The organism is Amycolatopsis sp. NPDC058986, assembly GCF_042741125.1.
In the GTDB taxonomy this organism is placed as follows: Bacteria; Actinomycetota; Actinomycetes; order Mycobacteriales; family Pseudonocardiaceae; genus Amycolatopsis.
Map to the genome: position 1 here is coordinate 9,079 of NZ_JBHYJW010000003.1, position 112,193 is coordinate 121,271.

Genomic DNA, 112,193 nt, shown 5'->3' on the forward strand with positions numbered 1-112,193 from the left:
GCGCCGGCCCGGCGGCGGGGTAGCGGCGTTTGCGGGGGGCCCGCTTCCGGGGCCCCCGGGCCCCGCGCCCCCCGATCGGCGGGTGCCGGACGGTCGCTGGGGACCGTCCGCCACTGCTCCGGTCGTGATGTTTTCCCACCGGGCGAGAGGCACTCGGCGGCGATGCTTAGAGTCGAGGGTATGCAGACTTGGTCATCGGTCGACGTGCCCCGCATCCCGGGTACCCCTCGTCCGCTGCGGCTCCACGACACCGCGACCGGGCAGACCCGCCCGACCGCGCCGGGGGAGACCGCTCGGATGTACGTGTGCGGTATCACCCCCTACGACGCGACCCACCTGGGGCACGCCGCGACGTATCTGGCATTCGACCTGGTCAACCGCCTGTGGCGGGACGCGGGGCACGAGGTCCACTACGTGCAGAACGTCACCGACATCGACGAGCCGCTGCTGGAGCGCGCGGAGCGGGACTCCGACGACTGGATCGTGCTCGGCATGCGCGAGACGGCACTGTTCCGGGAGGACATGGAGGCGCTGCGGGTCATCCCGCCGCGCGAGTTCGTCGGCGCGGTCGAGAGCATCCCGGAGATCGTCGAGGTGATCGCGAAGCTGCTCGCCAACGGCAGCGCTTATCGCGCCGACGACCCGGAGTATCCCGACATCTACTTCGACCACACCGCGACCGGGCGTTTCGGCTACGAGTCGAACTACGACGCCGAGACGATGGCGAAGTTCTTCGCCGAGCGCGGTGGCGACCCGGAGCGGCCGGGCAAGCGGCATCCGCTCGACGCGCTGCTGTGGCGCTCCGTGCGGCCCGGTGAACCGTCGTGGGAGTCCGAACTGGGCGAGGGCAGGCCCGGCTGGCACATCGAGTGCAGCGCGATCGCCGTCAACCGGCTGGGGCTCGGCTTCGACGTCCAGGGCGGCGGCTCGGACCTGGTGTTCCCGCACCACGAGTTCAGCGCCGCGCACGCCGAGGCGGTGGCCGGGGACGGGCCGTTCGCACGGCACTACGTGCACGCCGGGATGATCGGCCTCGACGGCGAGAAGATGTCGAAGTCGCGCGGGAACCTGGTCTTCGTCTCGCGGCTGCGCGCCGACGGCGTGGACGCCGGGGCGATCCGGCTCGCGCTGTTCGCGGGGCACTACCGCGCCGACCGGCCGTGGACCGCGGAGCTGCTGACCGAGGCCGAGGCCCGGCTCGCGCGCTGGCGGGAAGCGGTTTCTCTGCCTACAGGCCCGGACGCCGCCGACACCATCGACCGCCTCCGTGACCGCCTCGCCGACGACCTCGACACCCCGAAGGCACTGGCCGCCGTGGATGCCTGGGTGACCGCCGCGTTGCGTCGCGACGGCACCGACCGGGAGGCGCCGGGGCAGCTCAAGGCTGCCGTCGACGCCCTCCTCGGCATCGTGCTCTGACCGCGGACACGCTGTGTTGCCGCATTTCCCGGCAACACAGCGTGTATAACGCCCTATACGGCCCGTCGATCAGCGAAATTTCCTCGCAGAGTACGGAAATCTCGCACGGACAAGAAGCCGCCGAGAGCGCCCTGAAGGCCATACGGGTTGGGGGACATTGTCAGTCGGCCTGGAGGACGAAGAACAGGAAGCCCAGGAAGGCTCCGGAGGGCAGGTGTGCGAGTTCGTCGGGGAAGAGTTCGCGGGCGTCTGGTGCGGGGTGCGGTTCGCTGATGACGGCGATGCGGAAGCCGGCTGCGGTGAAGGCGTCGGTCATCGCGTGCAGTGGCCGGTTCCAGAAGCTCATCCGGGTGGTCCGGCCGCCGATGGTCCAGTCCTCGGTCCAGTTGTAGGTCGCGAAGTAGTCGGGTGTGGCTCCGGCCTGGCGGTGCATGAGGTTGATCGCGAAGGGGTGGTCGACCGAGGCGATGAGCCGGCCGCCGGGTCGCAGCACGCGCCGTAGCTCGGCCAGCGTCGGTCCCCAGTCGCGCAGGTAGTGCAGCACCAGGGACGCCACGACGTCATCGAAGGTTTCGTCGGGAAAGGGCAGCAGGTCGGCAAGGTCGGCCACCCGGAGGTCCGCCTCGGCACCGAGCCGCTGCCGGGCCTGCCGCAGCATCCCGGCGCTCGCGTCGATACCGGTCACGTCAGCGCCGCGGTCGCGTAGCGCGGCGAACAGGGGGCCTGATCCGCAGCCGGCGTCGAGGATCCGCCGGCCGGTCACCTCGCCGGCGAGCTCCAGCATCGCGGGCCGCTCGTAGTAGGCGTTCATCAGGCTGGTCTCGTTCTCGGCCGAGTACCCCTTGGCCAAGCTGTCGTAGTCGTTCACCCGAGACGGCCGGCCGGGCTCCACGTGATTCTCGGACACGGTAGGCATGCAGGCCATGCTGGCTTACCAAGCTCGGGCGTCGCCACCCAGACGAGCCGTCCTGGTGGCTTGGTCGTGCCGTGGGGGTCTCCTTGCGGGCCCAAGGAGACCCCCACGGACTTGGTCTTCGGGGCATCGCCTACGCGACCTTGCCTTCGGCGAGCTCGAGCCGGTCACCGGTCCAGCCCCGGCGCAGCCAGCGGTCGTGCGAGGCGATCACCACCGCGCCCGGCGCCGAGCCCAGCGCGGCGAACAACTCCTCGGCCAGTGCCAGCGAGATGTGGTTCGTCGGCTCGTCGAGCAGGAGCACGTCCGGTGGCTGGGCGAGCAGCACAGCGAGCGCGAGGCGGCGACGCTGACCGACCGAGAGCGCGCCGACCGGCCGCCCGAGATCGCGGGAGGCGAGCAGGCCGAGACGGCTCATCGGCGGAGCCTCCTCGCCCAGCGCCTCCCGGTACACCTGATGCGCGGTCTTGGCCGGATCGTCGAACTCGACGTCCTGATCGAGCATCCCGACCCGCACCCCGTGTCCCAAGTGGACGGTCCCGCTCGCGGGCGCGAGCCGTCCCGCGAGTACGGACAGCAGCGTCGACTTGCCGGCGCCGTTGCCGCCGGTGACGAGCAGCCGGGCCGCCCCGGTGACGTCGAGCCGTGGCACGCTGAGCCGTCCGGGGACCTCCAGTTCCCGGATCGAGATCGCGGGACCGTCCCCGGTGGCCCCGCCGGTCAGCGCGGCGGCGAAGCGCAGGGGAGCGGGCGGTTTGCGGACCTGATCACGTTCCAGCTCCTCGAGTCGTTGCTGGGCGTCGCGCACCCGGCGGGCGATCGTCTTCTGGACGCGCGCGCCCTTGAAGTGGTGGATGAACTTGTCGTTGTCCCTCGGGCCTCGGCCGTACGCGACGTTTCGCGCGGTGACGGCGACAGTCTCGCGAAGCTCTTTGAGCTCCTCCTGTTCCTCGGCGTACCGCTGCTCCCACCGGGCGCGTTCGGCCCGTTTCTGCCGGAGGTAGGCGGAGTACGAGCCGCCGTAGCGCGTCGCGCCGCCCGCCAGGCGATCCGCCGGTGCCGGGTCGAGATCGACGATGTCCGTGCACACCGCGTCGAGGAACACCCGGTCGTGCGAGGACAGCACGACGACGCCGGTGAGTTCGGCGAGATGGCGTTCGAGGAACTCCATCGCGGCGTCGTCGAGGTGGTTCGTCGGTTCGTCCAGCAGCAGTGTCTCCGGACGGCGGACGAGCAGCGCGGCGAGCCCGAGCCGGGAGCGCTGGCCGCCGGACAGCGTGCCGAGTTCCCGCCGCGGGTCGATTCCGCCGAGTCCGAGCCCGTCGCAGACGAGTTCGGCACGCCGGTCGGCGTCCCACAGGTCATGGGCCTGCGCCCAGTCGAGCACCTGGCCGTATTCCTCGAGTACCGCTACGTCGTCGGGCCGCTCCGCCATCGCGGCGGTGAGTTCGTCGAGCCGCACGGTGGCCGCGCGGATCTCGGCGAGCGCGTCGTCGATGACGTCGGAGAACGCCGCTGTGGCGGGGAACGGCAACTCCTGGAGGAGGAAGCCGAGGTCGTCGCCGCGCCGGACGTCGCCGGAGCGTGGTTCTTCGAGCCCGGCGAGCAGCCGCAACAGCGTCGATTTCCCGGCGCCGTTCTCGCCGACGAGGCCCACGCGTTGCCCGGCGGAGGCGATGAGCGAGACGCCGTTGAGCACGACACGCGCGCCGTAGCCGAAGACGAGGTCGTTGGCCTGCAAGGAAAGCGTACGAGACATGGAGCATCACCGAGCCCTGGGTGGAATGCGGGAATCCCCACCGGGCGTCGTGGCGCACGGGAGCGTCGGCTCGACCGGGCGCGGCCTCGGAAGCGGGGAGGGGCGCGGTTCAGTTCCTCATAGTGCGATCAGCTTAACGCAACACTAGTAGAGTTAGTCAACTCGGTATGACGCGGGTCACGTGACCCGGCGACTCGCGCAGGCGCGTCGTCTCGCGTTCGGCGATCGCCCGGCCGTCGGCGAGGAACCCGAGCAGCGCGGTGAGCTGGCGGCGGTCGAAGCCGCCGAGCCGGTCGCCGAAGAACCGGGCCAGCGGGGCGTACAGCTCGGCGAGTTCGGCGAGCCGATCCGGGAGTGGCCGCACGGCGAGCCTGCGCCGGTCCGCCGGATCCGGGACGCGTTCGACGAGCCGGGCGCGCTCCATGCGGTCCAGCATGCGGGTGAAGGCGCCGGTGGTCATGCCGAGCAGGCCCGCGAGTTCGGTCGGGGAGTCCGAAACGCCGCCGCTGACCAGGTGGAGGCAGTGCAGTTCGGTGGCGGTCACCCCGAGGCGCTCGGCGACGGCCGCGTGGAACCGCACGGTGGAGCTGAGGAAGTGGGGGAGCGCCAGCGCGGCGGCTGTGGCGAGTTCTCGCTGGTCGGGCACGGGCGGCGTCCAAAGCAGTAGCGAATGGGAGCAGTCGCTGCCCTGTGCAGTGACTGACAAGTCAAGGGTATCGGAAGCCGTTGACACTCCGCAGATCGGCTGCAATTCTGAAAGAAGACTTTCGAAATAAAGCTTTCACAAGGGGGGATCGATGACTCGGCTGCCACCGCGCAAGCGGATCGAGGACGTGGAGCTGATGCGGGCGCTGGCCCATCCGTTGCGCTCGGCCGTCCTGGATCACCTGATGGCCATGGGCCCGCGCACGGCGAGCGAGTGCGCGACCGCGGTCGGGTCCACGGCGTCGAACTGCAGCTGGCACCTTCGTCGGCTCGCGCAGCACGGCCTGGTGGAACGGGCCGAAGCCGAGGACGGCCGCGAACGTCCGTGGCGGGCCTGCCAGGTCGGCCTCGATCTCGGGGAACCGGCCGATCCGGCGTCGCGGCGGGCCCGGCTCGCCGTCGTCGGCACGGCGCTCGCGCGCGAGCAGGAGCTGACCCGGCGATTCCTGGACACCGTGGACGAACTGGAGCCGGAGTGGCGGGACGCGAGTGGCCTCAGCACCTACGCGCTGCGGGTGACACCGGCGGAGCTGGCCCGGCTGGCGGACGCGATCGACGCACTGGTCCGGCCGTACGTCGGAACGATCAGGACCGATGCGCCGGAGGACGCGCGTCCGGTGCACGTCGGCTTGCGGGCCTTCCCCCGCATCGCGCCCGACGGACGGCCGGGCGCGTGAAGGGGCCGCTGGGGGAGCCGGGTTTCGGAAGGCTGTGGGTGGCGGCGTTCTTCGCCGAGAGCGCCGAGTGGATGCTCCAGGTCGCGCTGCCGGTCCAGCTGTTCCGGACCACCGGTTCGGCGACGTCGACGGCGTTGAGCATCGTGCTCGGCATGCTGCCGATGGTGCTGCTGAGCCCCATCGCGGGGGTGGTCGCGGATCGGTGGGACCGGCGGCTGGTCATGAGCGCGGTCGCGGTGGGCCAGGCGATCGTCGTGCTGCCGCTGCTGGCGTTCTCCGGGGCGCCGGTCGTGTACGTGGTGATGGCGGCGCAAGCGGGGCTGGCCTCGGCGTTCGAACCGGCGCGCAGCGCGCTGGTACCGCAGCTCGTCGGCGTCGCCGACGTCACCGCGGCGAACGGCCTGATGAGTGTCAACGGGAACGTCGCGCGGCTGGCCGGAGGCTGGCTCGGTGGTGCGCTGCTCGGTGCCTCCGGCCTCGGCACGGTGGTGCTCGGCTACGTCGCTGCCCTCGCGGCGGCGGTGCTCTTGCTGCTCAAACCGTTCGGCCGTAAGGAAAACACCCCACACGTCGGTGCTCGCGAGCCGGTGCTCCGAGCCTGGGTGGACGGTCTCCGGGAGCTGGCCCGGCACCGGCGGCTGCGACCGGTCGGCGCGGCTTTGGTGTTCGGATCGGTGGCCCAGGGCATGTTCCTGGTGCTCTTCGTGGTCTATGTGCTCGACACCCTGGGCGGCAGCGAAGCCGACGCCGGTCTGCTGCGCGGCGTCCAGGCGATCGGGGGACTGGTCGCGGGGCTCGCATTGGCGACGATCGCCCGCCGGATCGCGCCCGCCGCGTTGCTGGGCTGGGGCGCGCTGGCGATGGGCGCGCTGTCCGCGGTGATCTGGAATCTCGCCGCGGTGACGACGGTGATCGGGGCGTACGTGGGGCTGTTCATGGCCGTGGGCGCACCGGCGGTCCTGATCGGCGCGGGGCAGCTCGCCGAGGTCCAGAGCGTCGTGCCCCGAGAGCGGGCCGGCCGCGTGCTCAGCACGGTGTTCGCCGTGGTCGCCGCCGGGGCGTCGGTGGGCGCGCTGCTCACGGGCGCGTTGATCCCCGTGCTCGGCTCAGCGGTTTTGCTCGACGCGCAAGCGGGTCTCTACCTCCTGGCGGGCCTGATCGTGCTCGTCGCGCGCCGGAAACCTATCCGGGAGTATCGGTCGGCGCTCCTCGGAGGCGGGCGAAAAGCAGGGCCTGCGGGACGTCCTCGTCCGGGTCGAGCAGCAGCTGGGCTTCGACGGTGAATCCGGCGTCACGCAGCCAGGCCGCCACCTGCCCAGGTTGTCGGCGGTGGACCTGGACCTTCATGGGATGCCCGCCGTAGCCCGTGGTTTTCAGCCGGACCTCGCGACCGACGTGAAAGCCGATGAGCAGCGGCCCGCCGTGGCGCAGCACCCGCCGGAAGTGCCCGAAAACCGAGGGCACCACGCTGTCGGGCAGGTGAATCAGCGACCACCAGGCGAGGAGACCGGCGACCGAACCGTCGGCGAGATCCAGGTCGGTCATCGACCCCACCTCGAACCGGAGGCCGGGATGATCACGCCGCGCCACTTCGATCATCGCGGGCGAGAGGTCGATGCCGAAGGCGTCGATGCCCAGCCCGGCCAGATGGGCGGTGACGTGCCCCGGTCCGCAGCCCATATCCGCCACCGGTCCGTCCCCTGCCGCTCGCACGGCGTCGGCGAACAGGGCCAGCGCCGCCCGCAAATACGGCGCGCTTTCGACAACGCCACGTAGCTGATCGGCGTAACTGACGGCGACCGTGTCGTAGGACGTCCGCGTGTCCGCCAGCCAGCCATCCGCGTCCATGTCCGACACCCTAGGGGCGAGCAGGACCACGTTCGCGGTCTTTCAGGGTGTGCGATTCGTCGTTCACCGTCGCGTCCGGCGCCGGGATGGTTAACGTGGTGGAGTGCCACATCTCTTCGCCACCAGCGACCTCCACGTGACCCATGAGGGCAACGCCCCGATCGTCGACGATGTCGTGCCGGAATCCCCGGACGACTGGCTGCTGGTCGCGGGGGACGTCGCGGAACGGGCCGAGTCGGTCATCGAGACGTTGCGCGTGCTGCGGGAGCGGTTCGCGAAGGTGATCTGGACGCCGGGGAACCACGAGCTGTGGACCACCGGCAAGGACGAATGCCAGCTGCGGGGCCAGGCGCGGTACGAGCACCTGGTCGAGCGCTGCCGCGCGATCGACGTCCTCACCCCGGAGGACGAGTACCCGGTGTGGCGGCACGCGGCACGCCCGCTCACGATCGCTCCGCTGTTCGTGCTCTACGACTACAGCTGGCGCACGCCCGCCGCCGAGGGGAAGTCACTGGAGGTCGCGCTGCAGCAGGCCCGCGACGCCGGGGTGGTCTGCACGGACGAGTACTTCCTTCACCCCGACCCCTACCCGACACGCCAGGCCTGGTGCGCGGACCGGCTCAAGACCAGCGTCGAGCGGCTCGACGCGATCCCGGCCGAGCACGGCACGATCCTCATGTCGCACTGGCCGCTGCACCGGCACCCGACGGCACCGCTCTACTGGCCCGAGTTCGCGCTGTGGTGCGGCACGACGCGGACCGAGGACTGGCATCTGCGCTACCGCGCGGAGGTCGCCGTCTACGGGCACCTGCACATCCCGCGCACGACCGAGGCGGACGGTGTCCGGTTCGAGGAGGTGTCGCTCGGCTACCCGCGGGAATGGCGCAAACGGGCCCGTGGCCCGGTCCCGTTGCGCCGCGTCCTCTGGCCGTCCTGATGCCTGGCGGTACCGCTCAGCGCAGGCCGGGGCCGTCCTGTCCCGGCCTGCGGCGGCGCAGGTAGCGCTCGAACTCGGCGGCGATCTTGTCGCCACTGACGTCTTCCAGCGTGAATTCGCTTTCCGCGTCGCCGCGTTCCTCCAGCCCTCGGACGTACTCGCTGATCTCCTCGTCCTCGTCGGCCATCTCGGTGACCGTGCGCTGCCACTCCTCGGACTGCTCCGGGAGCGCGCCGAGCGGGATCTCGACGTCGAGGACGTCCTCGAGCTTGCGCAGCAGCGCCAGGGTGGCCTTCGGCGACGGCGGGTGCGAGACGTAGTGGGGGACCGCGGCCCAGATGGACACCGCCGGGATGCCCGCCTGGACGCAGTAGTCCTGCAGTACCCCGGTGATGCCGACCGGGCCCTGGTAGTTGTTCAGGTCGAGGTGGAACAGGGACGCGGTCTCCTTGTCGTACGCGGTCCCGGTGACCGGCACGGGCCGGGTGTGCGCGGTGTCGGCGAGCAGCGCGCCGAGCGTGACGACCACGGCGACGTCGAGCTGCTGGATGTGTTCGAGCAGCTCGGCGCAGAACGCCCGCCAGCGCATGTTCGGCTCGGGCCCCTGTACCAGGATGACGTCCCGGTCGAGGCCGTCCGGCCGGCACACCGACAGGCGCGTGGTGGGCCAGTCGATCCGCCGGGTGACGCCGTCCACCATGCGGACGGTGGGCCTGCTGACCTGGTAGTCGTAGTAGTCGTCGGGGCTCAGCTCGGCCAGCGGCGTGGCGTCCCAGTTGAGCTGCAGATGCTCGACCGCCCTGCTGGCCGCGTCGCCCGCGTCGTTCCAGCCTTCGAAGGCGACGACCATCAGGGGGCGGTTCTCTTCGGCGCGATCGGGCTCCGGGGCGCTGCCCGGCTCATCAGGCCGCTGGGTTTCGTCGACGGGCTCACTCACTTGACCAGCCTACGACCCTCCCGCCGTACGCTGTTCAGCATGTCCGATCGCCTCTCCTCGCCGTTGCTCGACGCACTCCGCACCCGGATCCTGGTCGCCGATGGTGCGATGGGGACCGCGCTGCAGGCGCACGACCTCGGCCTGGACGATTTCGCAGGTCTCGAGGGGTGCAACGAGATACTGAATATCACCCGTCCGGATGTAGTCCGCGGTATCCATCGGGGATATTTGACGGCCGGCGCGGACGCTGTCGAGACGAACACGTTCGGTGCCAACTACGCGAACCTGGCCGAATACGACATCCCCGAGCGGATCTTCGAACTCGCCGAGGCAGGGGCCCGGCTCGCCCGCGAGGTGGCCGACGAGTTCTCGACGCCGGAGCGGCCGCGGTTCGTCCTCGGCTCCGTCGGTCCCGGCACCAAGTTGCCGACGCTGGGTCACGCCCCGTTCACCACGCTGCGTGACGCCTACTTCGAGGAGGTTCGCGGGCTGGTCGTGGGCGGCGCCGACGCGGTCATCGTCGAGACCACCCAGGACATCCTCCAGACGAAGGCCTCGATCATCGCCGCGCACCGCGCGATGGCCGCCGAGGGCAGGCGTATCCCGATCATCGCCTCGATCACCGTCGAGACCACCGGGACGATGCTGCTCGGCACCGAGGTCAACGCCGCGCTCGCCGCGCTGGAGCCGATGGGCATCGATCTCATCGGCCTGAACTGCGCCACCGGGCCCGCCGAGATGAGCGAACACCTGCGGCAGCTGTCCAAGCACGCGCGGGTGCCGTTGTCGGTCATGCCGAACGCGGGACTGCCCGAACTGGGGCCGAACGGCGCCGTGTACCCGCTGAGCCCGGAAGGTCTCGCCGAGGCGCTCACCGGGTTCGTCGGCGAGTTCGGCGTCGGGCTGGTCGGCGGCTGCTGCGGGACCACCGACGAGCACATCCGCCAGCTCGCCGAGGCGGTCGCCGAGCTGCGGCCTGCCGAGCGCCGCCCGCGCCCGGAGCCCGGCGTGTCCTCGCTGTACCAGGCCGTGCCGTTCCAGCAGGACGCCAGCGTGTTGATGATCGGCGAGCGGACCAACGCCAACGGCTCCAAGGCGTTCCGCCAGGCGATGCTCGACGGCCGCTTCGAGGACTGCGTCGAGATCGCCCGCGACCAGACGCGCGACGGCGCGCACCTGCTCGACCTGTGTGTCGACTACGTCGGCCGCGATGGCGAGGCCGACATGGCCGAGCTGGCCGGACGGCTCGCGACCGCGTCGACGCTGCCGATCATGCTCGACTCCACCGAGGTCGGCGTGCTGCGCGCGGGCCTGGAGCGTCTCGGTGGCCGGTGCGCGATCAACTCGGTGAACTACGAGGACGGCGACGGGCCGGAGTCGCGTTTCCAAAAGGTCATGGCGATGGCCAGGGAGTTCGGCGCCGCGGTGGTCGCGCTGACGATCGACGAGGAGGGTCAGGCCCGCACCGCGGCGAAGAAGGTCGAGATCGCCGCCCGGCTGATCGAGGACATGACCGGCAACTGGGGCCTGCGGCAGAGCGACATCATCATCGACACCCTGACCTTCACGATCTGCACCGGCCAGGAGGAGTCGCGCAAGGACGCGATCGAGACGATCGAGGCCATCCGCGAACTGAAGCGGCGCTACCCGGACGTGCAGACCACGCTGGGGCTGTCGAACGTCTCGTTCGGGCTCAACCCGGCCGCCCGGCAGGTGCTGAACTCGGTGTTCCTCCACGAATGCGTCCAGGCGGGCCTCGACACCGCGATCGTGCACGCGTCGAAGATCCTGCCGATGGCACGCATCCCGGACGAACAGCGCGCGGTCGCGCTCGACCTGGTCTACGACCGGCGCCGGGAGGGCTACGACCCGCTGCAGGAGCTGATGGCGTTGTTCGAGGGCGTCAGCACGGCGTCGTCGAAGGCCTCCCGCGCGGAGGAGCTGGCCGCGTTGCCGCTGTTCGAGCGGCTGGAACGGCGGATCGTCGACGGGGAGCGCAACGGGCTCGACGCCGACCTCGACGAGGCGCTGACGCAGCGGCCCGCGCTGGAGATCATCAACGACACGCTGCTGGCCGGGATGAAGACCGTCGGCGAGCTGTTCGGCTCCGGCCAGATGCAGCTGCCGTTCGTGCTGCAGTCGGCCGAGGTGATGAAGGCGGCGGTCGCGCACCTCGAACCGCACATGGAGAAGGACGACGACAGCGGCAAGGGCCGGATCGTCCTGGCGACCGTACGCGGGGACGTGCACGACATCGGCAAGAACCTCGTCGACATCATCCTGTCCAACAACGGGTACGAGGTGGTCAACCTCGGGATCAAGCAGCCGATCACCACGATCCTCGACGCGGCGGAGGAGGCCGGCGCCGACGCGATCGGCATGTCCGGGCTGCTGGTGAAGTCGACGGTGATCATGAAGGAGAACCTCGAGGAGATGAACTCCCGTGGCGTCTCCGCGCGCTGGCCCGTGCTGCTCGGCGGTGCCGCGCTCACCCGCTCGTATGTCGAGAACGATCTGACCGAGCTGTACCTCGGCGACGTCCGCTACGCCAGGGACGCCTTCGAAGGGCTGCGGCTGATGGACGCGATCATGGCCGCCAAACGCGGCGAGACACCGATCGTGGACGCGGAGGCGGAGAAGAAGCGTCAGGAGCGCAAGGAACGCCGGGAGCGGTCGCTGCGGATCGCCGAGGCGCGCAAGGCGAAGCAGGCCGAGCAGGAAGCGCTCGAAGAGCCGCCGCCCGCACGCTCCGACGTCGCCACGGACGTTCCGGTGCCGACACCGCCCTTCTGGGGCACCCGCGTGGTCAAGGGTGTCGCGCTGGCCGACTACGCGGCGATGCTCGACGAGCGCGCGACGTTCATGGGGCAGTGGGGGCTCAAGGGCGCCCGCGGCGGTGCCGGGCCGACCTACGAGGAGCTGGTCGAGACCGAGGGCAGGCCGCGACTGCGGTACTGGCTGGACAAGCTGACCGCGGACGGCGTCCTCGCGCACGCCGCGGTCGTCTACGGCTACTTCCCGTGCGTGGCCGACGGCGACGACGTCGTGGTGCTGACCGAGCCCCGGCCGGACGCGCCGGAGCGGACGCGCTTCACCTTCCCGCGTCAGCGCCGCGACCGGCGGCTGTGCCTGGCGGACTTCTACCGGCCGCGGGAACGGGCGCTGGAGGAGGGCGTGGTCGACGTCGTGCCGTTCACGCTGTGCACGATGGGCCAGCCGATCGCCGAGTACGCCAACGAGCTGTTCGGCGGGAACAACTACCGCGACTACCTCGAGGTGCACGGGCTCGGTGTGCAGCTCACCGAGGCGCTGGCGGAGTACTGGCACTGCCGGATCCGGCAGGAGCTGCGGTTCGCGAGCGGTACGGCGGTTGCCGAGGAGGATCCGGACGACGTCGAGGAGTTCTTCAAGCTCGGTTACCGGGGTGCCCGGTTCTCGCTCGGGTACGGGGCGTGCCCGAACCTGGAGGACCGTGCGAAGATCGTGGAGCTGCTGGAGCCGGGACGGATCGGCGTCAAGCTGTCCGAGGAGTTCCAGCTGCACCCGGAGCAGTCGACCGACGCGATCGTCTGCCACCACCCCGAAGCGAAGTATTTCAACACCTGACCCGAGAAGGGGGACCCGTGGCCTCACCGTCCACATCGGACGGACTCGCCGCCGTGTTGTGGGACATGGACGGCACGCTCGTCGATTCGGAAAAACTGTGGGACGTCGCACTCTACGAGGCGGCCGAATGGCTGGGCGGCACGCTCTCGGAAGAGCGGCGGATGACCCTCGTCGGGTCCAATATGGACGCCACCTCGACGTGCCTGCTCGAAGTGACCGGGAACACGGTGACACCGGAGAAGGTCGCGGAGACCAACGAGTGGATCCGCCGCCGCACGTCCGGGCTCTTCGACGACGCGCTGCCGTGGCGGCCGGGAGCGCGGGAAGCACTGGCGGCGCTGCGTTCCGCGGGTGTCCCGATGGCGCTGGTCACCTCGACCGAGCGCGAGCTGACCGACCTGGCGCTGAACACGATCGGACGCGAGTTCTTCGAGGTCACGGTGTGCGGGGACGAGGTGGACGGGCTGAACAAACCGCATCCCCGGCCCTACCTCAAGGCCGCCGGACTGCTCGGGGTGTCCCCGGTGCGGTGCATGGCGGTGGAGGACTCGCCCCCGGGCACGGAGTCGGCCGCCGCGGCGGGCTGCACCGTGCTCGTCGTGCCCAACGACGTCGAGGTCGAGCCGGGGGAGCGGCGGGTGTTCCGCGACTCCCTCGTCGGAGTGGACGCGGCGACGCTCGCCGCCCTGCTGCCCTGAGGCCGTGGCGCTCACGTAGATGTCGCATTTTCGCTAGCCCGCCGGTCGTGGGTCCGCGATGCTGGACGGGTGCATGAGGACTTCGAGCGGTGTGTGCGGGCGGTCCAGGCGAAGGACGCGCGGTTCGACGGATGGTTCTACACCGCCGTCACGACGACCCGGATCTACTGTCGTCCGAGCTGCCCGGTCGTGCCGCCGAAACCGGAGAACATGCGCTTCTACCCGAGCGCGGCGGCGGCGCAGCAGGCCGGATTCCGCGCCTGCAAACGGTGCCGTCCCGACGCCAGCCCCGGCTCTCCACAGTGGAACGAACGCGCCGATCTCGTCGCGCGGGCGATGCGCCTGATCGCGGACGGGATCGTCGACACCGACGGCGTCGGCGGGCTGGCGGCGCGCCTCGGCTACAGCGTCCGGCAGATCGAACGGCAGCTGATGGCCGAACTCGGCGCGGGGCCACTGGCACTGGCCAGGGCGCAGCGCGCGCAGACCGCGCGGATGCTCATCGAGACGACGAAACTGCCGATGGCCGAACTCGCGCTCGCCGCCGGCTTCGGCAGTATCCGGACGTTCAACGACACCGTCCGCGAGGTGTTCGCGTTGTCCCCGACGGAGCTGCGCGGCCGGGCTCGCGGCCGGACGGAACGGTCGGCGGGCACCCTCGCCCTGCGCCTGCCCTACCGCGCCCCGCTGTTCCCGGACAACCTGTTCGGCCACCTGGTCGCGACCGCGGTCCCCGGCGTCGAGGAGTGGCGTGACGGCGCCTATCGGCGCACGCTTCGGCTACCGCACGGGCACGGTGTCGTCGCCCTCCGCCCCGACGACGGCTTCATCGGCTGCCGCCTCACCCTGACCGATCTGCGGGACCTCGCGACCGCGATCAGCCGCTGCCGCCGCCTGCTCGACCTCGACGCGGACCCGATCGCCGTCGACGACCAGCTCGCGAAGGACCCGGTGCTCGCCCCGCTCGTGGCGGCCGCGCCCGGCCGTCGCGTCCCGCGGACCACCGACGGCGACGAGTTCGCCGTCCGGGCCGTACTGGGCCAGCAGGTTTCGACGGCGGCGGCCCGCACGCACGCGGCAAGGCTCGTCGTCGCGCACGGTCTGTCCATTGAGGACTCCGAGGGCGGGCTCACGCACCTGTTCCCAAACGCCGAAGCGTTCGCGGACCTCGACCCGGAGACGCTCGCGATGCCGAAGAGCCGTCGCCGCACCCTGCTCGCACTCATCGACGCACTGGCCTTCGGCGAACTCGACCTCGGTGCCGGAAGCGACTGGGGCAAGGCGAGGGCGGTGCTGTCCGCCCTGCCCGGGTTCGGCCCGTGGACGGTCGAAAGCATCGCGATGCGGTCGCTGGGCGACCCCGACGCCTTCCTCCCGACCGACCTCGGCGTGAAGAACGCGGGCGCCGCGCTCGGGCTCGGCAGCCCGGCGGCGATGACCGCGCACGCCGAATCGTGGCGTCCCTGGCGGGCCTACGCCACCCAGCACCTGTGGGCGACCGGCGATCACCCGATCAACCACCTGCCCGCCGCCTGACTTCGCTTACCCGGCAAGGAGAATCCATGCGTTCCCATACCGTGGTCGACAGTCCCTGCGGCCCGCTGACCCTCGTCGCCGAGGGCGACGCGCTCTGCGGGCTCTACATGGAGCGGCAACGGCATCGCCCCGACGAGACCACCTTCGGCCGGAGCGACCCCGGCGCCGAGATCTTCGCTCGCACCGAGGCCGAGCTGAAGGAGTATTTCGCGGGACAGCGCCACGAATTCACCCTCCCGCTCAGCTTCGGCGGGACCTCGTTCCAGCGGCTGGTCTGGACCGCGCTGTGCGACATCCCGTACGGCGAGACCCGGTCCTACGGCCAGCTCGCCGACCTCCTCGGCAAGCCGTCGGCGTCCCGTGCGGTCGGCCTGGCGAACGGGAAGAACCCGATCGGCATCATCGTGCCGTGCCATCGCGTGGTCGGTGCCAACGGCTCGCTCACCGGGTACGGCGGCGGCCTGGACCGCAAGCGCTACCTGCTCGACTTCGAGCAGGAACACGGCACACTGTTCTGAGCCGGACGGGCTCACGCGGCCCGGACGACGCAGCTGGGGCACGGCCTGCACCCCGTGCGGGTGGTCGGTGAGTTCGGCGTCGTCCGGTTACCGATGAACCCAGCGGTGATAGGCAGCCAGGTCGACGTTGCTGCCGCAGATCACGGTGACGACGTGACGGCCTTCGAAACGGTCGCGGTCTTCCAGGATGGCGGCGACGCCGAGAGCTGCTGAGGGTTCGACGACCAGGCCCGTGTGTTCCAGGAGCAGCCGCATGCCCGTGATGATCGACGACTCGCGGACAAGGACGGCGTCGTCGGCCACCACGAGGAGGTCGTCCAGGACGTCTGGAATGGGGAACCGCCCGGCGACGCCGTCGGCGATGGTGTCGGCCGACTCGGTGGTGACGACGCGGCGCTCGTGCCACGAGCGGGTCAACGCCGGCGCTCCGATGGGCTGCACGCAGATCACCTCGGCTCCCGGTACGAAGGTCTTCAGGACGTAGCCCACGCCGGTGGCCATCGCCCCGCCACCGAGGGCGATCAGAACAGCGTCGAACGTGGATTCCCCGCCCGCCAGCTCGAGGCCGATCGTCGCGGCGCCCTCACATGTCTCGATGTCCAGACTGTCTTCCAGCAACCGGATGCCGCGCTCGTGCGCGATACGCGCAGCTCGCTCGCGGGCCATTTCGAAGTCGCCGTCCACCAGTTCCAGTTCCGCGCCCAGCGCGCGGATCCGATCAAGCTTGGCAACGGGTGCCCGCACGGATGCCACCACCGTCACGTCGAGGCCGCGGCGGCGACCCGACCAGGCAAGCGCCTGGCCGAGATTGCCGGCGCTGGCGCACACCACGGCGGTCCGGCCCTGTTCGGTGAGCAGGCTGGCAACGAGCTCGGTACCCCGGGCCTTGAAGCTGCGCACCGGGTTCGCCGTTTCCAGCTTGATGCTCACAGTGCAGCCGAGGTGGCGTCCCAGCGCATCACACCGGTACATCGGGGTGTTCAGGTACATGGGGTCGATCACGCGGTGGGCCGCATGGATCCGATCGAGATCAAGACGCGTGGTGAGCACGCCGGGATCGTATTCGGCAAACGTGCGGTACGGAGGCGTATCTACATCGGCTGAGCGGGGTGGAGCCGAGTCCCGGTTTTCTGCTCGATGCTCGCCGAGAGGTCGTTCCGTTCTTGCCACGCTTGCACGCGAGCCGGGGGAGGGCGGAGGATCGGTCACCAGGCGGGCGGGCCCTGGTCGATGCGGCGCAGCACGGGCGTGAGGCGGTCGAACTCGTCGCCGGTCTGGAGATGCCGTTCGTCCCACCAGGTGGCACCGGCCTCGGCCAGCGGCGCGATCCGGTCGCGTGCCTCGGCCGGGTCGCCCGGGGTGGCGCCGCCGAGGACGATCTCGAAGGGATCGGCGACTCGGTCCTCGCGATGCTGCCGGACGTAGCCGACCAGATCCTGGACCTGATCGAGTGGTGGGATCACGCCGTGCCCCGCGGCGGTGAACAGGGGAGCCACGCCGTCCCAGCGCGCGGCCCGGCGGAACGGCCTGCGGTTCGGCCAGATCCCGGCGACCCAGACCGGCGGACGAGGGCGCTGCACCGACGCGGGCAGCAGGGTCACGTCCTCGACGGTGTAGTGCCGTCCGCGATGGTTCACCGGCTCACCCGACCAGTAACGGTCCAGCAGCCCCAGGCTCTCGTCGAGACGCTCCGCCAGCAGGACCGGGTCGGTCTCGTCGCCGAAGCTGCCGAACTCGTCCTTGATCGGCCCGCCGAGACCGGCGCCGAACACCACCCGCCCACCACTGAGATGGTCGAGCGTGGCGACCTGCCGGGCGAGCTGCTCCGGGCGCCGCCCGGGGACGGGGGTGACCAGCGTGCCGAGCCGGATACGCGAGGTCGCGAGTGCCGCCGCGGTCAGCAGCATCCACGGCTCCCCGAAGGGCTGCCCTTGACGCTTGTCCTTGTCGTGCACCACGTGATCCCACAGGAACAGCCCGTCCCAGCCCGCTTGCTCGGCGGCCTCGGCCACGGTCACGACGGCCCTCGGATCGGCGAAGTCCCCGAAGTTCGGGATGTTGATCGAGAAGCGCATGTCCGCATGGTCCAGCACCCGGCGGCTCCGGCAAACCGAATTAGCCGCCGCGGGTCCGGCCCCGGCGGTGTGACATCGGCGGCACGCGGACGGCCCGGAGCGGCGGGCCCGGGGCGGGGATGGAAGGATCTGCAGATCGTGAAGACCTTCGATGAGCTGTTCGCCGAGCTTGCCGAGCGCGCGCGTACCCGTCCCGACGGTTCCGGCACCGTCGTCGCACTCGACGCGGGCGTCCACGCGCAGGGCAAGAAGGTTCTCGAGGAGGCGGGCGAGGTGTGGATCGCCGCCGAGCACGAGTCCGACGAGCGCCTCGCCGAGGAGATCTCCCAGCTGCTGTACCGGGTGCAGGTGCTCATGCTCGGCAGGGGCCTCTCGACCGAGGACGTGTACCGCTACCTGTGACGCCTTCGCGCGCCGAATCCGAGGAGAACCGAAATGCTGCGTGTCGCCGTGCCGAACAAGGGAGCCCTCGCCGCCGCCGCGGCCGAGATGCTCAGCGAGGCGGGGTACCGCAAGCGGCATGAGGCGCGTGACCTGACAGTGCTCGACACGGTCAACGACGTCGAGTTCTTCTTCCTGCGCCCCAAGGACATCGCGATCTACGTCGGTTCCGGCGAACTCGACCTCGGCATCACCGGCCGGGACCTCGCCCTGGATTCCGGCGCTCCGGTCGAGGAGATCCTCGGGCTGGGCTTCGGCGGGTCGACCTTCCGCTACGCCGCCCCGGCCGGACGCGACTGGAAACCCGAGGACCTGCAAGGGAAGCGGCTCGCGACGTCGTACCCGCGCCTGGTTCGCGACGATCTCAAGCGCCACGGTGTGGAGGCGGAGGTCATCCGGCTCGACGGCGCGGTCGAGATCTCGATCCAGCTCGGGGTCGCCGACGCGATCGCCGACGTCGTCGAATCGGGACGTTCGCTGCGCCAGCACAACCTCGTCGCGTTCGGCGACCCGATCTGTGTGTCCGAGGCGGTGCTGTTGCAGCGCAGGGGTGCCGCCGGAGCGAAAGCGAAGTCGCAGCTGGCCGCGCGGCTGCAGGGCGTGGTGTTCGCCCAGCACTACATGATGCTGGACTACGACTGCCCGCGGTCGCTGCTGGACCGCGCCATCGCGATCACCCCGGGCCTGGAGTCGCCGACCGTCGCTCCGCTCGCCGACGCGGACTGGGTCGCGGTGCGCGCGATGGTGCCGCGCAAGGAGGTCAACCGGATCATGGACGAGCTGGCCGAGGCCGGCGCGAAGGCAGTGCTGGCCTCGGACATCCGCTCCTGCCGGTTGTGAGCCCGGCGCCTCAGCAGCAGAGCTGGGGCGCTGACTGTCCACTTTGTTCTGTTTGGTGGATTCATGTCGCCAGTGTGCGGCTTCGGTGACAGCTCCGGAACCGCTGGACGGAGCTCCGCGCGTGCCCCTCGGCGGGGCGCCGGAGCTTCGTCCACGTGCTTGACCTCCACCAACCTGGAGCTTCCAGGATGGTGGACATGAAGAACTACACGCGGGAACAGCTGGCCGCGCAGCCGATCGGGTACTGGAGCGGTGCCGCGTACCGGGCCGTGGTCGGCCGGATTCGCGCCGAACTGGCGACAGAGAACCTGACCCAGCCGCACTGGTGGACACTCAACCACGTCGCGGGCGACCCCGGCGGCTGGAACCGGGAGCGGCTGACCGCACGGCTTTCCCCGTTCGACGACCAGGAGACCGACTTCGCGGCGGTGTTCGACAACCTGGCCGGCCGGGGCTGGCTCGCCGAGGAAGCCGGAACACTGACGCTCACCGAGGCGGGGCGTGCCGGGCTCGCACGGGCCCGGGAGCACACCGCCAGGGCCCACGTTCAGACGCATCTCGGCATCACGACCGACGAGTACGTCGCGGCACTGAACGTGCTGCGCCGGATGATCGAGAATCTCGGCGGTGACTCCGACCTGCCTTAGCGGGGGCGCGGGGGCTTCTTCGGCATGAGGTCGTAGAGCTTCTTCCTCGCGCCGTTGTCGTTGTGGTTGCGGGCAACGGCGACCTCGGAGATGAAGTCCTCGAAGACGAACTCCTCCTCCGCGGGCTCGATCGGGCCGGGGTTCTGCGCGAGATAGCCGTCCAGCGTCTCGGCGATTTCCCGGAACGACACCGCCTGCAGGGTTTCCGGCGCGTATGTCGTCACCGGGACGCCGTTCGCGGCGGCCTCGTTCATCACCACGCCGAGCGGGATGTGCGAGAGCATCGGGATGCCGAAGTTGTACATCTCCTGCAGCGCCGCCGCGGCGTAGTGCGAGATCGGCCGCCGGTAGAGCCCGGGAACCAGGCCGTACCAGGCGATCGGCTGCCGCCCGACGGTCTGTTCGACGTAGCGCACCTGGTCACCGAGCAACCGCAGCGCGCGGATACTGGTCTTGTCCGGCTGCACCGGCACCAGGATCCCGTGCGACGCGGCGAGCGCGTTGTTGGTCAGCACGTCGAGCGCGGGCGGGCAGTCGATGATGACGTGGTCGTAGTTCGCGAACTGGATGACCCTGGCCAGCTGCCAGCCGGGCACCCGGAACTGGTCGAGCCGCCGGATCAGGTCGAACATCCCCGGCGACGTCGGGATGACGTCGAACGCGCCGCCGCGGCCGAGGTTGCTGCGCGGGTGCGCGACGACGAGTTCCTCCAGCGGGCCCTTCCACAGCTTGGTGAGCGCCTTGGCCAGGCTCGGCGCGTCCACCGGTACCTCGGACAGGCCGAGCATCTCGGTGGTGGCATGCCCCTGCGGGTCCAGGTCGATGAGCAGCACCCGGCGGCCCCGCTCCGCCAGCGCGGCCGCGGCGCCGACGCTCAGCGAGGTCTTGCCGACCCCGCCCTTCTGGTTGACCACCGAGGTGATCTGCATGCCGGAGCGCTCCCTTGTCCCGTCGTTCCGCGAAGGTTATTGGATCCCGTGCCTTCGCGCCCAGCTATCCGCCTCCGGCCTGTCGCGGCCGGACCAGCAGGGCCTGCGCGCCGGTGGCGACCGGACCGGCGCCGTCGTGCAGCGTACTCGTGGCGGTGCCGACCCCGTGGGGACCGACGACGGTGGCCGCGTCGAGCCCGATCCATTCGCCCGCCGGTGGGCGGCGTACGTGCACCGTGAGTTCGGAGTTGATGAACCACCAGCGGTCCAGCGGCAGGAAGTTCGACACGCCGTTGCCGGAGTCGGCCACGGTGAACAGACGCTGCAGCGCGCTCGGCTCCTCGCCGTCGACGAGCGGGAGCCGTTGCCGCACCCACACCGCGGCGGGGCCGGGCTCGGTCGCCCCGCCCCGGATCGTGCGCCATTCCATCGCCTCGAGATAGCCGCCCTGCCAGCCCGGCGGCCACGGCGCCTCCTCGCAGTCCTCCGGCGGCGGGAGCGGGGCGACGTCGCCGGTGGCGACCGCGGCGGTGTCCGACGTCGCGATCCGCCATGCCGAGGCCCGCGCGATCACCTTGTCCCCGGCGGCGAGTTCCGCGCCCAGCAGTTCGACGGACCGGCCGGGCCGGTCGAGCCACGAGCGCACGGACAGCTCCGCCGCCACCGGCGCCGGGCCGAGGATCTCGACGGTGATCCTGGCGAGCAGCCCGGGATGCGAGCCCGTTTCGGCCGCTTCGAGCGCACGCACGAGCAACGCCGAAGGCGGGCCGAAGTGCTGCGAATCCGGTGACCACGGTCCCGCGGTGTGCGGGGTCGCCTGCAGCCGGCCGTCGGGCAGCGGGAGGTAGAACGCGTCCGCCATCGCTGTCAGTCCGCCCTGTCCAGCGCGGTCTCTTCGCCGGCGTCCGGCTCCGGCCAGCCAGGGTAGGGCGGCGGTGTCCCGCCGTACTCCGGGCAGTGCGCCTGGTGATCGCACCAGCCGCACAGCTTGCTCGGGTTCGGCCGGAAGTCCCCGGTCTTGCCCGCCTTGAGAATGGCCTGCCAGATGGCTTCCAGCGTCCGTTCGAACCGCACCAGCTCGGCCTCGTCCGGCGTGTAGGCCAGCGACTGGCCGTCGGTGAGGTACATCAGCTTGAGCTGGCGGGGCACGACGCCGCGCAGCCGCCACAGCACGACCGCGTAGAACTTCATCTGGAACATGGCTTTGGCTTCGCCGATCTCGCGCGGCGCCGCCCCGGTCTTGTAGTCGACGACCCGGATCTCGCCGGTGGGGGCGACGTCGACCCGGTCGATGTAGCCCCGCAGCAGCACGCCGGAGCCCAGCTCGATCTCGACGTGCAGCTCGCACGCTTCGGGTTCCAGCCGTCGCGGGTCTTCGAGGCCGAAGTAGGCGTCGATGAGCTTCTCGGCCGAGGCGAGCCAGTCCGACGTCTCCTCGGCGTTCTCGCCTTCGAACAGCTCCGTCCACTCCGGACGGTCGGCGGACAGCTCCGTCCACGCCGGTTCGAGCAGTTCCTTCGCACGGGGGGCCACCCGGTCCGCTGCGGGCAACGCGAAGAGCCGCTCCAGCACCGAATGCACGAGCGTGCCCCGCAGCTGGGCCTTGCTGGGCACCTCCGGCAGCCGGTCGACCGCGCGGAACCGGTAGAGCAGCGGGCACTGTTTGAAGTCACTCGCCCGGGACGGGGACAGCGCGGGCCGTCTGCGCGGCGGGGTGCCGGCAGCCGCCCCGGATGCCGCCGCCGCGGTGGGGAGCACGTCAGTTGTGACCGTCTCGGTGTCGGGCATGGGCAGAGCGTAGCGCCGGGCACCGACAGTCCCGGCGTGCGAAACGCGTCGGCGGGGCTCGGGCGCGAATGAGCGACACCACCCGTCCCGGGGGCACCCGGATCACCGCGTCCCCACACCACGGGCCTTACGCTGCGAGGTATGTCGGCGACCAGCCAGCACGGCGCAGGGCCCTCTCGCACCGTCTCGACCCCGGAGGGCGGGTTGCTGCTGTTCCGGGTGGCCGGCGTTCCCGTGCTGCTCGCCCCGTCGTGGTGGATCGGCTCGCTGATCGTGGTCGTGCTGTACGCGCCGCTGGTCGGGCGGCTGCTGCCGGAGGCGTCGACACTGACCTCGTGGCTGCTGGCCGCGGCGTTCGCGGTCCTGCTGGGCCTGTCGGTGCTGGCACACGAACTCGGCCACACCGTCGTCGCCCTCCGCCTGGGGATCCCGGTCCGCCGGGTCCGGTTGTTCCTGCTGGGTGGGCTCGCGGAGGTGGCGCGGACGCCCCGGCGGCCCGGCCAGGAGGGGCTCGTCGCGGCCGCGGGGCCGATCGTGTCCTTGCTGCTCGGCGGGTTCTGCGCGCTGCTGCTGTTCGCGGTCCCGGACGGTCCGGTGTGGCTGCTCGTCGCGGAGTGCTCGGTGGCGAACTTCGCGGTCGGGGTGTTCAACCTCCTGCCGGGCCTGCCGCTCGACGGCGGGCGGCTGGTGCGTGCGGGGGTGTGGGCCGTGACCGGCGCCAGGGCCAAGGGCACCCGCGCCGCCGTCGCCGGTGGAGCCGTGGTGGCCACGGCGTTGCTGGTCTGGGCGATGTGGGGCCTGGCGACCGGCAGCGAGGACCGCTGGCTGCGGCTCGGCGTCTGCGTGATCACCGCGTGGTTCGTGATCCTCGGCGCCCGCGCCGAACTCGCGGCGGAGACCCGGCGCAGCTGGCCGGACGGGCTCGTGCTGAGCGAGCTGGTCCGCCCGGTGCTCCAGCTGCCCGCGGAGAGCCCGGTGTCGGACGCGCTGGCGGCTTCGGCGGGTCGCGGGGTGGTGCTGGTCCGGGCGGACGGCGTCGCGGCCGGACTGCTCGACGAGTCCGCGGCCGAACAGCTCGCGGGGACGTCTCCGCACGCGCCCGCCGAACTCGCCGCCGAGCCGATCCGCGCCGAGACCGTGCTGCTCGCCTCCGAACCGGGGGAGGAGATCGCCGAGCGGGTCAGGGAAACCCCGGCCTGGCAGTTCCTCGTGGTCGACGACGAAGGCCGTCCGGCGGGTGTGCTCCGGCGCGAAGACCTGCGCGCGGCACTGAGCCGTGGCAGGCACCCAGCGTGATGCCCGGCGAGACCACCTGCGAAGATCTCTCCTCGGTAATGCGGTGTGAGCGTGGAGGATCAGTTGTCGGTCAGCGGACCGTTTCGTGCAGGTGACCGGGTTCAGCTGACCGATTCGAAGGGGCGGCACTACACGATCACGCTCGCCGACGGCGGGGAGTACCACACGCACCGGGGCGCGCTGGCGCACGACGAGCTGATCGGCAAGCCCGAGGGTTCGGTCGTGACGTCGACGGGCGGCAGCGGATACCTGGCGCTGCGCCCGCTGCTGCCGGACTACGTGCTGTCGATGCCGCGCGGCGCGCAGGTCATCTACCCGAAGGACGCCGCGCAGATCGTCATGTGGGGCGACATCTTCCCCGGCGCGCGGGTGCTGGAAGCAGGCGCGGGTTCCGGCGCGCTGACCTGCTCGCTGCTGCGCGCGGTCGGCCCCGAAGGCCAGGTGTCGTCCTACGAGATCCGGGACGACCACGCCGAACACGCCGAGCGCAACGTCGTCAAGTTCTTCGGGGAGAAACCGGACAACTGGTCGCTCACGGTTGCCGACCTCGCCACGCACACCGGCGAGGTGGACCGCGTCGTACTGGACATGCTGGCCCCGTGGGAGCAGTTGCCCAACGTCGCCGCGCATCTGGTTCCCGGCGGGGTGCTGACCGTCTACGTCGCCACCGTGACCCAGCTGTCGCGGGTGACGGAAGCCTTGCGGGAACAGCAGTGCTGGACCGAGCCGCAGTCGTGGGAGTCGCTGATCCGGCCGTGGCACGTCGTCGGCCTCGCCGTCCGCCCCGACCACCGGATGGTCGCGCACACCGCGTTCCTGCTCACCGCGCGCAGGCTCGCCGACGGGACGCTGTCGCCGCGCGTCCACCGCAGGCCGAGCAAGGGCTGACCCGGCGGTTCAGCCGGGGACACACCAGCGGCCGTCCAGTTTGTGCAGCGGGAACGGCGTGTCCTTGATCCCGGCCGAGCCCTCGACGTGCACGACGACCGTCGCCGACTCGCCGCGGATGTCCGGTGCCTTCGGCAGTGTCGCGGTGACCTCGCCCGCGGTGTCCCAGGTGCGCTGGAGGTTGGCCAGCGCTTCGGCGGTCTGCGTGCGGCAGGTGAGTTTGCCGTAGGCGGCCGAGTCGTGCCGGGTGATGGCGTCCGCGATGGCCCTGGCCGCGACGTTCACCGCGGCGACGTCCGCCTCGGGCGGAGTGCGGGACGTCGGCGCCGGCGGCGCGGCCGGTGCCGGCGTGGGCGCGGGGTCGGAGCCGGACGGCGCGATGAGCAGCAGCCCGAGCACCGCCCCGGCGACCACCGCGCCGAGCAGCACCGATCCGGCGACCAGCTGGCGTTTCACCGCGGCGGCGGCCTCGTCACTTCTTGTCCGCCTTGACTTCCGACAGGCACCAGACCTCGGACTCCTTGTTCGCGGTGAATGTGCCTTCCGCGGTCTTGCCGTTCGGTGTGGCCCGGTACCGTGCGGTCGCTTTCTGGCCGTCCTGGCTGATGACGGCGGGGGAGGTCAGCTCGACCTGGACCTTGTCGAGGTCGATCGGCTTGCCGTTGGTGTTGGCCCGGCAGACCCGGGTCTCCAGCGACTTCCCGTCGCCGGCGAGGTAGTCGGAAACGACCGCGTCGAACAGCTCCTGCGGGTTGCCCTTGCCGCCGGGAGCGGGGCCGGTGGCGGGCTTCGAGCTGGACGCGCTCGGCGAACTCGACCTGCTCGCGCTGGGGAAAGAGGACTTCGGCGCGGAGGTCTGCGGTGGGGGCGCGGCCTGGCTGCTCGAGGGCGGCGCCGCAGTGGTGTTCTTGTCGTCGCCGCTGTTCAGCGCGAGGACGAGGGCGGTCACCCCACCACCGACGAGGACCACGGCGCCGATCGCGATACCGACGATGAGCCCGGTCTTCTTCTTGGGCGGCGGTGTTTCGCCGTAGCCGCCCTGCGGGTACGCGTCGAATCCACCGTAGGGATCGCCGTGGCCGGGTTGCTGACCGTACGGATCCGGCTGGCCGAACTGCTGCGTCCCACCGGGATAGCCGGGCTGCGGCTGCGGACCGGACTGCGGGTACCCGCCCTGCGGCGGCTGCCCGTAGGGTGCAGGCTGGCCGAACTGCTGTGTCTCACCGGGATACGCGCCGGGTTGCTGGTGCGGACCGGACTGCGGGTACCCGCCGTACTGCTGCTGCCCGTACGGGTCGGGCTGCTGCTGCCCGTAGTGACCGGGCTGCTGGCCGTAGCCGCCGGGCTGCTGCGGCGGGTAGGTCATGACTCGTCCCCCTAGTGCTGTCGCGAAAGGCCAGGCCACCGGTCCGGTGTGCGTCCGCCCGATGCTAGCCACCCTGCCCCGTCCCCGCGCTGTTAGGGCGGAACCGGCCGGGAGGGACCGGTTTGACGCGACCGAGGGCGGGTACTTCGCCGTTGCTCGCTTCGCGCGACACGCCAGGCCGTGGCGCAGCGCGGCCACCGGACACCGAAATGGCCGCTTGCGCTGGGGGAATGTCCGTGCTGAGTGAGTGAAGAAACCGCGACGCGCCGATCTTGTGATGCGGAAAGGCCTTTTATTGTCGGTGATCGCCGGTACCGTGGAATGAAAAGCACTCCGAGGAGGTGCCCGATGCATCATGACCTTCCCGGAGGTCGGCGCGAGGAGGCCGACCCTTCAGAAGCGACCGGAGCCCCGGCGACGGCGAGTGAGCAGGCACGACAGATCCGTTTTCTCGAAGAGGAAGTGGCGCTGCTGCGTCGCAAGCTGACCGATTCGCCGCGGCAGAATCGCGTACTCGAGCAACGTCTCGCAGAGGCGTCGGAACGGGTGAGCCAGCTCACCGAGCGCAATACGAAACTGGTCGAAACCCTCCGCGAGGCCCGTGGCCAGCTGCTGGCACTGCGGGAAGAGGTCGACAGGCTGGCACAGCCGCCGAGTGGATACGGCGTGTTCGTGACCGCCTACGAGGACAACACGGTGGACGTCTACACCGCGGGCCGCAAGATGCGGGTCTCGGTGTCGCCCGCGGTCGAGATCGCCTCGCTGCGCCGTGGTCAGGCGTTGCGGCTCAACGAGGCACTGACCGTCGTCGAAGGCGGCGGTTACGAACGCACCGGCGAAGTGTGCGCACTGCGCGAGGTGCTGGCGGCGGAGGAGGAAGGCGGAAGCGCGCGCGCTCTCGTCGTCGGGCATGCGGACGAGGAGCGGGTCGTCCTGCTGTCGGATCTGCTGGCCGAGCAGACGCTCAAGCCGGGTGACTCGCTGCTGGTCGACTCCAAGGCCGGGTACGCCTACGAACGGGTGCCGAAGGCCGAGGTCGAGGATCTCGTGCTGGAGGAGGTGCCGGACGTTCGCTACGAGGACATCGGTGGTCTCACCCGGCAGATCGAGCAGATCAGGGACGCGGTCGAACTGCCGTTCCTGCACGCGGATCTGTACCAGGAGTACCAGTTGCGGCCGCCGAAGGGCGTCCTGCTCTACGGTCCGCCCGGCTGCGGTAAGACGCTCATCGCCAAGGCGGTGGCGAACTCGCTGGCCAAGAAGGTGGCCGAGGCGCGGGGCGACTCCGCGGACGGGAAGTCGTACTTCCTGAACATCAAGGGTCCCGAGCTGCTCAACAAGTTCGTGGGCGAGACCGAGCGGCACATCCGGCTGATCTTCCAGCGGGCCAGGGAAAAGGCCTCCGAGGGCACCCCGGTGATCGTGTTCTTCGACGAGATGGACTCGATCTTCCGCACCCGCGGCAGCGGTGTGTCGTCGGACGTCGAGACCACGATCGTTCCCCAGCTGCTGTCGGAGATCGACGGTGTGGAAGGGCTGGAGAACGTCATCGTGATCGGCGCCTCCAACCGCGAGGACATGATCGACCCGGCGATCCTGCGGCCCGGCAGGCTCGACGTGAAGATCAAGATCGAGCGGCCGGACGCCGAGGGCGCGAAGGACATCTTCTCCAAGTACCTGGCCGAGGGCCTGCCGATCCACGCCGACGACCTCGCCGAGTTCGGCGGGGACCACAAGGCGACGTTCGACGCGATGATCCAGCACACCGTCGAGCGGATGTACGAGGAGAGCGACGACAACCGGTTCCTGGAGGTCACCTACGCCAACGGGGACAAGGAAGTCCTGTACTTCCGGGACTTCAACTCGGGCGCGATGATCCAGAACATCGTGGACAGGGCGAAGAAGTCGGCGATCAAGTCGGTGCTGGAGACCAAACAGCCCGGCCTGCGCGTGCAGCACCTGCTGGACGCGATAGTCGACGAGTTCGCGGAGAACGAGGACCTGCCCAACACCACCAACCCGGACGACTGGGCCCGGATCTCCGGCAAGAAGGGCGAGCGGATCGTCTACATCCGCACGCTCGTCACCGGCAAGAACCAGGATTCCGGCCGGGCGATAGACACCGCGACGAACACGGGTCAGTACCTCTGACGACGGATCGCCGGACTGTGGGGCACCGGGCTTCCGGTGCCCCACTCGATCTTCGGTGCCGCCTGTTCGGCGGCACGCCTTCCCGGTCGGCGATCATCGTCATCGCTTCTGGGGGCCAAGCCCCCAGACCCCTGCCGGGGGCACGCCCCCGGACCCCCATCCGCGTGGCTCGATTGGTTCGTATGCTGACACGTTGAGTCCACAGTCGTGTCGGCACTGTCTTGTCAGCGGCCTGGGTTCGCGGCCACCGCCTCCGGCTCGGCGACGTTCTTGTGGCGCGGCCGCAGCCTGCCGTGCGCGGCGAGGATGCCGAGCACGACGAGCACGGCGCCCACCGGCTGGTTCCAGCTGAGCGGTTCGTCGAGCACCACGATTCCGAGCAGCACGCCGACAACGGGTGTGAGGTAGGTCACTGCCGACGCGTTGGCGGCGCCCCACGCGGCGATGATCGAGGCGTTCCAGACGTAGGCGATCCCGGTGCCGAACACGCCGAGCGCGAGCATGCTGAGCACGACCGCGAGGCTCAGGTGCACCGGCGTACTCGCGACGACGGGCACGAGCAGTCCGAGAATCACCGTGGCGAAGGCGGTTTGCCCGAACGCGATGGTCACCGGGTCGATGCCGCGCGGGGACACGAACCGGCGCATGTAGACGAACGAGCAGCCGTAGCACGTCGTCGCACCGAGGCACGCGAGTTGCGCGGTGAGCTGGTGTGAGACGTCGATGCCCTGCCACACGCCGACGATGGTGAGCACGCCGAGGAAACCGAGCAGCAGCCCCAGGATCCGGGGCGGGGTCAGCCGTTCCGTACGCAGCGCGGCCGCGGCGATGAGCATCGTGATGAGTGGCGTCGTGGCGTTGAAGATGCTGGCCAGCCCGGAGGAAATGTACTGCTCGGCCCAGGAGAACAGCAGAAACGGGATGACGCACAGCAGGACGGCGACGACCGCGAGGTGGCCCCACAACGCCGGGTCACGGGGGAGTGGCCTACGGCGGAGGAGCAGCACCGCGAGCAGAGCCAGTGCGCCGAACCCGGCTCTCGCCAGCGCCACCTGCGCGGGGGCGAGACCGGTGAGACCGACCTTGATGAACAGGAAACTCGCGCCCCACACCGTCGCCAGCAGCGCGAACCGCGCGGCGATGCCGAAACGTCCCACCAGACCTCCCGCTTCGTGACTTCTCGCGGTCAGTCAACGATCTTCAGGCGGTTACTGGCGAGTGGTTTTCGGACATCACGCTGGTCGGCGGTGGCGAGTGTGGTGGGTCTGACGGCGGGCGCCGCGCCCGGAGGCCGTGCGGATCACGGCCTCCGGGCCTGGGGCTCCGCGGTCCCGAGGTAGCGGCTCACCTCGGCCGGACTGTCCGCGGCGAACTCGGTCCGGGTGAATCTGGTTTCCCCGGCGAACCGCACCCCGGCGAAATCGGTGTCTCCGGCGAACCTCGCGTTGTCGAACCTGGTGAATCCGGCGAACTTCGAGCCGCTGAACCAGGCGTCATCGTCGAACCTCGCGTCGTCGAACCCGACGCTCCTGGCGAACTCGGCCGCACCGAAATCAGCCTCTCCGGCGAACCTTGCCCGGTCGTACCAGGTCTCCGCGGTGAACTTCGCTCTGGTGAAGTTGGTGTCCGCATCGAACTTCACGTCGTCGAACCTGGTCTCACCGGCGAACTCCGTGTCTTCGAAGTCGGCGTCCTCGGCGAACTCCGCCTTGGCGAACCCGGCGTGTCCGGCGAACTTCGCCTTCCTGAACATGGTGTATTCGGTGAACCGGGCCCCGTCGAACCTGGTGTCCCCGGCGAACCGTGTTCCGGCGAACCAGGCGTGTCCCGTGAAGCTTGCTCCGGCGAACCCGGCGTCCCGGGCGAACTTCGCTCGGTCGAACGTGGTTTCTCCGGTGAACCTCGTGCCGGCGAACCGGCCGTCGTCGACGCGGCAGTGCTGGAGGTCGAAGTCGATGAGCGTGGCGCCGGTGAGATCGAGGCTGATGCCGTCCCAGAAGGTGGCGACCGGGTGGTTCTCGTCGCCGGACCGGAGATGCCGGGTGAGAAGTCGTTGAGCGGTAAGGCGCACTTCACGTTCCTGCCGGGCGTCGTCGTCCCGGCTCCACGCGGGCGCTGGGGGAGCGCTGCGAGCCGACCGGGCCGGAGCAGCCCGCGTCACGGGGGAGGCCGGCAATGGGCGGCGCACCCCCAGCTTGCGACCAGTGGGCATGCCAGGCGGGGTGTAGGGGGCCCGCAGGTAGGCGCAGACGACGTCGACGATGGTCTGTCGTTGGTCGGGATTGTTCTGAGCGACGCGTTCGAGGGCGTAAAGGCCACCGTGACGGACCGCGGCCTTGTCGGAGCCGAGCTGCTCGACTGCCTTCAGGTACAGCTCGGTGAGCCGTCGTTCGCGGGCGTCGTGCTCGGCGTGTGCCGCTGCGCGGTCGGTGGCGGCCTGGTTCTGTTCGGCCACGCGCACGGCCAGTTCGTGGGCCTCGTACTTCTGGAGCAGGTCGAGCTCGGTGGAACGTTGACGGCGAACAGCCAGCCACAATCCCACCGCTCCGCCGAACCCGATACCGAGCGCACCGGCGGTCCGCAGCGCGTCCAGCTGATCCCTCGTCACCCCACGACCCAGCAGCAACCACGCCGCGCCGGCCGCGACAGCCATCATCGCCGGGACACCCGCCGCGATCACCCATCGCGGGATCGGGCGCAGCGCGGGCCGCGGCGGCGGCTCGGCAAGCTCTCGCGCCGCCGCTGTCGGAGCTTGAATCGAATCCCCGAGTCCTGTCACCACCGAACAGTCGTCCGACACGCGGTACTTGCTACGCCGCACGACGAATACATGCCGGAGCGACGCGCCGGGGCACGTCCCACTGTTCGGTGTATAACGACCTATACTTTCGCGCCGTGAGCGAACAAAGCAGTGGACGGCCACGGGCCCCGATCACCGAAGCCGACGTCTTGGCCTGGCTCGAAACCACCGCGGCCGCGGTCCAGGCGGGGGAGCTGAGCGCGCCGGAACTCATCGACCTGCTGGGGGAGCTGCGCCGCGCCTCGGCCGCCTGCGCCGACGCTTCGGACTGGGCGTTGCTCGCCGCACGCGAGGAGGGTGCAAGCCTTCGTCAGATCGCGCCCGTCTTCGGCAAGGGCTATGTTCGGGCACCGGCGGCCCGGCTCGAGAAACTCCATCGCCAGGCCCAGAACTCCAGCCAATGGCTCGCGATCCTCCGTCACAAAAATGTATAACGACCTATACAGCGGGGCGTGATGGAACAAAAATCCGGCTCAGCTACCCGGCACGACTCACTTCATCGAACAGCTCCGACAGGGAGAGGCATGAACCACATCGCGGTCGGGCTCGCCGCGCTGGGCAGGCCGGCGTACATCAACCTCGGCCGCGAGGGGGCATTGCCGGAAAACCGGAGTGTCGCCGCGATGAAGGCCGCGACCTACGCCGTACTCGATGACGCTTACGCGGCAGGGGTTCGGTGGATCGACGTCGCCCGCTCGTACGGCCGGTCGGAGGAGTTCCTCGCCGGCTGGCTCGCCGAGCGCGGCCCGGACGACGTGACGGTGTCGAGCAAATGGGGCTACCGGTACGTCGGCGAGTGGCGGCTCGACGCGGAAGTGCACGAGGTCAAGGAACACACCGAGCCGCGGTTTCGGGAACAGTGGGCGGAAACCCGGTCGCTGCTGGGAAACCGGGTCGCGCTGTACCAGGTGCATTCGCTCACTGTGGACAGTCCACTTTTCACTGACACGCGGCTGATCGGCGCCCTGGCCGAGCTTTCGGCGAGCGGCGTCGAGGTCGGGTTCTCCACGTCCGGCCCGGCACAGGCCGACGCGATCCGGAAGGCGTTCGCTCTGGAAGCCGACGGATACCCGGTGTTCGCGGCGGTGCAGTCGACCTGGAACGTCCTCGAAACTTCGGCCGGTCCCGCGCTCGCGGAGGCTCACCGAGCCGGAAAACGGGTACTGGCCAAGGAAACCCTTGCGAACGGCAGGCTCGCGGTCGAGCCACCCGATGCGCTGGCGAAGATCGCCGCCGAGCGCGAGGTCGGCGCGGACGCGGTCGCTGTGGCGGCGGTGCTCGCCCAGGACTGGCTCGACGTCGCCGTGCTGGGGCCCGCGAGCCCGGCGCAGCTCGCCGCGAACCTGAGCGCGACGGTGCTGGAGTTCACCGCTGCGGAAAAGGCCGAATTGGACGGTCTTGCCGAAAACCCGGCGGCGTACTGGCGGCACCGGTCCCACCTCGGGTGGGACTGAGGAGCTGGGCTATTGTTCGCCGCAGTGCGGGGATCGCCGAGTGCGGGGAGGGGCGGAGCAGGTGCGTCAAGGTCGGGTGCTCGCTGTCGCCGCGGTCGCGTTGTTCGGGCTGGCGGGTTGCGCCGATCGGCCCAACGATCTCGAGACGTACTACGACGATCCGACGCCGACGAGCACGCCTTCGCCGGCTTCGGCCGCGGCGAAGCCGCCCACTCCGGCGCCCAGCCGCGCGGCGGTGCCGCGGACCGTCGATCCGGCGCTGGCGCTTTTGTCCGATGAGGACGTTGCCGAGGAAGAGGTACACCCGGGACAGGGCAAGGCTTCCGGCTGTCTCGGCGATCCGGCTGGCGCGGCGCAGCGGTCGGCGAGTTGGCTGTATGCGAGCGGAGCGGTGCTGAGTCACCAGGTGAGCGCGTACCCGGACCGTAAGGGCGCGGACGTCGTCGCGACGGCGAAGTGCGAGGGCAGGCCGGTGACACTTCCGCCGCAGCCGGGCGTGTCGGCGCAGCGGGCGTGGTGTGCGGGCGGGACGTGCACGGTGTGGCTCGCCAAGGGAAACCTGGTTTCGGTGTTGAGTGTCGCGGCGAGTACGGAGGCGAGGGCGATGGACGCGGCGAAGCGGTTGTCGCCGCTCGTCGCGGGAAAGCTGGTCGCTCAGCCGTAGCGGCGGAACCATTCCTGGACGCCGGCGCGGCCGTCGGGGATGAACGGGCTGGCCGGGTCGTCGACCCAGGCGCGTAGTTCGGTGAGCGGCATCCAGCGGCCTTCGGCGATCTCCTCGGCCTGGTGGTGGATGGGGCCGTCCCAGCGGACTTCGAAGGCGAAGTTGTGGCAGCGGATCGAGCCGTCGTCGTAGATCTTGGTGAAGAGGGGTTCGGGTTCCACACCGTGGACGCCGAGTTCTTCGGCGAGTTCGCGGCGGGCGCATTCGGCCGGGGTTTCGCCGGCGGCCACGACGCCGCCTGCCCAGCAGTCCCAGGTGGACGGGAAGATGTCCTTGTCCGCGGTGCGCAGATGCACGTACACGGCTTGGCCGTCACCTGATCGGACCAAAACCACGCCGGCGGCGTGCCAGAGTCCTTCGGCGCGTACGCGGGGGCGGGTGGCCTCGCCTACCGCGTGGCCTGCGCTGTCATAGAGGGCAACGAGTTCGTCACTGCCTGGCATGGCTGCATCGTTCCACGAGGGGTACCCCGTAGGGTGGTGGACATGCGGCGGATCATGGGAACCGAAGTCGAGTACGGCATCGCGGTGCCGGGCGACGCGACGGCGAACCCGGTACTCACCTCGACCCAGGTCGTGCTGGCCTACGCGGCGGCGGCGGACGTGCCGCGGGCACGGCGGGCGCGATGGGACTACGAGGTCGAATCGCCGTTGCGGGACGCGCGCGGGTTCGACCTGACCGGCCCGGGCGGGCCGGGGCACGATCCGGATGTCGAGGATCTGGGTGCGGCGAACGTCATCCTCACCAACGGGGCGCGGTTGTACGTGGACCACGCGCATCCGGAGTATTCGGCGCCCGAGGTGACCAACGCGCGGGACGCGGTCATCTGGGACAAGGCGGGGGAGCGGGTGATGGAGGAGGCCGCGATGAAGGCGGCCACCGTGCCCGGGCAGCCTTCGCTGCAGTTGTACAAGAACAACGTCGACGGCAAGGGCGCGAGCTACGGCACGCACGAGAACTACCTGATGCAGCGGTCGACGCCGTTCACGGCGGTGATCGCGGGGTTGACGCCGTTCTTCGTGTCGCGTCAGGTGGTGACCGGGTCGGGCCGGGTCGGGATCGGGCAGCAGAGCGAGGACGCGGGGTTCCAGCTGTCCCAGCGCGCGGACTACATCGAGGTCGAGGTCGGCCTGGAGACGACGCTGAAGCGCGGGATCATCAACACGCGGGACGAGCCGCACGCGGACGCGGACAAGTACCGGCGGCTGCACGTGATCATCGGCGACGCGAACATGGCGGAGTACTCGACGTACCTGAAGGTCGGGACGACGGCGCTGGTGCTGGATCTGATCGAGTCGGGGATCCGGTTCGACGAGCTGAAGCTGGACGAGCCGGTGCGGGCGGTGCACCAGATCAGCCACGATCCGACGTTGAAGGCGAAGGTGGCGCTGGCGAACGGGCGTAAGTACACCGGGCTGGACCTGCAGTTCGCGTATCACGAGATCGCTTCGGCGAATCTGGAGCGCACGGGCGCGGACCAGGCGTCGAAGGAGGTCCTGCGGGTCTGGGGTGAAGTGCTGGACGCGCTGGCGCGGGATCCGCAGGAGTGCGCGGACCGGCTGGACTGGCCGGCGAAGCTGCGGTTGCTGGAGGGCTACCGGGCGCGGGACCAGCTGAACTGGGGTGCGCCGAGGCTGCGGTTGGTGGATCTGCAGTATTCGGATGTGCGGCTGGGCAAGGGCCTGTACAACCGGCTGGTGACGCGTGGGTCGATGAAGCGGCTGGTGTCGGAGGAGGAGGTGCAGGCGGCGATCACGACTCCGCCGTCGGACACCAGGGCGTACTTCCGGGGCCGTGCGCTGGAGAAGTACGCGAACTCGATCGCGGCGGCTTCGTGGGATTCGGTGATCTTCGACGTGGGCAAGGAGTCGCTGGTGCGGATTCCGACGCTGGAGCCGTTGCGGGGGACGAAGGCGCACGTGGGCAAGTTGCTGGACGACGCGGCGACCGCGGAGGATCTGGTCGAGGCGCTCACCGGTTCGGACTAGGCGGTGGTCATCAACGATCGCGGCGTGCCCCCGTTTGTCGGGGTCGCTGGGTAGGCTAGGAATCATCAGCCACACCGGGAGGCGAGATGGCGCAGGAAAAGATCGAGAAGCACGGCGGTGGTGACTCCGACGAGGAGTTCGAGGACACCGGTGCTGCCGGTCAGGAGCGACGCGAGAAGCTCGGCGAGGACGTGGACACGATCCTCGACGAGATCGACGACGTCCTGGAGGAGAACGCCGAGGACTTCGTGCGCGCGTACGTGCAGAAGGGCGGCCAGTAGCCGTCGCGGGTGCGCCGCCCCGCCGTAGGAACAGCCGGGTGGTCGTCGATCCGCGCCGTGGTGCCCGTGGCCGTGGCGAGGCCGAGCAAGTCGGGCGGAACGTGTCGGGCTGGGCACAGTGTGTCAGCGGTACGTTCGGCGTGGGTCGTGACCAGCACTGATCAGCACAGATGGGAATCTTGAGCACGTATGGACAAGATCTCGGGTACTCCAGGCTTCTCGGGGCCCGCTCTGCCCGCCGCGTACTTCTCGGCGGCGACGTCGTCGTTCACCGACTTCCTGCGGGCGCAGGCGCCTGAGTTGCTGCCGGAGCGTCGGGTGATGCCGTCGGCGGGTGATCTGGGTACGCCGCACGGGACGACGATCGTGGCGGCGACGTTCGCGGGTGGTGTGCTGATCGCGGGTGACCGGCGGGCGACGTCGGGGAACCTGATCGCCAACCGGGACATCGAGAAGGTGCACATCACCGACGAGTATTCGGCGGTGGGGATCGCGGGCACGGCGGGGCTGGCCGTGGAGATGGTGCGGCTCTACGCGGTGGAGCTGGCGCACTACGAGAAGATCGAGGGTGTTTCGCTGTCGCTGGACGGCAAGACGAACAAGCTCGCCGCGATGGTGAAGGGCAACCTCGAGATGGCGATGGCGGGCCTCGCGGCGATTCCGCTGTTCGTCGGGTACGACTTGGAGGCGGAGGACGCGAAGCACGCGGGCCGGATCGTCTCGTATGACGCGGCGGGTGGCCGGTACGAGGAGAACGCGGGGTATCACGCGATCGGTTCGGGTTCGCTGTTCGCGAAGTCGGCGTTGAAGAAGCTGCACGATCCGGACGCGGATGCCGAGGCGGCGGTGCGGGTCGCGGTCGAGGCGCTGTATGACGCGGCGGACGACGACACGGCGACCGGTGGGCCGGATCTGGTGCGCCGGATTTTCCCGACGGTCGTGACGATCACCGCGGAGCAGGGTGCGGTGGCGTTGCCGGAGTCGCAGACGTCGGCGGTGGCCGAGGCCGTGGTCGCGGATCGCACCGAGCGTGGGCGGTCGCGCCGGTCGTAGTGGCCGGTCCCAGTCTTTCTCCCCTGAACTACCGATTTGAGCGGAGCCGACATCGTGACGATGCCGTTGTATGCCTCTCCCGAACAGCTGATGCGGGAGAAGTCCGAGATGGCGCGCAAGGGTATTGCGCGTGGCCGGAGTGTGGTCGTGCTGAAGTATCGCGGCGGGGTGTTGTTCGTCGCGGAGAATCCGTCGGCGACGTTGCACAAGGTCTCGGAGATCTACGACCACATCGGGTTCGCGGCGGTGGGCCGTTACAGCGAGTTCGAGAACCTCCGGGTGGCCGGGATCCGGCACGCGGATCTGAAGGGGTATCAGTACGACCGGCGGGACGTGAGCGCGCGGGCGCTGGCGAACGCGTTCGCGGCGACGCTGGGCAGCATCTTCACCGAGCAGCTGAAGCCGTTCGAGGTGGAGATCTGTGTGGCGGAGGTCGGGGCGACGTCGGCGGAGGATCAGCTGTACCGGCTGACCTACGACGGGTCGATCGTCGACGAGCCGGAGTTCGTGGTGATGGGTGGCCAGACGGACTCGATCACGTCGAAGCTGAAGGAGTCGTACGAGGCGGACCGGGAGCTGGAGGCGGCGCTGGGCGTGGCCGTGGCGGCGTTGCGGGCGCCGCGGACGGGCTCGGGTTCGTCGGCGGCGGGCGGGAACGGCACCACGGAGTCCGATCCGGTGAAGCTGGAGGTGGCGGTGCTGGACCGGGAGCGGCAGCGTCGCGCCTTCCGGCGGATCTCCGGTGCCGCACTGGACGCGTTGCTGCCGAGTGCGCCCGCCGATGACGCGGCGGGCGACAAGGACGACAAGGACGAGGCGAAGAAGGACGAAGGCGGTTCCGCCAAGTCCTAAGTTCGTGGGTGTCGGAAGGCCTGTCCGGGTGTGGTCCCGGGCAGGCCTTTTCGTGTCCGGGCGGGGTACAACGGGTGGAGTGGCTTCTCCCGAAGCGACACGACTGGCGGAATCGCCGGGTATTCGTTGGGAAACTGTGAAGGAAGATCGACCGGAGCCGGATGAGCTGGGAAAACGCTGGGCGAAGGCGGGATCGGTGGCCGTTTCGGGGGCTTTTTCACCGTCCGCGACGGAGTCGCCCGCGTGTCGACGCCCGAACGGCGCACCTTGGGAGGGGGTCCAGCGCCTACTCTGGTGGGATGCAGCGGCGGATCTATGGCATCGAGACCGAGTTCGGGGTCACGTGCACCTTTCACGGCCAGCGCAGGCTCTCGCCCGACGAGGTCGCGCGGTACCTGTTCCGGCGGGTTGTGTCCTGGGGGCGTTCGTCGAACGTCTTCCTGTCCAACGGCTCGCGGCTCTACCTCGACGTGGGTTCGCACCCGGAGTACGCGACGGCCGAGTGTGACGACCTAGTGCAGTTGGTGACGCACGACAAGGCGGGCGAGCGGATCCTGGAGGATCTGCTGGTCGACGCCGAGCGGCGGCTGGCCGACGAGGGTATCGGCGGGGACATCTTCCTGTTCAAGAACAACACGGATTCGGCGGGCAACTCCTATGGTTGCCATGAGAACTACCTGGTGACGCGTGCGGGCGAGTTCTCGCGGATCGCGGACGTGCTGCTGCCGTTCCTGGTGACCCGGCAGCTGATCTGCGGGGCCGGCAAGGTGCTGCAGACGCCGCGGGGCGCGGTGTACTGCCTGTCGCAGCGGGCGGAGCACATCTGGGAGGGTGTTTCGAGCGCGACGACCCGGTCGCGGCCGATCATCAACACCCGGGACGAGCCGCATGCCGACGCGGAGCGGTACCGCAGGCTGCACGTCATCGTCGGGGATTCGAACATGGCGGAGCCGACGACGATGCTCAAGGTCGGTTCGGCGCACCTGGTGCTGGAGATGATCGAGGCCGGTGTCCAGTTCCGGGACTTCACGCTGGACAACCCGATCCGCGCGATCCGGGAGATCAGCCACGATCTGACCGGGCGGCGCCAGGTGCGGCTGGCCGGTGGCCGGGAGGCTTCGGCGCTGGACATCCAGCGGGAGTATCACGCGCGGGCGGTGCAGCACGTGAAGGAGACCGGGTCGGGCGCGGCCGCCGAGCGGGTCGTCGACCTGTGGGGCCGGGCGCTGGAGGCCGTCGAGCAGCAGGACTTCAGCAAGATCGACACCGAGATCGACTGGGCGATCAAGCACCGGCTGGTGGAGCGGTACCGGTCGAAGCACGATCTGGACCTGTCGAGCCCGCGGGTGGCGCAGCTGGATCTGGCCTACCACGACATCCGGCGTGGCCGGGGCATCTTCGACCTGTTGCAGCGCAAGGGGTTGGTGCGCCGGGTGACCGACGACGGGGAGATCGAGGCGGCCAAGGACACTCCGCCGCAGACGACGCGGGCGAAGCTGCGGGGCGATTTCATCGCCGCGGCGCAGGCCGCCGGCCGGGATTTCACCGTGGACTGGGTGCATCTGAAGCTGAACGACCAGGCGCAGCGGACCGTGCTGTGCAAGGACCCGTTCCGGTCGGTCGACGAGCGCGTGGAACGCCTCATCGGCTCTCTCTAGTCAGTTGCGCCGTTAAGGCCACCTTACGGGCGTCTCGTGCCCGTAAGGTGGCCTTAACGGCTTTCTGGAGGGCGTATGCGGGTCGTTCGGGCGTGGGCGGTCTTGCTGGGCGCGGTGCTGCCGTTGGTGGCTCCAGCGGCGGCTGAGGCGGCGCCGTCGCTGCCGTCCTGGACGGTGACGCCGACGGGCGTGACGGCCCAGCTGCGCGGGCTGGCCGCGGTGAGCGGCGAGGTGGCCTGGGCGAGCGGCAGCAAGGGCACGGTCCTGCGGACGACCGACGCGGGCCGGACCTGGCAGCAGGTCGCGCCGCCGGATACCGCGGCGCTGGACTTCCGCGACATCGAGGCGTTCGACGCCGGCCACGCGGTGACGTTGTCGATCGGTCCCGGTGAGTCGTCGAGGATCTACCGCACCGAAGACGGCGGTGCGCACTGGCGCCTCACGTTCCGCAATCCCGATCCGAAGGCGTTCTACGACTGTCTGGCGTTCTTCGACCATCGGCGTGGCCTGGCGATGAGCGATCCGGTCGACGGTGCCTTCCGGCTGCAGGCCACCGACGACGGCGGCCGCAGCTGGCACCAGGTGCCCGCCGAAGGCCTGCCGCCCGCGTTGCCCGGAGAAGCGGGTTTCGCCGCGAGTGGGCAGTGCGTCAGCACCGCAGGCCCGCGGGACGCGTGGCTCGCGACCGGCGGGGGAGCGCGGGCCAGGGTCCTGCACTCCCGGGACGGCGGTCTCCATTGGCAGGCCGCGGAGACGCCGTTGCCGAGCAGCCGGTCCGCGGGTGTGTTCGCGGTGGCCTTCCGGGATCGGCGTCACGGCGTCGCGATCGGTGGTGACTACGCGCAGCCGGACGCCCCTGGACCCGCTGTGGCGCTGAGCCGGGACGGCGGACGTGGCTGGCGGACACCGCCGGAGGCACCGAAGGGCTACCGCTCGGGGCTGGCCTGGCGCGGCGGTGCGGTGCTCGCGGTGGGCCCCGGCGGGAGTGACCTCAGCGTCGACGGCGGGCGGCATTGGCGGTCGTTCGACACCGGCAGTTTCGACTCGGTCGGCTGCACACCCCGCGGGGACTGCTGGGCCAGCGGGGTGAACGGCCGCGTGGCCCGGCTGACCCGCTAGTGCGTGCCGGCGCGTCGCGTGCCGATACCACTGCCAGGAATTGAGGCGAGTGGCCGCAGGGTCGGGGCTTGTGTCCACAGAGGACTCTGCGCACTCCAGGTTCGGGGCGGAATCATCGGGCGTGGGCGAATGTTCCGCCGGATGTTCGTCGCGCTCGGTGACGGACCACTGCGTCGCAGCGACCGTTCGCGGCGAGTAGCCGGAGCGAGCACCGGCGAGGGGGCGCGGTGCGACCTGGGGAAAGGCAGCACGCGGCCGTCACGACGCGCGTTTGCCGGACCTCCCGATCGGGGCGAACGGCGCGAGCTAGAGTCTGTCGGGTGTCCACCGCACGCGCCGAACGGCTGGTCAACCTGGTACTGGCCCTCCTGTCCACCCGGCAGTACCTCACTGCCGAGCGGATTCGCGGGATCGTGCCCGGATACGCCGACGCGTCCAGCGACGAGGCGTTCTTCCGGATGTTCGAGCGGGACAAGACCGAGCTGCGCGAGCTCGGCATCCCGCTGGAGACCGGGCGGAACTCGGCGTTCGACGCGATCGAGGGCTACCGGATCGCGCGCCGCGACTACGAACTCGGCGAGATCGACCTCGCCCCGGACGAGGCGGCGGCGGTCGGCCTCGCGGTGCGGCTGTGGGATTCGCCGGAACTGACCGGGCAGGCACAGGGCGCGCTGGTCAAGCTGCGCGCGGCCGGTGTCGAGGTCGACGACTCCGCGCCGACGGTCGTCGAGCCGAGGGTGCGTGCCGAGGCGGCGTTCGGGCCGTTGCTCGCGGCGGTGCAGAACGGGCAGGTGGTCCGGTTCGAGTACCGCCGTTCGGGTTCGGCCGACCGCATGATGCGCACGCTGGAGCCGTGGGGCGTGGTGTCCTGGCGGGCCCGCTGGTACGTCGTCGGGTACGACCGCGACCGCGCTGCCACCCGCTGCTTCCGGCTTTCGCGGGTCACCGGGCAGGTGAAGCCCGTCGGCGCGCCCGGGGTCGTGCAGCGGCCGGAGGGCGTCAACCTGCTGAAGCTGGTGTCGGTGACCGGGGACTCCGAACCGTCGCCGGTGACGAACGCCCGCGTGTGGGTCGCGGACGGACGGGCGGCCGGGGTGCGCAGGCGCGGCCGCGTCGTCGGCCGTGAGGTGGTCGCGGGCGAGGAAGGGGACGTGGTCGAGATCGGCCTGTACTTCCCCGAATCGGCCGCGGAGTGGCTCACCGCGCACGGGCCCGACGTGCTCGTGCTCGAACCGGACGTGCTCGCCAAGACCGTCCAGGACCGGCTCGAGGCCGTCGTGCACCGCGCGGAGCAGGAGATTGTTCGATGAGCGGGTCCACCGAGCGGATGCCGCGGTTGCTGGCACTGGTCCCGTACCTGCTGGCCAGGCCGGGGATCCGGATCGACGAGGCGGCGCAGGACTTCGACGTCTCGCCGAGGCAGCTGCGGAAGGATCTCGAGCTGCTCTGGATGTGCGGGCTGCCCGGCTACGGTCCCGGCGATCTGATCGACCTGTCCTTCGAGGGTGACACGATCGTCGTGACCCACGACGCCGGGATGAACCGTCCGCTGCGGCTGACCGGCGGCGAGGCGACCGCGATGCTCGTCGCGTTGCGAGCGCTGGCCGACACGCCCGGGGTGGTCGACGCGGACGCGGTCCGCCGGGCCATCGCGAAGATCGAGGCGGCCGCCGGACAGGCCCAGCCCGCGGGCGTCGTGGTCGGCGGTGGCGTACGCGAGGGCAGGAAGACCGCCCGCACCCGCGAGCAGGTCGCCGGCGCGCTGCGGGACGGGCGGGCGCTGCGGATCCGCTACTACACCGCGTCGAAGGACCAGATCACCGAGCGCACGGTCGACCCGATGCGGCTGCTCATCGTGCAGGCCGTCGGCTACCTCGAGGCGTGGTGCCGCCGCGCCGAGGACGTCCGGCTGTTCCGGCTCGACCGGATCGACGAGCTGACCGTGCTCGACGAGCCCGCCACCCCGCCCGCGCACGCCCGGCCGACGGATCTTTCCGACGGCGTGTTCACGCCACGTCCCGATCAGCGGGAGGCGGAGCTGGTGCTCGCTCCGGATGCACGCTGGGTAGCCGAGTACTACCCGTGCGAGGAACTGGACGAGCTCGACGGCGGCCGGTTGCGGGTCCGGATGCGTTACGCCGACGAGTCGTGGATGGTGCGTCTCGTCCTGGGACTCGGCGGAGACGCCCAGGTGGAGAGCCCGCGCGCACTCGCGGAGGCGGTTCGACAGCGAGCCGCCGACGCGGTAGCGCGCACCCGTCACCTTCCGTCAACCTACGCCCACTAAGCTGATCCACGTGGCCTTCGTCCTCATCGCCGTGCTCGTCGTGGCCGGTTTTCTGCTGCTCGCGCTGGTGCTCGTCCGGGTCAGGCGAGCCTTGCGCACCTACCGGCGGACGGTGAGCATGGTGAGTACGAACACGCAGGACCGGGCCGGTCTGCTCCGGGCCAGGACCGCGGCCGTGCGGGTGGCGATCAACCAGCGCCGCCCCGCGCCGAAAACGCAGTAACATTCGACCCAGACGCAGATAGGAGGCCATCTTGTTCGCCAACGGTTTTCAAGGCTGGCATTTGCTCATTCTGGTGCTGATCGTCGTGATCCTGTTCGGGGCCAAGCGGCTTCCCGACGCGGCTCGCTCCATCGGCAAGTCCATGAAGATCTTCAAGGCCGAGACGAAGGACATGTCGGGCGGCGACAAGGCTGCCGAGGCCGAGGACGTCGAGACCAAGCAGATCCCGCCTGCCACCACCGCGACGACGACGGCCTCGTCGGCCCAGGACCAGCAGGTCGCCGATCTGCAGCGCCAGCTCGACGAGCTGAAGAAGCAGCAGGCGGCCAAGCCCGCCGAGCAGGCGCAGAAGAACGCCAGCTGAGCGGTCGGCAACACCTGGTCCCCGGTTCACGGAGCGCGCTGAGCAGCAGCGCGCTCGGCGTGGACTCCGACGAGAACGGAACGTCCAGTGGCGGATCCCGCGTCCGGTAACGGCGACAGCCGGAGCGCCAAACGGCGCAAGCGGTCCCGGCGGGCCAACCCCGACGGGACGATGACGCTCATCGAGCACATCTACGAGTTCCGGCGTCGTCTCGGCTTCGCCCTGCTCGCGCTCGTGGCCGGTGGCCTCCTCGGCTTCTTCTGGTTCCAGACCAAGGTCGGGCCGATCCCGTCGCTCGGCGAGATCATGAACGCGCCGTACTGCGCGATCCCGGCGGACCGGCGCTTCGGCGGCGACCACGGCGGCTGCAAGCTGCTGCAGACGGTGCCGTTCGAAGCCTTCATGATCCAGCTGAAGGTCGGGCTCGCCGCCGGTGCCGTGCTGACGTCCCCGGCGTGGCTCTACCAGATCTGGGCGTTCATCGCGCCGGGCCTCTACTCGAAGGAGCGCAAGTACGCGCTCACCTTCGTCGCGTTCGCCTCGGCGCTGTTCGTCGCCGGTGCGGTCCTGGCCTATCTGCTCATCCCGCACGCGCTCGAACTGCTGATGAACTTCGGTGGCGACCAGTTCATCACCGCCCTCACCGGTGACAAGTACATCTCGTTCATGCTGTCCCTGCTGGTGATCTTCGGGGTCAGCTTCGAGCTCCCGCTGCTCGTGGTGATGCTCAACCGCGTCGGCGTCGTCAAGTATCAGCAGCTCAGGAAGTGGCGCCGCGGGATCATCTTCATCCTGTTCGTGTTCGCCGCCTTCGCCACCCCTGGCTCGGACCCGTTCTCGATGATCGGCCTCGCCGGCGCGCTGACGATCCTGTTCGAGATCTCCATCCAGATCGCCCGCGTCCACGACCGCAAGCTGGACAAGGTCCGCGAGGACGAGGGCTGGGACAAGCTCGCCGACGACGAGGCCGCGCCCTTCGACTACACGCCGAGCACCATCGACGACGCACCGGCCACCCCGCCGAGCGCATCGTCCCCTGGCGGCCGTCCCAACACCGACGACGTCACCTGATCCGGCGACTCAGCCGTAGTACCGCCCGGAACGCGCGATGATCCCGCGGAACGCCGCGGTGGACAGTAGTTGCCCCGCCGGGACGTCGGACGGCGTCCCGTGCGGGAAGAACACCCCGCCGCAGCGATGGCAGAACCACGCGGTCCGCCAGACCGCACGGGCGGCGGGGATGCCGCGCCGCACCCGGGCGTTGTGCCGTACCCGGCGGACGAACAACCAGACGAACAGTGCCACGAGCGCGAAGGCACCCGCCGGGAACATGATCGCGACGAACCACTGGCCGACCCGGTCGGCGGTGGACGCGGCGGGCCCGGTGAACAGGCTCCGCACCGCGAACACCAGCCCGATCGACGGGAGCAGCAGCACCAGCGCGACCGACAGGAAACAGCCACCACCGCGCGTCACCGGGAACGGGTCCAGCGCACGGGCGGTGGCGGTCACGGCGACGCCCCGGTGCACGGAACGGGAGTAGATCACCTGCCCGTCCCCGGCAGGCATCCCGATCAGCGGGCCGGTGCCCTGGTAGGTGGAGTGCCCTGCCTCGTAGACCGCCGGCACGTGCTGCACCTGGTCCACCTGCGTACACCCCGGACACGTGACCGTCATGCCGTCCCTCCTCGCCACCCATGACCGCGATGGGACGGCCGCACCGGCCCGCGGGTTCCGCCGCGGGCGCGGATGGTCACACCGCGTGCGGGTTGTCGGTGGCGTGTGGAACCCTGACGGGGTGGCCAGTAGCCCTTCACACTCCCCGGCCGAGGCCTTCGCGGTCTCCCGGCGCCGCGGCAAGTACCCGCAGCTGACCCGCTTCGCGGGCGAAGTGTCCTTCGAGTTCGACGATTTCCAGATCCGCGGGTGCGAGGCGCTGGAGGACGGGCACGGGGTGCTCGTGTGCGCGCCCACCGGCGCGGGGAAGACCGTGGTCGGCGAGTTCGCCGTGCACCTGGCGCTCGCCGAGGGCCGGAAGTGCTTCTACACCACGCCCATCAAGGCGCTGTCGAACCAGAAGTTCGGCGACCTGGTCGACCGCTATGGTTCCGACGCCGTCGGCCTGCTCACCGGCGACACCTCGATCAACGGCAACGCCCAGGTGGTCGTCATGACCACCGAGGTTCTGCGGAACATGCTCTACGCCGGGTCGTCCACGATCACCGACCTCGGGTACGTCGTGATGGACGAGGTGCACTATCTCGCCGACCGGTTCCGCGGCGCGGTCTGGGAGGAGGTCATCCTCCACCTGCCCGAGTACGTCCGCGTCGTCGGCCTGTCGGCCACCGTCAGCAACGCCGAGGAGTTCGGCGAGTGGCTGGTCGAGGTCCGCGGTGACACCACCGTCGTGGTCGACGAGCACCGGCCCGTCCCGCTCTGGCAGCACATGCTGGTCGGCAACCGGATGATGGACCTGTTCGCCGGCGAGGAGGAACACAAACCGGGCGGCGAACTGCGCATCAACCCGACCCTGCTGCGCCGCACCGAGGAGGTCGGGCGCCTGCACGTGCCCGCCGGGTTCCGCGGCCGCCGCCGCGGCCAGCCACCCCGGGTGAGCCGCTACCGGCCGCCGTCGCGGGTCGACATCGTCGAGCGGCTCGACGCGGCCGGGCTGCTGCCCGCGATCGACTTCATCTTCTCCCGCGCCGGCTGTGACGCCGCCGTGGGCCAGTGCGTCCGTTCCGGCCTGCGGCTCAACGGGCCGGACGAGGTCGAAGAGGTCCGCCGGATCGTCGCCGAGCGCACCGCCGACCTGCCCGAGGGCGACCTCGGCGTACTCGGCTACTGGGAGTGGCGCGAGGCGCTGGAACGCGGCATCGCGGGCCACCACGCGGGCCTGCTCCCGGCCTTCAAGGAGACCGTGGAGGAGCTGTTCGTCCGCGGCCTGGTGAAGGTCGTGTTCGCCACCGAAACCCTCGCGCTCGGCATCAACATGCCCGCTCGCACCGTCGTGCTGGAACGGCTCGTCAAGTACAACGGCGAGGCCCACGTCGACCTCACCCCCGGCGAGTACACGCAGCTGACCGGACGGGCGGGCCGCCGGGGGATCGACATCGAGGGCCACGCGGTCGTGCTGTGGCAGCCCGGCGTCGACCCGAAGCAGGTCGCCGGGCTCGCCTCCACCCGGACGTACCCGCTGCGCTCGTCCTTCCGCCCCGGCTACAACATGGCGGTCAACCTGGTCGCGCAGGTCGGCGCCGAACAGGCCCGCGAGCTGCTCGAGCAGTCGTTCGCGCAGTTCCAGGCCGACCGGTCGGTGGTCGGCACGGCGCGGCGGATCGAGCGCAACAAGGAAGCGCTCCAGGGCTACACCGACGCCGTCACCGGTGACTTCGACCAGATGCTCGAGTACGTCGACCTGCGGGCGAAGATCTCCGCGCGGGAGAAGGCGTTGTCCCGCCAGAACACCGCGAGCAGGCGCGCGGGAACCCTGGAGTCACTGGAAAAACTGCGCAAGGGCGACGTGATCGCCGTCCCTGCCGGACGCCGCGCCGGGCTCGCCGTGGTCGTCGACCCCGGCCTCGACCCGATCCGCGAACCGCGGCCGGTCGTGGTGACCGAGGACCGCTGGTCCGGACCACTGTCGGTGGCCGACTTCTCCGGCCCGGTCGAACCACTCGGCCGGATCCGGCTGCCCAAGCACATCGAGCTGCGCTCGCCCAAGACCCGCCGGGACATCGCCGCGAGCCTGCGCAACGCCGGAATCTCCTTGCCCGGCAGGCAGAAACGGCGCTCCGGGTCCCATGAGGACGGTGAACTCGCTGCCCTGCGCCGCGCGCTGCGCGCCCATCCGTGCCACGGACTGGCCGAACGCGAGGCGAACCTGCGCTGGGTGGAACGCCACCAGCGGCTGGCGGCGGAAACCCAGCAACTGGAACGCAAAGTCGCCGCGACGACGCACTCCCTGGCCCGCGCGTTCGACCGGATCCTCGCGCTGCTCGGCGAACGCGGCTACCTCGCCGAGAAGGGCAGGGGCGAGGACCGCGTGACCGAACACGGCAGGCGGCTCGCCCGGCTCTACAGCGAGTCGGATCTGCTGGCCGCCGAATGCATCCGGCACGGCGTCTGGAAAAACCTCGGGCCCGCCGAACTCGCCGCTGTGGTCTCCACCCTGGTGTTCGAGGCACGGCGTGACACCGCGGGCGAGCCGCGGCTGCCCGGCGGCGCGGTTCCGCAGGCCTGGCAGGAGACCACCAAGATCTGGGTGGACCTCACCGAGGACGAACGGCGCCACCGGCTGGACCGCACACGCGAGCCCGACGCGGGCTTCGCCTGGCCGGTGTACCGGTGGGCTCGCGGGGAGTCGCTGGAAAAGGTCCTGACCGCCGCCGAGGCGAACGGGCAGGAACTGTCCGCGGGCGATTTCGTGCGCTGGTCCCGGCAGGTCATCGACCTGCTCGACCAGATCAGGGACGTACTCGGCAAGGCGGATCCGGTCGGCGCCGCGGCCGCGGAGGCGGTCCGCGCACTGCGCCGCGGCGTGGTGGCGGCGGGCGCGGCGTGAAGACGGCCGTTGTGCGGGCCCGCCCGGTACGACACCGTAAGGGGCGACACGTGTGCTGGGCCCCGTCCTGTGGTTGGATCGCGCACGACACTGTGTGCGTACGGCTCAGCGGACCGTGTCGGGCAGCAGATGGACGCAGGCGAACTGGCGGAGGCGAACGATGAGCACGCCGTATGGCGGCAACGACCCGCAGCAGCAACCCCCATGGGGTCAGCAGCCGCAGTACGGGCAACAGCCGGGGGGCGCTTATCCGCCGAGCGGGCCGCAGGAGCAACCGGGGCAGGGCCAGCAGCAACCGCAGTGGGGCCAGCCCGCCCAGCAGCAGCCCTACGACCCCTCGCAGCAGCAGTGGGCCCAGCAGCAGCCGGGACAGGCGCAGCAGTACGGGCAACAGCCCGGCTACGCCCAGCCCCAGCAACCCCAGTACGGCCAGCAGCCCCCGCAGTACGGGCAGCCGCAGCAGTACGGCCAGCAACCGGGCGGCGCGTACCCGCCGAGCGGACCGCAGGCGCAGCCGCAGTACGGCCAACCGGCGCAACCCGGTCAGCCGGGCCAGTTCGACTACGGCCAGTTCCCGCCCGCCGGGGCCACGGCCGCCGAGGGGGACAAGCAGCCCGGGTCGAAGAAGGGCCTGCTGATCGGCGCGGGCGCGCTCGTCGTGGTGGTCGCCGTCGTGGCCGTCCTCGGGTTCGTGGCGCCCGGTTTCTTCAAGACCAAGGTGTTCGACAACACCAAGATGCAGACCGACGTGCAGAGCCTGCTCACCACCACCTACAAGATCGACGGCGTCACCGCGGTCTCCTGCCCTGCGGAGCAGGAGGTAAAGGACGGCGCGAAATTCACCTGCACCGCCACGATCGCGGGCAAGCAGCAGCAGGTGCCGATCACGGTGAAGGGCACCGGCGGCAACTACGAGGTCGCCCCGCCCACCGGCGGACAGTGAGCCATACGGGCGTGCTCTCGGCCATGATCACGGCATGAGCGACTTCGACGTCCGCCCGCTCCGGCCCGAGGAACACCGCGCCGCGTCGGATCTCTTCCGCGCGACGCTGCACCGGCCGCCGGCGACCGACGCCGAATGGGCGGCGATGGGCGAGGCGCTGGTGTCCACGCACGGTCTGGGTGCCTTCGATCCCGCGCTCATCGGCATGTGCCGGTCCTTCGACGACGAAGCGACGGTGCCCGGTGGCGCGTGGGTGCCGATGGCGGCGGTCGCCACGGTGGGGGTGCGCGCGGACCGGACCCGTCGGGGCGTGCTGAGCGCGATGATGGCCGAGCAGCTCGGCGACTTCGCGCGGCGAGATGTCCCGGTGGCGATGCTGCACGCGTCGGAAGCCACCATCTACGGCCGGTTCGGTTACGGCGTCTCGACGCGAGGCCGGGACTACGTGATCGATCGGCACCGGGCCCGGCTGCGATCGGATATCCCGGTGAGCGGCGAGATATCGCTGCTCGATCTGGAGACGTCGCTGACGAGCTGGGAACGGCTCTACCGAGGTCTGGACCACCCCAGGCCCGGCATGCTGGCCCGTTCGGCCACGTCCTGGGCGATCTCCGGGAATTTTCACCGGAAGTTCACCGCACCGGTGACCACCGCCGTGCACCACGGTCCCGACGGCGTCGATGGGTTCGCTGTCTACACGGTCAGCCGGACCGGGCGGGACGAGGCCGCCACCATGGACCTGACCATGCTGTACTCCGCGACCCCGCAGGCGTTCGCGGGACTGTGGCGGTATCTGCTCTCCGTGGACCTGGTCGACCGGATCCGGACGGAGGCGCGCCCGCTCGACGAGCCGATCGACCTTCTGCTCACCGATCCACGACAGGTCACCACCACCTGCCTCGCGGACGAGAGCTGGCTGCGGCTCGTCGACGTCCCGGCCGCGCTCGCCGCGCGCGAGTACCGCGGCGACGACCCGGTCGTGCTGGAGGTGACGGATCCGTTGCTGCCCACCAATTCCGGGCGCTATCGGATCTCCGCGGACGGGGCCGCGCGCACCGAGGACCCGGCGGCGCTGCGGCTCGACGTCGGCACGCTCGCGATGGCCTACCTCGGGACCTGGCGTCCGTCCACTTTGGCTTCCGCGGGCCGGATCGAGGCCCGCGATCCGGCCGCGCTCGAGGCGGCGGACGCGCTGTTCAGCACGCGGGCCACTGCCTGGTGCGGTACGTTTTTCTGACAGTGGAAGAACGCCTCAGAGGTGGGGAATCCAGGCATGCGCGCGAGGCTCGTGGTCGGGTTGTGCTGCGCGGGCGCGCTCGCGCTCGCCGGGTGCACCGGTGAGCAGAGACCGGCCGCGCCCCCGCCGTCGTCGGCCAGCGCCCCCACCACACCGCCGAGCTCATCGGACACCGACTCCGGCACGCCTACGCCGTCCCCACCAGGCCGGGTGTTCGACGCCGCGGCGATGGACTCGGCCGTGCGGAAGATCCTCACCGAGAACTACAAGATCAAGAACGTCGGCGAGGTCAGCTGCCCGCCGGGGCGGCCGGTGACCGACGGCGACCGGTTCACCTGCGCGGTCCAGCTCGGCGGCACGGTGAAGAAGGTCCCGATCACGGTGACCGGCGGCGACGGCCAGTACCGGGTGGACGCCCCGGAATAAACCGGATGCCGGGTGCGGACCGGATTGGCATTATCGGTTCCATGACCGATTTCGAGGTACGCCCCGTCGCCGAGGACGAACGCCGGGACAGCCTGGCCGTGCTCATGCAGTCGCTGCACGACAAGCCGCTGACCGACGAGGGCTGGGCGGAGATCGACTCGGCTTGGCGGGCCGAAGGATCGTTCGCAGCCTTCGACGGGGACGCCCCGATCGGACTCGCCCACTCGTTCGAGAACGTCCTCGCCATTCCCGGCGGCCGCACGATCGAGGTCGGCGCGGTCGACGGCATCGGTGTCCGCGCGGACTGGACCCGCCGCGGCGTGCACACCGCCTTGCAGCAGGCCCAGCTCCGTTACTTCGCCGAGCAGGGCAAGGCCATCGCCTGCCTGCACGCGAGCGAGACCACGATCTACGGCCGGTTCGGCTACGGCGTCGCGACTCTCAACCGCACGTTCCGGATCGAGCATCCGGCCGCGCGCCTGCGCGACGGCGTGTCTGCGGGTGGCCACGTCCGCTTCATCAGCCCGGAGGAGGCGGTGAAGCAGGGGCCGGAGCTGTATCGCAGGAGCGGTCTGACCCGGCCGGGCATGGTCGCGCGGCCGGACAGCTGGTGGCCGCTGATGTTCAACGAGGACGCCGGTCCGAAGGGCAAGCGGCGTACCGCCGTCCACAATGGACCCGACGGTGCGGACGGTTTCGTCGTGTACGAGACGATCGATCAGGGAACGCTCGAAGATCCGGAGAAGGGCGCGCTGCTGCGGGTCACGGATCTGCACGCCGCCACCCCCGAGGCCGAAACCGCGTTGTGGGGATTCCTGCTGTCGGTCGATCTCGTCTCCGCCATCCACGTCCGGGACCGGCCGGTCGACGACCCGATTCCGTTGCTGCTGACCGATCCGCGGCACGCCAGGACGCTCGCCATCGAGGACGACCTGTGGGTGCGCGTGGTCGACGTCGAGGCCGCGCTCGCGGCGCGCGCGTACGGCGACGCCGAGCCGGTGGTCGTCGAGGTGACCGACAACCAGCTGGCGGACAACAACGGCCGGTACGAGGTCGGGCCCGGCGATGTCCGGCGCACCGACAAGGCCGCCGGGCTCCGGCTCGGCGTCGACGTGCTCGGCATGCTGTACCTGGGGGAGTGGCGGCCGACCGATCTCGCCAGGGCGGGGCGGATCGAGGTGCTCGACGGGAAAGCGCTCACCCGCGCGGACGCGCTGTTCCCCACCGCGGTGCATCCGTGGTGCGGCACGCACTTCTGAGCAGGGCCGGGTGCTCAGGGCCGGGGCAGCGCCGCGAGCAGACGTTCCACCGAACGGCCGAGATTCCACCGCTCGGCCAGTTCGAGCACCCGGTCCGGATCGGCGGGCGCGTTCGGCACCACATCCGGCCGGGACTGCTCGACCGGCGCGTCGACCGCGACCCGCACGACGGTCGGGGCGACCGCGAGGTACTCGCCCGCGTCGGTGAGCTTGAGCCGCATCTTCAGCGGCAGCCGCGCGTCGCCCGATCCGGCGGCCTCGACGAGTTCCTCCAGCGACCCGAACTGCGTGATGAGCTTCGCCGCGGTCTTCTCCCCGATCCCGGCGACTCCGGGCAGCCCGTCGGACGGGTCGCCCCGCAACGCCGCCATGTCCGCATACGCCGGCCCCGCCTGCGCGGAGGGCACGCCGTACTTCTCGGCGATCTCGGCAGGGCCGAGCACCTCCGCCTTCGCCCAGCCCTTGCCGACGTAGACCACGGCCGTCGGCGTCGGCTCGGTGCGGACCAGCTGGAACAGGTCCCGGTCGCCGGTGATGACCTCGACCGCCGACTCCTTCTCCCGCGTCGCGAGGGCACCGATGACGTCGTCGGCCTCGTAACCCGCAGCCTCGGCGGTGGCGAAGCCGAACGCCTCCAGTACGTCGAGGATGATCGGCACCTGCGGGGTGAGGGTGTCCGGCACCTCCTCGGTGTCGGGCCCGCCGTGCCCGGGCACCGCCACCCGGTGCGCCTTGTAGCTCGGCAGCAGATCGGTGCGGAACTTCGGCCGCCAGTCGGCGTCCAGGCAGGCGACCAGCCGTGACGGGCGGCGGTCGGTGAGGATCCTGGCCAGCGTGTCGGTGAAACCGCGCACCGCGTTGACCGGTGTCCCGTCGGGGGCGGTCATCGAATCGGGCAGCGCGAAGTACGAGCGGAAGTAGAGGCTCGCGGAATCGAGGAGGGCGAGTGGTCCGGTCACCCGCACAGCCTGCCACGTCCGCCGGCTCCGAGCGGGGTACGGCGCACCGGGCACGTCGGCTCTCCGGGCTATCTTGCTCCGCATGACGCACACCGGGACCGAGATCACCGCCGAGCTGGTGCGGGATCTGCTGCACGACCAGCACCCCGATCTGGCCGATCGCCCGGTGCGGCTCGGCGCGCGCGGCTGGGACAACCAGCTGTGGCGGCTCGGTGCCGACCTCGCCGTCCGGTTGCCCTGGGCGACGTCCTCCGCGGACGTGTTGCTGCGCAAGGAACACACCTGGCTGCCCGTCCTCGCCCCGCGTCTTCCGCTTCCGGTTCCCGTTCCGCAGCGCCTCGGCGAGCCGTCCGCGCGGTTTCCGCGTTCCTGGATCGTCACCACCTGGGTGCCGGGCGAGCCCGCCGACCGCGCTCCCGTGACGCGCGCCGCGAAGGCGGCCACCGCACTGGCCGCCTTCCTGACGGCGCTTCACCAGCCCGCCCCGGAAGAGGCGCCAGTGGGCCGGGGCCGGGGCGGTCCGCTGGCCGACCACGACGCGGGTTTCGCCGAGCAACTCGCCGCAGCCACCGAGCTGGGACTCATCCGTGATCCGGACGCCGTTCGCGCGGTGTGGGAAGACGCCGTCGCCGCGCCCGGCTGGTCCGGCCCGGCAGTCTGGCTCCACGGCGACCTGCATCCGGCCAACATCCTCACCGCGGACGGCACCATCTGCGGCGTGATCGACTTCGGCGACCTGTTCGCGGGGGATCCCGCCTACGACCTCTCGGCCGCCTGGCTCCTGCTGCCGGACGAAGCCGCCGAACGCTTCCACGCCGCCTATCGACCGTCACCGGACGCCGCGACCCTGCGCCGCGCCCGCGGCTGGGCGATGGCCCGCGCCCTCGGCGGCATCCTCATCGGCGACGCCGGTGACCACGGCCGCCCGGGCGGCAAACCCACCTGGGGCCCGCCCGCCCACGCCGCGCTGCGACGCCTCATCGCGACCCACCGCTGAGCGTTCACCGGTTCGGTGTCCCGACACGGCCCGGGTGAGCGGGGACGGGGTCCGCAAGGACTAGGCTCGGTCCCATGTCGCGCCGTTCCCTCCACACTCCAGCCCCCGATGCCGCCAGCCTGCGTGCCCGTCTCGACCGCGCCCGTGCCGCCGCGGCGGCCGCCGACACCGACGCGCTGCTGATCGCGCCCGGCTCCGACCTGCGGTACCTGATCGGGCAGGCCGGCGGCTCGTTCGAGCGGCTCACCACGCTCGTGGTGCCCGCCGAGGGCACCCCGGCGCTGGTCGTGCCGAAGCTGGAGGCCCCCGGCTACGCCGACGTCCCGACCGATGACCTCGGTGTCGAGGTGCTGACCTGGGTGGACGGCGACGACGCGTACAAGCTCGTCGCCGACCGGCTCGGCAAGCCCGGCCGCGTCGCGGTCAGCGACTTCACCCCGGCCCTGCACGTGCTCGGGCTGCGTGCCGCGCTCGGCGACGCCGAGCAGACGCTCGCCGGGCCGGTCGTGCGGGAACTGCGGATGCGCAAGGACGCCGCCGAGGTCGCGGCCCTGCGCGCCGCGGGCGCGGCCATCGACCGCGTGCACGCCAGGGTCCACGAATGGCTGCGCCCCGGCCGGACCGAGGCCGAGGTCGGTGCCGACATCAACGCCGCGATCGTGGAGGAGGGCCACACACACGCCGACTTCGTGATCGTCGGCTCCGGGCCCAACGGCGCCAGCCCGCACCACGACGTCTCCGGCCGCGTCATCGAGCGCGGGGACGTCGTGGTGGTCGACATCGGCGGGCCGATCGCCGAGGGCTACAACTCCGACTCGACTCGCACCTACGCGGTCGGCACCCCGCGTGACGCCGACGTCGCCGAGACCTACGCCGTGCTGGAGCGCGCCCAGCGGGCCGCGGTCGAGGCGGTCCGGCCCGGTGTCACCGCCGAGCAGGTCGACGCCGCCGCCCGCGACATCATCGCCGCCGCCGGATTCGGCGAGTACTTCATCCACCGCACCGGCCACGGCATCGGGCTGGACGTGCACGAGGAGCCCTACATCATCGAGGGCAACGCGCTCCCGCTGGAACCGGGCATGGCCTTCAGCGTCGAGCCGGGCATCTACCAGGCGGGCCGATGGGGCGCGCGGATCGAGGACATCGTCGTGGTCACCGACGACGGCGTCGAGGCGCTCAACACCCGGCCGCACGAGCTGCTCGTGCTCGACGCATGAGCGTCGTTCGCGAGCGAACGATCTCGCGGAGCGAGGCGATCGCATGAGTGGATCGGGCCCTTTGGAGCCGCTCGACCAGGCGATCGTGCAGGAGCTGGCCGCCGACGGGAGGCGCAGCTTCACGGATCTGGCCGAGCGGGTCGGGTTGTCGGTCTCGGCGGTGCACCAGCGGGTGCGGCGCCTCGAACAGCGGGGCGTCATCCTCGGCTACACCGCGCGCCTGGACGGCGAGCAGATCGGCCTTCCGCTGACCGCGCTGATCTCGCTGACGCCGAACGATCCGGCCGCGCCGGACGACTACCCGCAGCGGATCCAGCACATCACCGAGATCGAGTCGTGCTACTCGGTGGCGGGCGACGAGTCCTACATCCTGCTGGTGCGGGTCGCCTCGCCGCTGGGCCTGGAGGATCTGCTCCGCCGGATCCGGGAGGCCGCGAAGGTGTCGACCCGGACCACGGTGGTGCTGTCCACGCCGTTCGAGGGCCGGTCTCCGACGCTCTGACCTGCGTGAACCAGAAATCCGCTGGACCGGAAGAACGCTGGTACGATAAAAGGTATGGCAACACGTAAGGTGACTCTCTCACTGGACAGCGGCGCCCTCGAATTCGCCGAGCGCGCCGCGAAGGCACACGGGATCTCGGTCTCGTCCTGGTTGTCGAAGGCGGCCAGGCGCGAGGCGGTCCGTACCGGGTACACCCCGCAGAAGGCCCCGGCGCAGCCCGCCGCGGAGCTGGACGAGGCCGAGCGCAGCGCGGCGGAAAAGGATCTGCGTGCGCAGGGGTGAAGTCTGGACGTACCACCCTCCGACCGATCCTTCCCGGCAGCGCACGGTGGTGCTGCTGTCCTCGGACGGGGTGAACGAGTCCGAGCGGCCGTGGCTGCTCGGCACCGAACTGCTCGACCACGATCCGCAGGACATCCTCGGCGTCGCGATCGACGCGCGTTACTGGGTGTCCACGCTCAACCTGACCCGGCTCTACCGCCCGTGGTTCGACGAGCGCATCGCCGAGATCGACCTGGAAGTGCAGGAGCGCATCGACATCGCGCTGCGTGCCGCGCTCGATCTCTGAACGCCGGGCTTAGCGGGCGACGACCTCCGGCGCGGGATGCAGATGGCCGTCCGGCCCGGCCAGGCAGGTCGCGTTGCCGTCCCGCAGTGCGAGGAACTCGTTGAGGCAGTTCGCGACCTCGGCGTGCCCGTTCGCGTTGGGGTGGAAGGATTCCTGGAGCGCGTGCTGGGCTCGGTCGGCCTGCCCGAGATCGCTCAGCTTCAAGGTCAGCCGCGTGAACCACTCGCGGCTCTGATCCGCGCCGCCGCTGCACGCCTCGTGCCCGGCGCCCGCCTTCGCGAGGTCGAGGAACCGCGCACCGGTCTGCTGCGCCGCCTGTTTCAGCCCGCGCGAGAGCATCGTGACCCCGTCCCGCGCGATCCACTGCAGATCGTCGGGACGGAACGGGCAGCCGTTGAGGTTGCGCAGTTCCTCCGGGATACCGGGACCCACCGGGGTGGCGTAGGACTGCAACACCAGCTGGTAGTCCGCCGGGACATACCCCGCCCTCGCCAGCACCGCCTTGACATCGTCGACGGCCTTGACCACCTTCGGCACCATCGCGTCCACTTTGGACTGCCAGCCCTGTTGCATCGCGACGCTGCACGAGGGCAGGTCGGGGGAGAACCAGGCCTTGAAGCATTCGGTGACCTGCGCGGAGAACTTCGGGTCGTCGTTGGCGCCGACGGCGATCACCACGACCGGCACCCGGTGGTCCTTGACCAGCGTCGCGAGCTGCTGCGCCTGCGAGCCCTCCGTCCACTGCTTGACGTCGCCGAGCGCGACCTGCTCGGCGGGCGCACCGGAACACGCGAGATTGACGCGCTCCAGAAGCCCGGGGAACTTGACCTTCTGGATGAACGCGTTCGGCGAGCGATGGCACCAGTTGCCGTTCGGGCCGTTCGTCTCCGCCGTGTACATCCCGGCGCCCTCGCCGGACACGGTGCTGTCGCCGAGCGCGACGGCGGTCAGCGGGCCGTTTCCGGGCGGGCTGGGCCGCGGGAACGGCTGCCCGTTGCGGCTTTCCGCGCCGAAGAAGACGAACAACCCCGCCAGCACCGCCACGGCGGCGAGCACGAGGGCTCCCCACCACCACCGAAAACGTCGCATCGCCGCCAGTCTACGGATTCCCGGGCCCGGCCCGGTGCTCGTGCCAGTGTCTCGGTGGTCTCAGTCCCGCGCGATCAGCTCGGCGAACCGCTCCGGGCTGACGTTGCCGCCGGAGAGGATCACCCCGACCTGCCCCGGTGCCGGGACGCGGCCGCTGAGCAGGGCCGCGATGCCGGTGGCGCCGCTGGGTTCGAGGACGATCTTCAGCCGTTCGAACGCGAAGCGCATCGCCTCGCGGACCTCGTCGTCGGTCACCAGCGCGACGTCGTCGACGACCTCCCGGTTGATCGAGAACGTCAGCTCGCCCGGGGTCTCCGCGGCCTGGCCGTCGGCGATGGTGCGGGGGACGTCGATCTTGACCCGCTCGCCCGCCTCCAGGGACCGCTTCGTGTCGTCGCCGGCGGCGGGTTCGACACCCACCACCCGGATCCCGGGACGCAGCGCCTTCGCGGCGGTGCCACTGCCCGCGATGAGGCCACCGCCGCCCACCGGGACCACGAGCGTGTCCAGCGCGCCGGCCTCTTCGAGCAGTTCCAGTGCCGAGGTGCCCTGCCCGGCGATCACGTGCGGGTGCTCGTAGGGCGGGATGAGCGTGAGGCCGCGTTCGGCCGCGAGCGCGGCACCCAGCGCGACCCGGTCGCCGGTATAGCGGTCGTAGGTGACGATCTCCGCGCCGTACCCGGCCGTGGCGTCCACTTTGGACTGGGGCGTGTCCTCGGGCATCAGGACCACCGCACTGCTGCCCAGTTCCGCGGCCGCGAGAGCGACGGCCTGGGCGTGGTTGCCCGACGAGTACGCCACGACACCCTTGTTCAGCTGCTCGGGCGCGAGCCGGGAAACAGCGTTGTAGGCGCCGCGGAACTTGAAGGCACCGATCCGCTGGAGGTTCTCGCACTTGAGGAACACCTCGGCCCCGACGCGTTCGTCCAGCGTGCGCGAGCGCAGCACCGGCGTGTGGTGCGCCACACCGGACAGGCGGGTGGCCGCATCGCGGACGTCGTCGAGGGTGACCGCGGGCATGATGCTCCTTGAGAACGAGGTGAGTGATCGTTCTCCAGCATGGGGGATCGGACGTACTGGAGGGAAACGTTTATGACGAACGGAACGGCCGGCCGCGTCTGGCTGATCACCGGCTGCTCGGCCGGTTTCGGCAGGGAACTCGTCCTCGCCGCGCTGGCGGCGGGCGACCGGGTGGTGGCGACCGCGCGGCGCCCGGAGACGCTGGCGGATCTGGAGGAACGCGGACAGGGCCGGGTCCGCGCCGTGGCGCTCGACGTCACCGATCCCGCGCAGGTTTCGGCCGCGGTCGAAACCGCGTACGAGGCGTTCGGCCGCATCGACGTCGTGGTCAACAACGCCGGGCACGGTGCGGTCGGCGCGGTCGAGGAACTGACCATGGACGAGCTGCGCTCGGTCATGGAGGTGATGTTCTTCGGCGCGGTCGAGGTCACCAAGGCGGTGCTGCCGCGGCTGCGGGAGCAGGGCAGCGGCACGATCGTGCAGATCAGCTCGATGGGCGGCCAGGTCACCATGCCGGGGTTCGGCGCGTACTGCGCGGCGAAGTTCGCGCTGGAGGGGCTTTCCGACGCGCTCGCCGCCGAGGTCGCGCCGTTCGGGGTGCGGGTGCTGATCGTCGAACCGGGCGCGTTCCGGACCGAGTTCGGCGGTGGCCGGATGCAGCGGTCCCGGGAGATCGACGCCTATCACCTGTCCGCGGGGCCGACGCGGGCGGCAGTGGACACAATGGACGGTGCACAGCCGGGCGACCCGGCCAAGGCGGCCGCCGCGATCGTGCGCGCGGTGGACAGCGAGAACCCGCCGCTGCGGCTGGCACTGGGTGCGGACGCGGTGGACGGGATCCGTGCCCAGCACCAGTCACTGGCCGACGACCTGACCGCGTGGGAGGACGTCAGCCGCTCGACCGCGCTCTGACTGTCCGTGGGGGCCTCCCCAGGGGACTCCGGGTCTCTCGGGGAGGCCCCCACGGACCGCGGCGGTCACAGTGGGCGGGTTCGGTTCGTCAGAGCACTGACGGATGTCGATGGAGGAAAGCGACCGATGGACGAGAACGAGTTCCTTGCCGAGCGGTTCGAGGCACACCACTCACACCTGCGCGCGGTCGCCTACCGCATGCTGGGCTCGCTGAGCGAGGCCGACGACGCGGTGCAGGAGGCGTGGTTCCGGCTGAGCCGCGCGGACACCGCCGAGGTCGAGAACTTCGGGGGCTGGCTGACCACCGTGGTCGGCCGGGTGTGCCTGGACATGCTGCGCTCGCGCAAGTCGAGGCGGGAGGAACCGCTCGGCGTCCACGTTCCGGAGCCGCTGGTGAGCCGCGCCGACGGCCTCGACCCGGAGCAGGAGGTCCTGCTCGCCGACTCGGTGGGCCTGGCGCTGCTGGTGGTGCTGGAGATGCTGGCCCCGGCCGAACGGCTCGCGTTCGTCCTGCACGACATGTTCGGCGTGCCCTTCGACGAGGTGGCGGGCATCGTGGGCCGGTCGCCGGCGGCGACGCGTCAGCTCGCCAGCCGCGCTCGCCGTCGCGTCCAGTCCACCGCGCCGATGCCCGACGCCGATCTGGATCGGCAGCGAGAGGTACTCGACGCATTTCTCGCCGCTTCGCGCGGAGGCGACTTCGACGCGCTCGTGGCGGTTCTCGATCCGGATGTGGTGCTCCGCGCCGACATGGGTGTCACCGCCGAAGGCCTGTCCGCGGTCGTGCGGGGCGCGGAGAACGTCGCCAAGCGCGCCCTGATGTTCGCACGGTTCTCGCACCTCGCTCGGCCCGCGCTCGTCAACGGCGCCGTCGGGCTCGTCACGAGCCGCGAAGGCGAGCCGGTCGGGGTCATGGGCGTCACCGTCCGGAACGGCCGGATCGTCGAGATCGACATCCTCGCAGACCCGGCGCGCCTGGCCGGTCTGGACCTGACGGTGCTGGAGGACTGAAGGCTCAGTCGAGCAATGCGGTCAGGACGCCGTCGAGGAGCCGGACGCGGCGGTCGGCGATGCGGTGCACCTCGTCGTCGTGGGTCGCGACGACGACCGCCGCGCCCTCCTCGGCGCACCGGCGCAGCAGCCGCAGGACACGCGGTGTGCTGCCCGCGTCGAGGTGCGCGGTCGGCTCGTCGGTGAGCAGCACCCGCGGCCGCCCGCTGACCGCGCGGGCGAGCGCGACCCGTTGCTGCTGGCCGAAGGAGACCTCCAGCGGGTAGCGGTCGCCGAGGTCGCCGATGCCGAGTTCGTCGAGCAGCTCGGCCACCCTGGCGGTGATCGCGCCGTCGCCGGGCCGGGGCACGTCGGAACGCAGCCGCAGGGGTAAGGCGACGTTCTCGGCGATGGTGAGTTCGTTCGCCAGCCCGAGCGCCTGCGGCAGCACCGCGCAGGTGTGCCAGGGTGGCGCGCCGGTGATCGGGACGCCGTCGAGCAGGACGCGGCCCGAGTCGGGGGAGTCGAACCCGCACAGCAACGCCAGCAGCGCGCTCTTGCCGGAACCGGAGCGGCCCGACACGGTGACCAGCTCACCCGCGTCGACGTGGAGTTCGAGCCCGCGCAACACCTCGACGTCCCCGCTCGGGTGAGCGAAACTTCGCCGCAGTGCGACCGCGCGCACCAGCGAGTCGTCGGCGGCTTCGGCGGTCATCGCGTCCCTCCGGGTTCCCCGCCGTCCGCGGTGGTGGTTTCGACACCTTCGAGTTTTCCCTTGTGCAGCCGGGCGATCCGGTCGCCGAGGGAGATGAGCCGTTCGTCGTGGGAGGCCACGAGCACCGCGAAGTCCTGGTCGACGAGGAACCGCAGCGTGTCGAGCACGAGATCGGCGGAGGCCTCGTCGAGCTGGGACGTCGGTTCGTCGGCCAGGATCACCGACGACTGCCGGGCCAGCGCGCACCCGAACGCGAGCCGCTGCTGCTGCCCGCCCGACAGCGCCGAGATCCGCCAGCGCCCGGTCCCGTCGAGCCCGAGCTGGCGCAGGATCTCGTCCGGGCGGCATTCGGTGCGGGCGGATTCGGCGGCGGCCCGCAGGTTGTCGGCGACGTTGAGATAGGAGAAGAGGTTGTCCGGCGGGTTCTGGAAGATCAGCCCGAGGTGGTCTCGCCGCAGGGCCCGGCGTTCGGAATGCCGCAGCTTCCCGGTGTCGGCGCCCTGGAACGTCAGCGTGCCGCGGGCGGGCCGCTCCAGCAGGCCCAGCACCCGGAGCAGGGTCGACTTCCCGGAACCGGACGGCCCGGCGAGCACGGTCAGTCCCCGCGCGGGGATGTCGATGCCGATCTCGTCGACACCGGTGACCACCCCGGCGGGCGTCGGGTAGTCGACGCCGATGCCGCGCAGCTGGAAAATCGGTTTACTGGGCACGAATCAGCTCCGCGGTCCGTGCGGTGCGGACCGACCGCACCGCGAGCCAGCCTGCCAGCGCCACCACGAGGGCGCCCACGCCGCAGACGATCAGCACGAACGGTGCCAGGTCGGGCAGTTCCGAACGGGGCGCGAGGAACGTCGCGGGGTCGAACCGCGACACCGAAAGGCCCGCGACGGAGACCCCGCACACCACTCCGACGACGACCGCCAGCCCGCTGAGCGCGCCCAGTTCCATGAGGTGACTGGCCAGCAGTGCCCTCGGCCGCATGCCCATCCGCAGCACCAGCGCCCCGGCGAGCGCGTTCTGCCGCCGTCTGACCTCGACCGCGACGAGCAGCGCGAGCACCGCGACCACGCCGAGGACGGTACCCAGCAGTGCGACGAAGGAGAACGTCCACGACACGACGTAGAAGGGCAGCGCGTCGAGCGCGGCTTCGCGGCTGATCCGGTTGGGCTGGGTGAGCCCGATTTTGGTCAGTGCGGCGGAAACCACGCTCATCGGCGCGCTGGAAAGCACACTCCACTTGGGAACGGAGTACAGCTGCGAGCCGGTGAGCGCCGCCCGGGAAATCACGTAGCCCGGGTTGGTGCCGATGATCGGGAACATCGGGACGTCGCCGATCGGGGCCGCGTCGGCGAGCCCGTACGGCAGCGCGGCGGTCTGGGCGCGGGTGTGCCCGACACGGATCGCGGGGATGCCCTGTCCGCCCACCGGGCCGAGCTTGTCCAGCAGGGCCTTGGCGTCGGCGGACAGTGCTTCGGCCGCGGCCGCGTGGCGGAAGGTGGCCGGATCCACCACCAGCACCACACTGCCGGTGCCGGTCAGCTCCCCGACGATCGTGCTGGTGCCGCGGAGTTCGGCGGGCATCGGGATGCTGCCCATGCCGAGCGTGCTTTCGGTGTCGATGCGGGTTTCGGCGCCGACGAACACCGCCGACTTCGTCCGCAGCGCGTCCTCCTGACCGCGGGCGATCCCGGTCCCGGTGGCGAGGGTGCCGATGGCCAGTGTGCCGATCACGAGCACCCCGGTGACCGGGGCCCGCGCGCTGGCGAGTCTGCGGATCGCCAGCTGCAGCGCCGGACGTGACCACAGCCGCGCCCGGTGGGAGGCGTGCAGCGCCAGCCAGGCGATGCGCGCGGCGAGCAGGCCGACGGTGAGCACGACGAACACCGGGTAGGTCAGTGCGAGCGGGTCGACCTGGGGGAGCGGGTTGCCCAGCTTGGACGCGTCGCCGTAGTCGACGAGCCGGTTCCAGCCCAGTACCGCCAGCCCCGCGGTCGCCAGTTCCCACGGGACGAACATCAGCAGCCGTGCGGCGCCGCGGCCACGCCGGACCCGGCCGAGTTCGAACTCGCGGTGCGCGCGGATCGCGACCACGCCGGCGAGCAGGATCAGGGCCAGCCCGAGCACGCCCCCGGCGACCAGGCCCGCCGAAAGTTCCGAGCCGCTGTCGGGTTCGCCTGGTGGTCCGTACACGCTCAGCAGGAGGCGGGCCAGGAACGCGCCGGCGGCGCCGCCGAGCAGGATCGGCAGCCCGAGTTCGGCGACCGCGAGCATGCCGAGCGCGGCCGGGCCGCTGCCCCGCGCCGAAAGCAGGCGGAGCTGCGGCTGGCGCCGTTGATACCACTGCAGGGCCACCGTGCCGATCCCGGCGCAGCCGACGAGGACGCTGATCGCGGCCAGCGGCAGAATCGAGACGAGGACGTTGTCGCGGGCTTCGTGGCTGATCTCGGTGGAACGCTGGAACGGCGTCGACCCGATGACAACGTTGGCAAGACCTTGTGTGGCAAGGTCGGCGCGGACGTCCTCGACGAGTGCCTTCGACCGCGCCAGCAGGTCGTCGGCGGCGCTCACGGTGGTGGGAGGCGGCTCGTAGAACGAGATGTGGAGATTGCTCAGTCCGGGCAGCCCGACGGCGCGCACCGTGTCGTCGAAGGTCTTCCGGTCGGTGGCGAACATGACCGAGTCGAGCGGATCGTTCGCCAGCCGGTTCACGACCGCGGAACGCTGCTGGGAACACCACCACCGGGGCGGCGGATCGAGCAGATCCGCGTAGAGCCCGGTGACCGGCGGCAGGGCGGTTCCGTGAAAGCTGGGCCGGGTGCCGACACCGATGTGCTGGGCTCCCGCGACGACCTCGCCGAGCCACACGCCCGGCGTCCGCGACCCCCGCAGCATCGTCAGGTGGTCCAGACCGGCCTGCTCGCGGTAGCCGAGCACCACCTTGTAGTAGGGAACGCCGTTGAATTCGGTGTTGAACAGGACCGGCGTGTACATCCCGGTGGCGGGTGCGGTGAATCCCCGGGCGGCGGCGTGGCGGCGGACCGTGTCGAGGACCGCCGGGACGGCGCTCACCGGGACGCCGTTCTTGGCGAACACCGGGCCGTACTCGTCCGGACAGACCGTGCCGGTCTGATAGGCGACCGTGGCGCCGCCCGCGGCCGCCGCCTGCAGCACGGCCGCGGTGCCGAGGAAACAGGCGAGCAGCGCGGTCACCGCGGCGACGATGAGCGTCAACGGACTCGACAACGCCGTCCGTGGCGCGGCGCGCCAAGGCTTGGTGACTCTCAGTCGGCCGAATTGCCCCCAGCTCACCCGCATGGCTGCCGACGCTACCGGGAGATCCGCCTGGTGAGAACGCCATTATCGATTTTGTTGCATACGCTCAGTATCGGATTCCGGACCCGGCGGTACCGCTTCACCCGAATGCCGTGGTGAGGACCAGTGTGCCGCAGTGGTCCAGACCTTGACTTGATCAATGGTCTAGTCCAATCCTGGAGAACGCTTCCCGCCGTGCCTCGCCGCGGTACGGCTCCCCACAGCAATCCCGAGACAGCGATGTCCCGACTGCACTGGAGTGCAGAATGTCCCGACACAGACGCCTTCGCGCCCTGTTCACCTCCCTCGCCTCCGCGGTGCTCGCGGCCGGTGTCCTGCTCACCGGATCCGGCACCGCGCACGCCGCCACCCCGTTGCCCGCGCACGTGTTCGCCCCGTACTTCGAGGCATGGACCGGCGAAAGCCCCGCGAACCTGGCCCAGCAGTCCGGCGCCAAGCACCTGACGATGGCTTTCCTGCAGGCCGCCACCAAGGGCTCGTGCACCGTCTACTGGAACGGCGACACCGGGATGCCGGTCTCGCAGGCCACCTTCGGTGCCGACATCGCCACGATCCGGTCCCGCGGCGGCGACGTCATCCCGTCCTTCGGCGGCTACACGGCCACGCACAACGGCACCGAGATCGCCGACAGCTGCACCGACGTGGACCAGATCGCCGCCGCGTACGAGCAGGTCATCACGACCTACGACGTGCCGCGCCTCGACTTCGACATCGAGGACAACTCGCTGACCAACGCCGCCGGGATCGACCGGCGCAACAAGGCGATGAAGAAGGTCGAGGACTGGGCCGCCTCCACCGGTCGCTCGATCCAGTTCTCCTACACGCTGCCCACCACGACCTCGGGGCTGGCCGAAAACGGGCTCGCCGTGCTGCGCAACGCGGTCTCCAACGGCGCGCGGGTCGACGTGGTGAACATGATGACCTTCGACTACTACGACAACGCCACGCACAACATGGCCGAGGACACCAAGACCTCGGCGAACGGCCTGGTCTCCCAGCTGGGCGCGCTCTATCCGGGCAAGACGGAGCCGCAGCGCTGGGCGATGGTCGGGATCACCGAGATGATCGGCGTCGACGACTTCGGTCCCGGCGAGACGTTCACGACGGCCGACGCCACCACGGTCTACAACTGGGCGGTTTCGAAGGGCATCAACGAGCTGTCGTTCTGGGCGTTGCAGCGCGACAACGGCAACTGCCCCGGCGGATCCGCCGCGGACAACTGCTCGGGCATCGAGCAGCCGCTGTACTACTTCAGCAAGACGTTCGCACCCTTCACCGGCGGAAATCCGGTCCCCGGCAACGACTTCTCGGTGACTTCCAGCCCGGGAACCGGCTCGGTCGACCCCGGCGGCTCCCTCACCGCGTCGATCGCGACCGCCGTCACCGGCGGGAAGCCGCAGCAGGTCAGCCTCGCGGTCACCGGCGCGCCCTCGGGAGCCACGGTGACGATCAGCCCGTCCACGGTGACCGCGGGGGAAAGCGCGAAGCTGTCGATAGCCACGACCGCGGCTACTGCCTCAGGCAGCTACCTCCTGACGATCACCGGCACCGCCGCCTCCGGCAGTCACACCGCGACCTACACCCTGACCATCAACGGCGACACCCCGTCGGGCCCTGTCCTCAACGCCGGGTTCGAATCCGGCGCGCTGAGCCCGTGGACCGCCGTGGCGGGCGATTCGGTCGTGTCCTCGCCGGTGCACTCCGGTTCGCACGCCCTGCAGGCGGCGGCCACCGGTTCGTCCACCGGGGAGGCGAGCCAGAACCTCACCCTGGCGCCGAACCACGCGTACACGCTCAAGGCCTGGGTGCAGGGCAGTTTCGCCTATCTCGGTGTCCGCGGCGGCGCGACCGCCAGCTCGTGGACCTCGGCCACCGGCTGGACCCAGCTGTCGGTGCCGTTCACGACCGGCGCGTCCGGCGCGGTGACGGTGTACGTGCACGGCTGGTACGGCCAGGGCAACGTCTACGCGGACGACTTCACCATCACCTGAGCGCGGCATTCTGGAGGATGGCCCGCGGTGTGGTGATCCGGGAAGACTGAGCACGGCCGGATCACCACACCGCGAGGAGAACCCATGCCGCACATCCCCGTCGACGAGAACCTGCCCGGAATCGTCGGACTGCTCGCGTTCCGCCCCGAAACGGCCGCGCCGCTCAACCAGCTCGCCGAGGTGCTGCTGCGCGGGCCGAGCAGCCTGACGGTCGGGGACCGGGAGCTGATCGCCGCCGTCGTCTCCCGTGCCAACGAGTGTCAGTTCTGCTCCCGCAGTCACGCCGCGGTGGCCGCCGAAGCACTCGACGGCGGGATGCCCGTGGTGGACGCGGCGTGCCAGAACGTCGACCACGCCCCGGTGTCGCCGAAGATCCGCGCCTTGCTGAAGATCGCGCTCGCGACGCGGGAGAGCGGGCGCGCGGTGACCGGCGAACTGGTCGCGGCCGCGCGCGGCGAAGGGGCGACGGACATGGAAGTCCACGACACGGTCCTGATCGCCGCGGCGTTCTGCCTGTACAACCGCTACGTCGACGGGCTCGGCGCGGCCACCCCGGACAACGCCGAGCTGTACCGGCAAATGGGTATCCGGCTACTGGAGAACGGCTACCTCGGGACCGGCACCCGCCCCTGAACAAGGGACTCCGGTCAGTACCGTGGGCGGCAGCCCGTTGACCGGAAGGCGGCTCGATGACCGACCACGACCTCAGTGGCTTCTCGCGGGAGGACTTCACCCACGACGGCGTGACGCACGCCGTCCACCGGCGCGGGACCGGGCCCGCCGTGATCGTGATGTCCGAAGTCCCCGGCATCACGCCGAAGGTCGCCGAGTTCGCCGAGCGGGTCGCCGCGATCGGCTGCACCGTGGTCATGCCGGACCTGTTCGGGCGAGCCGGGCGGGACCCGAACCCGGCCGCCCACGGCTACGCGGCGATGCTCGCCTACGGGGTCGAGACGATGGCCAAAGTGTGTGTCAGCAAGGAATTCACCCTGCTGGCGACCGGCCGCTCCTCCCGGGTGGTGACCTGGCTGCGGGCGCTGGCCGCCCGCGAACACGAACGTTGTGGCGGGCCCGGCGTCGGCGCCGTCGGGATGTGCCTGACCGGCGGATTCGCGCTGGCGATGGCGGTCGACGACCGGTTGCTCGCGCCGGTGCTTTCGCAGCCGTCGCTGCCGTTGGCGATCGGCCGCCGGCGCGCGGGCACGATCGACATCTCGGCCGCGGACCTCGCCGTGGTGAAGGACCGTTGTGCCCGCGAGGGGCTGCAGGTGCTCGGAATGCGTTTCCGCGGCGACAAGTTCGTACCCGAGGCACGATTCGGGTTCCTGCGCCGGGAACTGGGCGACGCGTTCGTAGCCGTCGAGCTGGACGACGAGGACGCCAACCCGGAAGGTGTGCTCCCGCCGCACTCCGTACTCACCGAGCACCTCGTCGACAGCCCCGGCACCCCGACCCGGATCGCGCTCGATCAAGTGCTGGACCTGTTCCGCACCAAGCTGCTCGGACCGGTCGACGAGCACGCGTGACCAACGCCCGTGGCCGTCCGTGCCGGGAACACGGACGGCCACGGGAGGACGAGGCTCAGTGCCCGGTGCAGCGGTAGCTCGACGCCGCCGCGGGGTCACCGTGCCCGGTATAGCGTGAGACCTGCGGGTACGGGCAGAGGTTTCGCGTCGCGGAGCCGTCGGTGGTGGCCGCCGCGAGGGTGGCCGGTGCCTTGCCGTGCTCGACCCAGTCCACCAGCGTCCCCAGCGGATCGGTCGGCCGCGGCCCGGCGCCACCGCCACAGTGTTCGACGCCAGGGGCGAGGAACAGGCGGTAGAAGTCGTTCACGCGGTCGGCGCCGCCCATCCGCCGCTCCACCTGCCGCCGGTACTGCAGGGTGCCGCCCGGCGGGATCAGCTGGTCGGCGGTGCCGACGTAGGTGAGTAGCTTGCCCCCGGCCCGGCGGAACGCGGACAGGTCGGGGTCCGCGGTGCCGATCGTGCTGTCGTACTCCCTCGCCGACTGGCGGAACAGCTCGGTGAACTGGTCGTAGGTGATCGTCGCGGTGTCGAACTCCGGCTGCTTCTTCAGGAAGCTCTGCACCCATTTGACGGCGACGGGAAACCCGGGCGCGGACAGGGTGCCGTCCGGTGCGGCCTGGGTACCGGCCAGCCAGGTGAAGTCCGCGCCCTTCGGCAGGCCCGCCCACAGCTTCCGGCCGTGGCCATCGGCCGGTCCCGCCCAGATCTTGCGCACGACGTCAGCGTCCGCGGCCGTCACAGTGATTTCCTTGCCCTCACAGGGAATTCGGGAGCCCACGAGGGAGCGGGGATCGTAACCGCACTCGTCGGGGCGGTCGATGACGCCGTTGGTGACTCCGTCGTTCGGGTCGCAGGCCTTGATCGCGGCCTTTCGGAAGGCGTCGAGCACACAGTTGGCGACGAAGTGGTGGTCGTTGTTCATCACGACCTTCGGCCACAGGGTCGCGACCGCGAACCGCGTCCAGTCGACCGCCGGAGCGTTGGCCAGGACGCCGTCGAAGTCGCTCGCGTAGTTCTGGGCCTCGGCGTAGCCCTGACGTCCGCCGGTCGAGCAGCCGTTCCAGTACGCGTACGAGACGGCCCGGTGGTAGAACTTCCGGGTCACGTCCTTGCCGATCACGGCCGATTCGTGCACCGAACGGGTCGCGAAGTTCGTCAGCAACGGCTGGTCGACCGTGCCATCCGCCTTGAGTGCCCAGCGGGTGTCGAGCGGGTCGGAGGACACCCCGGCGTCGGTGGTCACGCCCGCGTAGCCGTCCTTGACCGCCTGGACCAGGGGCGCGCCGAAGTCCCCGGCGGCGTAAGCGCTTCCACCGACCGCCTGCAGCCGGCCCGTCCAGCCGGTTTCCGGCAGGGTGACCGCGATCCTGACGTGGTCGTTCGCTCCGGAATGACCGAGGATGACCGTGATCTCGCAGTACGCCGGGACGTCGGTGACCGACGTGGCAGGGCTCAGCGGGGTGGCCGGGAACGAGACGGTGCCGCCATGGTGACGGACCGCTCGCACCGTCTCGATCCTCGCCCCGGCCGGAGCGGTGACCGGGAGCGCCGTACAGCTGGACGTCGTCGCTTCGGCCGCCCGGACCACGGACTCCGTGGCGGTGGGCTGCGGTGTCGCGCTCGTCGTGAGCGGGACCAGCACGGCGAGCGGCACCGCGGCCGTCAGCAGTTTCGTTACGAGGCTCATCAGCTTCCTCTTCGGGATGTCCGCACGGGAACCCGGCTTTCGGTGGTAGGTGTCGGCAGGCCGTCGTACTCGACGAAGTAGCTCGCCAAGCCAGTGATGAAAACGGCGTAGTGGCGGGTTTTTCCCTCGTCCGGAATGGACCGTGACGTCCGGTCACCGGGGGACGAATGCTCTTCCACGGCGGTCACTCGAACGAACAGCCGGGATTCGGGACGTCCACGGCCAGTGGTTGCCCGACGGGGTTCCGGTAGAGCACTTCGAGCACGACCGGGGTCTCCCCGAGGTTACGTCCGATGTGGACGTAACCGGGCCCGCTCTGTTCGGCGATGACCGCTCCGGCGTGATAGACACCGTCGCTCGCACAGGTGGAGTCGTGGTGACTCAGCACGCCCTGCTTGACGACGCCGCGCACCGGGCCTGGGTGGAAATGCCAGCCCGTACTGCCGCCCGGCGCCAGCGTGATCTCCTTCAGTACGTACTCGGTGCCGTCGGCCACACGGTCGAAGATCGTGACCGCGGTGACGCCTCTGCCGGGTGTCGCGTGCGCGGCCCCTGGCAGCACGGCGAGGGACAGGCCCGCGGCCGCTGTCGCGGCGACCACGAAGCGACAAGCCTTGTGCATCGGATGGGTCCTTTCGGTGAACCGTCCTTTCCGGACGGTCGGAGCTAGCGTGGCGCGGCGGCCGAGCGCAGATGGCGGCTGACGTCGCCGACGAGGGTGATGCGGACGTTCCGCTCGACGAACCGCCATCGCCCGTCGTCGCGGGCGAACCGGTCGTGGTACCGGCCGCCGGCGACGGGTTGGAAGGGCAGCTCGGGCAGTGCCTGGAACACGGTGACGTAGGAACGTGCGGTCGCTGTGCCCGCCTCTTCGTCGACCTCGATCGCGAGATTGGTGGTGACGTGGTGGGTCTTCGGCGTGCCGTCGGCGTAGACGATCAGCGTGTCGCGGAACATCTTTTCGATCGCTTCGCGTCCGCTCACCGGCTCACCGCTGCCGGTGAAGGTGGCGTCGGCCAGCAGGACGCCGAGCCCCGCGAAATCGCCGTCGTCCACGAGTTCGGCGTACCGGGCGATCAGGTTCTCGATGGCTCGGCAGCTCGGCCCTGGACCGGCCATCACGCGACGGTGGCGTCGAGGGTGACCTCGATATTGCCCCGGGTCGCCTTCGAGTACGGGCACACCTGGTGCGCGCCGTGAGTCAGTTCGTCGGCGGTGGCCTGGTCGATGCCCGAGGCCTCGAGGTGCAGCACCGCGCTGAGCTTGAATTCTCCCGCGTCGGTGTCGTGGTGCAGCGTGACCTCCGCGACGACAGCCAGGTCCTGCAGCTTGACCTTCTTCACGCTCGCCACCCGGCGCACGGCGCCGACGAAGCAGGACGCCCAGCCCGCGGCGAACAGCTGCTCCGGGTTCGTGCCCCCACCCGCGCCGCCGAGCGCCTTGGGCACGGCGAGCCCGATGTCGAGCACCCCGTCGTCGGAGGTGGCGCGGCCCCCGTTGCGGCCCTCGGCGGTGGAAGTGGCGACAGCGGTATAGGTGACTTCAGACATGGGCTTTCCTTCTCGTTCCCGGTTTCCTGCGTGCCGGACACACGCTAGGAACCAGGGGAAAGCCGCGGCGACCGTCGGATGACGTCACCCGGGTACGTCATCGTCCTGTCCAGCCTGGGGCGCTGCCGGCGGACCGGCCCGGGAAGCTGTTCACGATGGGCCTGGTCACCAACCTGCTCAACCCCAAGATCGCCATCATGTACGTCTCGCTGCTGCCCCAGTTCGTGGTCCCGGCGCAGGGCAGCGTCGCGGCGCAGAGCTTGACGCTCGGCCTGGTCCAGATCACCATCGCGATCACCGTGAACGGCCTGATCGCGATGTCCGCGGGCTCGATCGCCCGGTTCCTCGGCGACCGGCCCGGCTGGCTGAAGGCCCAGCGCTACGTGATGGGCATGGTGCTCGGCGTGCTGGCGGTGCGGATCGCCGCGGACCGGTCCCGCGCGGTCGTCACCGCCACACCATGATGGGCCCCAAGGCCTGGTGGCAACCGGGGAGTGCCTTACGCCGGGGTGTCTGGCCGACGTGCCCGCCCAGGTCGGTCAACGGCGCACCCGATGGCGCAGGTGAAGCACCCGGTTGCCCTGAATCACCACGTCGGGATCCTCCAGCAGGTGCTGCGCGTGGACCGATCCGAAGTAGCGCTTGCCGGACCCGAACACGACGGGTACGACGTCCATGCGCACCTCGTCGACAAGGCCCGCGGCGAGCACCTGGCCACCGACGTCGCCGGCGGCGACCTCGACCAGCCGGTCGCCCGCGAGTTCCTGCGCCTTGACCACGGCTGCCTCGATGCCGTCGACGAAGTGAAACGGCGCCTCGGGGTCCCAGCCCTCAGGCTCCGGCCGGTGCGTCACGACGACCACGTGGTCGATCCCGCTCGGAGGCTTCCCGTCCCAGCCGTCCGTGATGTCGAAGACGTGGCGGCCGGCGATGGTCACCCCGATCTGGTCCCAGTACGGCCGGGTGTAGTCGTAGGACCTCCGCGATACCTTGAGCGCTCCGCTCTCGTCCAAGGGGACGTCACCGCTGGACAACCAGTCGAACAGCGGTCCGGGCTGGTCGTTCTCGTCCGCGATGAAGCCGTCCACCGACACCGAGCCGTACATGACCACCTTGCCCACGGGGCTCTCCTCTGCTTCGGGGCCCCCCAAATTAACGTGTCGTGAGCTGTCGCTCTTGTAAGAAATCAATCGGCGGGCAGCGGCCAGCCTGCCAGCACGTGGCCGGGATGTTCGCGCAGGAACCGCCGCCGGATTTCGAGGTACCGGGTCGGCGTGAGCCCGGTGAACTCCCGGAACTCGTGGCCGAAGTGGGCCTGGTCGAAGTAGCCGGCCCCACTGGCGAGGTCGCTCCAGTCGATCGGTCCGGCGGGGTCGATCGCGAACACGGTGGCGGTGAGGCGGTAGGTGCGGGCCAGCCGCTTCGGCGTGACGCCGATGAGCTGCTTGAACCGCTGTGCCAGATGGGTGCTGCTGACACCGGCTGCCACGCTCAGGTCGCCGATCGCCATCGCCCCGCTGGTCGCCGCGAGGACGCTGCTCGTGTGGCGGACCAGCCCCAGGCCGGCGGTCTCGCCCAGCCGTCGCATCAGCTCTTCCTCGAGCAGCGTCAGCATCTCGTGCGGTCCGTCCGCCGTGGCCAGCCGGTCTCGCAGCTCGGCAACGGCGGGCCGGCCCCAGACCTGCTCCACCGTCACCGGCCGGTCGCACATTTCGGCCGCGGGCATCGGCAGGAACGGCGCCGCCCCCCACGGCTTGAAGTGCACGCCGACGGAGCGAGTCCGGGGTGGGTAGCCGAACTCCACCGCGCGGGTGGGCATGGTGACCACGCAGCCGTCGGCGTACTCGGCCGTCGCGATGCCGGTGCCGGCGCGGATGCGGAACGGCGCCCCGAGGTTGACAATGAGCAACGCCGCGGGCATCGGCGGCAGCGTCAGCCGGGCGTACGGTGGGGTGCCCTCCAGGTAGTAGATGTCGTCGATCAGCCCGTCCAGCGGCGGTCGCGGCACTCTGGACACGTACTCCACGCCCACAGCATCGCCGACGCCCCGCCGGTGTCACGCGCCGGGCTCGAGTCAGCTGGTTGATAGGCGTGGTGGAGGCCGCTGCGGTGCAGCTTCGTCAGTTGGTCTGCGTGTTGGTCAGGTGCACGCCGATGTAACCGATGTAGACACACGGCGTGCTTGGGTGACCGTCGTAGACGTACATTCTGGGGCTGCGCATACCGATCCTCGCGAGCTTGAAATGCGAGGTCATCGCGATCCGTCCGGACGGATCGACGTCCTCCGGCACCGGGAACACCCGGTCCTCCCCGTACGCGTTCATGGTGGCCCTGGTTTCCGAGCGGCCCCACTTTTTCTTGCCGATCGCGCGGTAGCCGGAAGGCGGGTTCGTGAGGTACTGGTCGAGTCCGCCGTTCCAGTCACCGGATTTCCGCGCGGTGACATAGTCTTTGAGACACAGCACGGATTCCCACGCGGTCCGCAGGGCGGCGTTATTGGTGTCGATCTGGTTGAGCTTGGCGACTTCCGCCGGGTCTCCGGTCAGGTCACGTACTCGGCAGGACCTCGGCGGCGATGTCCTCCGTGGATTGATTGCGATCCGTTTGATCGGATGGCGTCCGGACGACGGCACGGCGATCGCTGTGGCGAGCCGCCCGCGATTGCATACACGCGCCACCCGGACGGCTGTGTTCACTCCGATTCGCTGTCGGATTCGCTGTCGGATAACTGCCGCCAGTGGACCGGGTTGGCACTGGTGGACTGGCGGCAAACGCTGTGACACTTCGACAGGTGCCTGACCAGCGGTATATCCGCTGGTCAGGCACCGCTTTGCGGTCTTCTTCCACCGCGCGGTTCGCCCGTGGCATGGCAGGGATCCCGTGACGGTTAGCCGCAGCTCGCGGATCCCTCGCCCGGCCGCGGGCAAGCGGTCGGGATCATGTGCTCGGGTCAGCGGGACTACTGGTCGGTCCACCACTTTTGCCCGGCCGCCGGCAGCGTCTGGATCGGGTCGTAGTAGGGGTAACGACGTCGCAAGGCCTCCGGGTCCTCGTGTTCGATGCCGGTCCGGTAGTTCTTGGTCCAGTAGGAAATGCCCAGCTCGCGGTCGTACTCGGCGAGCTGATGGACCCAGCGCTTTCCGACGTAAGGCACGTCGCAGACGATCCGCGGGGTGGCGTAGCCGGGGAGGTAGCCCATGATCGCGTGCTGCAGTTCCTGAGCCTCCCAGACCGCGACGCGCCAGTGCTCCGCGTTCGGGATCATGTCGCACATGTAGAAGTAGTACGGCAGGATGTTCGCCTCGCCCTGCAAGGCGAAGCACAGGTCGAGCAGTTCGGCGGGTGTCGCGTTGACCCCGCGCATCAGCACGCCCTGGTTGCGCACGTCCCGCACCCCGACGTCGAGCGCGGTGCGTGAGGCCTCGGCCACCAGCGGGGTCACCGACTGGGCGTGGTTGACGTGCGTGTGGATGGCGAGGTTGACGCCGCGCCGCCGCGCGGTTACCGCGACTCGCTGCAGGCCCTCGACGACCTTCGGCTGGATCCAGTGCTGCGGCAGCGCGGCCAGTGCCTTGGTCGCGAGCCGGATGTCCCGCACGGTCTCGATGTCCAGCAGCCGCATCAGGAACGACTCCAGCTGCGGCCACGGCACGTTGGCCACGTCGCCGCCGGACACGACCACGTCCCGCACGCCGGGGGTCTTCTTGAGGTAGTCGATCATCGCGTCCTGGCGGTCGACCGGTTTGAGCGCGAGCTTGTGCTTTTCGATCTGCTCGGTGGAGTTGCCGACCAGGTCCATCCGGGTGCAGTGTCCGCAGTACTGCGGACAGGTGGAGATCATCTCGGCGAGCACCTTGGTCGGGTAGCGGTGGGTCAGCCCCTCCACGACCCACATCTCCGCCTCGTGCAGCGAGTCCCGCTCGGAATGCGGGTGGCTCGGCCACGTCGTGTCACGGTCGCTGCGGACCGGCATCATGTACCGCCGGATCGGGTCGGCGTAGAAGGCCTCGGTCACCTCCGCCGGGTCGGTCCCCGCGGCCGGCGCCATCGTGTTGATCATCTGCGGCGGCAGCAACATCGACATCGTGGCCATCTCGCGCTGGTCTTCGAGCAGATCCTCGTAGAAGCGCTCGTCCAGCAGGTCACCCATCAGGGCGCGCAGCTGCTTGACGTTGCGGACGCAGTGCACGCGCTGCCACTGCGCGTCACGCCATTGGGCCTCGGTGACGTCCCGCCAACCGGGGAAGCGTCGCCAATCGGGTTCCACCAGCTCGGCGCGGGCGTACTCGTAGGGCTGGTCAAAGGCGGCGGCTGGCGTCACAGGTTCCTGGATCGCAGTCACTTGTACTCCTAGTCGTCGGGAACGCGTAAAAATATCCTGTCATAACGTTCTCACACCGTAAATATTCTCGCAGATCTCGGAGTGTCACACCTGGTGATCCCCGCTGCGGAGCGGTCCACCCGACCGGGCACACTCGGGGACGTGACGAACGACAGGACGACGCTTCTGCTCGGCGGGCGCGTCTACTCCCCGGCCTCCCCGGACGCCACCGCGATGGCGGTCACCGGCGGCACGATCGTGTGGATCGGCCAGGACGCCCCGGCCCGCGCACTGCATCCGGACGCCGAGGTGATCGACCTCGGCGGCGCGTTCGTCGCACCCGCCTTCGTCGACGCCCACGTGCACGCCACCTCGGCCGGGCTGCACCTGGCCGGCCTCGACCTCACCACCATCCGCGACGCGGGCGAGATGCTCGCCGCCGTCCGCGCCGCCGCGATCCCGGGCCGGGTGCTGCTGGCGCACGGCTGGGACGAGTCCACTTGGACCAGCCCGCGGCTGCCGAGCCGCGCGGAACTCGACGAAGTCGCCGGCGACGTCGCGGTCTACCTGAGCCGGGTCGACGTCCACTCCGCGCTGGTGTCCAGCGCACTGCTCGCGCTGGCTCCCGAGGCCCGTGAAGCCGACGGCTGGTCGGCCGACGGCCCGCTGACCCGCGCCGCCCACCACCACGTCCGCCATGCCGCGCGTGCCGCGATCGGCCCGGCCCAGCGGGAGCAGGCCCAGCGCGCGTTCCTCGCCGACGCGGCCGCACGGGGCGTCGTCAGCGTCCACGAATGCGGCGGGCCGGACATCTCCGGCCGCGAGGACTTCGCCACGCTGCTCGCGCTCGCCACCGAACCCCGGCTGCCCGAGGTCGTTGGTTACTGGGGCGAGACCGACGTCGAAGCCGCCCGCGCACTCGGCGCCCGCGGCGCGGCGGGAGACCTGTTCGTCGACGGCGCGCTCGGTTCCCGCACCGCCGCGCTGCGCGCCCCCTACCACGACCGGCCCGCGGAATCCGGCGCGCTCTACCTGGACGCCCAAGCCATCGGCGACCATCTGGCCGCCTGCACCGAAGCCGGGCTGCAGGCCGGCTTCCACGTCATCGGCGACGCCGCGGTGACCGAGGTGATCGAGGGCTTCCGGCTGGCGGAGAAGCAGGTCGGCCAGCGCGCTCTCGCCGCGCGTCACCACCGCCTGGAACACCTCGAGATGGTCGACGCCGGTCAGGCCCGCGCGCTGGCGGGCTGGGGTGTCGTCGCGTCGACGCAGCCGCTGTTCGACGCCACGTGGGGCGGTGACCACGGCATGTACGCGGAACGTCTCGGCGAACGCGCGACCGGGCTGAACCCGTTCGCCGCGCTCGCCGCCGAAGGCGTCCTGCTCGCCTTCGGCTCCGACGCCCCGGTGACCCCGCTCGACCCGTGGGCCGCGGTCCGCGCTGCCGTCTACCACCACACCCCGGGTTCGGGACTGTCACCGCGGGCCGCGTTCACCGCGCACACCCGGGCCGGGCACCGCGCAGCGGGCGTCAACGACGGAGTCACCGGCAGCCTCGTCGCGGGGGCGCCTGCGCACTACGCCGTGTGGGACGCGACGGACCTCGTCGTCGCCACCCCGGACAGCCGCGTCCAGCGCTGGACCACCGATCCGCGCGCCGGGGTGCCGCCGCTGCCGAGGCTCGACGAGGACGCGTCGCTGCCCCGGTGCCTGCGTACCGTGCGCGGGGGAGAGGTCATCTACGACGACTTCACCTCCACCACGTAGAGTTACCTCCCGTGGTAGCGACCGCTGCGGACACCGAGCCCGAGGTGCCCGCCGAACCCGTCCGGCGACGCCGGATCTCGCGCGCCTGGCTGCTGCGCCTCGCCGCCGCGGCGGCCTCGGGTTTCGTGTTCTACCTGAGCTTCGCACCGCGTCCGCTGTGGTGGCTGGCGCCGCTCGCGTTCGCCGGATTCGGCCTCGTCCTGCACGGACGCCGGTTCCGCGGCGGGTTCGGCTACGGCTTCGTCTTCGGGCTCGCGTTCTTCCTGCCGCTGCTGACCTGGCTGCTCGACTTCCTCGGCCCGGACTTCGGACCGTGGCCGTGGCTCGGCCTCTGCCTGGCGCTGTCCGTCTACTTCGGACTCGCGGGCTGGCTCGTCACCGTGGTGTCCCGGCTGCCGCTCGCTCCACTGTGGTCCGCGCTGGTGTTCGTCGCGCTGGAAACCCCGCGCACCTGGTTCCCGCTCGGCGGATTCCCGTGGGGCCGGGTCGCGTTCAGCCAGCCCGAGGGTGTCTTCCTGCCGCTGGCCTCGATCGGCGGCGCCCCGCTCGTCGGACTCGCCGTCTGCCTCACCGGTTTCTCCCTCGCCGCTCTCCTGGTTCGCCTCAAGTCTCTGAAGTCCACCTTGAGGGCGTTGAAGTCCCTGAAGGTGGCCTTCAGAGACCGTCGAGCCATCGGGACGGCCGTGCTGACGGTGGTCCCGATCGTGGCCGGGCTGGCGCTGTGGCCCACGATCGGGACCAGCGCGCAGGACGGCGAGCGCACCGTCGCCGCCGTCCAGGGCAACGCTCCCGACATCGGGCTCGCCCTCCAGGGGCAACGAACCCTGTTGCGGGACAATCACCTCGCCGAGAGCGAGCGGCTGCTCGACGACATCAACCACAAGCGAGTGCCGCGGCCTGATCTGGTGATCTGGCCTGAGAGCGCGACCACCGTGGTCGGGCCGGACCCACAGCTCGACCAGTTGGTCGCGAGCTTCGGCGTTCCCGCGCTCGTCGGCGCGCTGTATCGCCTGCCCGATGGGCACTCACAGAACTCGGTGATCGCGTGGGATCCCAAGAACGGGCCAGGCCAGCGCTACTCGAAGCAGCAGCTCGTTCCGTTCGGCGAATACGTTCCAGCGCGCAAGATCGCCGAGGTGGTCACACCGTTCATCGACGCGGAGACCGTCGACATGGTCCCGGGCACCGGCGCGAACCCCGCGCTGAGCGTCGCGCAGACCAAGGTCGGGGTGTTCGTCTGCTACGAGACCGCGTTCGACTACCCGGCCAGGGAATCCGTGGCCGCAGGTGCCGAGTTGCTGGTCGTGCCGACGAACAACGCCTGGTACGGGCCGGGGGAGATGAGTTACCAGCAGCTGGCGATGTCGCGGCTGCGGGCGGTCGAACACAGCCGCGCGGTGGTGGTCTCGGCGGTCAGCGGGGTCAGCGCGATCATCGCCCCTGACGGGTCGGTGACCAGTTCGACCGGGCTTTTCACGGCAGAATCGCTGGTCGGGCGCGTCCCGTTACGGACGCAGACTACGCTGTCGGATCGACTCGGTGCGTGGACGGAGTACGGACTGCTGGCACTGGCGATCGCCGGGGTCGCCGGCGGGTTCGTGCTCCGCTTTCGTGTTCGAGGTGCACAGCGCGCCCGGCGCGCGCAGCGCACGGGTACAGGGGAAGCGGCGGGCTGATCCCGCGGATTCGGAGGAAGACGGATGGCGCAGGCGCCGCGGGGGGCCCAGGGAATCGAACCGGTGCTGGTGGTGATCCCGACGTACAACGAACGGGAGAACCTCAGGCCGATCGTCGAACGCCTGAACAAGGCGCTCCCTGACGTCCACGCGCTGATCGTCGACGACGGCAGCCCCGACGGCACCGGCGATCTCGCCGACGAGCTGGCGAAGGCCGACGAGCGGGTGCACGTCATGCACCGGACGGAGAAGGCGGGCCTCGGCGCCGCCTACATCGCCGGGTTCCGGTGGGGGCTGGCCCGCGACTACGTCACCATCGTGGAGATGGACGCCGACGGCTCGCACGCGCCGGAGGACCTGCCGCGGCTGCTGGACGCGCTGGGGGACACGGACCTGTCGATCGGCTCGCGGTACGTGCCCGGCGGCAGCGTCGTGAACTGGCCCAAGCGGCGGGAAATCCTGTCGCGGGGCGCGAACCTCTACTCGCGGATCGCGCTGGGCGTGCGGGTCAACGACATCACCGCCGGGTTCCGCGCCTACCGCCGCCAGGTGCTCGAGAAGCTGGCGCTCGACGAGGTCGCCTCACACGGCTACTGCTTCCAGATCGACCTGACACTGCGCACGGTCGAAGCCGGGTTCGAGATCGTCGAGGTGCCGATCACGTTCACCGAGCGCGAGATCGGCGAGTCGAAGATGAGCGGCTCGATCATCCAGGAAGCGTTCCTCCGCGTCGGAACGTGGGGCCTGAAGCGGCGGTGGAAACAGGTGCGCCGCCTGCTCAAGCTCGGCTGAGGCGATCGCGCGCCGGATGCCTGACGCGATCTTCGCCGATCCTCGCCTCGCGCTCGTCTACGACGCTTTCGACGGAGACCGCGACGACCTGGCGGCGTACCTAGACATAGCCGGCGAGCTGGGCGCTACCAGGGTGCTCGACGTCGGCTGCGGCACGGGCTGCCTGGCGATCCTGCTCGCCGCGAGCGGCCGGAGCGTCGTCGGCGTCGATCCCGCGGAGGCGTCGCTCGCCGTCGCGAAGGCCAAGGACGGCGCCGCCGGAGTCACCTGGTCGCACGGGGATGCCACGACAACCGGCGCCGTCGACGCCGACCTCGCCGTGATGACGGGAAACGTGGCCCAGGTCTTCCTCACCGATGACGACTGGATGCGCACGCTTCGAGGTGTTCGCGATGCGTTGCGTCCGCAGGGTCACCTCGTGTTCGAGACCCGGCGGCCCGAGCGTCGTGCCTGGGAGGACTGGGCCGCCGACCCGGCTCGGCTCACGCTCGACGTACCGGGGATCGGCCCGGTGGAGCAGCGTCGTGAGGTCACCGACGTGAGCCTGCCGCTGGTGTCTTTCCGCTACACGTACCGGTTTCTGTCGGACGGCGCGGTCGTCACCTCGGACTCGACCCTCCGGTTTCGTGGCCGGGACGAGGTGGCGGCGAGCCTGGCCGCGCAGGGGTATCGCGTACTGGACGTGCGTGACGCTCCCGACCGCCCGGGACGTGAATTCGTCTTCGTCGCCGAACGGTCGCCCGGCCACTGGCGAAACCCTTGATCAGCCGGGCGACCCGGGTACGTCGGTCGCCGGCTCAGATAACCATGACCCGGCGCCCGCGCGTGTGCCCGGCCTGGCTGTCGGCATGCGCCACCGCGGCGTCGGCGAGCGGGTAGGACTTCTCGACCGGGATGTGGAGCTTTCCCCGCGCGATAAGGTCGACGGCCTTGGCCAGCGCGTCCGGCACGCTCGCGGCCACGCCGGAGAACCGGACACCGAGCTCCGGCGCGCCGAGATCGGCGATGGAGACCACCTTCCGCGGATCCCCGGTCAGCTCGACGAGCTCGCGAATCACGCCCGAGCCTGCCAGGTCGAGGGCCGCGTCGACCTGACCCAGCTGCCGCACCCGTTCGACCCAGCCCTCGCCGTAGGTCGTGGCGAGGGCGCCGAGACCGCGAAGGTAGTCCTGGTTCGCGGCACCGGCCGTGCCGATCACCGTGATGCCGCGCTCGCGGGCGATCTGCAGGACCGCCGATCCGACGCCCCCGGACGCGCCGCTGACCAGCAGCGTCTGTCCGGATTGGACACCGGTCTCGCGGATGATGCGCAGCGCGGTCTCCACCACCGAGGGATATCCGGCCGCCTCCTCGAATGTCAGTCCCTCGGGCATGCGGGCCCAGGCCGACAACACGGCGAATTCGGCGTAGGTACTGGATCCTTCGCCGAACACGTGGTCACCGATCTCGATCCCTTCGACGCCCTCGCCGACTTCGTCCACCACCCCGGCGGCGTCGAGCCCGACACCGGAGGGCAGTTCGGTCGGGTGCGCACCGAGGACCTGGCCTTCCCGGACTCGCCAGTCGACGGGGTTCACCCCTGCCGCCCGGACCGCGATGCGTACCCGACCTGGGCCCGCGTGCGGCTCCTCGGCGTCCAGGAGCTGCAGGACTTCGGGGCCGCCGAACTCGGCGAAGATGACTTTCTTCATGCTGTTCTCCTCAACAAGCTCACGGATGAGCGTGTGTTGTCGCTGGTCGACGTGGTGTGGCCGGCTTCAGGTGGCGGGTGCGGTGGTGAGCATCCAGTGGCTGAAGGCGGCGTAGCGCTCGGCTGACTCGGCGGCGCCGTCGGCGTTTTCGACCGCCGCGGAATGCTCGTGCACTTTCTCGAACCGGGCGCGGCGAGCGCTCTCATAGCGGGCGAGGGCCTTTGCGATGTCGGACCCGTCGGCCAATTCGGCGCGCAGCACGCCGGCGTCCTCGATGCCGAGGGTGCCGCCCGCCGCGATGTGCGGGGACAGGCCGTGCGCGGCATCGCCGATCAGCGCGACCCGGTCCGTGGTCCAGCGTGACAACTCGGGGACGCGCATGATCTGGTTCTCGAGGATCGACTCCTCCGGGGTGGCGGCGATCATCTCCAGCAGCTCGTCGTGCCAGCCGGACCCGGCCACGTGGCGGGCTCGCCGCAGGGCCCGTTCCCGTTTGCTGCCAACGAGTTCACCAGCGTCGAACTGGGCGATCCACCACATGGTCCGGTCGTGCGAGACGCGGGTATATCCACCGCGGGTCCGTGCGGGGCCGATGGTGACCATCGTGCCCTCGGGCCGCTCGTCGCCGACGGGCAGCACCGCCCGCCAGGCGTAGTTGCCGGCGTGCTCGACCGCCGCGCTGCCGGGCACCAGGGCGGCGCGTACGTCGGAGTACACCCCGTCCGCGCCGATCAGCAGATCCGCCCGCAGCGGCGCACCGTCGGCGAGATGCACCTCCACGTGTGTGCCGTGTTCGGTGAACCCGGTGACATGTGTTGCCAGCCGGATCCGGTCGCGGCCGACGGTGTCGGCGAGCAGGGTGTTCAGTTCCGGCCGCGGCACCATCAGGAACAGGTAGGTGGCCGCGTCGTAGCCGGTCGCGCGTATAGGGCGCCCGGCCGGGTCGTAGAACCACGCGTCGACGGGCTTGCCCATGCGGCGCACGTCGTCGCCGATGCCGAGGGTGTCGAACTCCCGCAGCGCGTTGGGCCACAGGCCGATACCGGCCCCGGCGGCTCGTACCTGCGGCGCGTGTTCCAGGACGGTGACCTCGTGCCCGATCAGCCGCAGGGAGGCCGCGGTGGTCAGTCCGACCAAACCCGCCCCGACGATCACCGTGTGCATTGTTCGTTCCCTTCGTTCTGCATACGGCCGAACGTAGCACTAGCGGTTAGGGTTTACCAACAGGTAGGTTTTTGTGTCTGATAGTGTCAACGCATGACCGCTTCGCCTCCAAAGAGGCCCTGGTGTTCGAACAGGACGAAGACTTCGAGCAAGGCCTCACCCGGGCGGTCACCGGACGGGCGCCGCACGAGCCGCTCATCCCCGCGCTGCGCCGCCAGATCCACGCGACACCCGCCCTGCAGGAATACGAGGGTTCGATGAGGCTGCGTCGCGCCGAGTCGCTTGCCGCGGCCATCGCCGACGATATGGTCGAGGCGGCCTGGGAAGCCGCCTGAGGCCGGAGCGGTCGTCAGGCCGCGTGCGGTGGGCTAGGTTCGAGCCATGCTCACTGGCCTGCACGCGATCGTGTTCAGCCCGGCCGCGGAAAAAGTACGCGCGTTCTTCGGAGACACTCTCGGCCTCGACTCGGTCGACGCCGGCGGCGGCTGGCCGATCTTCGCGATGCCGCCCGCCGAGCTGGCGGTGCACCCGGCAGGCGAAGGCGAGGCGCACCACGAGCTGTTCCTGATGTGCGATGACATCGCCCGGACTCTGGACGAACTGCGTCACAAGGGCGTCGAGATCGTCGACGAGGTCCGCGACGCCGGCTGGGGACAGCTCGCCACGATCCGCCTCCCCGACGGCAGCACTCTGCCGATCTACGAACCGCGGCACCCGTCGCCACGCGCTTGACGCGGGGAGCAATCCCTTACGCGAGTGAGGGAACGGCTCAGCCCTTCAAGTCTACGAAAAGTGAGCAATTCGTCACCGTGAGGTGATGTTGCTGTGCCGTTGACTGATCGCGCCGAATCGCTCTGGCGTGTCCCACGGCGCACCCCGTCAACTGGTGTCGCGCGAGCGAAAGGCGCCGCGCGGACCGGGAGGTACGGGAATGTTCGGCAGGGTAGTGGCGGCAACGGTGCTCGCGGCGGGCGCGCTGGTGGCCACGGCATCGGGTGCGTCGGCCAGTCCAGTGAGCACGGTGAACACCCAGGGTTTCGGCGCGTGCATGGACTACGCGGTGGGCCAGCACGACATCGAACCATGGCTCGCGCACGACGCCTGCGACGCCGACTCCTTCGAGGAATGTTACTGGATCTTCCGCAAGCAGTACGTGCCCGCGGTGATCGCGGGGACGGCCTGCCGGATCGCGGACAACTAGATGGGCACCCGGGTCACCCGAGTACGTGACTGCGGACGGCGAGATGACGCAGGCCGGGCAGCGCCGGCTGGTTGCGGTGGTGCATCAGGTCGCTGATCAGGCCTCGGGCGGCCGAGCGCGTGTGCACCTCGCCCGGCGCCCGGCGCTCCGCCGCGAGCAGGGTCCGGTACGCCTGCTCGGGCTTGTCCCACTGCGCGAACGCGAGCGCGACGTCGACGAGGAAGCGGCCGTGCCGCTCGGCACTCGGGAAGTCCGCGGGCCGGGCGGCACGCGCGTACTGGAGGGCGGTCCCGGCGTCGCCGAGCAGGTAGGCGGCTGACACCCGGTGGCTGATGATGTTCGCGTTGAGAACCTGCTGACGGGCCGGGTACCCGCTCAGGCGAGTGGCCGTCGCGGCGGCTTCGTCCAGCAGGCTCATGGCGCGGTCACGATCCCCGGCGCGCGCGGCGGCGTACCCGGCGGAGCACATCAGAACGCCATGTAGCGACAGGTGTTCCGGGGTGGTCGTGTCGAGCTGCTCGGCCGCGGACAGGACGAGGGCCTGCGCCCGCTCGTGATGCCCCGCCCTCCGGAACACCGAGCCCATCAGGCGCTGCGCCTCGGCGAGCGTGAGCGGGTCACCGGCCTGCAGCGCGACCCGCAGCGCGCGATCGGCGCTGATCCACTCGAGACCGCTGGCCCGCAGCTTGAGCAGGGCACGGGTGACGAGGTTGTACACCTGCGCCAGCGCGATCCGGCTCGCGGCCGCGGCAGCCTCGGCGGCGGCTTCGGCGTTGCTGACCAGCTGTGGCAGCTGCGTGCCCAGCGACAGGTAACGGCTCGCGTGGAAGTCGTCCTTCGCCGTGGTGAGCGCGGCCGGCAGGGGGAGCGGGAGTGGAGTGAGCGCCGACTGGGCAGGGCCGACCAGCACGTTCTCCAGACGGGCGTAGAGCATCGCGGCCGGGTCGGGCTCGGGCTGCGCGGCGGCGGATGGGGTGGCAAGGGAGGTACTGGCCAGTCCGGCGGCGACCAGAAACGCGCGACGTCGCACTTGAACGTCCTCCTCTCCCGGCTGGGCTTGGCGCCCGACAGCTCCGGTGGTGGGTGGGTGTCGGGCGGGCACACGGTCGGGCGGGGCAGGGTTCAGCCCGAAGGCCTCGGGCGGCAGATCGAGGACGTCGGCGAACCGTCGCAACACGGCGACGTCGCGCAGCGGACGACGCCCGCTTTCGAAACGTGAGATGGTGCTGGCCGCGCAGCCGAACCGCTGACCCAGCTCGCTCTGGCTCCACCCGGCTTCATGGCGGGCACAGCGCACCACGGCCGCGTGATCCCCACAGCGGATCGCCGACATCAAGGCAGGCGAAAGCTGACCCGGCATCACGAACCCCGCTTCGTGCGCTCATCAAAAGACCCAGGGTATCCGAACGACGACCAAAAGTGAGAATGTTTGCCGAACTGGAACACCGGTCTGCGGATCTGGCACAAGCACTGGCCGGAGGGCGTGCACGGTTCTTACCTTCGAGAGTACCGGGCCCGGCGCGAAGGAGGCCTCGCCTTCAACCGGACCGGCCGGCCGACAGGGGCACCCCGCAAACAATGTCCTCGAAGTCCCTGCCGGCCGGGTCCAAGCGCATCCCCGGACGTACCCGGCGGCCCCGAGGATGGCGAAAGGCCCCCGTGGGGGGAGGTCACGGGGGCCTTTCAATCTGTGGTGGGAGCAGCTACAAGCCGAATCCTCAGGCGGAGCGGGTCCGACGTCCCTTGAGTTCGGCGAGACGTTCGTTCAGCAGCTCCTCGAGCTCAGGGATCGAGCGCCGCTCAAGGAGCATGTCCCAGTGGGTACGCGGTGGCTTGACCTTCTTTTGCTCAGGCTGCCCGCCGTCGACGATCTCGGACTCGCTGCCGTGCAGCCTGCACTCCCACACCGTCGGGATCTCGGCGTCGTCGGAGAACGGCACCTCGAACTCGTGGTTCTTCGGGCAGGCGTAGCGCACGGTGCGCCGCGGGGCGAGATCGTGATTGCGGTCGGTCTCGTAGCTGACCGCTCCCAGCCGGCTTCCACGGAGAACACGGTCGGCCATGATGGGGGTCCTTTCCAGTCAGCTCCGGGTGGAGCCAGGGTGGTGCTCACCCTATGCAACGACCGAGGCGCCCGGAGGATTCCCGGTACACCATGTCGTTGCTCACGATGAGCTGTGTCACCCGACGGCAACAGCTTCCTCTAGTAGGAGCGGTTTCGCGCTCTGGCGTGACGTGAATACGGCCTCTTAGTGCGGATATCCCCCGGATGGGCTACTCACGCTCTGCTCAAGTCAACCGTAACTGGCCGTGTTGAGCCGCCGTGGGCCCCAGATCACCCTGTCGGTAGTGGCGACGGCACAGTACCTGATAACGCACAGTATCCGGATCGGCCTCGAAACGTACTGATGCTGAAGATTCAACTACGGATTGTTCGGTATCGGCCACGACAACAGTGTCCCCCTCACGGACTACCTCCCCGTTCTGGACCCGCGCGTTGAACCGCCCCGGCAGCCCACACCAGCACAGCACCTCGACCTGCACCGGCTGCAGCTCGTCCGCCAGTTCGAACAGCCGAGCGGCCCCGGGGAACAGCCTGCTCCGGAAGTCCGTCGCGATCCCGAAGCAGTAGACATCGAGCTGGACGTCGTCGGCGAGCTCGGCCAGCTGGTCGACCTGGGCGGGGGAGAGGAACTGGGCCTCGTCCACGATCACGTAGTCCACGTGCTGCCCGCGCGCCCACTCCTGCCGCACCAGCTCACGCACGTCCGTGGCCGTCCCGACCTCCACCGCCCGCCGCGTGATCCCGATCCGGCTGGTGATCTGCGGCTCGCCGGACCGGTCGTGCCGCACCAGGACCAGGCCACGGCGCCCCTGCCGGGCATGGTTGTGGTCGATCTGCAAAGCCAGCGTCGACTTCCCGCAATCCATCGGGCCGTAGCAGAACTTCAGCCTGCCCACCGGAGGAGCTCCCCGCCGCGACCCTGCCGCGGGAACCGAGGACAACGCGTCCGTCGGATCACCGTCCACTCCGCTACCGGCGGAAACCGGGCCGTCACGCCCGCTGTCTTTCACGAAAGTCACGACGGTCGAGCCTATCGGTGCCTCACAGCACCCGCGGCGGACGGTTGCCCGCCGCCACGATCGCGCGGCGCACCGGAACCCGCCACACCAGCACCAGCCCCAGCACGAAGAACACCACCAGCGCCACGATCGCCAGCCGGAACGACCCGGTCGCCTGCCCGACACCGGCGAACACCAGCGGCCCCAGCCACGACGTCCCCCGCTCACCCACGACGTAGAGCGAGTAGTACTGCGCGTCCTTCCCCGCCGGGATCATCTGCGCGAACAGCGACCTCGACAACGCGTTCGTCCCGCCCAGCACCAGCCCGATCCCGATCGCCACCGCGTAGAACTGCACCGGCCGCCCCGGCTGCACGAAGAACGCCCCGCCGAGCACCACCACCCAGAACGCCAGGCTGATCAGGATCGTCCGCTTCGCACCCAGCCGCCGCGCCACCAGCCCGTGCAGCACCCCGCCCCCATACGCGACGAACTGGATCACCAGCACCGTCATGATCAGCACCTCGTCGCCGAACTTCAGCTCGTCCTTCCCGTACTGCGCCGACACCGTGACGACCGTGTTGATCCCGTCGGTGAACACCAGATAGCTGCCGAGAAACGCCAGCGTCAGCGGATACGCCTTCGCCTCGGCGAGCGTCCGCCGCAACTCCGCGAACCCCGCACCCACCACCGACCGCCCCGGCTCCGACACCACCGGCACATGCGTCCGGGGGAGCGCCCGCAACGTCGGCAAGGTGAACAGCGCCCACCACAGCCCCGAGGTCAGGAAACACACCCGGACCGCGGTCGGCTGATCCACCCCGAACGCGTCCCGGCCCAGGTAGAACCCCAGCTGCAACGCCAGCGCCAGGCCACCGCCGAGATACCCGAACGCCCAGCCCTTCGCCGAGACGTCGTCCCGCTCGTCCGGCCCGGCGATGTCGACCAGGAACGAGTAGTACACGACCAGCGAACCGCCGTAGCCGATGTTGCCCACCACGAACAACGCCGCACCCAGCTGCCAGTTCGACCCCGCCGTGAAGAACATCAGCGCCGCCGCCGTGGCACCGAGGAACGCGAACCCGCCCAGGATGCGCCGTTTGTGCCTGCTCCGGTCGGCCACCGCGCCCGCGATCGGCAGCACCAGCACCTGCACCACCGTCGCCACCGACAGCAGATACCCCCACACCGAACCGGCCGGGAACTGCACCCCGAACACCGTCACGTCACAGTGCTGGAGCTTGTTCTCGACCCCCGCCACGTCCGTGCAGGGCCTGTCCCCGTTAAGGGTGATATTCGACTTCGCGTCGGCCGCCGCCACCGAACTCAAGTACAGCGCGCCGAACACCGTCGTCACCGACGAATAGAACGGCGAATTCGCCCAGTCGTAGAAATACCAGCCCCACCGTTCCCGCTTGCTCGCACGGGTCTCGGTCAGCGCCATCCAGGGCTCCTCCGCTCAGGAACATCGAGGTCAGCGGGGACAGTACTGGCGCGCCCTCAGCCGAGACCCCGTTGTAGGGAAACCGTGTCCGGTTTGTCGTCATCACCCGATCGACGCACCCCGTCGAACGCCCATTTCCCGAATTCGCGGCGTGTCGCGGAGCCGATTTCCACCTGTGTCATGTGATGCTGGAGAGCGTAGTGTGACTCTTGTGGCGAAAGGGTCACAGTTCTACTGTGCAGCGCATGATCAAGGACCGCCTGCGCACCGCCTACCGAGCCGTGGTGAGAATCGTTCTCCCCGCCGTAGCCGTACTGGGCCTGCAGATCACCGTCGCCACCACCGCCTCGGCCGACCCCTCCGCCGCCGCATGGGCCAAGCTCCGCATGTGCGAGTCCAGCGGCCGCTACGCCGTCAACACCGGAAACGGCTACTTCGGCGCCTACCAGTTCGACCTACCCACCTGGCGAAGCGTCGGCGGCCAGGGCAGACCCGACCAGGCCAGCGGCCGCGAACAGGACTACCGCGCGCTCTACCTCTACCGGATGCGCGGCTGGCAGCCCTGGGAATGCGCCGGCAAGCTCGGCCTGCGCGAGGACGGCGACGCCCGCAGCAAACGCGTCCCCACCTACGAGGAATCCGCCTACATCGGCGGTGGCCCCGCACCGATCAAACCCACCCCGCCCGCCCCCGCCCCGGCGCCGCCCACACCACCCAACGGCGGCCCGAAACCCGCCTGGCCCGGCCTCGTCTACGCCTACGGCGACTGCGCACCCGCCCTGCGCACCTTCCAGCTCCGCATGAACGCCCACGGCTACAAGTTCCAGGGCACCGGCTGCTACTACGACAAGACCAAACAGGCCGTACTCGACCTCCAGCGCGCCAACGGCATCAAGGACTCCGGCCGCCTCGGCCCGAAGACCTGGAAAGCCGCATGGGAAGGCAAGGCACCCCGATAGGGAAGACGTGACCGATCAGCCGGCCTGCCGCCACGCATCCCGCTCGACGAGCACCTCACGCAGCAGATCCGGCCGATCGGTCACGATCCCGTGCACCCCCAGATCCAGCAACGCCCGCATCTGGACCGGATCGTCGATCGTCCACGTGTGCACCTCGGCACCCGCCCGGACCGCCGCTCGCACGAACGCCCGATCCACCACCGTCAACGGCCCCTGCCGCACCGGCACCTGCGCCATCGCTCCCCGCGCCAACCGCGCGATCGGGAACATCGGCGCCCACCCGTTCGCCCACAGCGCCAGCACCGACCGCGGCCCCATCGACGTCACCAGCCGCGGCCCCGCCAACCGCCGCAGCCGCGCCAGCCGAGCGTCCGAGAACGCCGCGGCCGCCACCCTGTCATAGGCACCGGTCCGCTCCAGCACCCGCACGAACGGCTCCACCGCCTGATTCGCCTTGACGTCGATGTTGAACCGCGCCTCCGGCAACTCCTCGAGCACATCCTCCAACCGCGACAACGGCACCTGCCCACCGACCTTCACCGTCCGCAGCTGCGCCCAGGTCCGCTGCGCGATCGCCCCCGAACCATCGGTCGTCCGATCCAGCGACGCGTCGTGATGCACGACCACCACACCATCCGACGTCGCGTGCACATCGGTCTCCAGATACCGGTACCCCTCCGCCACCGCCCGCCGGAACGCGGGCAGCGAATTCTCCAGCCCCGCCAGCTCATCGAGATGCCAGCCGCGATGGGCGAACGCACGGGGGAACGGATCGGCGAGGTACGGAAACGGTGACGACACCCCTCCAGTGTGCACTTCGGCCATGACCCGAGCGTGAGCGGACGATGGCCGGATAGGGTCGGCCGGGTGAGGGAAGTGGCCGAAGACGCCCACCAGGCGGACGAACTGGCGCTACCGCGCCGCACCAGCGCACCGAAACACTGCGGCTGGTGCGGCAGACGCCTGCCGGCGGCAGGCAACGTCGGCAGGCGGCGCCGCTACTGCGGCCAGTCCTGCCGTCAGCGCGCCTACGAACGCCGCACCGCGCTCCAGCGCAGCGGACTCCCCGAAGACGCCGTCGTCCTGTCCGACACCGAGATCGCCACCCTCCAGGACCGGCTCTTCCAGCTCCGCTGCGCCGCCGAAGACATCGTCACCGCCGCCGACGACGGAGCCGAACCCACGGAACTCCGCAAACTCGCCGACGAACTCGCCCGCGCCGCCCGCGACCTCGAACAACTTCGTTAACCATCCGCCTCCGGCACCAGCCGATCCAACGCCACGTACGTCCGGTTGCTCGCGGCCGCCGCACGCTGCTCACGCCCCGTCGCCTCGATGTAGTTCTGACTCGTGGACAGACTCGCGTGCCCCAGCAACCGCATGATCTCCGACGCCGTCGCCCCGTCCTCGGCCAGCCGCGTCGCGAACGTGTGCCGCAAAGCGTGCAGGTTCGCCCCTACCGGCACCCGATCGTGCAGCCCGGCCCACCGATAGCACGACTTCACCAGGTACTCCAGCGCCCCACGCCCGATCGGCTCACCGGCCCGATCCCGCAGCAACGCCGACGAAGGCCCGAACCGCGCGTGCGGGAACCGGCGGCGACACGACTCCAGATAACTCTCCACCAGCCGCGCCATGATCGGCTGCACCGGAATCGACCGGTCACGGCTGCCCTTACCCCGCACGTGCAACCGCAGCTCACCGGCCCGGCCCACGAGCGAACGCACGGTCAGCGTCCGCATCTCCGCCGCCCGCAACCCGGCCACCAGGCCCAGCGCGATCACCAGCACGTCCCGCTCCGGCCACGGGTCCCGCGCCTTCCGCGACCCCTCCGCCACCGAAGCCAGCAGCCGCTCCGGCGTCTCCTCACCCCGCAACGGCTTGGGGGACAGGGGAGGAGTCTTCGGCCGCGCGACCGCGCCCATCGGATTCCCGCCCAGCAGTCCGTCGGACACGCAGAACGTCAGGAACTGGTTCCAGGTGGACCAGGCCCGCAGCACGGAACTCTTCGCGTGGTTGTCCGCGAACGCGCCGAACACCGCCCGCAGCACCTGCACGGTCAGATCGGCCACCTCCAGCTCGTCGGCGGGACAGCCCAGCTCGGCCACCAGCAACGCGGTGATCCCCGCGAGATCGCGGCGGTACGCCGCGGTCGTGTGAGGAGAGTCCTTGCGGGGCCGACGTGCCGCGAAAAAGGCTTGCTGTGCCTCGGAAACCCTCATGTGGATCTTGTACCGCACAGCACCGACAATCCGGCGCCGAGGCCGCCTGTGCGAGGATGACGCCATGGGCCTGTTCTCACGACGTCGCGAACCCGAGTCCCCGGCGGAGCCGTTTCAGTTCGCCGTGGAGAAGGTGTTCGTCGTGCCGGTACGCGGCGTGGTCTGCACCGGGACGGTCACCAGCGGCACCGTGCGCGTCGGTCAGCCGGCCAAGATCACTCTCGACGAGGAGTCACGTTCAGTGACCGTTTCGCGGATCGAGGCATACGGCAAGAAGCGGTCGTCCGCGGCGGCAGGGGAGCAGGCCGGATTGTTCCTTGGCGGTCTGACCATAGCCGATGTGCCGACCGTGCCCGGACAGGACGGCTCCATCAAGGATGGCGACGGCCTGGCTGGGGCCCAAGTGGTTTCCGTGTTCTGATCACGGAAAGTGAGAGTTCTTCTCGCGATCGTATGCGGTTTCATGCATAATAGCAATTATGCATGAAATGTCGGTATTGACCGGTTGGTCCGGCTCGGGGGAAATCTCGGGTCGGGTGGGTCGTTTCGACGCGTTGTCGGTGGGCTTTGACGCGTCACCGGTTCCTGGCGGGCGTTCGGTTCGTCGAGCTGGGCCCTCGAAGAGATCGTTGGCCCGAGGGCGATTCTTCGCCGGAGACCCGGTCCGTCTTCAGATTCAGCCGAACCGAACACCCTGGCCCACAACGTCACAGTGACGTTTTGAGGCGATGTCCTAGGACGCCTCAACGTCGACCTGTCGGGCCTGATCCTCGGACTTCCGGCTGCCGTGCTCTGGGTGGCTTTGTCAGCGAGGGATGTGGCGGCCGAACATCCATGGACAGCGCTGCGGCCACCTGATCGACGTGTGCGCAACCGCGTCACACATGTGGACTTACCTGTCTGGACAGCCCCTCTCGACGTCCTGATCAGCGCTGCCCCAAGTGCCGATAATGTACATTATGTCAAGTAGTCGGCCTGGGCCCACCCCGACCGCGGTAAAAGGATTGGACGGGCTGACGCTTGGGCTTGTAACTTGCAGCCGACCGTGACACCGCCCGAGGAGGTGAGACCCATGAACGCAGGATCGATGTGGGTGCTCCCCGTCCCGTCACGGCCGGGCGATTGACGTAGGTGTCGCCGGGAGCGCCTCGCCACCAAGGCACTCTCGAAAGGCACCACCTATGCACTCTTCGCAGCTCACCGCCGAGCCGTCGTCAAACGATACGGCCGAGCCTCCCCTGTTCGACTTCGACGTGATCATTGCCGGGTGCGGGCCGACCGGCGCGATGCTGGCCGCCGAACTGCGGCTGCACGATGTTCGGGTACTCGTTCTGGAGAAAGAGACCGAGCCCGTGTCGTACGTCCGCATAGTCGGTCTGCATATTCGCAGTATCGAGCTGATGGCGATGCGCGGGTTGCTGGACAGCATTCTCGAACACGGACGACAGCGTCCGGCAGGCGGCTTCTTCGCCGCCATCCCCAAACCCGCGCCCGAGGGTCTGGATTCCGCGCACGCCTATCTGGTGGGTATTCCGCAGCCGGTCATAGTCCGCCTGCTCGAAGAGCATGCGATCGGTCTGGGCACGCACGTCCGGCACGGTTGCGCGGTGGCCGATTTCGAGCAGGACGACGAGGGTGTGACCGTCGAGCTGGCCGATGGCGAACGGCTGCGTTCGCGCTATCTCGTCGGCTGTGACGGCGGGCGCAGCACGGTGCGCAAACTGCTCGGTGTCGGCTTCCCCGGCGAGCCCTCCCGGACCGAGACGCTGATGGGCGAAATGGAAATGGGCGCGTCACAGGAAGAAATCGTTGCCAAGGTGGCCGAAATCCGCGGGACCGATGACAGGGCTCTCGATCTCAGGCCGTTCGGCGAGGGCGTTTATCGCGTCGTGGTTCCCGCCGAGGGAGTCAGCGATCGTGCGGAACCACCCACTCTGGAGGATTTCAAACACCAGCTGCGCGCGATCGCCGGAACGGATTTCGGTGTGCACTCCCCTCGTTGGCTGTCCCGTTTCGGGGACGCCACCCGGCTGGCCGAACGGTATCGGGTCGGGCGGGTGCTGCTGGCCGGCGATGCGGCACATATTCATCCACCTTTGGGAGGGCAGGGCCTCAACCTGGGCGTTCAGGACGCGGTCAATCTCGGCTGGAAGCTGGCGGCGCAGCTCCGCGGGTGGGCGCCGGAACCGCTGCTGGACACCTACCAGGCCGAGCGTTATCCGGTCGCCGAGGACGTGCTGGACAACACCCGTGCCCAACAGGAGCTGCTGTCCACGGAACCGGGCGGGCGGGCCTTGCGGAGGCTGCTCACCGAACTGATGGATTTCGACGAGGTGAACCGCTATCTGATCGAGAAGATCACCGCGATCGGTGTCCGCTACGACCTCGGTGCCGGCCCCGACCTGCTCGGCCGCCGCCTGCGGGACATCGACGTGAAAGCCGGCCGCCTCTACGATCTGCTGCGTCGCGGCCGCGGCCTGGTGCTGGACCGCACCGAACGGCTGACCGTCGGCGGCTGGCCGGACCGGGTCGACTACCTCGCGGATCCCACTGCGGCACTGGATGTTCCGTGCGTCCTGCTACGGCCGGACGGACACGTCGCCTGGGTCGGCGACGATCAGCGGGACCTGGACGACCACCTTTTCCGCTGGTTCGGCAAACCCGCCACCTGATTTCGCCCGAAGTGGGTCAGGCCGCCTCCAGGGCGAAGAAGAGGAAGCACTGGAGGCGGCCCACTCCCCCTCGATGAGGTGGGCGCGGTCAGCGAGGTTGGCGAGACGCGTGGGGGTCGTCGTCGGGTGAGAGTGCCGCCGCGGTGAGGGTCAGGTGCTGATCGAGGATTTCGGCGGCGGAGTCGGCGTCTCGGGCCAACGCGGCTCGTTCGAGCTTTCCGTGCTCGCCGAGGTGGTCGCGAGCGGGTGTGCGTTGTCCGGACCACCTGCGTGCCAGTTCGCTCGCCGTCCACAGGCGGTCGAATGTTTCGAGCAGTACGGGGTTGCCGCAGCCGTCGAGCAGGGCGCGGTGGAATTCGTAGTGCGCGGCGGACCAGGCGGCGCTGACGTACGGTCCTTCGTCCTCCTGTCGCAGGGGTGTGCGGTGGAGGCGGTGGTGTGCGGCTCGGACCCGGGTCTCCCATTCGAGGTCGCCGCGTTCGATGGAGATCCGGAGCATGTTCGGCTCGATGGTGCGTCGTGCTTCGGCGATCTGTTGCCAGCGCTGGTCCGAGAAGGCGGGCACGGAGAAGCCCCGGTTCGGGTGGCGGTCGGCGAGGCCTTCGCCGATCAGTTGCTGGAGTGCCTCGCGGACGACCGACAGGCTCACCCCCATCGAGGTGGCCAGTTCCTGGGGTTTGAGCGGTTCGCTCGGGCCGAAGTCGCCACGGAGGATCTGGGCCTTCAGCTCGTCGTGGACCTGGGCGGAGCGGATCCGGGTGGGCGAGGTCACCGCGCGGGCTGTCTGTGCCATGTCTCGATGGTAGATCAAAACTCGAAAATCGACTAACATAAAAATGATCGATTATCATCCCGACCGACTGGGGTCGACTCAAGTAAGGAACCTGTCCCATGCACGAGAACAACCCGTTCGCGCGCCTGCCCGAAGCCGCGACGTTCACTTTGACCAGCGCGACCATCTCCGCGGGCGAGCCGTGGCCGGTCGCGCAGATGTCCGGCGCCGCCGTGCCCGGGGGCGCGGACGTCTCGCCGCACCTCGCGTGGGGCGGTGCGCCCGGGGGCACGAAGAGCTACGCCGTGACGGTCTACGACCCGGACGCGCCCACCGGGTCCGGGTTCTGGCACTGGGCCGTGGCGAACATCCCGGCGGACGTGACCGAGCTGGCCGAGGGGGCCGGAAGCGAGGACGGTGCTCTCCTGCCCGACGGTGCCGTTCAGCTGCCCAACGACGCTCGGGTGTCCCGTTTCTTCGGGGCGGCCCCGCCCGCCGGGCACGGAGTACACCGCTACTTCGTGGTCGTGCACGCCCTCGACGTCCCCCACCTCGACATCCCGGCCGAGGGCACGCCCGCTTATCTGGGCTTCCTGATGTTCGGGCACGTCCTGGGGCGGGCGGTACTGACGGTCACCGCGGAGACACCGGCCGGCTGAGGGGCGGCACCACAATCGCAAGGAGTGTCATGGAACAGTGGAACGTAGGCGACATCTCGATCACGAAGGTCGAGGAAACCGAAAGCTGGGCGCCGCTCGAATTCCTCCTCCGGGTCCTGCCGGCGTCGACCGCGGAGGAGATCGAGCGCATCGAGTGGCTGAAGCCGACCTACCTGAACGACGGCAAGGTGAACGTCCTTGTCCACTCGTTGCTGGTGGAGACGCCTACGCACAGGGTCGTGGTGGACACCGGCCTCGGCAACGGCAAGAAGCGCCTGGCGCCGGTCTTCGACGATCTCGACACGGATTTCCTGGAGAGGTTCGAGAAGGTGTGGCGCCGGGAGGAGGTCGACGGCGTGCTCTCGACCCACCTGCACATCGACCACGTCGGCTGGAACACGATGTTCGAGGACGGCCGGTGGCGGCCCACGTTCCCCAACGCTCGCTACCATTTCGTGCGTGAGGAGTACGCGCACTGGAAGGCGTTCGCGGAGGATCCGCGTGCTCGTGAGGCGTACACCGAATACGGCTACACCATGGTCGACGCGGTAGCGGTGTTCGAGGACTCGCTCAAACCGATCGAGGACGCCGGGCTGATCACCTGGGTCGAGCCGGGACAGGTCGTAGTCCCGGGAATCTCGCTCATCGCCACCGCGGGCCACACGCCTGGCCATGTTTCGGTTCTTGTCGAGGACGGCGGCGAAAGCGCCGTGATCACCGGCGATCTGTTCCACTGCCAGGCTCAGATCGCGCGGCCGGACTGGTCGGCGGAAATGGACAGTGACACCGAGGCGGCGACGCGGGCCAGGAGGGATTTCCTCGCGCGGTTCGCCGACTCGCCGACTCTGGTGCTCGGAACGCATTTCGGTACGCCAACGGCCGGTCGTGTCGTGCGCGACGGGGAAACGTACAAGCTGGTTCCCGAGCGCGGCTGAGCGTTCGGGAACCAGGCCGGGTCAGGCCGCGGCCGGTTTGCGGAGGATCAGGTGGGCCTGCGGGCTGTTCTCGTACTCCCCCTCCGGTTCGCGGACCAGCCGCGAAATCGGCTGGAACCCGACATCGGTGGCCAGCGTGGCGATGTGGTCCGGTTGCAGGCGGTAGGCGTTGTAGTCGAGGCCGTCGTGGCCGTAGGCGCTCGTGATGTGGCGAGGTTCGTCGCCGACCTGGAACGCGAGCAGGAGGTGGCCTCCCGGCGCCAGGACCCTGGCGAACTCTGCGAAGATCGGCGGGAGCAGTTCCGGCGGTGTGTGGATGATCGAGTAGTAGGCGACGACGCCGCCGAGTTCGCCGTCCTCGAGGTCCAGCGCGGACATCGAGCCGACCTCGAAGCGCAGCGCGGGGTAGGTCCGGCGGGCGACGGCGATCATCTCCGGGGAGAGGTCGATGCCGGAGACCGGTACCCCGAGCGAGTCCAGGTAGGCCGTGATGCGCCCGGGTCCGCAGCCGATGTCCGCGACGGGTCCGGCGTCGGCCGCGCGCACGTACTCCGCGAACACGCCGAGCATGGCGCGGTCGTAGGGCATCCGCGCGAGCGACTTGCGGAGCAGTTCGTGGTAGTCGGCGGCGACCTTGTCGTAGGCGGCGCGGGTGGCGCTCAGGTAGGCGGGTTCGGTCATGGTCGGTGACCTTAGCCGTCTGGCTGAGCGCTGTCCGGGGCTTCGGCGAATGTCGGGTCCGCTCCCCTGGTGCCGATGACGACGGTGGCGCCGAATTCGCCGGAGCTTGCCACGCGGGGGCGGAATCCGTTGTGTGTCAAGGCTTTCGCGAGTTCCGGGGCTTGCCGTTCGCTGCTTTCGACGAGGACTGCGCCCTCGCCGGTCAGCCAGGTCGACGCGCCCGCGATGACGCGTCGCAGGATGTCGAGGCCGTCGGCGCCGCCGTCGAGCGCGGTCTGCGGTTCGTGGACGCGGGCTTCCGGAGGCATCAGTTCGATCGCGTCGGTGGGCACGTACGGGGCGTTGGCGGTGAGGACGTCGACGCGTCCGCGCAGGGTGGCGGGCAAGGGCGTGTAGAGGTCGCCTTGGAAGACCTGGCCGCCGACGGGGATGACGTTGCGGCGGGCGCATTCGACGGCGGCCGGGTCGAGGTCCGCGGCGTACAGGTCGACGTCGTCGAGCGCGGTGGCCACGGTGGTGCCGACCGCGCCGGAGCCGCAACAGAGGTCGACGACGACGGCGCCTGGGTGCGCGTACCGGATTGCTTGGCGGGCAAGGAATTCGGTACGGCGGCGGGGAACGAACACGCCTGGGCCTACGGCGACGCGCCGCCCGGCGAACTCGGCCCAGCCGAGGATGTGTTCCAGCGGGAGGCCGTCGACGCGGCGGCGCACCATGGTGTCGAGTTCGGCCGGCGTGCGGGCCTCGGCGATGAGCAGCCGCGCCTCGTCCTCGGCGAAGACGCAGCCGACGGCGCGGAGCCGGGCGATGACGGCCGAAGAGTCGGCGGCAGACATGGTCATGGGCCCGCGACATTACCCCGTGGTGCGGGGCGGCGGGACGTTGACTGAAGTAATGAATCGGTGGTTCACTTCTTGCTGTGCCGTACCGCCGTACCCCGAAGGTGCAGGAAAGACTGGACGCGCAGCACGAGAAGATCGTCGCCGCCGCTGTCGAGCAGCTCGCCGCGCACGGGTACGCCGGATGCTCGATGGCCGCGGTCGCCGAGCGTGCCGGGGTCGCGACCGGCACGGTGTACCGCCACTTCCCCACCAAGGCCGAGCTCGATCTGCGGGTCTTCCGGCAGGTCGTGACCCGCGAGGTGGAGGCGGTCCGGGAGGCTTCCGCCGACGGTGACCCGATCGAGCGGGTGCTCGTGGTGTTCGAGACGTTCGCTGCGCGCGCGTTGAAGGCTCCGCGTCAGGCGTACGCGCTGCTGGCCGAGCCGGTCGGGGCGGAGATCGACGCTGAGCGGCTGGAGTTCCGCCGCGCGTTCCGCGACGTCGTCGCCGGGCACGTCGCGGCCGGTGTGCGGTCCGGGGTACTGCCCGCGCAGGACGCCCGGCTCACCGCGGCGGCGCTGGTCGGCGCGGCCGCCGAGGTGTTGATCGGGCCGCTCAGCGGTGGCAGTGCCAGTGATGTCGTCGAGTTGCGCACGTTCGTGCTGCGTAGTTTGGGAGGTTCGGATGCCCGCCACACATGAGGTCACCAACCAGGTTCCGCCCCTGGCCGACCACGACGTCGCCGCGGATCCGGCGCTGCTGGACGGACTCACGCGCGCGGGTGCGGGGTGGGCGGCCGAGGAGGTCCACGAGCTGGGCAGGCTCGCGGGGAGCGAGCGGGTCCAGGAGTGGGGGCGGCTGGTCAACGAGAACGAGCCGGTGCTGCGGACCCACGATCGCTACGGTCATCGGATCGACGAGGTGGAGTTCCATCCGTACTGGCACGAGCTGATGGACGTCGCGGTGTCGCACGGGCTGCACGCGGCGCCGTGGCGGGACTCGCGGCCCGGGGCGCACGCGGCGCGCGCGGCGAAGTTCTACGTGTGGAGCCAGGCCGAGGGCGGGCACGGCTGCCCGATTTCCATGACCTACGCGGCGATCCCGGCGTTGCGGTTCAACCCCGAGCTGGCGACGAAGTACGAGCCGTTGCTGGCGGCGAAGGAATACGACTTCGGGCTGCGCGAGCCGAGTTCGAAGCGTGGACTGATCGCGGGCATGTCGATGACGGAGAAGCAGGGCGGCTCGGACGTCCGCGCCAACACCACCGTCGCGACGCCCGCCGGCGACGGCAGCTACACGCTGGTCGGGCACAAGTGGTTCACCTCGGCGCCGATGTCGGACATGTTCCTGACGCTGGCGCAGGCCCCGGGCGGGCTTTCGTGCTTCCTGCTCCCCCGCGTCCTGCCGGACGGCTCGCGCAACCGGATTCTGTTGCAGCGGTTGAAGGACAAGCTGGGCAACCGGTCCAACGCCTCCTCGGAGATCGAGTACGACAACGCCCTCGGATGGCTGATCGGCGAGGAGGGGCGCGGCGTGCGCACCATCATCGAGATGGTGAACAACACCCGGCTGGACTGCGTGCTCGGCAGCGCGTCGGGGATGCGGCTGGGCGCGGTGCGGGCCGTGCACCACGCGCGGCACCGGCGGGCGTTCGGGAAGACGCTGGCCGAGCAGCCGCTGATGGCGAACGTGCTGGCGGATCTGCTGCTGGAGTCGGACGCGGCGACCACCGTCGCGATGCGGCTGGCGGCGGCGACCGACCGGCCAGGGGACGCGCAGGAGCAGGCGTTCCGGCGGCTGGGGCTCGCGGTGACGAAGTACTGGGTGTGCAAGCGGGCGCCGTCGCACGCGGCGGAAGCGCTGGAATGCTTGGGCGGCAACGGGTACGTCGAGGAGTCCGGGATGCCGCGGCTGTACCGCGAGGCTCCGCTGATGTCCATCTGGGAGGGTTCCGGGAACGTCGCGGCGCTGGACGCGCTGCGGGCGATGGCGAAGCAGCCGGAGTCGGTCGCGGCCTACTTCGCCGAGGTCGAGCTGGCCGCCGGTGGTGACGCGCGGCTGGACGACGCGGTGGCGCGGCTCAAGAAGGAACTGGCCGATCTGTCCGATGTGGAGTATCGGGCACGGCGGCTGGTGGAGTCGATGGCGCTGGCGCTGCAGGGCTCGCTTCTGGTGCGGCACGGCGACCCGGCGGTGGCGGACGCGTTCTGCGCGTCGCGGTTCGGCGGGGACTGGGGTGTCGCGTTCGGGACGCTGCCCGCAGGGACGGACACCGCGGCGATCATCGCGCGGGCCGGGGGCTAACCGACCCGGATGTGCTTGACGCTCACCCAGGTCTGGCGCAGGTTCGCGCGCAGGCTGCCGGTGGTGTCCGGCCGGAGGTCGAGCCCGGTGTGGCGGGCCACCTCGTCGGCGACCTGCGCGACGGTGCGGTCGTCGGTGTGGACGTGGTGGGCGAACTCGGGGCGGCGTAACGCGGTGAGGCAGCGTTCGACCTGCTTCAGCGCCCAGGAGTCGCCGTGGATGAGCGGCGTGACGCGCCTGCGGAGACGTCGCCGGACGGTGTCTTCGCGGGCGAGCAGGGCGAAGTGGTGCACGGTGTGGCCGTCGGCGCGGAGCTTGCCGATGATCTCGTCGAAGTAGGCGGGGACGACGACGGTCATCGGCGCGATGATCGTCTTGTCCGTGCCTTCGTAGGTGCGCAGCAGATGGTCGAGGACCTCGCGGACGCCGTGGCGCCAGGCCGGGAAGTCCTGGAAGTCGCCGCGTACCGCGCGCGGCAGCATGCGACGCAGGCCGAAGCCGAGGTGCTCGGGGTCGGCCACCTCGCTGCCCGGCAGGCGCCGGTGCAGTTCGAAGGCCGTCTGGGTCTTGCCGCCGCCGAACGGGCCGTTGATCCAGAGCAACGTCGGAGCCATGGGCCCGACCCTAGCCGAACGCCGGGGGCGGCCGGTCGGGTCAGCCGAAGGGCGTGCCCAGCAAGGGGATCCGGCGCAGGTCGTCGAGGGTGCAGGTGAGTCCCGCCAGGGCACAGACGACGCGCATGCCGATGGCGTAGTCGGCCTCGCCGGGTTCGAGGTAGTCGGTCTCGAAGACACCGGCGGCGGCGAAGGCCGCGCGCAGTTCGGCGGGCATGTCGGGGACATCTGCTTCGAGATCGAGGTCGTCGACGTCGACGAAGGCGAGCTGTTCCCCGTTCACGGCGTAGCTCATGCTGGCGTCCGCGTTGATGGTGTACAGACTCGAAGCGGCCGTTCGCCCGTCGGCCGACAGCGGGATGGTGTCGTCCTCGGGAACGGTCGCCCCGCCGTCGTCGTAGACGAAGGTCCACTCACCGATACGTCCTGCCAGCAGCGCGGCGGAATCTCCCGGTTCGATCTTCAGGGCCGCGCCGGGCAGCGAAGTCACCGCGTCCGGCCTGGCAGCGGGCAGCTCGCAGGGCTGGAACCACCGTGGCTTGGCACCGAGCGCTTCGAGCGCTTCCGCCGGTTCGAGGCCCTTCACGACGTGGAGCGTGTGGTTCGGATCCTCGGCGGCCAACTCGACGAGCCAGACCGGATCCCCTTCGGCGGTGAGGGTGTTGGGTGGAAAACCAGGCGTTGACATCAGGATCTCGCTATCGGAAGTGGTGGGCCATCGAGGAGAACAGCGGCCACCGTAGCCAGCTCTCGCCGCTTCCGGTGCCCCGCTGCCCGGCAGGTCCGCAGCCGTGCCCTAGAGGGCACAACTCCGGTTCTGTACCTATTAGTATGTACGGGACGACCGCGAACGGAGACCCGATGCACGCGATGCAGTACGAGATCACCCTGCCCGCCGACTACGACATGGACATCATCCGCGACCGCGTCGCCACCCGCGGACATCTGCTCGACGCCTTCCCCGGGCTCGGGCTCAAGGCCTACGCCATCCGCGAGCGCGGCGTCGATGGCTCGACGCTCAACCAGTACGCGCCGTTCTACCTGTGGCACGAGGCCGCCGGGATGAACGCCTTCCTCTGGGACGGCGGCTTCGGCGGCATCATCGAGTCGTTCGGCCGCCCGGTCGTGCAGCACTGGACCGGGCTGGCGTTCGCGGAAGGTCCCGCGTTCGGCGACACCCCGCGAGCGGCGAGCAAGCACACCGAACCAGTGCCCGCCGAGGTCATGCCCGCCGACGTCATCGCCCGTGCGCTCGGCGAACTGGAGACGCACGCGCGCCGCCGGGACGTCCATTCCGCCGCACTGGCGATCGACCCGCGCACGTGGGAGCTGGTGCGCTACACCCTCTGGTGGGACGCCGCGCCGGAGGAGGACGAGGTGCGGTACCGGGTCCTGCACGTTTCGGCACCGCACCTGGCCACGCTCCCCCGCGGCCGCCAGTGGTGACGACTCAGTCGCCCGCGCAACAGGAATGCCTGCTCGCCGCCACGTAATGCGGGTCGTGCCACCAGAACTCCCGGTTCGCCGGATGCTCCGGGGTGGCCGCGACCGGCGTCGGGGCGAGCGACGCGCGGGCCGTGGTGAACGGCGCGAGCAGATCGTCCACTGTGTACACCAGCCCGTTGCTCACGACCGTGCGGACGTCGGCGGCGTGCCGGATGTCGCGCAGCGGATCGCCGCCGACCACGATCAGGTCGGCAAACATCCCGGGGGCGATCCGGCCGAGTGGCTCGCCGAGGAACCGGCCGGGCGCGCTCGTCGCGGTCACCAGCGCCTCGTGGGGCGTCAGCCCGTGCCGGACCATCGCGCGCAGGTTCATGTGCGTGCTCACCGCCGTGTGGTCGATCGGCGAGTCGGTGCCGGTGACCACCAGGCCGCCCGCCCTGATCAGCGCCGCGACCTGCTGCACCTGGTGGGCGAGGTTGCGCCGGTCCGCGGTGAGATCGGTGTTCCGCACCCTCGTGACCGTGTCCCGCAGCTTGGCGTACTCCCAGGCCGGGTAGAGCGTCCGCACCCGGCGGTCCTCGACCAGGCTCGTGTCCTCGGCGTAGAGCACGATGTTGCGGAACAACGTCGGCGTCCGCGCCGCGCCCGAGGCCGCGAACAGCGCGACGTCGTCCCGATATCCCTTGCCCAGCGCCGAAATCGTGCGCGAGTAGCCGAACCTGCTCGTCGCGCCCATGTGCTCCATCCCGTCGCCGCCGAAGCCGAGCGCCGGATAGCTGTAGTGCGACGTCGCCGGAACGCCGTGTTCGTGTGCCCAGCGCACCACCCGGCGCTGCCATTCCGGCGGGAGGCGGACGTAGGCCTTCATCAGGTCGTAGTCCAGTGCCTCGGCGCGTTCGAGCTCGCGTTCGAGCTGCCGCTCGTCGAAGGTCGGGCGCATGAAGTTGTAGAACACCCGCGCCCCGTCGATCGCCTCGCCGGTGCCGAAGTACCGGGGCGCCACGCGCGCACCCGACTGGACCGACTCGCGAGCCTCGACCATGTGATAGGCCGGGCTGCCCGGCGATCGGGTGGTGGTGAAGCCCAGCGAGAGCCACAGCCTGCCCTGCCGGTCACCGTATTCGTAGCCCTGCATCTCGCGGTGGTGGTGCATGTCGATCAGGCCCGGCAGCACGACGGCGTCGCGTGCGTCCACCAGCTCGGCGTCCCAGCTGTCGCGCCGCGGCTCGACCGCGGCGATCCGGTGCCCCTCGACCAGGACGTCCACATTCCGGCGCAGCGTATGGCTTTCGCCGTCCCACATCGCGCCCGCGCGGATCAGCGTGCGACCCCGGGGACGCACGTTCGTCCAGCTCAGCCGCACCGGCACGGTACGCGGGGTGCCGCCCTCGGCGGGCACGATCCGCAGCCTGCCACCGGAAAGGTAGAGCAGTTCCCGGGAATCGCCGCTCCAGCTGGGCGCGTCGGTGAGTTCGTCGGTGATCCGGCGAGGGACGCCGGCCGGGGTGCCGTCGGCGTGGACGTCGAGTACCCACAGCACGCTGGCCATCGCGAACGCCATCCGGCGGCCGTCCGGCGAGAACACCGGGCCGTCGTCGCCGCGGGTCTGGATCGACCGGTCCGGGATCGGGTCGGCGTACCGGCCCTCCCCGGTCGCCACGTCGACGAGCAGGATCTTGCTGAGCCCTTCCCGGAACCGCGCCGAGTACGGCTTGATCGCCGCCATCGCGATCACCCGCCCGTCGGCCGACCAGCTCGGCCTGCCCGGCTCGAACGTCGCGGGGTAGACCTTCCGCACCGCGCCGGTGGCGACCTCGACGACGTGCAGCGCGCCGTCCTGGTTCAGGAACGCCAGCCGCGCGCTGTCCGGCGACCACGAACCCGACACCGCCGCCGCGCCGGGCAGGTGTGTCAGCTGCCGGTCCTCGCCGGTGGCGAGGTCGCGCAGCCAGAGGTCGAGCTTCCCGCCACGATCGGTCGAGTAGGACAGGTATTTCCCGTCCGGCGACCACGCGGGATCGCATTTCCACCAGTGATCGCCGGTCAGCGGTCGCGGCGCCGAGCCGATCCGCATCGTGTAGACGTCGTTGAGTGCGCGGAAGGCGATCCGCGTGCCGTCCGGTGACAGGACAGGGCTGCCGATCCCGATCACCGGGTGCGGCCGGACGGAGTCGAAGTCCCGTCGCCGCTTGCGGTAGCGGGGGCGGGTCACCGTCACGGTCGCGGTGAAGGCGATGTCCCGCACAGTCGTACGGTCCAGTGAGCGACGCCGGATCACCCCGTCGGCGGTGTAGACGTACTCGCGGGGCCCGGCCCAGGACACCGGGAACGGGAAGACCTCCTCGCCGGCGAACAACGGTTTCCCCGCGCGCACCAGCTGCGTGTCCCCGTTCGGCAGCTGCCGCTGGAAGACCAGGTCCGCACCGTCCGGGGTCCATGACGGCGCGTGCAGGGTGTGCCCGGCGGGCGCCCGCACCACCGTGGTGCGCGAGCCGTCGGCGATGGTGACGACGTCGACGCGGCTGTACCCGACGACGATCGCGACCTTGGTGCCGTCCGGCGACCAGGCCGGTTCGCACTCCTGCTCGCCGGTGCGGGTCAACACCGAAGACGTGCCGCTCGCGACTTCGAGCAGGTGGATCCCGTAGGAGCCGTTCTCCGCGTCCGAGGAGCAGGCGATTTTCTTGCCGTCCGGGGAGAATCGTGGCTCACGATGGTCGTAGGGGCCGTGAGTGAGCTGCCGCAGGCCGGTGCCGTCGGCCCGGATCGTCCACAGGTTGAAGACACCGTCCCGATAGGACTGGAACACCAGCGTCGCGCTGTCCGGCGCCCAGTCCGGCAACGCGACGTCGCCCAGATCGTCGGTCAACCGGTGCGCGGCGCCGCCCTCGGCGGGCATCACCCACAGCACCCCGACCGCGTCGAAGGCGACGAGACGGCCGTCCGGGGAGATCCGCGCGGCCATGCCCGTGCCCTGGGTCAGCGTCACCGGGGTCCCGGCGGACGCTTCCTCTCCGGACGGGGCGGCCGCCGCGCCGGAAGCGGCGACCACCCCGATTCCGGGTACCGCGGCCGTCCCGGCCACACCCGCGATGAAACCCCGTCGATTCAGCGCAGCCATTCCGGACCCCCATGTCCGCCGCTCGTCGTGCCTGCTCCCTTCTCTACACGCTGAGCGATCGGACGACTACCCCTGTTGCACGGGGTGCCGGTCAGGCGAGCAGGGCAGCGAAGGCGACACCGGGGTCGGTTTCCGGCGAACCGGACGGCCACCACACGCCGGCCTCGGCGCGGTAGGGGTACCAGCGGCCGTCGCGGCCCGCCCGCAGCTGGACGTCCGTCCCTGCCACGGTGCCGCGGTTGCGGTCGAACTCCAGCACGACGCCGCGGTCCTCGACCGCTTCGGCCAGTGCCGCCCGCGCCCGCGCGAGCACCGGCTTCGGCGGCGACCAGGTCGACTCCAAGACGTCGAGCCCGCCGCGCCCGCCATACGTCCAGGCGGCAACGGCGCGAGCGAAGTCCTCGCCCGCGTCCTCCCGCAGCCGCGCCGCGGCCTCGGTGCCGGGGAACGTCGCGGCCAGCCGCACCGCGTCCTGGCGCCGGTTCAGCTTCGGCGCGCCGGACAGCATCGCCTCGGCGACCGCGGCGGCGTTGTCCGCCAGGACGGCGAAGGTCTCCGCCGGAATACCCGGCGCCGCGGGCACTTCGGGCCGTCCTCGCGGCGTGAACGCGTCGAGGTCCGGCATCACCGGGGCCGTCCTGGCGAAGGCGTCCGAGACGGGGACGTCCTCGTCTGCACCGGTGGCGCGGACGAACCGGGGCGCGTTGCGGCGCTGCAACTCCTCGAGCACCTCCCGCTCCCCCTTGCCCCGGATGAGCAGCAGGACGAACGGATCGGCGTCGAGCAGCCACGACACCTGGAACGACAACGCCGCCGCGTGCCGGCACGGCAGTTCCCAGCCGGGGCAGTCGCATTCCGGATCGAGATCGCCGATCCCGGGCAGCAGGTGCACCCCGGCGTCGTCGGCGGCCTCGACCAGGTCGTGCGGCATGTCGCGGTCCAGCAGCGCGGCCAGATGCCCGGCGCGGGAGGCCACCCGGTCCAGGAACCGTTCCCAGTCCACATCGGACAGTTCGGCCAGCCGCAGCCGGGTCTGGTACGGACCGCCGTCCACGTCGTCGACCTGCGCGGCGATCCGGCCGGGGCCGACGGCGATCGGCCCGACCAGCCCCGCCGTGGCGTACTTCCGGCCCTGTTTGAGCTGACGCAGGTCGAGCGCGGTGTCCTCCATCGCCGAGATCCACGCCCGGCCCCACCACGAGCGCGCGAACGGACCACGGCCCGGCTGCGCGCCGAACGCCGGGAATCCGCGTACGTCGTCGGTCATCGAGGCCTCCTCAGCTCGACCAGTTCGGTCAGTTCCCCGTCGCTCAGCTCGGTCAGCGCGGCCTCGCCACCGGTCAGCACCGCCTCGGCCAGCGCGCGTTTCTCCCGCAGCATCCCGGCGATCCGGTCCTCCACCGTCCCCTCCGCGACCAGCCGGTGGACCTGCACCGGCCGCGTCTGCCCGATCCGGTACGCGCGGTCGGTCGCCTGGTCCTCGACCGCCGGATTCCACCACCGGTCGTAGTGCACGACGTGATCGGCGCGGGTCAGGTTCAACCCGGTGCCCGCCGCCTTGAGCGACAGCAGGAACACCGGGACCTCGCCCGCCTGGAACCGGCGGACCAGCTCCTCGCGGCGCGCGACCGGCGTGCCGCCGTGCAGCAGCTGCGTCCCGATGCCGCGCTCGGCGAGATGCCGTTCCAGCAGCCGCGCCATCGCGACGTACTGGGTGAACACCAGCACCGCGCCGTCCTCGGCGAGGATGGTGCCCAGCAGCTCGTCGAGCAGTTCGAGCTTGCCCGACCGTCCCTCCACAATGGACTCCCCAGAAGTCTCCTTGAGGAACTGCGCCGGATGGTTGCAGATCTGCTTGAGCCCGGTGAGCAGCTTGACGATCCGCCCGCGCCGCGCCATACCCTCGCTGCCCGAGATCTCCGCCAGCATCTCGCGCACCGTCGCCTCGTACAGCGCCGCCTGCTCGGTGGTGAGCGTGACCGGGCGGTCGGTCTCGGTCTTCGCGGGCAGCTCCGGCGCGATACCCGGGTCGGACTTCCGCCGCCGCAACAGGAACGGGCGCAGCAGTCGCGCGAACCGCTCCGCCGCGACGGGATCGCCGGACTCGATGGGCTTGGCCCACTGACGCCGGAACTCGGGCAGCGCGCCGAGCAGCCCCGGCGTCGTCCAGTCCAGGATCGCCCACAGCTCCGACAGCGTGTTCTCCACCGGGGTACCGGTGAGCGCGATACGCGCCGACGCGGGCAGCGTCCGCAAGGCCTTCGCCGTGCCCGAGCGATGGTTCTTGACGTGCTGCGCCTCGTCGGCGACCAGCAGCCCCCACTCGACCCCGGCCAGCGGCGCCGGGTCGGCGCGCAGCGTGCCGTACGTGGTGAGCACGAACCCGCCGTCGAGCCCGGCCAGCGACCGCGCGCCGCCGTGGAAGCGACGTACCGGCGTGCCGGGCGCGAACCGCTCGATCTCCCGCTCCCAGTTGCCCAGCAACGACGCCGGGCAGACCACCAGCGTCGGTCCGGCTTCTGGCACCTCCGCCGCGCGGTGCAGATGCAGCGCGATGAGCGTGATCGTCTTGCCCAGCCCCATGTCGTCGGCGAGACACCCGCCGAGCCCGAGCTCGGTCTGCGTTGCCAGCCAGCGCAGCCCCCGCAGCTGGTAGTCCCGCAGCGACGCGGCGAGACCCGCCGGTTGCGGAAGTGGTTCGGGTGCCGCGGAAAGCCGTTCCCGCAACCGATCCAGCCAGCCTTCGGTGACGACCTCGACGTGTTCGCCGTCGATCTCCGCGGTCCCGCTCAGCGCCACACCGAGCGCGTCGACCGGGGTCAGCGGCTTGAGCATCCGGTCGCGTGCCTTCGCCGCGAGCGCCGGATCGACCAGCACCCACCGGTCTCGCAGCCGGACCACCGGCCGCCGCGCCTCGGCGAGCACATCCAGCTCCGCCGCGGTCAGCACATCGCCGCCGAGCGCGAGCTGCCAGTCGAAGGCCAGCGCCCGGCCACCGCCGAAGAACGACGGCAGATCGTCCGGCGGCGCGCCCTCGGAAGTAAGGACAGCGCGAGCCGTGAGATCACCGGCCAGCTCGGCGGGCCAGTGGACGTCGATCCCGGCGGCGCCGAGCCGCGGCGCGGCCGCCGCGATCAGTTCGCCGATCTCCTCGTCGCCCAGGTCGAGCTCGTCCGGGACGGCGGCGGCGAGCAGCGGGCCCAGCGCCGGCCACACCCGCACACCCCGGCGCAGTGCGAGCATGACGTCGATCCGCGCCCGCGGCCCCAGATCCCCGGCGCCCGACCACAACTGTCCCGCGTCGACGATCTGCGACGGATCGGCGAGGTTGTGCGCCTGCACCACCAGGCGATACCGTCCGGCCGCCGGATCGCCGCCAGGGACCTCGACCCGCAGCGACACCCGGACGCCGGAGTCCAGCCCGGCCGAGACCTCGTCCGCCCAGTCCCGCAGCCCGGTCGCGTCCTGCGCGGAGGCCGCGGCGTACAGCCGCTGACCGGTCGCCGCGGCCGCCGCCGGCGTGCGGGGCAGCGCGTCGACGACGGCGTCGAGAAACGCCCGCAACAGCGGATACCGTGCGGGCAGCCGGGTCTCGTCCGCCGAAATCGGCGCGGCGTGTGCCTCCGGGGGCATCGCGTCGGCCAGCTCGCGCAACCACGCCACTTCGGCCGGTTCCAGCGGACCGGCCCGCCATGCGTCGTGCCCCGCCTCGGACACCCCGGGCAGCATCCGCCCTGCCGAGACGAGCCGGAGCGCCGCCCGTGCGGCGGTCGCCCAGAACGTCACCGCGGGGGACGCGTCCATCGCGGCCAGCAGTGCCGGCAATGCCTCGACGACCGGCACCCGGCGGGCGGCCACCGCGCGGATTTCCGGCGCTGCCACGCGCAGCAGCTCGGCGTCTTCGGACGGATTCGTGTCGAGATCCCAGAACACGATCTTCCCCAGTCGAGGAGGATCGGCGGGTTCGAACAGCGCGGATTCCCGCAGAATCATCCCACCCCATTCTCTGTACGTCGTACGCGAGACAGTATACCGTAACTCTGTACGGCGTACAAAAAAGTGATGGGCAGAATGACGGACGTGAGCACGGAGTACAGCGGCAGTGGCGATCCGCGACGCACCATCGAGCTGCTCTGGGGTGTCGACGGGCCGCCGCGGCGCGGCCCGAAACCCAAGCTGTCGGTGACCGACGTCGTCCGCGCGGCCATCAAGCTCGCCGACACCGACGGCATCGCGGGTGTGTCCATGCGCCGCGTCGCCGACGAACTCGGCGTCTCCCCCATGTCGCTCTACACCTACGTTCCCAGCCGCGCCGAACTGGTCGACCTCATGCTCGACCACGTCCACGCCGAACTGGCGGCCGTCGAACCCGGCACCGGATGGCGCGCCGCGCTCACCGCGATCGCCGAGGACAGCTGGCGGATGTACCACCGCCATCCGTGGATGCTGCAGGTCGTCACCGGCCGCCCGACCCTGGGCCCGCACACTTTCGCCAAATACGAACGCGAACTCGCCGCCCTCGACGGCATCGGCCTCGACGACCTCGAAATGGACGCCCTGACCACCCTGCTCAACGGCGTCGTCCAGGGGTTCGCGCGCGGCTCGGTCGAGGCCGCCCGGCTGGTCAGCCACAGCGGGATGACCGACCAGCAGTGGTGGGACGCCAGCGCGCCCGTGCTCGCGGAGATCCCGGCCGCCGACCCCGCGAACTACCCCCTCGCCTCCCGCGTCGGCACCACCGCCGGGCAGGCCCACGGTGCGGCGGCCAGCCCCGGCCACGCCTTCCACTTCAGCCTCGCCCGCATCCTCGACAGCATCGAAACGCTCATCGCGAGCCGCACCGCTCGCTAGATTGAGCCCATGCGCCTGCTGTGCACGTTCGTCGGGGGAAACGGCCACTTCCAACCACTGGTACCGGTCGCACGCGCCGCGGCCGACGCCGGGCACACCGTCGCCTTCTCCGGCGAATCACTCATGGTCCCGACGATCGAAGCGGCGGGATTCCCGGCGTTCGCCTCCGGACCCGACTACGGGAGCACGGGTGAGCGCAAGCCGCTGCTCCCGGTCGACCGCGAACGCGAAGCGAACGACCTCCGCGAGGGCTTCGCGCGCCGCGCGGCCACCCAGCGCGCCGACGACCTCCTGCGGCTGTGCGCCGACTGGACTCCGGACCTGATCCTGTGCGACGAGGCCGATTTCGGGGCCATGATCGCCGCCGAACACCTCGGCCTGCCCTGCGCGACCGTGCTCGTCATGGCGTCCGGCTCGTTCGTCCGTCCCGAGATCGTCGGCCCGGCACTCGACGAGGTCCGCGCCGCGCACACCCTGCCCGCCGACGCCCCGCCCGGGATGAGCGCACGACACCTCGTGCTCAACCCCTTCCCGCCTGCCTTCCGCGACCCGGACTTCCCGCTTCCGCCGACCGCACGGACTTTCCGTGCGGAAACCACCCCGGTCACCGAGGCACCGCACTGGCGGATCGAGGGCCGCCCGACGGTCTACTTCACCCTCGGCACCATCTTCAACACCGAATCCGGCGATCTGTTCACCCGCGTCCTCGACGGCCTCGCCGAACTGCCGGTCACCGCAGTGGTCACCGTCGGCCCGGTCATCGACCCCGCCGAGTTCGGCCCCCAGCCCGGCCACATCCACCTCGCCCGTTACCTGCCCCAGCACGACGTCCTCCCGCACTGCGACGCCGTCCTCACCCACGGCGGCTCCGGCAGCGTCCTCGGCGCGCTCGCCCACGGCCTGCCTCAGGTCCTCGTGCCGATGGGCGCCGACCAGCCGAACAACGGCGACCGCGTCACCGCGCTCCGCCTCGGCAAGGTCCTCGACCCGATCACCGTCACCCCCGCCGAAATCCGCGACGCCGTCACCGCCGTCCTCGACGACGACCGCTACCGCCGCAATGCCGCGCGTTTCGCCGCCGAACTCGCGGCACAGCCACCGGCCGAGGAAACCGTGTCCTGGCTGGAAGGACTCCTCGCCGCGAGATAGTTTCGGCTCCGCTGTCGGTCCGCCGGGGCGCCGTTCGTCGGTCCATCGACCGAACCGCACCGGCACGGAGGGGAGCAGATGGCACCGGACGTCGAAACCGCGGTCGCGGAGGCCTTTCGCGAGGAATGGGGCCAGGTCGTCGCCACCCTGATCCGGGTGACCGGCGACTGGGACCTCGCCGAGGAGTGCGCGCAGGACGCCTTCGCGCTCGCCCTGCGCACCTGGCGCCGCGACGGCGTCCCGGACCGTCCCGGCGCCTGGCTCACCACTGCCGCCCGCAACCGCGCCATCGACCGGCTCCGGCGCGAAACGCTCGGCGCCGGGAAGCTCCGGGAGGCCGCCCAGATGCTCGACTCCTACCCCGACGACGGCGACGACAGCGGCGTCCACGACGATCTGCTGCGGCTGATCTTCACCTGCTGCCATCCCGCCCTCGCCGTCGAAGCCCAGGTCGCGCTCGCACTGCGCACGCTGGCCGGGCTGACCACCGCCGAGATCGCCCGCGCCTTCCTCGTCCCCGAACCCACCATGTCCCAGCGCCTGGTCCGGGTGAAACGCAAGATCCGCAACGCCGGCATCCCCTACCGCGTCCCGCCCGCACACCTGCTGCCCGAACGCACCACCGCCGTCCTCCGCGTGCTGTACCTGCTGTTCAACGAGGGCTACTCGGCCAGCGCCGGACCGGACCTGCTCCGCCCGGACCTCGCAGGCGAAGCCCTCCGCCTCGCCCACGTCCTGGCCCGGCTCATGCCCGACGAACCCGAGGCACTCGGCCTGCTCGCGCTGATGCTCCTGCAGCACGCCCGGCGCGACACCCGCGTCGGCCCCGGCGGCGAACTCGTCCCGCTCGAAGAACAGGACCGCGAACGGTGGGACACCGCCGAGATCGCCGAGGGCACCACCGTCCTGGAAACCGCGTTGCGACGCCACCGACCCGGCCCGTACCAGATCCAAGCGGCCATCGCGGCCTGCCACGCGACCGCGGCACGCCCCGCCGACACCGACTGGGCGCAGATCGCCGGCCTCTACGGCGAACTCCGCAAGCACACCCCGACCCCGGTCGTCGCCCTCAACCACGCCGTCGCCGTCGGCATGTCCGCCGGTCCGGCCACCGGCCTCGTCCTCGTCGACCGGCTCGCCGAGAGCGGGGCACTGGCGGGGTACCACCTGCTCCCGGCCACCCGCGCGGACTTCCTCCGCAGGCTCGGCCGCGACACCGAAGCCGCCGAGGCCTACCGCGACGCGCTCGCGCTGGCCCCGACCGCTGCCGAACGCAGCTACCTCACCCGCCGCCGCACCGAACTGCGGCTCACGGAAAATTCCTCCGCCGAGGTGTCGGTCCCGGCCGATCCCGCACGTCGGGTGGATGACCGCGCGAAAACGGACGGACCGAGATGACCGCCAAGACCTTGAGCATGCCGGGCGCGCGCCTGCGTGACCTCCTCGACCAGCACTGAAAGGATCGGACCATGCGGTACCTGCTCATGATCTGCGGCGACGAAACCGCCGCCGAGCACCGGAACGACGGCTGTGGCGACTGGGGCGAGGAAATGCAGCGCCGTGGCGTCATCCTCGACGGCGCCGGGCTCCACCCGCCGGGCGACGC

The 112,193-nt window shown here is 70.3% G+C and carries 109 protein-coding genes and 1 pseudogene (1 of these 110 running past the window's edge); 64 read left to right on the top strand and 46 right to left on the bottom strand.

Annotated features, from left to right (window positions below; translation table 11 throughout):
- Positions 1–180 precede the first annotated feature (180 nt).
- Positions 181–1,419, top strand: coding sequence for a cysteine--1-D-myo-inosityl 2-amino-2-deoxy-alpha-D-glucopyranoside ligase (gene mshC, locus ACFW0G_RS03650; protein WP_378323148.1), 1,239 nt, complete (start codon positions 181–183; stop codon positions 1,417–1,419).
- 160 nt (positions 1,420–1,579) lie between these two features.
- On the opposite strand, the gene ACFW0G_RS03655 is transcribed toward mshC, so the two are convergent.
- The 3 genes from ACFW0G_RS03655 to ACFW0G_RS03665 form a co-directional block, all read right to left on the bottom strand.
- Entirely contained in the window at positions 1,580–2,335 is a 756-nt protein-coding gene (locus ACFW0G_RS03655) for a class I SAM-dependent methyltransferase (protein WP_378323149.1), read from the bottom strand.
- 130 nt (positions 2,336–2,465) lie between these two features.
- Positions 2,466–4,091 (bottom strand): ABC-F family ATP-binding cassette domain-containing protein, encoded by a 1,626-nt coding sequence (locus tag ACFW0G_RS03660; protein WP_378323151.1) that lies wholly within the window; start codon positions 4,089–4,091, stop codon positions 2,466–2,468.
- A 157-nt stretch (positions 4,092–4,248) separates the two neighbouring features.
- Entirely contained in the window at positions 4,249–4,737 is a 489-nt protein-coding gene (locus ACFW0G_RS03665; RefSeq protein WP_378323152.1) for a MarR family winged helix-turn-helix transcriptional regulator, read from the bottom strand.
- Positions 4,738–4,888: 151 nt separating this feature from the next.
- Here ACFW0G_RS03665 and ACFW0G_RS03670 point away from each other — a divergent pair, with 151 nt between their 5' ends.
- Together ACFW0G_RS03670 and ACFW0G_RS03675 are read left to right on the top strand one after the other, a co-directional pair.
- Positions 4,889–5,473, top strand: a complete 585-nt coding sequence (locus ACFW0G_RS03670) for an ArsR/SmtB family transcription factor (RefSeq protein WP_378323153.1) — start codon at positions 4,889–4,891, stop codon at positions 5,471–5,473.
- The gene (locus tag ACFW0G_RS03675) at positions 5,470–6,756 is read left to right on the top strand and encodes an MFS transporter (RefSeq protein ID WP_378323154.1); all 1,287 of its coding nucleotides are present in this window, start codon (positions 5,470–5,472) and stop codon (positions 6,754–6,756) included. Before ACFW0G_RS03670 ends, ACFW0G_RS03675 begins: the two co-directional genes overlap by 4 nt.
- On the opposite strand, the gene ACFW0G_RS03680 is transcribed toward ACFW0G_RS03675, so the two are convergent.
- Positions 6,656–7,321, bottom strand: a complete 666-nt coding sequence (locus ACFW0G_RS03680; protein WP_378323156.1) for a class I SAM-dependent DNA methyltransferase — start codon at positions 7,319–7,321, stop codon at positions 6,656–6,658. The genes ACFW0G_RS03675 and ACFW0G_RS03680 overlap by 101 nt on opposite strands.
- 103 nt (positions 7,322–7,424) lie before the next feature.
- On the opposite strand from ACFW0G_RS03680, the gene ACFW0G_RS03685 reads away from it, so the two are divergent.
- Positions 7,425–8,258, top strand: a complete 834-nt coding sequence (locus tag ACFW0G_RS03685; RefSeq protein WP_378323157.1) for a metallophosphoesterase family protein — start codon at positions 7,425–7,427, stop codon at positions 8,256–8,258.
- 16 nt (positions 8,259–8,274) lie between these two features.
- Here the strand turns inward: ACFW0G_RS03685 and ACFW0G_RS03690 are convergent, their stop codons facing one another.
- Positions 8,275–9,195: a PAC2 family protein gene (locus ACFW0G_RS03690; RefSeq protein ID WP_378323158.1), complete on the bottom strand. Its 921-nt coding sequence runs from the start codon at positions 9,193–9,195 to the stop codon at positions 8,275–8,277.
- 39 nt (positions 9,196–9,234) lie between these two features.
- On the opposite strand from ACFW0G_RS03690, the gene metH reads away from it, so the two are divergent.
- The 4 genes from metH (at position 9,235) to ACFW0G_RS03710 (ending at position 15,553) form a co-directional block, all read left to right on the top strand.
- Entirely contained in the window at positions 9,235–12,801 is a 3,567-nt protein-coding gene (metH, locus tag ACFW0G_RS03695; RefSeq protein WP_378323159.1) for a methionine synthase, read from the top strand.
- Positions 12,802–12,818: 17 nt separating this feature from the next.
- On the top strand, positions 12,819–13,499 hold the full coding sequence (locus ACFW0G_RS03700) for an HAD family hydrolase (protein ID WP_378323160.1): 681 nt from the start codon (positions 12,819–12,821) through the stop codon (positions 13,497–13,499).
- Between the two features lie 69 nt (positions 13,500–13,568).
- Positions 13,569–15,035: a DNA-3-methyladenine glycosylase 2 family protein gene (locus ACFW0G_RS03705; RefSeq protein ID WP_378323161.1), complete on the top strand. Its 1,467-nt coding sequence runs from the start codon at positions 13,569–13,571 to the stop codon at positions 15,033–15,035.
- A 26-nt stretch (positions 15,036–15,061) separates the two neighbouring features.
- A complete protein-coding gene (locus ACFW0G_RS03710) occupies positions 15,062–15,553 on the top strand; it encodes a methylated-DNA--[protein]-cysteine S-methyltransferase (RefSeq protein ID WP_378323162.1) in 492 nt (163 codons plus the stop codon).
- An 87-nt stretch (positions 15,554–15,640) separates the two neighbouring features.
- Here the strand turns inward: ACFW0G_RS03710 and ACFW0G_RS03715 are convergent, their stop codons facing one another.
- Both ACFW0G_RS03715 and ACFW0G_RS03720 read right to left on the bottom strand, forming a co-directional pair.
- Positions 15,641–16,603, bottom strand: coding sequence for a threonine/serine dehydratase (locus ACFW0G_RS03715; protein WP_378323163.1), 963 nt, complete (start codon positions 16,601–16,603; stop codon positions 15,641–15,643).
- Positions 16,604–16,758: 155 nt separating this feature from the next.
- The gene (locus tag ACFW0G_RS03720; RefSeq protein WP_378323164.1) at positions 16,759–17,628 is read right to left on the bottom strand and encodes an LLM class flavin-dependent oxidoreductase; all 870 of its coding nucleotides are present in this window, start codon (positions 17,626–17,628) and stop codon (positions 16,759–16,761) included.
- Between the two features lie 138 nt (positions 17,629–17,766).
- On the opposite strand from ACFW0G_RS03720, the gene ACFW0G_RS03725 reads away from it, so the two are divergent.
- The 3 genes from ACFW0G_RS03725 to ACFW0G_RS03735 all read left to right on the top strand — a co-directional run bounded on the left by ACFW0G_RS03725 (position 17,767) and on the right by ACFW0G_RS03735 (position 19,556).
- A complete protein-coding gene (locus ACFW0G_RS03725; protein WP_013226745.1) occupies positions 17,767–18,030 on the top strand; it encodes a phosphoribosyl-ATP diphosphatase in 264 nt (87 codons plus the stop codon).
- Positions 18,031–18,063: 33 nt separating this feature from the next.
- Complete coding sequence (hisG, locus tag ACFW0G_RS03730) at positions 18,064–18,909, top strand: ATP phosphoribosyltransferase (protein ID WP_378323165.1); 846 nt, start codon at positions 18,064–18,066, stop codon at positions 18,907–18,909.
- A gap of 197 nt (positions 18,910–19,106) precedes the next feature.
- Positions 19,107–19,556, top strand: coding sequence for a MarR family transcriptional regulator (locus tag ACFW0G_RS03735; RefSeq protein WP_378323166.1), 450 nt, complete (start codon positions 19,107–19,109; stop codon positions 19,554–19,556).
- Here the strand turns inward: ACFW0G_RS03735 and ACFW0G_RS03740 are convergent.
- The 3 genes from ACFW0G_RS03740 to ACFW0G_RS03750 all read right to left on the bottom strand — a co-directional run bounded on the left by ACFW0G_RS03740 (position 19,553) and on the right by ACFW0G_RS03750 (position 22,273).
- A complete protein-coding gene (locus tag ACFW0G_RS03740) occupies positions 19,553–20,485 on the bottom strand; it encodes a ParA family protein (protein WP_378323167.1) in 933 nt (310 codons plus the stop codon). The genes ACFW0G_RS03735 and ACFW0G_RS03740 overlap by 4 nt on opposite strands.
- Before the next feature lie 64 nt (positions 20,486–20,549).
- The gene (locus ACFW0G_RS03745; RefSeq protein WP_378323168.1) at positions 20,550–21,347 is read right to left on the bottom strand and encodes a thioesterase family protein; all 798 of its coding nucleotides are present in this window, start codon (positions 21,345–21,347) and stop codon (positions 20,550–20,552) included.
- A 5-nt stretch (positions 21,348–21,352) separates the two neighbouring features.
- Complete coding sequence (locus ACFW0G_RS03750) at positions 21,353–22,273, bottom strand: RecB family exonuclease (protein ID WP_378323169.1); 921 nt, start codon at positions 22,271–22,273, stop codon at positions 21,353–21,355.
- Between the two features lie 141 nt (positions 22,274–22,414).
- On the opposite strand from ACFW0G_RS03750, the gene ACFW0G_RS03755 reads away from it, so the two are divergent.
- Both ACFW0G_RS03755 and ACFW0G_RS03760 read left to right on the top strand, forming a co-directional pair.
- Positions 22,415–23,569 carry a M50 family metallopeptidase gene (locus ACFW0G_RS03755; RefSeq protein ID WP_378323170.1) on the top strand — a complete coding sequence of 385 codons (1,155 nt, stop codon included), beginning with the start codon at positions 22,415–22,417 and terminating at the stop codon, positions 23,567–23,569.
- 63 nt (positions 23,570–23,632) lie between these two features.
- A complete protein-coding gene (locus ACFW0G_RS03760) occupies positions 23,633–24,457 on the top strand; it encodes a tRNA (adenine-N1)-methyltransferase (RefSeq protein ID WP_378323430.1) in 825 nt (274 codons plus the stop codon).
- Positions 24,458–24,466: 9 nt separating this feature from the next.
- Here the strand turns inward: ACFW0G_RS03760 and ACFW0G_RS03765 are convergent, their stop codons facing one another.
- Positions 24,467–24,913 carry a hypothetical protein gene (locus tag ACFW0G_RS03765; protein WP_378323171.1) on the bottom strand — a complete coding sequence of 149 codons (447 nt, stop codon included), beginning with the start codon at positions 24,911–24,913 and terminating at the stop codon, positions 24,467–24,469.
- 16 nt (positions 24,914–24,929) lie between these two features.
- The gene (locus ACFW0G_RS03770) at positions 24,930–25,823 is read right to left on the bottom strand and encodes a hypothetical protein (RefSeq protein ID WP_378323172.1); all 894 of its coding nucleotides are present in this window, start codon (positions 25,821–25,823) and stop codon (positions 24,930–24,932) included.
- 348 nt (positions 25,824–26,171) lie between these two features.
- Here ACFW0G_RS03770 and arc point away from each other — a divergent pair, with 348 nt between their 5' ends.
- Entirely contained in the window at positions 26,172–27,974 is a 1,803-nt protein-coding gene (arc, locus tag ACFW0G_RS03775) for a proteasome ATPase (protein WP_378323173.1), read from the top strand.
- 224 nt (positions 27,975–28,198) lie between these two features.
- Here arc and ACFW0G_RS03780 read toward each other — a convergent pair whose 3' ends face one another.
- Together ACFW0G_RS03780 and ACFW0G_RS03785 are read right to left on the bottom strand one after the other, a co-directional pair.
- Complete coding sequence (locus ACFW0G_RS03780) at positions 28,199–29,131, bottom strand: DMT family transporter (RefSeq protein ID WP_378323174.1); 933 nt, start codon at positions 29,129–29,131, stop codon at positions 28,199–28,201.
- Between the two features lie 143 nt (positions 29,132–29,274).
- Entirely contained in the window at positions 29,275–30,753 is a 1,479-nt protein-coding gene (locus tag ACFW0G_RS03785) for a pentapeptide repeat-containing protein (protein WP_378323175.1), read from the bottom strand.
- Positions 30,754–30,869: 116 nt separating this feature from the next.
- Here ACFW0G_RS03785 and ACFW0G_RS03790 point away from each other — a divergent pair, with 116 nt between their 5' ends.
- From ACFW0G_RS03790 to ACFW0G_RS03800, 3 genes are all read left to right on the top strand, one after another.
- Positions 30,870–31,208 (top strand): hypothetical protein, encoded by a 339-nt coding sequence (locus tag ACFW0G_RS03790; protein WP_378323176.1) that lies wholly within the window; start codon positions 30,870–30,872, stop codon positions 31,206–31,208.
- A gap of 90 nt (positions 31,209–31,298) precedes the next feature.
- The gene (locus ACFW0G_RS03795; protein ID WP_378323177.1) at positions 31,299–32,228 is read left to right on the top strand and encodes an aldo/keto reductase; all 930 of its coding nucleotides are present in this window, start codon (positions 31,299–31,301) and stop codon (positions 32,226–32,228) included.
- Positions 32,229–32,289: 61 nt separating this feature from the next.
- Complete coding sequence (locus ACFW0G_RS03800) at positions 32,290–32,892, top strand: hypothetical protein (RefSeq protein WP_378323178.1); 603 nt, start codon at positions 32,290–32,292, stop codon at positions 32,890–32,892.
- On the opposite strand, the gene ACFW0G_RS03805 is transcribed toward ACFW0G_RS03800, so the two are convergent.
- Positions 32,883–33,395 (bottom strand): NUDIX domain-containing protein, encoded by a 513-nt coding sequence (locus tag ACFW0G_RS03805; protein WP_378323179.1) that lies wholly within the window; start codon positions 33,393–33,395, stop codon positions 32,883–32,885. The two genes, ACFW0G_RS03800 and ACFW0G_RS03805, sit on opposite strands and share 10 nt — an antisense overlap.
- A gap of 42 nt (positions 33,396–33,437) precedes the next feature.
- On the opposite strand from ACFW0G_RS03805, the gene dop reads away from it, so the two are divergent.
- The 11 genes from dop to tatC all read left to right on the top strand — a co-directional run bounded on the left by dop (position 33,438) and on the right by tatC (position 43,848).
- Entirely contained in the window at positions 33,438–34,940 is a 1,503-nt protein-coding gene (gene dop / locus ACFW0G_RS03810; protein ID WP_378323180.1) for a depupylase/deamidase Dop, read from the top strand.
- An 86-nt stretch (positions 34,941–35,026) separates the two neighbouring features.
- Positions 35,027–35,221, top strand: coding sequence for a ubiquitin-like protein Pup (locus tag ACFW0G_RS03815; protein ID WP_378323181.1), 195 nt, complete (start codon positions 35,027–35,029; stop codon positions 35,219–35,221).
- Between the two features lie 189 nt (positions 35,222–35,410).
- Positions 35,411–36,274, top strand: coding sequence for a proteasome subunit beta (gene prcB / locus ACFW0G_RS03820; protein ID WP_378323183.1), 864 nt, complete (start codon positions 35,411–35,413; stop codon positions 36,272–36,274).
- A 54-nt stretch (positions 36,275–36,328) separates the two neighbouring features.
- Positions 36,329–37,126 carry a proteasome subunit alpha gene (prcA, locus tag ACFW0G_RS03825; RefSeq protein ID WP_378323184.1) on the top strand — a complete coding sequence of 266 codons (798 nt, stop codon included), beginning with the start codon at positions 36,329–36,331 and terminating at the stop codon, positions 37,124–37,126.
- 299 nt (positions 37,127–37,425) lie between these two features.
- Positions 37,426–38,784 carry a Pup--protein ligase gene (gene pafA / locus ACFW0G_RS03830; RefSeq protein ID WP_378323185.1) on the top strand — a complete coding sequence of 453 codons (1,359 nt, stop codon included), beginning with the start codon at positions 37,426–37,428 and terminating at the stop codon, positions 38,782–38,784.
- Positions 38,785–38,859: 75 nt separating this feature from the next.
- A complete protein-coding gene (locus tag ACFW0G_RS03835; RefSeq protein ID WP_378323186.1) occupies positions 38,860–39,903 on the top strand; it encodes a WD40/YVTN/BNR-like repeat-containing protein in 1,044 nt (347 codons plus the stop codon).
- A 320-nt stretch (positions 39,904–40,223) separates the two neighbouring features.
- Positions 40,224–41,213, top strand: a complete 990-nt coding sequence (locus ACFW0G_RS03840; RefSeq protein ID WP_378323187.1) for a helix-turn-helix transcriptional regulator — start codon at positions 40,224–40,226, stop codon at positions 41,211–41,213.
- A complete protein-coding gene (locus ACFW0G_RS03845) occupies positions 41,210–42,190 on the top strand; it encodes a helix-turn-helix transcriptional regulator (protein ID WP_378323188.1) in 981 nt (326 codons plus the stop codon). Before ACFW0G_RS03840 ends, ACFW0G_RS03845 begins: the two co-directional genes overlap by 4 nt.
- A gap of 10 nt (positions 42,191–42,200) precedes the next feature.
- The gene (locus tag ACFW0G_RS03850; RefSeq protein WP_378323189.1) at positions 42,201–42,413 is read left to right on the top strand and encodes a bacteriophage holin; all 213 of its coding nucleotides are present in this window, start codon (positions 42,201–42,203) and stop codon (positions 42,411–42,413) included.
- Between the two features lie 31 nt (positions 42,414–42,444).
- A complete protein-coding gene (gene tatA / locus ACFW0G_RS03855) occupies positions 42,445–42,777 on the top strand; it encodes a Sec-independent protein translocase subunit TatA (RefSeq protein ID WP_378323191.1) in 333 nt (110 codons plus the stop codon).
- 87 nt (positions 42,778–42,864) lie between these two features.
- Positions 42,865–43,848, top strand: a complete 984-nt coding sequence (gene tatC / locus ACFW0G_RS03860) for a twin-arginine translocase subunit TatC (protein WP_378323192.1) — start codon at positions 42,865–42,867, stop codon at positions 43,846–43,848.
- Between the two features lie 9 nt (positions 43,849–43,857).
- Here tatC and ACFW0G_RS03865 read toward each other — a convergent pair whose 3' ends face one another.
- A complete protein-coding gene (locus ACFW0G_RS03865; RefSeq protein ID WP_378323194.1) occupies positions 43,858–44,454 on the bottom strand; it encodes a hypothetical protein in 597 nt (198 codons plus the stop codon).
- Between the two features lie 121 nt (positions 44,455–44,575).
- On the opposite strand from ACFW0G_RS03865, the gene ACFW0G_RS03870 reads away from it, so the two are divergent.
- From ACFW0G_RS03870 to ACFW0G_RS03890, 5 genes are all read left to right on the top strand, one after another.
- Complete coding sequence (locus ACFW0G_RS03870; protein ID WP_378323195.1) at positions 44,576–47,341, top strand: DEAD/DEAH box helicase; 2,766 nt, start codon at positions 44,576–44,578, stop codon at positions 47,339–47,341.
- 160 nt (positions 47,342–47,501) lie between these two features.
- Positions 47,502–48,284 carry a DUF4333 domain-containing protein gene (locus ACFW0G_RS03875; protein WP_378323196.1) on the top strand — a complete coding sequence of 261 codons (783 nt, stop codon included), beginning with the start codon at positions 47,502–47,504 and terminating at the stop codon, positions 48,282–48,284.
- Between the two features lie 34 nt (positions 48,285–48,318).
- Positions 48,319–49,521, top strand: a complete 1,203-nt coding sequence (locus ACFW0G_RS03880) for a GNAT family N-acetyltransferase (RefSeq protein WP_378323197.1) — start codon at positions 48,319–48,321, stop codon at positions 49,519–49,521.
- A gap of 36 nt (positions 49,522–49,557) precedes the next feature.
- On the top strand, positions 49,558–49,947 hold the full coding sequence (locus tag ACFW0G_RS03885) for a DUF4333 domain-containing protein (protein WP_378323198.1): 390 nt from the start codon (positions 49,558–49,560) through the stop codon (positions 49,945–49,947).
- 41 nt (positions 49,948–49,988) lie between these two features.
- Entirely contained in the window at positions 49,989–51,206 is a 1,218-nt protein-coding gene (locus ACFW0G_RS03890) for a GNAT family N-acetyltransferase (RefSeq protein WP_378323199.1), read from the top strand.
- A 14-nt stretch (positions 51,207–51,220) separates the two neighbouring features.
- On the opposite strand, the gene ACFW0G_RS03895 is transcribed toward ACFW0G_RS03890, so the two are convergent.
- Complete coding sequence (locus ACFW0G_RS03895; protein ID WP_378323200.1) at positions 51,221–52,165, bottom strand: 5'-3' exonuclease H3TH domain-containing protein; 945 nt, start codon at positions 52,163–52,165, stop codon at positions 51,221–51,223.
- 82 nt (positions 52,166–52,247) lie between these two features.
- Here ACFW0G_RS03895 and ACFW0G_RS03900 point away from each other — a divergent pair, with 82 nt between their 5' ends.
- The 5 genes from ACFW0G_RS03900 to ACFW0G_RS03920 all read left to right on the top strand — a co-directional run bounded on the left by ACFW0G_RS03900 (position 52,248) and on the right by ACFW0G_RS03920 (position 55,449).
- Entirely contained in the window at positions 52,248–53,162 is a 915-nt protein-coding gene (locus tag ACFW0G_RS03900; protein WP_378323201.1) for an aminoglycoside phosphotransferase family protein, read from the top strand.
- A 74-nt stretch (positions 53,163–53,236) separates the two neighbouring features.
- The gene (locus tag ACFW0G_RS03905; RefSeq protein ID WP_378323202.1) at positions 53,237–54,379 is read left to right on the top strand and encodes a M24 family metallopeptidase; all 1,143 of its coding nucleotides are present in this window, start codon (positions 53,237–53,239) and stop codon (positions 54,377–54,379) included.
- 43 nt (positions 54,380–54,422) lie between these two features.
- A complete protein-coding gene (locus ACFW0G_RS03910) occupies positions 54,423–54,881 on the top strand; it encodes an Lrp/AsnC family transcriptional regulator (protein WP_345392447.1) in 459 nt (152 codons plus the stop codon).
- A gap of 54 nt (positions 54,882–54,935) precedes the next feature.
- Positions 54,936–55,163 (top strand): hypothetical protein, encoded by a 228-nt coding sequence (locus tag ACFW0G_RS03915; RefSeq protein WP_378323203.1) that lies wholly within the window; start codon positions 54,936–54,938, stop codon positions 55,161–55,163.
- Positions 55,150–55,449 (top strand): hypothetical protein, encoded by a 300-nt coding sequence (locus ACFW0G_RS03920; RefSeq protein WP_378323204.1) that lies wholly within the window; start codon positions 55,150–55,152, stop codon positions 55,447–55,449. Before ACFW0G_RS03915 ends, ACFW0G_RS03920 begins: the two co-directional genes overlap by 14 nt.
- Before the next feature lie 9 nt (positions 55,450–55,458).
- On the opposite strand, the gene ACFW0G_RS03925 is transcribed toward ACFW0G_RS03920, so the two are convergent.
- The gene (locus ACFW0G_RS03925) at positions 55,459–56,538 is read right to left on the bottom strand and encodes a GDSL-type esterase/lipase family protein (protein WP_378323205.1); all 1,080 of its coding nucleotides are present in this window, start codon (positions 56,536–56,538) and stop codon (positions 55,459–55,461) included.
- A 60-nt stretch (positions 56,539–56,598) separates the two neighbouring features.
- Positions 56,599–57,558 (bottom strand): pyridoxal-phosphate dependent enzyme, encoded by a 960-nt coding sequence (locus tag ACFW0G_RS03930; RefSeq protein WP_378323206.1) that lies wholly within the window; start codon positions 57,556–57,558, stop codon positions 56,599–56,601.
- A 72-nt stretch (positions 57,559–57,630) separates the two neighbouring features.
- On the opposite strand from ACFW0G_RS03930, the gene ACFW0G_RS03935 reads away from it, so the two are divergent.
- Together ACFW0G_RS03935 and sigJ are read left to right on the top strand one after the other, a co-directional pair.
- A complete protein-coding gene (locus tag ACFW0G_RS03935; RefSeq protein ID WP_378323207.1) occupies positions 57,631–58,470 on the top strand; it encodes an oxidoreductase in 840 nt (279 codons plus the stop codon).
- A 126-nt stretch (positions 58,471–58,596) separates the two neighbouring features.
- On the top strand, positions 58,597–59,481 hold the full coding sequence (sigJ, locus tag ACFW0G_RS03940; RefSeq protein WP_378323209.1) for an RNA polymerase sigma factor SigJ: 885 nt from the start codon (positions 58,597–58,599) through the stop codon (positions 59,479–59,481).
- A gap of 4 nt (positions 59,482–59,485) precedes the next feature.
- Here the strand turns inward: sigJ and ACFW0G_RS03945 are convergent, their stop codons facing one another.
- Genes ACFW0G_RS03945 through ACFW0G_RS03955 form a run of 3 tightly spaced genes read right to left on the bottom strand, consistent with a single transcriptional unit; the run spans position 59,486 to position 63,490 of the window.
- Positions 59,486–60,175 (bottom strand): ABC transporter ATP-binding protein, encoded by a 690-nt coding sequence (locus ACFW0G_RS03945; RefSeq protein WP_378323210.1) that lies wholly within the window; start codon positions 60,173–60,175, stop codon positions 59,486–59,488.
- On the bottom strand, positions 60,172–60,885 hold the full coding sequence (locus tag ACFW0G_RS03950; protein ID WP_378323211.1) for an ABC transporter ATP-binding protein: 714 nt from the start codon (positions 60,883–60,885) through the stop codon (positions 60,172–60,174). The genes ACFW0G_RS03945 and ACFW0G_RS03950 overlap by 4 nt, the downstream gene beginning before the upstream one ends.
- Positions 60,875–63,490 carry an ABC transporter permease gene (locus ACFW0G_RS03955; protein WP_378323212.1) on the bottom strand — a complete coding sequence of 872 codons (2,616 nt, stop codon included), beginning with the start codon at positions 63,488–63,490 and terminating at the stop codon, positions 60,875–60,877. The genes ACFW0G_RS03950 and ACFW0G_RS03955 overlap by 11 nt, the downstream gene beginning before the upstream one ends.
- A gap of 263 nt (positions 63,491–63,753) precedes the next feature.
- Here ACFW0G_RS03955 and ACFW0G_RS03960 point away from each other — a divergent pair, with 263 nt between their 5' ends.
- From ACFW0G_RS03960 to ACFW0G_RS03970, 3 genes are all read left to right on the top strand, one after another.
- Positions 63,754–65,499: a glycosyl hydrolase family 18 protein gene (locus ACFW0G_RS03960; RefSeq protein WP_378323213.1), complete on the top strand. Its 1,746-nt coding sequence runs from the start codon at positions 63,754–63,756 to the stop codon at positions 65,497–65,499.
- An 84-nt stretch (positions 65,500–65,583) separates the two neighbouring features.
- On the top strand, positions 65,584–66,132 hold the full coding sequence (locus tag ACFW0G_RS03965) for a carboxymuconolactone decarboxylase family protein (protein ID WP_378323215.1): 549 nt from the start codon (positions 65,584–65,586) through the stop codon (positions 66,130–66,132).
- Between the two features lie 56 nt (positions 66,133–66,188).
- Positions 66,189–67,025 (top strand): dienelactone hydrolase family protein, encoded by an 837-nt coding sequence (locus ACFW0G_RS03970; protein WP_378323216.1) that lies wholly within the window; start codon positions 66,189–66,191, stop codon positions 67,023–67,025.
- Positions 67,026–67,080: 55 nt separating this feature from the next.
- On the opposite strand, the gene ACFW0G_RS03975 is transcribed toward ACFW0G_RS03970, so the two are convergent.
- From ACFW0G_RS03975 to ACFW0G_RS03990, 4 genes are all read right to left on the bottom strand, one after another.
- Positions 67,081–68,712: a tannase/feruloyl esterase family alpha/beta hydrolase gene (locus ACFW0G_RS03975; RefSeq protein ID WP_378323217.1), complete on the bottom strand. Its 1,632-nt coding sequence runs from the start codon at positions 68,710–68,712 to the stop codon at positions 67,081–67,083.
- Between the two features lie 184 nt (positions 68,713–68,896).
- Positions 68,897–69,334, bottom strand: a complete 438-nt coding sequence (locus tag ACFW0G_RS03980) for a cupin (protein ID WP_378323218.1) — start codon at positions 69,332–69,334, stop codon at positions 68,897–68,899.
- A gap of 44 nt (positions 69,335–69,378) precedes the next feature.
- Entirely contained in the window at positions 69,379–69,831 is a 453-nt protein-coding gene (locus ACFW0G_RS03985; protein WP_378323219.1) for a nuclear transport factor 2 family protein, read from the bottom strand.
- Positions 69,831–70,262: an organic hydroperoxide resistance protein gene (locus ACFW0G_RS03990; protein ID WP_378323220.1), complete on the bottom strand. Its 432-nt coding sequence runs from the start codon at positions 70,260–70,262 to the stop codon at positions 69,831–69,833. Before ACFW0G_RS03990 ends, ACFW0G_RS03985 begins: the two co-directional genes overlap by 1 nt.
- 146 nt (positions 70,263–70,408) lie before the next feature.
- On the opposite strand from ACFW0G_RS03990, the gene ACFW0G_RS03995 reads away from it, so the two are divergent.
- Positions 70,409–70,726: a LysE family translocator gene (locus ACFW0G_RS03995; RefSeq protein ID WP_378323431.1), complete on the top strand. Its 318-nt coding sequence runs from the start codon at positions 70,409–70,411 to the stop codon at positions 70,724–70,726.
- A gap of 75 nt (positions 70,727–70,801) precedes the next feature.
- Here ACFW0G_RS03995 and ACFW0G_RS04000 read toward each other — a convergent pair whose 3' ends face one another.
- The 4 genes from ACFW0G_RS04000 to ACFW0G_RS04015 form a co-directional block, all read right to left on the bottom strand.
- Positions 70,802–71,383: a dihydrofolate reductase family protein gene (locus tag ACFW0G_RS04000; RefSeq protein ID WP_378323221.1), complete on the bottom strand. Its 582-nt coding sequence runs from the start codon at positions 71,381–71,383 to the stop codon at positions 70,802–70,804.
- A 65-nt stretch (positions 71,384–71,448) separates the two neighbouring features.
- Positions 71,449–72,270 (bottom strand): AraC family transcriptional regulator, encoded by an 822-nt coding sequence (locus ACFW0G_RS04005; protein ID WP_378323432.1) that lies wholly within the window; start codon positions 72,268–72,270, stop codon positions 71,449–71,451.
- A gap of 112 nt (positions 72,271–72,382) precedes the next feature.
- Entirely contained in the window at positions 72,383–72,958 is a 576-nt protein-coding gene (locus ACFW0G_RS04010; RefSeq protein WP_378323223.1) for a hypothetical protein, read from the bottom strand.
- Positions 72,959–73,221: 263 nt separating this feature from the next.
- Entirely contained in the window at positions 73,222–74,604 is a 1,383-nt protein-coding gene (locus ACFW0G_RS04015; RefSeq protein WP_378323224.1) for a KamA family radical SAM protein, read from the bottom strand.
- 141 nt (positions 74,605–74,745) lie between these two features.
- Between ACFW0G_RS04015 and ACFW0G_RS04020 the strand changes: the two genes are divergently transcribed.
- Genes ACFW0G_RS04020 through ACFW0G_RS04035 form a run of 4 tightly spaced genes read left to right on the top strand, consistent with a single transcriptional unit; the run spans position 74,746 to position 79,581 of the window.
- Positions 74,746–76,350 (top strand): amidohydrolase, encoded by a 1,605-nt coding sequence (locus ACFW0G_RS04020; protein WP_378323225.1) that lies wholly within the window; start codon positions 74,746–74,748, stop codon positions 76,348–76,350.
- Between the two features lie 11 nt (positions 76,351–76,361).
- Positions 76,362–78,026, top strand: coding sequence for an apolipoprotein N-acyltransferase (gene lnt, locus ACFW0G_RS04025; protein WP_378323226.1), 1,665 nt, complete (start codon positions 76,362–76,364; stop codon positions 78,024–78,026).
- A 24-nt stretch (positions 78,027–78,050) separates the two neighbouring features.
- Positions 78,051–78,818 carry a polyprenol monophosphomannose synthase gene (locus tag ACFW0G_RS04030; RefSeq protein WP_378323227.1) on the top strand — a complete coding sequence of 256 codons (768 nt, stop codon included), beginning with the start codon at positions 78,051–78,053 and terminating at the stop codon, positions 78,816–78,818.
- Positions 78,819–78,834: 16 nt separating this feature from the next.
- Positions 78,835–79,581, top strand: coding sequence for a class I SAM-dependent methyltransferase (locus ACFW0G_RS04035; RefSeq protein WP_378323228.1), 747 nt, complete (start codon positions 78,835–78,837; stop codon positions 79,579–79,581).
- 34 nt (positions 79,582–79,615) lie between these two features.
- Here ACFW0G_RS04035 and ACFW0G_RS04040 read toward each other — a convergent pair whose 3' ends face one another.
- Entirely contained in the window at positions 79,616–80,509 is an 894-nt protein-coding gene (locus tag ACFW0G_RS04040; RefSeq protein ID WP_378323229.1) for an NADP-dependent oxidoreductase, read from the bottom strand.
- 66 nt (positions 80,510–80,575) lie between these two features.
- A complete protein-coding gene (locus ACFW0G_RS04045; protein WP_378323230.1) occupies positions 80,576–81,673 on the bottom strand; it encodes an FAD-dependent monooxygenase in 1,098 nt (365 codons plus the stop codon).
- An 80-nt stretch (positions 81,674–81,753) separates the two neighbouring features.
- Here ACFW0G_RS04045 and ACFW0G_RS04050 point away from each other — a divergent pair.
- The 3 genes and pseudogenes from ACFW0G_RS04050 to ACFW0G_RS04060 form a co-directional block, all read left to right on the top strand.
- A pseudogene (locus ACFW0G_RS04050) lies at positions 81,754–81,978 on the top strand (TetR/AcrR family transcriptional regulator); the annotation flags it as partial.
- Between the two features lie 76 nt (positions 81,979–82,054).
- Entirely contained in the window at positions 82,055–82,405 is a 351-nt protein-coding gene (locus ACFW0G_RS04055) for a VOC family protein (RefSeq protein ID WP_378323231.1), read from the top strand.
- Between the two features lie 199 nt (positions 82,406–82,604).
- Complete coding sequence (locus tag ACFW0G_RS04060) at positions 82,605–82,874, top strand: hypothetical protein (RefSeq protein WP_378323232.1); 270 nt, start codon at positions 82,605–82,607, stop codon at positions 82,872–82,874.
- A 13-nt stretch (positions 82,875–82,887) separates the two neighbouring features.
- Here the strand turns inward: ACFW0G_RS04060 and ACFW0G_RS04065 are convergent, their stop codons facing one another.
- The 4 genes from ACFW0G_RS04065 to ACFW0G_RS04080 form a co-directional block, all read right to left on the bottom strand.
- Positions 82,888–84,207: a helix-turn-helix domain-containing protein gene (locus tag ACFW0G_RS04065; RefSeq protein ID WP_378323233.1), complete on the bottom strand. Its 1,320-nt coding sequence runs from the start codon at positions 84,205–84,207 to the stop codon at positions 82,888–82,890.
- A 385-nt stretch (positions 84,208–84,592) separates the two neighbouring features.
- Positions 84,593–84,937: an RNA polymerase-binding protein RbpA gene (locus ACFW0G_RS04070; protein ID WP_345392636.1), complete on the bottom strand. Its 345-nt coding sequence runs from the start codon at positions 84,935–84,937 to the stop codon at positions 84,593–84,595.
- Positions 84,938–85,163: 226 nt separating this feature from the next.
- Positions 85,164–85,835, bottom strand: a complete 672-nt coding sequence (locus tag ACFW0G_RS04075) for a thymidine kinase (RefSeq protein ID WP_378323433.1) — start codon at positions 85,833–85,835, stop codon at positions 85,164–85,166.
- 145 nt (positions 85,836–85,980) lie between these two features.
- The gene (locus tag ACFW0G_RS04080) at positions 85,981–87,381 is read right to left on the bottom strand and encodes an MFS transporter (RefSeq protein WP_378323234.1); all 1,401 of its coding nucleotides are present in this window, start codon (positions 87,379–87,381) and stop codon (positions 85,981–85,983) included.
- 245 nt (positions 87,382–87,626) lie between these two features.
- On the opposite strand from ACFW0G_RS04080, the gene ACFW0G_RS04085 reads away from it, so the two are divergent.
- Complete coding sequence (locus tag ACFW0G_RS04085; protein WP_378323235.1) at positions 87,627–88,340, top strand: transglycosylase family protein; 714 nt, start codon at positions 87,627–87,629, stop codon at positions 88,338–88,340.
- A gap of 15 nt (positions 88,341–88,355) precedes the next feature.
- On the opposite strand, the gene ACFW0G_RS04090 is transcribed toward ACFW0G_RS04085, so the two are convergent.
- Positions 88,356–89,141: a glycerophosphodiester phosphodiesterase gene (locus tag ACFW0G_RS04090; protein ID WP_378323236.1), complete on the bottom strand. Its 786-nt coding sequence runs from the start codon at positions 89,139–89,141 to the stop codon at positions 88,356–88,358.
- Positions 89,142–89,207: 66 nt separating this feature from the next.
- Between ACFW0G_RS04090 and ACFW0G_RS04095 the strand changes: the two genes are divergently transcribed.
- Positions 89,208–89,588 (top strand): hypothetical protein, encoded by a 381-nt coding sequence (locus ACFW0G_RS04095; protein ID WP_378323237.1) that lies wholly within the window; start codon positions 89,208–89,210, stop codon positions 89,586–89,588.
- On the opposite strand, the gene ACFW0G_RS04100 is transcribed toward ACFW0G_RS04095, so the two are convergent.
- On the bottom strand, positions 89,585–90,580 hold the full coding sequence (locus tag ACFW0G_RS04100) for a tyrosine-type recombinase/integrase (protein ID WP_378323238.1): 996 nt from the start codon (positions 90,578–90,580) through the stop codon (positions 89,585–89,587). The genes ACFW0G_RS04095 and ACFW0G_RS04100 overlap by 4 nt on opposite strands.
- 106 nt (positions 90,581–90,686) lie before the next feature.
- Here ACFW0G_RS04100 and ACFW0G_RS04105 point away from each other — a divergent pair, with 106 nt between their 5' ends.
- Positions 90,687–90,983: an EF-Tu/IF-2/RF-3 family GTPase gene (locus ACFW0G_RS04105; protein ID WP_378323239.1), complete on the top strand. Its 297-nt coding sequence runs from the start codon at positions 90,687–90,689 to the stop codon at positions 90,981–90,983.
- A 760-nt stretch (positions 90,984–91,743) separates the two neighbouring features.
- Positions 91,744–93,234 (top strand): rifampin monooxygenase, encoded by a 1,491-nt coding sequence (gene rox, locus ACFW0G_RS04110; protein ID WP_378323240.1) that lies wholly within the window; start codon positions 91,744–91,746, stop codon positions 93,232–93,234.
- A gap of 88 nt (positions 93,235–93,322) precedes the next feature.
- Here the strand turns inward: rox and ACFW0G_RS04115 are convergent, their stop codons facing one another.
- A complete protein-coding gene (locus ACFW0G_RS04115) occupies positions 93,323–94,027 on the bottom strand; it encodes a GntR family transcriptional regulator (protein WP_378323241.1) in 705 nt (234 codons plus the stop codon).
- 98 nt (positions 94,028–94,125) lie between these two features.
- On the opposite strand from ACFW0G_RS04115, the gene ACFW0G_RS04120 reads away from it, so the two are divergent.
- Together ACFW0G_RS04120 and ACFW0G_RS04125 are read left to right on the top strand one after the other, a co-directional pair.
- The gene (locus tag ACFW0G_RS04120; protein WP_378323242.1) at positions 94,126–94,665 is read left to right on the top strand and encodes a YbhB/YbcL family Raf kinase inhibitor-like protein; all 540 of its coding nucleotides are present in this window, start codon (positions 94,126–94,128) and stop codon (positions 94,663–94,665) included.
- 29 nt (positions 94,666–94,694) lie between these two features.
- Positions 94,695–95,600, top strand: coding sequence for an MBL fold metallo-hydrolase (locus ACFW0G_RS04125; RefSeq protein ID WP_378323243.1), 906 nt, complete (start codon positions 94,695–94,697; stop codon positions 95,598–95,600).
- Positions 95,601–95,621: 21 nt separating this feature from the next.
- Here ACFW0G_RS04125 and ACFW0G_RS04130 read toward each other — a convergent pair whose 3' ends face one another.
- The gene (locus ACFW0G_RS04130; RefSeq protein ID WP_378323245.1) at positions 95,622–96,281 is read right to left on the bottom strand and encodes a class I SAM-dependent methyltransferase; all 660 of its coding nucleotides are present in this window, start codon (positions 96,279–96,281) and stop codon (positions 95,622–95,624) included.
- A gap of 11 nt (positions 96,282–96,292) precedes the next feature.
- Positions 96,293–97,117: a putative protein N(5)-glutamine methyltransferase gene (locus tag ACFW0G_RS04135; protein ID WP_378323434.1), complete on the bottom strand. Its 825-nt coding sequence runs from the start codon at positions 97,115–97,117 to the stop codon at positions 96,293–96,295.
- Positions 97,118–97,200: 83 nt separating this feature from the next.
- Between ACFW0G_RS04135 and ACFW0G_RS04140 the strand changes: the two genes are divergently transcribed.
- Positions 97,201–97,803 carry a TetR/AcrR family transcriptional regulator gene (locus tag ACFW0G_RS04140; RefSeq protein WP_378323246.1) on the top strand — a complete coding sequence of 201 codons (603 nt, stop codon included), beginning with the start codon at positions 97,201–97,203 and terminating at the stop codon, positions 97,801–97,803.
- The gene (locus ACFW0G_RS04145; protein WP_378323247.1) at positions 97,787–99,406 is read left to right on the top strand and encodes an acyl-CoA dehydrogenase family protein; all 1,620 of its coding nucleotides are present in this window, start codon (positions 97,787–97,789) and stop codon (positions 99,404–99,406) included. The genes ACFW0G_RS04140 and ACFW0G_RS04145 overlap by 17 nt, the downstream gene beginning before the upstream one ends.
- On the opposite strand, the gene ACFW0G_RS04150 is transcribed toward ACFW0G_RS04145, so the two are convergent.
- Together ACFW0G_RS04150 and ACFW0G_RS04155 are read right to left on the bottom strand one after the other, a co-directional pair.
- On the bottom strand, positions 99,403–100,020 hold the full coding sequence (locus tag ACFW0G_RS04150) for an AAA family ATPase (protein WP_378323248.1): 618 nt from the start codon (positions 100,018–100,020) through the stop codon (positions 99,403–99,405). The two genes, ACFW0G_RS04145 and ACFW0G_RS04150, sit on opposite strands and share 4 nt — an antisense overlap.
- 40 nt (positions 100,021–100,060) lie before the next feature.
- Positions 100,061–100,708 carry a DUF6461 domain-containing protein gene (locus ACFW0G_RS04155; protein WP_378323249.1) on the bottom strand — a complete coding sequence of 216 codons (648 nt, stop codon included), beginning with the start codon at positions 100,706–100,708 and terminating at the stop codon, positions 100,061–100,063.
- 173 nt (positions 100,709–100,881) lie between these two features.
- On the opposite strand from ACFW0G_RS04155, the gene ACFW0G_RS04160 reads away from it, so the two are divergent.
- Positions 100,882–101,466, top strand: coding sequence for a DUF4865 family protein (locus tag ACFW0G_RS04160; RefSeq protein ID WP_378323250.1), 585 nt, complete (start codon positions 100,882–100,884; stop codon positions 101,464–101,466).
- A gap of 4 nt (positions 101,467–101,470) precedes the next feature.
- Here the strand turns inward: ACFW0G_RS04160 and ACFW0G_RS04165 are convergent, their stop codons facing one another.
- The 3 genes from ACFW0G_RS04165 to ACFW0G_RS04175 form a co-directional block, all read right to left on the bottom strand.
- Entirely contained in the window at positions 101,471–104,587 is a 3,117-nt protein-coding gene (locus ACFW0G_RS04165; RefSeq protein WP_378323251.1) for an amidohydrolase family protein, read from the bottom strand.
- Positions 104,588–104,678: 91 nt separating this feature from the next.
- Entirely contained in the window at positions 104,679–105,854 is a 1,176-nt protein-coding gene (locus ACFW0G_RS04170) for an SWIM zinc finger family protein (protein WP_378323253.1), read from the bottom strand.
- Positions 105,851–108,580: a DEAD/DEAH box helicase gene (locus tag ACFW0G_RS04175; RefSeq protein WP_378323255.1), complete on the bottom strand. Its 2,730-nt coding sequence runs from the start codon at positions 108,578–108,580 to the stop codon at positions 105,851–105,853. The genes ACFW0G_RS04170 and ACFW0G_RS04175 overlap by 4 nt, the downstream gene beginning before the upstream one ends.
- Positions 108,581–108,658: 78 nt before the next feature.
- Between ACFW0G_RS04175 and ACFW0G_RS04180 the strand changes: the two genes are divergently transcribed.
- From ACFW0G_RS04180 to ACFW0G_RS04195, 4 genes are all read left to right on the top strand, one after another.
- Positions 108,659–109,438, top strand: coding sequence for a TetR/AcrR family transcriptional regulator (locus ACFW0G_RS04180; protein WP_378323435.1), 780 nt, complete (start codon positions 108,659–108,661; stop codon positions 109,436–109,438).
- A gap of 9 nt (positions 109,439–109,447) precedes the next feature.
- Entirely contained in the window at positions 109,448–110,587 is a 1,140-nt protein-coding gene (locus ACFW0G_RS04185) for a glycosyltransferase (protein WP_378323257.1), read from the top strand.
- Between the two features lie 78 nt (positions 110,588–110,665).
- Positions 110,666–111,985: an RNA polymerase sigma factor gene (locus ACFW0G_RS04190; protein ID WP_378323258.1), complete on the top strand. Its 1,320-nt coding sequence runs from the start codon at positions 110,666–110,668 to the stop codon at positions 111,983–111,985.
- Between the two features lie 71 nt (positions 111,986–112,056).
- Positions 112,057–112,193, top strand: the 5' end (the start) of a protein-coding gene (locus ACFW0G_RS04195; protein WP_378323259.1) for a YciI family protein. Its footprint extends 196 nt past the window's final position; the window shows 137 of its 333 coding nt (coding positions 1–137); it begins with the start codon at positions 112,057–112,059; its stop codon lies beyond the right edge, outside the window.

Bases quoted from the DNA above. Each gene is read 5' to 3' on its own strand.
- mshC (WP_378323148.1), top strand. From the start codon at position 181: ATGCAGACTTGGTCATCGGTCGACGTGCCCCGCATCCCGGGTACCCCT.
- ACFW0G_RS03655 (WP_378323149.1), bottom strand. From the start codon at position 2,335: ATGCCTACCGTGTCCGAGAATCACGTGGAGCCCGGCCGGCCGTCTCGG.
- ACFW0G_RS03660 (WP_378323151.1), bottom strand. From the start codon at position 4,091: ATGTCTCGTACGCTTTCCTTGCAGGCCAACGACCTCGTCTTCGGCTAC.
- ACFW0G_RS03670 (WP_378323153.1), top strand. From the start codon at position 4,889: ATGACTCGGCTGCCACCGCGCAAGCGGATCGAGGACGTGGAGCTGATG.
- ACFW0G_RS03680 (WP_378323156.1), bottom strand. From the start codon at position 7,321: ATGGACGCGGATGGCTGGCTGGCGGACACGCGGACGTCCTACGACACG.
- metH (WP_378323159.1), top strand. From the start codon at position 9,235: ATGTCCGATCGCCTCTCCTCGCCGTTGCTCGACGCACTCCGCACCCGG.
- ACFW0G_RS03710 (WP_378323162.1), top strand. From the start codon at position 15,062: ATGCGTTCCCATACCGTGGTCGACAGTCCCTGCGGCCCGCTGACCCTC.
- ACFW0G_RS03720 (WP_378323164.1), bottom strand. From the start codon at position 17,628: ATGCGCTTCTCGATCAACATCCCGAACTTCGGGGACTTCGCCGATCCG.
- hisG (WP_378323165.1), top strand. From the start codon at position 18,064: ATGCTGCGTGTCGCCGTGCCGAACAAGGGAGCCCTCGCCGCCGCCGCG.
- ACFW0G_RS03735 (WP_378323166.1), top strand. From the start codon at position 19,107: ATGAAGAACTACACGCGGGAACAGCTGGCCGCGCAGCCGATCGGGTAC.
- ACFW0G_RS03740 (WP_378323167.1), bottom strand. From the start codon at position 20,485: ATGCAGATCACCTCGGTGGTCAACCAGAAGGGCGGGGTCGGCAAGACC.
- ACFW0G_RS03745 (WP_378323168.1), bottom strand. From the start codon at position 21,347: ATGGCGGACGCGTTCTACCTCCCGCTGCCCGACGGCCGGCTGCAGGCG.
- ACFW0G_RS03750 (WP_378323169.1), bottom strand. From the start codon at position 22,273: ATGCCCGACACCGAGACGGTCACAACTGACGTGCTCCCCACCGCGGCG.
- ACFW0G_RS03755 (WP_378323170.1), top strand. From the start codon at position 22,415: ATGTCGGCGACCAGCCAGCACGGCGCAGGGCCCTCTCGCACCGTCTCG.
- ACFW0G_RS03770 (WP_378323172.1), bottom strand. From the start codon at position 25,823: ATGACCTACCCGCCGCAGCAGCCCGGCGGCTACGGCCAGCAGCCCGGT.
- arc (WP_378323173.1), top strand. From the start codon at position 26,172: ATGCATCATGACCTTCCCGGAGGTCGGCGCGAGGAGGCCGACCCTTCA.
- ACFW0G_RS03795 (WP_378323177.1), top strand. From the start codon at position 31,299: ATGAACCACATCGCGGTCGGGCTCGCCGCGCTGGGCAGGCCGGCGTAC.
- ACFW0G_RS03805 (WP_378323179.1), bottom strand. From the start codon at position 33,395: ATGCCAGGCAGTGACGAACTCGTTGCCCTCTATGACAGCGCAGGCCAC.
- dop (WP_378323180.1), top strand. From the start codon at position 33,438: ATGCGGCGGATCATGGGAACCGAAGTCGAGTACGGCATCGCGGTGCCG.
- ACFW0G_RS03815 (WP_378323181.1), top strand. From the start codon at position 35,027: ATGGCGCAGGAAAAGATCGAGAAGCACGGCGGTGGTGACTCCGACGAG.
- prcB (WP_378323183.1), top strand. From the start codon at position 35,411: ATGGACAAGATCTCGGGTACTCCAGGCTTCTCGGGGCCCGCTCTGCCC.
- pafA (WP_378323185.1), top strand. From the start codon at position 37,426: ATGCAGCGGCGGATCTATGGCATCGAGACCGAGTTCGGGGTCACGTGC.
- ACFW0G_RS03835 (WP_378323186.1), top strand. From the start codon at position 38,860: ATGCGGGTCGTTCGGGCGTGGGCGGTCTTGCTGGGCGCGGTGCTGCCG.
- ACFW0G_RS03845 (WP_378323188.1), top strand. From the start codon at position 41,210: ATGAGCGGGTCCACCGAGCGGATGCCGCGGTTGCTGGCACTGGTCCCG.
- ACFW0G_RS03865 (WP_378323194.1), bottom strand. From the start codon at position 44,454: ATGACGGTCACGTGTCCGGGGTGTACGCAGGTGGACCAGGTGCAGCAC.
- ACFW0G_RS03875 (WP_378323196.1), top strand. From the start codon at position 47,502: ATGAGCACGCCGTATGGCGGCAACGACCCGCAGCAGCAACCCCCATGG.
- ACFW0G_RS03880 (WP_378323197.1), top strand. From the start codon at position 48,319: ATGAGCGACTTCGACGTCCGCCCGCTCCGGCCCGAGGAACACCGCGCC.
- ACFW0G_RS03885 (WP_378323198.1), top strand. From the start codon at position 49,558: ATGCGCGCGAGGCTCGTGGTCGGGTTGTGCTGCGCGGGCGCGCTCGCG.
- ACFW0G_RS03890 (WP_378323199.1), top strand. From the start codon at position 49,989: ATGACCGATTTCGAGGTACGCCCCGTCGCCGAGGACGAACGCCGGGAC.
- ACFW0G_RS03900 (WP_378323201.1), top strand. From the start codon at position 52,248: ATGACGCACACCGGGACCGAGATCACCGCCGAGCTGGTGCGGGATCTG.
- ACFW0G_RS03905 (WP_378323202.1), top strand. From the start codon at position 53,237: ATGTCGCGCCGTTCCCTCCACACTCCAGCCCCCGATGCCGCCAGCCTG.
- ACFW0G_RS03910 (WP_345392447.1), top strand. From the start codon at position 54,423: ATGAGTGGATCGGGCCCTTTGGAGCCGCTCGACCAGGCGATCGTGCAG.
- ACFW0G_RS03915 (WP_378323203.1), top strand. From the start codon at position 54,936: ATGGCAACACGTAAGGTGACTCTCTCACTGGACAGCGGCGCCCTCGAA.
- ACFW0G_RS03925 (WP_378323205.1), bottom strand. From the start codon at position 56,538: ATGCGACGTTTTCGGTGGTGGTGGGGAGCCCTCGTGCTCGCCGCCGTG.
- ACFW0G_RS03930 (WP_378323206.1), bottom strand. From the start codon at position 57,558: ATGCCCGCGGTCACCCTCGACGACGTCCGCGATGCGGCCACCCGCCTG.
- ACFW0G_RS03935 (WP_378323207.1), top strand. From the start codon at position 57,631: ATGACGAACGGAACGGCCGGCCGCGTCTGGCTGATCACCGGCTGCTCG.
- sigJ (WP_378323209.1), top strand. From the start codon at position 58,597: ATGGACGAGAACGAGTTCCTTGCCGAGCGGTTCGAGGCACACCACTCA.
- ACFW0G_RS03945 (WP_378323210.1), bottom strand. From the start codon at position 60,175: ATGACCGCCGAAGCCGCCGACGACTCGCTGGTGCGCGCGGTCGCACTG.
- ACFW0G_RS03955 (WP_378323212.1), bottom strand. From the start codon at position 63,490: ATGCGGGTGAGCTGGGGGCAATTCGGCCGACTGAGAGTCACCAAGCCT.
- ACFW0G_RS03960 (WP_378323213.1), top strand. From the start codon at position 63,754: ATGTCCCGACACAGACGCCTTCGCGCCCTGTTCACCTCCCTCGCCTCC.
- ACFW0G_RS03965 (WP_378323215.1), top strand. From the start codon at position 65,584: ATGCCGCACATCCCCGTCGACGAGAACCTGCCCGGAATCGTCGGACTG.
- ACFW0G_RS03970 (WP_378323216.1), top strand. From the start codon at position 66,189: ATGACCGACCACGACCTCAGTGGCTTCTCGCGGGAGGACTTCACCCAC.
- ACFW0G_RS03975 (WP_378323217.1), bottom strand. From the start codon at position 68,712: ATGAGCCTCGTAACGAAACTGCTGACGGCCGCGGTGCCGCTCGCCGTG.
- ACFW0G_RS03980 (WP_378323218.1), bottom strand. From the start codon at position 69,334: ATGCACAAGGCTTGTCGCTTCGTGGTCGCCGCGACAGCGGCCGCGGGC.
- ACFW0G_RS03985 (WP_378323219.1), bottom strand. From the start codon at position 69,831: ATGGCCGGTCCAGGGCCGAGCTGCCGAGCCATCGAGAACCTGATCGCC.
- ACFW0G_RS03990 (WP_378323220.1), bottom strand. From the start codon at position 70,262: ATGTCTGAAGTCACCTATACCGCTGTCGCCACTTCCACCGCCGAGGGC.
- ACFW0G_RS04030 (WP_378323227.1), top strand. From the start codon at position 78,051: ATGGCGCAGGCGCCGCGGGGGGCCCAGGGAATCGAACCGGTGCTGGTG.
- ACFW0G_RS04035 (WP_378323228.1), top strand. From the start codon at position 78,835: ATGCCTGACGCGATCTTCGCCGATCCTCGCCTCGCGCTCGTCTACGAC.
- ACFW0G_RS04040 (WP_378323229.1), bottom strand. From the start codon at position 80,509: ATGAAGAAAGTCATCTTCGCCGAGTTCGGCGGCCCCGAAGTCCTGCAG.
- ACFW0G_RS04045 (WP_378323230.1), bottom strand. From the start codon at position 81,673: ATGCACACGGTGATCGTCGGGGCGGGTTTGGTCGGACTGACCACCGCG.
- ACFW0G_RS04055 (WP_378323231.1), top strand. From the start codon at position 82,055: ATGCTCACTGGCCTGCACGCGATCGTGTTCAGCCCGGCCGCGGAAAAA.
- ACFW0G_RS04060 (WP_378323232.1), top strand. From the start codon at position 82,605: ATGTTCGGCAGGGTAGTGGCGGCAACGGTGCTCGCGGCGGGCGCGCTG.
- ACFW0G_RS04065 (WP_378323233.1), bottom strand. From the start codon at position 84,207: ATGTCGGCGATCCGCTGTGGGGATCACGCGGCCGTGGTGCGCTGTGCC.
- ACFW0G_RS04070 (WP_345392636.1), bottom strand. From the start codon at position 84,937: ATGGCCGACCGTGTTCTCCGTGGAAGCCGGCTGGGAGCGGTCAGCTAC.
- ACFW0G_RS04080 (WP_378323234.1), bottom strand. From the start codon at position 87,381: ATGGCGCTGACCGAGACCCGTGCGAGCAAGCGGGAACGGTGGGGCTGG.
- ACFW0G_RS04085 (WP_378323235.1), top strand. From the start codon at position 87,627: ATGATCAAGGACCGCCTGCGCACCGCCTACCGAGCCGTGGTGAGAATC.
- rox (WP_378323240.1), top strand. From the start codon at position 91,744: ATGCACTCTTCGCAGCTCACCGCCGAGCCGTCGTCAAACGATACGGCC.
- ACFW0G_RS04115 (WP_378323241.1), bottom strand. From the start codon at position 94,027: ATGGCACAGACAGCCCGCGCGGTGACCTCGCCCACCCGGATCCGCTCC.
- ACFW0G_RS04120 (WP_378323242.1), top strand. From the start codon at position 94,126: ATGCACGAGAACAACCCGTTCGCGCGCCTGCCCGAAGCCGCGACGTTC.
- ACFW0G_RS04125 (WP_378323243.1), top strand. From the start codon at position 94,695: ATGGAACAGTGGAACGTAGGCGACATCTCGATCACGAAGGTCGAGGAA.
- ACFW0G_RS04130 (WP_378323245.1), bottom strand. From the start codon at position 96,281: ATGACCGAACCCGCCTACCTGAGCGCCACCCGCGCCGCCTACGACAAG.
- ACFW0G_RS04135 (WP_378323434.1), bottom strand. From the start codon at position 97,117: ATGTCTGCCGCCGACTCTTCGGCCGTCATCGCCCGGCTCCGCGCCGTC.
- ACFW0G_RS04145 (WP_378323247.1), top strand. From the start codon at position 97,787: ATGCCCGCCACACATGAGGTCACCAACCAGGTTCCGCCCCTGGCCGAC.
- ACFW0G_RS04150 (WP_378323248.1), bottom strand. From the start codon at position 100,020: ATGGCTCCGACGTTGCTCTGGATCAACGGCCCGTTCGGCGGCGGCAAG.
- ACFW0G_RS04155 (WP_378323249.1), bottom strand. From the start codon at position 100,708: ATGTCAACGCCTGGTTTTCCACCCAACACCCTCACCGCCGAAGGGGAT.
- ACFW0G_RS04160 (WP_378323250.1), top strand. From the start codon at position 100,882: ATGCACGCGATGCAGTACGAGATCACCCTGCCCGCCGACTACGACATG.
- ACFW0G_RS04165 (WP_378323251.1), bottom strand. From the start codon at position 104,587: ATGGCTGCGCTGAATCGACGGGGTTTCATCGCGGGTGTGGCCGGGACG.
- ACFW0G_RS04170 (WP_378323253.1), bottom strand. From the start codon at position 105,854: ATGACCGACGACGTACGCGGATTCCCGGCGTTCGGCGCGCAGCCGGGC.
- ACFW0G_RS04175 (WP_378323255.1), bottom strand. From the start codon at position 108,580: ATGATTCTGCGGGAATCCGCGCTGTTCGAACCCGCCGATCCTCCTCGA.
- ACFW0G_RS04180 (WP_378323435.1), top strand. From the start codon at position 108,659: ATGACGGACGTGAGCACGGAGTACAGCGGCAGTGGCGATCCGCGACGC.
- ACFW0G_RS04185 (WP_378323257.1), top strand. From the start codon at position 109,448: ATGCGCCTGCTGTGCACGTTCGTCGGGGGAAACGGCCACTTCCAACCA.
- ACFW0G_RS04190 (WP_378323258.1), top strand. From the start codon at position 110,666: ATGGCACCGGACGTCGAAACCGCGGTCGCGGAGGCCTTTCGCGAGGAA.